The organism is Alcanivorax sp. IL3, assembly GCF_047495465.1.
Lineage (GTDB): Bacteria > Pseudomonadota > Gammaproteobacteria > Pseudomonadales > Alcanivoracaceae > Alcanivorax > Alcanivorax jadensis.
Window position 1 is genome coordinate 1,482,654 of sequence record NZ_CP179931.1, and the last position, 115,343, is coordinate 1,597,996.

Consider the following 115,343-nt stretch of genomic DNA (forward strand, 5'->3'; position numbering starts at 1 on the left):
GCGTTTTTCGGCAATGTCGTAGCCGTCTTCTTCCGGTCCGGCAAACATGCGCCCGTTACTCAGGTTGGAGTTGTGGGGAATGGTCAGGTACTCGCACTCACCGGTGCAGGCCTCGTCCAGTTGTTCCCACAGAGCCGAAGGGTCCGGCGCTTCATAGACACTGACAGGGTCCTGCGGCACCTGGTCCCCGGAAAAGATCACATTACGGTGCATGTTGTCGCTCAGCGGCGACATGGTGTACTCGTAGCCGTTAAAGGCAGTGAAGCAGCCCGGCTGGTTAAAGCGCTCAGCCTGCAGCTGCACATCCAGCCAGGGCCCACGCGCGGCGCCCCGGCACTTCTCCCCCGTCACCCCGCAAAATAATGGGCGGTGGACTTCGTTGTCGGTGAGCAGGAAGGGTTCGTCAAAGCTGATATTGGGGAATGGCACCAACTGGCTAAAACCAGCCCAGCCACCGCCAAACAGCAGGAAACCGAGCTCCCGGTCCTGGCGGTACACTGTGCACTCGGGGGAGCTGTAGGCCAGCGGGTCCAGGCTGGGGTCCTCACACAATTCCCGTTCGCCCAGCCATTCGCCGTGATCGGTCACCGCCGCAAAATCCAGCGGGCGATCAATCTGATAAGGCGGAATCAGCGAATTCCCGGCGGCGTCATAGGGTGGGGCGGCCACCGGCTCTCCCATGGCAAAGCGGTAGGCGCCTTCCGGGGTCAGCTGCGCGGCAACGGCATCCAGCGAGTACACCGTATGCAGATGCAGCTCACCAAAATACGCATTACGCAGCGGGTTAGGCGGCGTCTGGTCGCAGGCGAGCAGCTCCGGATCCGGGTCGGGCGTTGGCGGTGGCTCACTGGGTGTCGGCGTTGTGGCCGGGGCGTTAGTCGTGGTCGGGGTGCCGCTATCGCTGCCGCCACAGGCAGCAAGGAGCAGACAGCTCATCAATGTGGGCAGTGCATATTTCATGGCAAGTTCCGAAGCGCATCGTCGCCCGGGCGGGCCGGGCAGTAAGCCAAAAGAGCCGCCGGTGTGGCCGGCAATCTCAGTAAACCGGAAGCGGCAGGCCAGAGCTCGCCCGATTCCGGAACCGCCTTATTCACATTGTCAGCAGTCGCAGCCAGCGGTTTTCGGCATGGCTGCCCTGGTTAAGGTGGCGGATTGAATCAAGGTAGAAGAAATCCCGGTGCGGGTCAGATTCATTGAGTTGGGGCTTTGTGTCTATTTGTGCACTGCCGTCCCAATAAAGAAACCGGCGGGCAGGGTGGTGAAGGCTTGCAGCGGACAGCCGTTACACGATGCTGTCTGATTCTCTTGTTGGAGCCATGCTCGCATGGCGAACCCCTAAACAAGAAAATGAAGCCTATTCATTTATTTCAGCGTACGGATTGTGTAAATTCGAACTGGATCACAAATAACGAATACCAATAATAAGCCCGCCAGGATCGCGGGCAATAAAACAACGAGGGATGGGATGCCTTTATTCTGGGGAACGCCTAACCAGAAAATCTGCCGAGCTATTCCCCAGCAGTGCCGAACCCTCTTCGTACTGTCCGTATTCCTGTGCCCCTCGTTAGCCCACTCCTCCGTGTTCCTGGGCGTTTCACCCGGCGATTCCTGCCTGGAAACCTATCAGATGGAGGTTGACCGGGGTGCAGAGGCCGGTCTGCCTCTGGAAACCATGCTGGAGCAAGAACTTCTGGCGTTTGAACACAACACCCCGGATCTCTCTGAAATAACCTGGTATCAATGCGGCGGGGATCGTATTTCTCTGGTTTATTACGGTGCTTGGTTCAAGAACGAGGTGGGGCAAAAGCGTTTCTTTAAAAACCAAAAAGCAACATTAGAGAGAAAGTTTGGTAAGCCATCATTTGATGCCTTTGATCCCGGCTGGGTGGAGAAGCTCGTATTCTGGCTAGACGGGAAAGGAGACATAGAGAAAAAACTGCCAGTGGTTCAGTGGCAGCCAGAAAGTGGCGGGGTAATCATGCTTCAATATTCCTCCCTGGACGTTGACGGCAAGGCCTATGGGGTCACCATGAGCTGGGAGAAGTAGGCATCATGGCCACGATCATCCCCAGCCTCACGACTATCCGCCGCATGACGTCGGGCGAACGCCGCCTGGGGCAGCGGCTGGAAACCCTGCTGGAGGATGACTACACCGTCTGGTACGACACCCCCGTCGGGCGCAAACGGCGCTATCCCGATTACATCGTTCTGCATCCCGGTCGTGGCCTGCTGTTTCTGGAGGTGAAAGACTGGAAGCTGGATACCCTGAAAAGCCTCAATCCCCGTGATGCCGAGATCCTCACCCCGGGTGGCCTGAAGACCGTCAGCAACCCGCTGCAACAGGCCCGCCAGTGCGCGCTTACCGCCATCAACCGCTTGCAGCGCGATGAACACCTGCAACAGACCCGCGAACAGTTCAAAGGCAAACTCTGCTTCCCGTGGGGCTACGGCGTGGTGTTTCCCAATATCACCCGCAAGCAGTGGAACGACGCCATCAACGAAGAGCAGCAGGAGCTGGTACTGCCGCCGCACCGTGTGATCTGTCGCGATGAAATGACCGCCACTGCTGACCCGGAAGTGTTCCAGGAACAACTCTGGGCCATGTTCGATTACGCCTTCGGCGACAAGCTCACCCTCCCGCTGATCGATCGTATCCGCTGGAACCTGTTCCCGGAAATCCGCATCAACGCGCCCCAGCAAGGGCTGTTTGATGCCGAGGATGACGAAGCGGATGAAGATGCCGGTACACGAGGGCAGGGCAGCGCCAACGGCAGCAAAGCCGTGGCCGAGGGCAGGGCAGACTACAACAACATCCCGGACATCGTCCGCGTGATGGACCTGCAGCAGGAACAACTGGCTCGCAGCATGGGTGAGGGCCACCGGGTCATCCACGGCGTGGCCGGCTCCGGCAAGACCCTGATCCTCGGCTACCGCTGCCTGCACCTGGCCCAGGCCGTCACCAAACCGATACTGGTGCTGTGCTTCAACATCACCCTGGCTGCACGGCTGCGCAGCTTTATTGCCGAAAAGGGCATCGAAGAGAAAGTGCAGGTACACCACTTCCATGAATGGTGTGGCCGGCAACTGCAAACCTATAACGTGGATCTGATCCCCGCCCCGCCCGAATTAAAACCCTGGGAGCGGCAGGTGGAGACCGTCATTCAGGCCGTGGACAAGGGCCAGATCCCCCGCGCTCAATACAGCGCGGTCATGATCGATGAAGGCCACGACTTCGAGCAGGACTGGCTGGCGCTGGTCGTGCAGATGATCGACCCGGACACCAACTCGTTGTTGCTGCTCTACGACGATGCCCAGTCCATCTACAAAAAACGCAGCCTCAAGTTCCCCCTGTCCAGCGCGGGCATCCAGGCCCGTGGCCGTACCACCATTCTGAAACTGAATTACCGCAACACCCGCGAAATCCTCAGCTACGCCTACGATTTCGCCAAGGACTTCCTGCAAGCCCAAGACGCCGACGACGACCACATCCCCCTCATCGCCCCGGAAATGGCAGGCGCCAGCGGCCCGCCCCCGGCATTCCGCAAGTTCGACACCTTCAACGACGAAGCCCACTACATCGCCCGCTGTATTCGCAAATGGCACCAGAACGGCCAGCCGCTCAACACCATCGCGGTGATCTACGGCTACACCTGGCAAGCCGACACCCTGCAACGGGCTCTCAAGCGGGAAAACATTCCCCATGCCTGGCTGAAAGACAACGCCAGCAAGAAAGCCTACGACGCCAATGCCGAGCGCATCGCGCTACTCACTCGGCAGAGCAGCAAGGGGCTGGAATTCGATACCGTGGTACTGGCGGGGTTGGGAGGGTTGAGGGATGACGATGAGAATCTGGAGAGCGAGGTGCGATTGTTGTATGTGGGGATGACAAGGGCGAGGGAGCAGTTGTTGTTGACGGGGAGCGGAGGGAATTGGTTTGTGGGGAGGTTTGATGGGAAATGGGAGACCTGATCCCTAACCCCCAATGCTTTTCTTGATGGAGGCGTTATGTCTGCAAAATCCGATACGGATCGTGCTGGCGTGTATATCTGGCCACGCTGCTTTTTGCGTCAAGTGCCATCGTTTGAACTGGATCGCCGTGCGTCACCGTATCGTCGCTTGTCTACTACTGTGCTGGTAGCTAACGACGAAGCATTTAGCGTTCGCGGTCGGGCAGACAACGAGGTGAAGCTAATGGGTGCCATTGTTGGGCCTGCCGCGCCTCGTTCTTTTATGCATGCGCCAGGGGCGACAACCACCGTTGATGCCTTCATTACCAGCGAGGCTTACCCTGCTTTATTACAGGCGATAGGCAACCCCGTGGGGCGCTTGCTTAATGCTGACGAGCTCTCTGCCATTCAGGCGCTTTGCCAGCCGCGTTTTGGGCAGTTGGCTGATGTGGCAGAAGCGCAGGTTTTGTTCGACGATATTATTACAGTGCTGAACCCAAAGCCTGAAGCGGTTAATTATGATCCGAGAGTAGCGCAGGCAATGGCGCTGGTGGAGGCCCACGGGTTCGATGAATTGTCGGTGGCGGCCCTTGCTGATTCTGTGCATGTGTCGGTGTCGCGCTTGAATGCCTTGTTCAAGCAATATCTTCTTTGCAGCCCCTTGGAATATATTCGCAGCGTGTGTTTGTGGAAGAGCATTCCTGAACTCGCCCTCGGAGCTACCCTCACAGATGCGGCACATGCTGCAGGCTTTTACGATTTAGCGCACTTTAGTAAAGCGGTAACGGCCATCACAGGCTTTTCGCCGAGCCTTCTTATGGAAGGCACGGTAGCCATGAGCTTCACCTAGCGTTTGGGCTCGCTCTTTCAGACAAGTATTAAAGAAACACACACAATCCATACAAGCCTACTTTTACCCCCTTTCGCTACAGTTGCATGATTGAAATAACGGGGAAGATCAGTGATGCATCGTCTTACAACACGACATGGCCGCGTTGCTTACACCCAATTGGGAAATCCCAATGGGCCGCATTTGCTCATGCTGCACAATGGCGGCACAGACCATAGTATTTGGGAGCCTGTGACCAAGGAGCTGGAAAGCCGTTACCGGATTACCGCTATTGATTGGCTGGGGTATGGCGAATCGGCGGCGATGCAAGAAGGTCGAGCACTCGATATTTACGCCGATGTGATTGCTGACGTTATTGATCAGCTAACCCTGGACAAGGTGGTCCTTGTGGGCAATTGTGTTGGCGCTGCGGCGGCCATTCACTTTGCGCGTAAGGATGCAGAAAGAAAGCCTGGTGCGCGGAGCGTAGAGAAACTGGTGCTGTTTAATGTGCTCACCAGCAGCACGCTGGCACTGGGTAGCCGCACGGCAGCGCGGGTGCTAACAACGGCGTTTGGGCGACGTGTTATGCAAGGGTTTTCTCGGCTGGTTACGCAGCGTGAATGGGGCAGAAGCGTTGTTGTGGGATTTCAGATAAAAGCGGCAGGCATGGTGTCTGAGCGTTTGCGTACTCAGCTAGCCGACAGATTCCGTCAGCCCAGCAATGCTGACACGCTTATGGCATTAGGGGAGCAGGTGTTTCTTGGTTTTGGTTTTGAGAAATTAGATAAAACCAGTAACGGTATGCCCCCGGCTATGGTGATTTGGGGTAAGCATAATCAGGTGCTTTCTGTGGCAAAGGGCCGCAAGTTCATTCAGCGTTATCAGCCCGCGCAACACCATATTGAGCACGGAGGCCATTTGTTGATGATGGAAGCACCGCAGCGTTGCGCTGAGCTAATGACCAATTTCGTCAGCGAATAAAACGTCAGCTCAGGCTTAAAAGGCTTTCAAACAAGCTGGAACGGTGGCAGCGCCTGCGCAGAGAGATCAAGTGGGTGCTGTTACAACGAGCTTTTTGCTGTTTGAATTAGTGCTTGTGCAGAGGGAACACGAGGGTCAGGTCTCCCATTTCCCAAATCTTGATTCAAGATTTGACGCGTGAATCCGGGCTCACGGGACTCTGGATCAGGTCTTGTCCCGTGCGCCACTCCAATGCCTGAAACGCTGGGGCCCCCGCCAACTACCTGCCTTCGCCACCGTATGCTATCAACCCCCCACAAACAGATCAGGTATACTCGCGGCTTTTATCTCGTTGGGTGATGTTTCATGCAGGCCTCGTCTTCTTCCGTCCCCGCTAATGGTTGGCGCCAGCGTCTGACCGTTTGGCTCAACTCCTCGTTATTCGGCAACAGCAGGACAACAACAGGCAGGACAACAACAAGGACAACAACAAGGACAACAACAGGACACCCATCAATTGGCAGATCTCCTACGCATCTGATGGTTGCTGTCTGATAGTGAGCTGTCCGTAAGGTCAGTATGGTTTGAGTCATGGATCAGCAAGGAGGCGACCATGACCCGAGCGCGTTATCAGCAGGTTTCTCTTGATGAAACCCCGTACTACCACTGTATTTGCCGTTGTGTACGCAGGGCTTTCCTGTGTGGGCGTGATCATTATTCTGGCCAGGATTATGAGCACCGCAGGCAGTGGGTGGTGGAGCGTCTTGCGACGCTGGTTGAGGTGTTTGCGATTGATCTGTGTGCCTATGCGGTGATGTCCAATCACTCCCATGTGGTGCTGAGGGTGGATCGGGGCCAGGCAGAAAGCTGGTCGGAACGGGAAGTGGCGGCGCAGTGGATGCAGCTGTTTTCCGGGCCGCCACAGGTGCAGCGCTGGTTGCGTGACGAGACCGGCGAGGCAGAAACCCTGAAGGCGCTGGAGATTGTCGAGGAATGGCGCTCCCGGCTGTATGACCTGGGTTGGTTTATGCGTTGCCTGAATGAGCATCTGGCCCGCCGGGCCAACGAGGAAGACGGCTGCAAGGGCCGCTTCTGGGAAGGGCGTTACAAGAGCCAGGCCCTACTGGATGAGAAAGCCCTACTCAGCTGTATGGCCTACGTGGATCTTAATCCGGTGCGGACAGGTATGGCAGCCACCCCGGAAACGTCAGATTACACCTCCTTCCAACAACGCAGCGGTGCCGTACTGAATCAGCCATCAGCTGAGACAGCTCCGATACTTCTCCCTCTGGTGGACGCCGAGCACATAGAAAGTGACGACGACACCACGGTCTCCCGCATCCGGTTGATGGATTATCTGGAGCTGGTGGATGCCACTGGCAGAGCCCTGCGTGCGGACAAGCGTGGGGCTATTAATGGTGCTGCCGCCGGCATCCTTGATCGACTTGGGATCGATGAGCGGGCATGGCTGAAACACATGACGCCCCGAAAACAACGCACTCCCTTGGCGATTGGCCCACTGGCGAGGGTCAGAGCCTTTGCTGAAGCCACAGGCCGGCGCTGGATTGCTGGGCAAAACGCTGCCTGTGCACTGGGGTGAGGTGTTGGTGTGGTTATCAATGGGTGTCCTAGCTTGCTAGCTTGAGCTGATTGGGTGCGCTGCTTTAGTGAGAAGCTTCTGCTATTTAGATGGAGGGAAAAGCTATTTTTGTGACATATGTTGCAAAAATGATAGATTATGGTAAAAGAATGTAAAATATGGGCGGGTAGGCTGGTGACTTGACCGGCATTCATTGGGGAATGCTGGATTGGAAGGTCGCCCTGTGTCAGGAGGACGCAGTGTGAAGGGGGTTGGGGTAAAGGCAACATTGAGGTCAGGGGTGCCTCTCTTGTCAATTTTCGCTGTTTTGCTTTGTTCTGAGTTATCTAGGGCTGGAGACAGCGATGTCTATATGCATGAAGGCAGCATTTACGTTACAGCCATTGATCAGCCCCTCTCCCAGGTTATGGCACAGGTCGCTGCGGCTTCGGGTATTGCTGTCGATGTTTCCCCCGCAGTAGACAAGCCCGTCTCCTTTTCTATTTCAAATCGCACTCTTGAATCCGCCCTGGAAAAAATTGCCCGGGAGCAATCGTTGAGCATGATAACAGGCTGGAAGAAGTCAGCTTTGGGGTCTAACGCAATAGCGACGGTGATGTTTTTTCCATCCAGCGGGACTGAGCGAGATGAGGCTTCAATTCAAGAGGCGGGCGTGCATTGGGAGCGCAAGGCCAGGCGGCAATTCAACAAAGATAAAGCGCAGTCAAAGCGCGAAAAAAAACGGCTTGAGCGAGCTGCGAAACGTTCTGGCCGAATATAGCCCTTTCGGGGCATCAGCAAGTAAATGGAACCAACTACAAACATTGTGAGGGGATAAAATGAGTAGTTTCAAAAAACTAAAAGGGATGGCTGGTGCCTCCATGGTGGCAGGTGCAGGGCTCGTGGGGATGATGGCATCGTCTGCCCGTGCCGGGGTTAAGACATCCTGGACCGGCACCGATGAGGGGTATCTGACTTTCCATGACGCAAACAAGGATTGGGCGCATGGTTTCTATTTTTCTGGCAGTAATTCTTCAGTTATTACCGATATTTACTCCAGTATTTCGGAAGGGGCTATCGGCAAGACGGCTTCATGTACCACTTCGGTAACTACGTTCTGGAACTGCTACTCCTACAGTGATGCCTATGACGGTGTGCTGGGGCTTGGGGTTAATGGTAATTGGTTTGATCCGGTAGGTGCTGATGCAGTTATTACCGATTACCAGATCGATGCTGGTACCAATGTGGATATTGATACAGATCTTGATGCGAGCATCAAGTGGGCCTTCCTGAAAGATGATCCCGTTACACGGGGCCTCTTTACCGTAACGAATAAAGGGGCTATCGAGCAGTCGGTGACTTTCCAGATTTATGGAAACTGGGGCTCCGATGGTCAGGGCGGTATTATTAATACCAGTAATGATGACCAGACCGTTGATAGCACAGACACCTGGGTTACCATTTCCGATGACCTTGTGGATGGCGCTAACGGTGATCCAGTTATTACAACGGGTATCTCTGGGGAAGGATCAACGGTAGATACGACAGTGGTGGATCTTGATACCTCCGACTACGATATTGATTACACCGTTACGATCCCTGCCGGTGAGAGCCGTAGTGTTGTTGTTTTTCATCAAATGTCGAAGAGTATTACTGACGCCAGCGCCATTGAGTCAAATTATGAATCTGGTAGCGCATTGAGCTCCGCCGGTCTGCTAGTAGGTTTGAGCAATACTGAGCGTAGCCGTGTTGTCAACTATGCGTTGCCCAAAGCAGCAGAAGTAGCTGCCCGCACAGGCAGCAGTAGCAGTAGCGGTGGCAGTGCTGGCGCCGCTCTTATGGCATTGATCGCGGCCCTGGGTGTATCTCGCAGACGTCGTGTCTGATCCCGTTCCATCATGACCAGGAGGCCACTCTCGGGTGGCTTCCTTTTTCAGGATTGCACTTGTCTAACCCTTCTTTTTCTCAGTCTAAATCGAAACTCATCAACGCGTTGTCAGCGGGCGATCTGCTGCAGGCGGGTGAACTGGCTGAACAGTTCATGCTTCGCTTTCCTGACAAACCAGAGGCCCACTACTTTTCCGGTTTGCATTCATTGCTAGCCCAGGAAAATGGAAAAGCAGTTCAACAGCTGGAAGTTGCGCTTGGGTTCGATGATAAAAACCTTAATGTCCTGCTGAATTTAGGTGTTGCATATCAACGTTTGGGAAAAATGGATGCCGCCACTCAGGCCTATCTTGCGGTGCTTGCCATTGTGCCGGTTAATATCCAGGCGTTAATCAATCTTGGTAGTTGCCACTATCAGAAAAAATCATTTTTAGAGTGCAAGGAAGCCTTTTCAAAAGCAGCTTCTCTGGCTCCGGATAATTCAACGGTTATTTCCGGTTTGGCTGACGCCGAGCGCTCATTGGGAAACTGGCGCAAGGCGATACAGCTTTATAAGCGTGCCATTACCATCAACCCGGATGATGAAAGAGCCAACAATAATCTGACACTGATGCATTTGAATCTGCAGCATCACGGCCAGGTTAAAGAGGCAGCGCGCAAGGCAATAGAAAAAAATCCAGACAATATCGATGCCTATATTGCGTTAGGCAGAGCCCATATTGCGGAAGAGGGTTATGAAGAGGGGATGGATACATTCGCATCCGCCTTTGAAAAAAAACCGGAACACCCGGAATTGCTCACGGCTATTGGTAACAACTACCTCAATATTGGTGATCATTCAGAGGCGTCCAGCTGGTTCAACAAGGCGCTATCCCTGGATTCGTCGTTGCCTGGGGCCATCCTGGGCATGGCTCAATGTCTGGATAAACATGATTTGCATGGCCAGGGTATCGCGTTACTGAATGAGAACGCTGAGTCGCTTTCCTCTCTTCCCCAGTACTGGGTGACCTTATCGGATCTTTACTGGAATGAAGGGGAGGCGGATGAGGCCTTACGATGTCTTGAGAAAGCCAGTGCACTTGCTCCCCAGCAAGCCAGCCTCTACTGCAAAATGGGCGGTATTCTTTCTTCTTCAGGGAATATGGAGGGGGCCGATGCTTGCTTCCGGCAGGCGCTTGCTGAGCAGGAGGATTGCATTGGTGCGATCAGCGGGCTGGCTACGTTGAAGAAATCCTCCCTGGAGGCCTCTCATGTGCAAAAAGCCCATGAGCTTCTGGAAAAGGATGCACTACCCGATGGCGCCAAAGGGTCGCTGCACAGTGCGTTATCTTACTATTACTCGGGCAACAAGGATTTCTCCAGTGCGGTGGCCCATATGGCGGAAGCGAATCGCTTCCAATGGGCATCCAGGGTCCGGCAGGGTTGGGAGTATCAACAGGACTCACATCAGCAGGTTGTTGCTACCAACAAGCAACTCTTTACCCGGCAGTTAATCGAGACAGGTCAGCAGATTGGTCACTCTTCTGACATGCCTGTATTCATTGTCGGCATGCCGCGTTCAGGAACAACCCTGACTGAGCAGATCATGGCTCGACACCCGAGTGTACTGGGTGTTGGCGAGCGTAATTATGCAGTGATTGCGCTTCAGGCATATCAGCACCTCTACGCCGAAAAATTCTCTCTTGGTCATGCTGAAGCCAAAAAGCGCTCCCTTACTGAACCGGACAGTGATTTGCTGCACCGGGTTGCAGAGGAGTATCTGACCTCTCTCCGGGAGCAGATTGAAAAAGCGAACAAACCAGGCGTTCGCTATGTCGTGGACAAAATGCCGGACAACTACATGAATGTGGGGTGGATCAAGTTACTCTTTCCCAATGCCAGTATTATTCATGCACGCAGGGATATGCGTGACGTGGCAATATCTTGCTGGCAGACACAGTTCGGCATGATCCGGTGGGCATGTCATATTAAGCATCTTGTCGCCAGGTTTGAGGGTTACCTAGAAATGATGGCCCATTGGCAAAACGTTTGCCCGGACGGGTTCATGAATGCGGATTATGAAGTCCTGATTGATGATCAGGAAAGTGGTTCGCGGAAGTTGCTGGAGCACATTGGTTTGCCTTGGGATGACGCCTGTCTCAAGTTTTATGAATCAGATCGGTTAGTGAGAACAGCGAGTATTACCCAGGTACGGCAGCCGATTTACAAAACCTCGGTCGCGAAGTGGGCTCCTTACGAGGAACTTATTCCTGAACTGATTCATCCGCTTTCTGCATTAATGAAAGTATATCGTTAGTACTTAATGAAAAAATACCGGAATCTTGGAAGCGTGAAAAAAGCGGCGCGAATGTTTAAACATTCCCATGCGTTTTCTAAAAACTAAATGGAGTATTTCAGTTAACGGTTTTTTGTGGCGCAGTGACACCTTTTTGTTTTCAGTCTCGCCCTCGTGAGGCATGACCAGAAATCTGCCTCAGCCTGACCGCCGGAGCGCGTCCCGCATCAGGCTTCGGCGTGTATCACGCCCGCTCGATCATGGTCGCAATACACTGACCCAAGCTGATACATATGGTGGCCAGGCCGGTTTGGCTTCCTTTCCGTTCTATCTTGTCCAGCAGCGTCAGGTCCTGGCCTGGGCCACTGGCAGCGATTGTTCAGCGAACGTTTCGTTAATTTCTAAGCTCAGGATTCCCACCAATTGGCAGAGAGGCTGACGGGATTTCCTGACCTGGATCAATACCCGCCAGCAGGAATAAGGACAGACTCAAAAAATAAGCATTCAAAAAGGAGGCTGTCATGAAAACCAACGTGGGTAACGCAGATCGTACTCTGCGATTAGTAGCGGGTGTGGCGATCATCGCCCTGGGCGTGGTATTCCAGAGCTGGTGGGGTGCCATCGGCCTTATCCCGCTGTTCACCGGCACCACCCGCTGGTGTCCGGCCTATCTGCCGTTCGGTATTTCCACCTGCAAGGCGTCCAACGCCCAGAAGTAAGGTTGAAACAACAGGGCACCCATCCATTCAGCCATTGGCAGCCTTGCTTCTCAATGAATGGGTGTCCGGTAGGTTTCCGTAGATGTGGCGGGCTTTCACTTGGGCGAAACCCGCCTGCGATGCTCCGCCCTGGCAACCGTATCACCCTGTTCATCAACAATACGGGTTTCTCCCCGAACCTCGTGGCTGCTGGACCAGTCCATCTCCCCCAGGAGCGTTTCTGCAATCAACGGGCCGCGTGCCTTCTTTTGGTATTCGATATCCATGCCGGTAACGATCCAGCGCCCGTTATCAGGTGTGAGGCTCATCAGGGCGAGATTGCCGGTTGTTTCGGCAAGGGTGAACAGGGCGCCCGCATGAATCGAGGAGAGGTGGTTGCGGACGGCGCGGCGGTCACGCATTCGCCCGCGTGTATGGCCTGGCACCAGAATCTCCAGCTCCGGTTTTATGCTGGCAGAGAAGGGCACCATCCAGCGCATGGCCAGCTGAATGAACTGCTTCCCGAATGGCCATTGTTCGGCTTTTTGCATGGTGCTTACCATGTTCGACATCGTATAACCCCTTGGTATGTTTAAGGCCGGGGAATCCCTCGGCATTCATTGTTCCGCTCTCTGAGGCAAGCCCTGCAGCGCAAGGCCACTAACCGCTATGGCTGGCGATGGCGGGTTCCTTGTTGGCCATCCAGGCCAGTTGTTCTTCCCAGAAAGGGTGACCACAGCTCTCCCGAAAGAACCCCATATGGCCGATTACCGGCTTGGCCGCCGGCTTGCGCCGCACGTCGATCTGCAGGCTCGGGTAGCTGTCATATAGCTTCTGTGTCGCCGCTTTGGGAGCGATGTGATCATCCGCGAATTCAAACGCCAGGGCGGGAAGACCCAGTTCGCTGTAGGCCTGTTTGGCATTGAGATGAAAGCGTGGGGATAGCAGATACTCTTTTTGCGAAGCCCACTCGGCCCAGTCTCTAAGCAACCGGCTAGGCATATCGGTATTGGAAAGCCCCAGTGCGCGAGCAGGGAAGGGGTCGCGCAGGCGGCCAAGTATCGCTACCAGACAGTAATAAAAACTCAATAGCTTGAGACGATACGCGAGAGGCCCGCGGCTCCAGTAAGGGAACGATGCGCCGACAAAGATTACTGCGCTCAACTGAGTTGCGCGCTTTGCCAGGCCTACCAGTTGCCCGCCAATACTATGGCCGACCAGATAGACCGGGCTGCTGCCCGCGATTTTCGTGGCCTTGCCGATCATGGTGTCGAGATCCTGGCTGCCCCACCGTGCCAGGCGGATCAAACCCGGATCGGCCTGTTGGCCGGACAGGCCGATACCTCGATAGTTGAAACTGAGGACAGTAAACCCCTTCATGGCCATGAAATTGGCATACGCGCGATAGAACCTGGCGGGCACGCCGAGTGCGCTGGCAATCAGGATGACGCCTTGGTATGGCGCTGCCCGGTCCGCGCTGTGTTCGACATATTCCAGCGCGGTACCGTCGGGGCAATGTTCCCACCGGGAGCTAGCGGACACGGTTTCCCCCTCCTGTAAGCCGTTTTGTCAGCGCCTGTATGGGCGTAATGACACGGGGAGGGCGCAGGTGCAGTTCGCCACCACAGTTTGGGCAGATGTGATCCATCTCAGCGCTACACCCCGCGCAGAAACTGCATTCGAACGAGCAAATCAGAGCCTCTCCGTCCAAAGGCAGCGGCGCCGCACAGCGCTCACATTTTTTCTTCATCTTCAGCATGGTTGGGCCTCGTTGGGCATTCGAATGAGAGTTACATACCGACGGTATGTATGACATACTCTTGGTATGTCAGTCAAATCACCCACACAAAAATTCGCGGAAGAAACACGCGACACCCTCATTCACGAGGCTCTGGAACTGTTTGCCAGGCACGGCTATGCAGGGACGTCTATTGATCGTATTGCTGAAAAAGTCAGCATGACCAAGGGCGCGGTTTACTACTATTTCAGCAGTAAGAAAGAGGTGTTAATCGCGTGTTATCAGCTCCAGGCACAGTGGGTTGCAGAGGCGGTGGGGGCGGTTCCTGAAACCGATAACCCCTGGGATGACACCTTGCTGCTTTGCGACACCTTCCTCGATTTTGTGGTGAGCAATGGACGCCACACCATGCCTCTTCAGGAGGTGATCACCTTTCTTGGCTGGGAGACATGGCGTGATATTGATAGTGGCTACACGATGGGTACGCTGGCTCGCACCATCTCACGCTTACAGGACGGCGGGTGGCTCAAACCCTATCCCCGCAATCTGCTTATCAGCATGATTTATGGCGTCCTGGTTGAGGCCGCTATCAATCTGGCGTCCTCGCCGGATGACTATACCTTGCAAGATATGAAGACATTGATCGCGGACTTTCTGGGGGGGATGCGGGCATAGGGGCGTTATGACTAAACCCCTTTTTAGCCAGTACCCAGACTGGCGCACAAGACGACATTGCGATGCATCGAGGCTCCCGGGACGGGGCGACGCTGCAATAGTATCCTTTCCCTATACGCACCTGATGGGCTGAGTTCATCGACAACCCTTTAGCGGTGAGCAGAAATATCGGTTCCCCGTTGCTCAAATACACCCCTGGTTCAGTTGTGAAGTATCGCTATGACGGCCTCATTTGATTGTCTGTATTCCTTTCGGCGCTGCCCCTATGCCATGCGGGCCCGCCTGGGGGTTTTTTTTGCGGGTTTACAGGTTGAGCTGCGTGAGGTGACCCTGAAAAACAAGCCCGCGCCAATGTTGGCGATAAGCCCTAAAGGCACCGTACCTGTTTTGTGGCTTGCCGATGGTGCTGTCATTGAAGAAAGCCGGGACATCATGGTTTGGGCGCTAGAGCAGCAGGATCCACAAGGGTTGTTAGACGCAACGGTCCTGGATCAGGCGAATGCGCTGATTGAGCAAAACGATAATGAGTTCAAGTATTGGCTGGATCGCTATAAATACGCTGACCGCCATGTTGAGATGACTCAGGCAGAGTATCGGCAACGGGGAGAGGCCTTTCTTCAGGTTCTGGAGTCGTTGCTGAAGAGCCGCACTTACCTGCTTGGGGATGATCCGACCATCGCGGATATTGGTGTGATGCCCTTTGTCCGCCAATTCGCCCATGTGGATCGCGATGTATTTAGCCAGCTGCCTTACCCGAATCTGCAGCGGTGGTTACAGGACTGGTTGGAGCACCCACTCTTTCTGCAAACCATGATCAAGCTGCCGGTATGGCAGGAGGGCGATGATGTGGTGATGTTCCCTTCCCGGTCCTGAGCGATGTCTGTCTTGGGGCGCTGCCCCGTGCGTCAATCCACTACGAACGCGAGTGTCACCCAGCCCATTGTTCACTCTGTATGTCCCTATCAGGGCTGGGGTAATCGGTCCCGTGCATTGTCCACTAACCAATGGAAGATCCTGAATTGTGACCGCAGGTAGATCATATATTCAGGGTGCCACTGAACGCCGAGGACGGGGATATTGTCGGTGGGCTCAATGGCCTGGGTGATCTTGTCCAGATCCCAGCCGGTGCGGCGCAGGGGCTCGGCCGGGCGCTTTATGGCCTGATGGTGCAGGCTGTTGACGCGGAGCTTGGTCTTGCCGGTGATGTGGGCGAGTCGGGAATCGTGTTCAAGCCAGACTTGTTTGGTCGGCAGCAGCCCGGGGCGGTTGTAGGTCAGACGGCGAATATGGCGGATGTCATTGTGAAGGGTGCCGCCGAGGACGGTGTTGATGAGTTGCGCCCCGCGGCATATGCCAATCATGGGGATATCGTGTTTCAGTGCGTGCCGAATCCATTCGATTTCCAGTGTGTCTCGTTCTGGATCGAGCTTGACCCTGGCATCGACTTCACCGCCGTAATGCTCCGGGCTGATATCGTTACCGCCACCGATCACCAGGGCATCCGGTGGCGCCCCCTGCCACGGGTGATGAACCGAAATGCGTTGGGGAACAGCACCACACAAGCGTAATGCCAGCGCCGTGCACCACCAGGCCGGTGCCCAGCGGCGGTGGTTGCCGGTAACCCCTATGTGTGGTCGTCCAGCCATCGAGATATCCTTTTTACCCAGGCGCCACGATCCACACCAATCAGCGGCCTGTCCGCCGCCAGGAATTCGTTGCCCAGCTGCTGGAGCGAGGCGTCGTCGTTGGCGAGTTGTTCAACCCGGCACCAGCGTATCCAAGAGGACGCGAGGCTCCATTGCGGGTCGTCAATCTGGCAATTGGGCAATCGGTAATGAAAGGTCGGCCGTGATTTGATCTTCGCGTCATCGACAGTGGCGCGAACACGGTCAGCATCGATTTCGGCAAACAGGGGCAGCATGTCCAGCGCGCGGTTGCGGCTGGGGTTATGCTCAAGATAATCGTCGATCAGGGTATTGATATCTGGCGCTTCTCGCGTCAGCAGGACCTTAATATATGACTCCTCGAACAAGTCGATGTAAGGGCTGATCCGTCGTGCCAGGTTGACATCGTTGGCCTCCACCTGCCACCACTGCAGCAGCACGAACGCGCGCAGGTAACGGTGAATGGTGGGCGCATCCAGTGCCGGAATTTCCGTATTGATATGCACGCCGTAGGCCGCAATCAATGATTCTTCAGTACCGTTTGCGCCGGCCTCGCGCAGCGCCTCGACCAGATCGTCAAGTATATGCAGTGATGTTACGGGCAGTGGCGGGCACACCACTTCGACGGGTACCAGGAGCTCTGCCGCCTTTGACAACGGATGCAGCAGCTCATCCACGGCCTTGCCCGCGTTGGCCGCCATGGTCTTGAGAAAATCCCAGTCGAGCTCGACATTGAAATCACCGTGATCGGTTTGCACACACACTTCCGCGGCGGTTTCGTCTGTCACCTTTCCGTTGAGGGCATCGCACACCACGCGGGCGGTATCGCGGAATGCAATACCGGAGAACTCAAGCTCGAAGCCCACAGTGCGGACTTTACCTGCGGTATTTTTGAGTGCATTCAGTGATTCCAACCGGGAACTGTAAGCATCCATTAATGAGCAACCTCGCTGCTTGTCCAGGGTGACCTTCCCTGGAGTTGGACCCACTGACTTGATGAGTTTTGACAACATTACGCTGCCTGCGTAGCGAACAGCAACCACGGACCACGAACAACAGGATGCCCACAACTTGGCAAATCCTACCGGGAAACCGCTTATGGCATTGAGGTTGTGAGGAACTTGCACAACCGAATGCTGCCTTCGAGACCTTTCTGGATTCGTCCTCAGCAGGAAAGTAACAAGCCCCATCAGTTTTTAGATGTCGGTGAATTTATGGGTGCCCTTGCCTTCAGATCCTTGAAGCGTTGCTGGAGATGATGTGGTGGTTTTTCCTTCTCGGCCCTGAGCGATGTACAACCGAACAACAGGGCTGGCAGATTTCCTACAGATCTGATCGGTGTTGGCCGGTGGTTGGCTGTCCGTAACAGCCGTATTTTGGGGGCATGGATCAGCAAGGAGGTCACCATGCCCCGACCCCGTTATCAGCAGGTCTCACCGGACAGTACACTTTTACTACCGCTGCGTTTGCCGTTGCTTGCGCAGGGCGTTTCTGTTCGCTTACGCGGTGATGCCCTGAAGCACCAAGTCGGCGCTGGATCGGGCTGCAAGCCGCGTGTGTGCTGGGTGGGAGATTCTGGATTTATGGCCGCGTTTGTAGACAGACGAGCGGCGTTTTCCTCTACGTGTGCGGATTTTATACTACTAGGTAGTATGGAGTCGCCTGCGTGAGGTGTTGTATGGCTATGGTGAAGAAGAGCATTACGGTGACAGATCAGCAGGATAGCTGGATCAAGGCCCAGATCGAGACCGGGCACTACGGTAATGAGAGTGAAGTGGTGCGTGAACTCATACGTGAGCGTCAGTTGCGGGAGCAGGAAGGCGCAAAAGAAGTGGAGTTGATCCGCGCTAAATTGCGGCAGGCGGAACGGAGCGGCTTCACGGATCAGAGCCCTGCGGACCTGCTGAAGGAGATCCAGGACGGATTGGGAAGGGATGACGTATAGGCTCAGTCATGAAGCAAAAAGGGATGTGGCTCGAATTTACTGGCGTGGGGTTGAGGCATTCGGTGAAGAGCAGGCGGTTCGATATTTTGAGGCTCTGATTCAGCGTTTTGAAAGCATTGCACAAGCGCCTTATCTCTATCCAGCGGTTGAGCACATCCAGGTCGGTTATCGGCGCAGTGTCTGCGGCGTGGACAGCATTTACTACCGGCAGACTGGAGATACTGTAGAGGTCATGCGGGTGCTAGGCCGCCAGGATATTAACGGCAATGTATAAAGCCCCCATAAAGAAAAACCCCGGCGGGTAGCCGGGGTTTTTTGTTCCCAATCCCGCCCTTGTGGGGCAGGGCCGGAAATTGGCTCCGGGCCTGAACACCGGAGCGCGTCCGGCGTCAGGCTTCGGGCATCAGGCGTTATACACGCTCGATCACGGTCGCAATACCCTGACCCAGGCCGATGCACATGGTGGCCAGGCCGAGCTTGCCGCCTTTCCATTCCAGTACGTTCAGCAGGGTGCCGGTGATACGCGCACCGGAGCAGCCCAGCGGGTGACCCAGGGCGATGGCGCCGCCGTTCAGGTTCACTTTCTGGTCGGCTACGTCCAGCAGCTTCAGGTCCTTCATGACGGGCAGGGACTGGGCGGCGAACGCTTCGTTCAGCTCCACGTAGTCGATGTCGTCGATGGTCAGGCCTGCACGAGCCAGGGCCTTCTGGGTGGCCGGTACGGGACCGTAACCCATGATGGCGGCATCGCAGCCGGCCACGGCCATGGAGACGATCCTGGCGCGGGGCTTGAGGCCCATTTCTTCAGCCTTGGCGGCGCTCATGACCAGCATGGCGGAAGCACCGTCGGACAGGGCAGAGGAGGTACCGGCAGTGACGGTACCGTTGGCCGGGTCGAATACCGGGCGCAGTTTCTGCATGTCTTCCAGGGTGGCACCGGGGCGGATCACTTCGTCGATCTCACACAGGACCTTGTTGCCTTCCTGATCGTGACCTTCGATGGGAACGATCTCGTTCTTCCAGCGACCTTCCTGAGTGGCTTCCCAGGCCAGACGGTGGGAACGCACACCGAATTCGTCCTGTTTCTCACGGCTGATGCCGTGCATCTTGCCCAGCATTTCCGCTGTCAGGCCCATCATGTTGGAGGCCTTGGCGGCCACTTTGGACATTTCCGGGTTCAGGTCGATGCCGTGATCCATGGCCACGTGGCCCATGTGTTCCACACCACCGATGACGAACACGTCGCCGTTACCGGTCTGGATGGCCTGGGCGGCGGAATGCAGGGCCTGCATGGAAGAACCACACAGACGGTTCACGGTCTGGGCAGCGCTGGTGCGCGGCAGGCCGGCCAGCATGGAGATGTTACGGGCGATGTTCATGCCCTGTTCTTTGGTCTGGTTTACGCAGCCCCAGATCACATCTTCGGTCTGCTGGATGTCCCAGTTGGGGTTACGCTCCATGAGCGCTTCCACCAGCAGGGCAGACAGTTTTTCGGCACGCACATTACGGAACTGGCCATTACGGCTCTTGCCCATGGGGGTACGGACCGCATCGACGATGACTACGTCATTAGGATTCAAACTCATTTCTCTAACTCCTTTCAGTCCGTGGCTTAGGCGAAGAAAGACTCGCCTTTGGCGGCCATGTCTTTGAGCATCTGCGGTGCTTCGTAGATGCCACCCAGGTGCGCGTACTTGTCACACAGCGCGACGAATTCTTTCACGCCGAGGCTGTCGATGTAGCGCAGCGGACCACCACGGAAGGGAGGGAAGCCGATGCCGTAGATCATGGCCATGTCGGCCTCGGCAGCGGAACCTACGATGTTGTCTTCCAGGCAGCGAACGGTTTCGGTGCACATGGGGATCATCATGCGGGCGATGATTTCCTCGGCATCGAATTCCTGGGTGTCGGCGACGTGGGGCTTGATCAGTTCGTAGGTCTTTTCGTCGACCACTTTCTGAGTCTTGCCTTTCTTGTCTTGCTCGTACTTGTAGAAACCAACGCCGTTCTTCTGGCCATAACGCTCGTTTTCGAACATCACGGTGGAGACGTCTTTGAAGTCGTACTGCATACGCTCGGGGAAGCCGTCTGCCATGACCTGGGCGGCGTGAACACCGGTGTCGATGCCGACCACGTCCATCAGGTAGGCGGGGCCCATGGGCCAGCCGAACTTCTGCATCACTTTATCCACGGCCTGGAAATCGGCACCGTCGCGCATCAGCATGCCGAAGCCGCCGAAGTAGGGGAACAGTACGCGGTTAACCAGGAAGCCGGGGCAGTCGTTGACCACGATGGGGGTTTTGCCCATTTTCTGGGCGTAGGCCACCAGGGTGCCGACGGTTTCGTCGGAGGTCTTCTCGCCACGGATCACTTCTACCAGCGGCATCATGTGTACCGGATTGAAAAAGTGCATGCCGGCAAAGTTTTCCGGCTTCTTCAGGGCTTCGGCCAGCTTGGTGATGGAGATGGTGGAGGTGTTGGACGCCAGGATAGTGCCGTCTTCCACTTTCTCTTCGGTCTCGGCCAGAACGGACTGCTTGATCTTCTGGTTCTCGACCACCGCTTCCACGATCACGCCAACGTTACCGAAGTCGCCGTAGTTCAGGGTGGGGCGGATGTTGGACAGTACTTTGCCCATGCCGGCCGCATCCAGTTTGCCTTTGCTGACGCGCTTGGCGAGCAGCTTGGAGGCTTCGTTCATGCCCAGGTCCAGCGCCTTGTCGGCGATGTCCTTCATGATGATGGGGGTGCCTTTCAGGGCGGACTGGAAGGCGATACCGCCACCCATGATGCCGGCGCCCAGTACGGCGGCCTGCTCAAAGCCTTTGGAGGCCTTGGCGGTTTTGCCGTTGACCTTCTTCACCTGCTGGTCTGCCAGGAACAGGCCGACCATGGCGGTGGCTTGCGGGGTCTTGGCGACTTTGGCGAAGCCTTTGGCTTCCACTTCCAGAGCCTGGTCGCGGTTCATGCCGGCGTGAGCCTGCATGGTTTTAACCGCAGCGACGGGAGCGGGGTAGTTCTTGCCAGCCTGACCCTGGACCATGGCCATGCAGGTCTGGAAGGCCATCATGTTTTCCATGGGCGGCAGCTTCAGCGGCTCGAGCTTTTCCTGACGCTTGGCGCGGAAGTCGATCTTGCCGGCCAGGCACTGCTTGACCAGGTCGATGGCAGCATCGTTGACTTTGTCGTGGGCAACCACGGCATCGGCAACACCCACTTTCAGGGCCTTGGCAGCTTTGTGCTGACCGCCAGCGGCGATCCACTCAACGGCGTTGTCCACACCGATGACACGGGGCAGACGCACGGTGCCGCCGAAGCCCGGGTACAGGCCCAGCTTCACTTCCGGCAGTCCCACCTGGGCTTTTTCGCTCAGTACACGGAAGTCTGCAGCCAGGCACATTTCCAGGCCGCCACCCAGGGCGATGCCGTTAACGGCAACCACTTTGGGGATGTCCAGATCTTCAAAGGCATTGAAGACCTGGTTGGATTTCAGACACCAGCCGGCGATTTCGTCTTCCGGCAGTTTGAACATGTCTGTGAATTCGGTGATGTCGGCGCCAACGATGAAAACCGACTTGCCGGAGGTCACGACCAGGCCCTTGATGTCGCTGTTGCCTTTAATGGCATCGACGGCCTTACCGAGATCTTCCACGGTTTCCTGATTGAACTTGTTAACGGACTCGCCCTGAAGGTCAAACTTCAGTTCGGCGATGCCGTCGTCAAGCAGTTGTACGCTTACGGCGTTGCCTTGATAGATCATAGCTTCTGCTCTCCAGTCCCAAAGTACGCGGCTAACTAGGCCGCTTTGGTATTGCCCCGGTCCCCGAAAATGGGGGAGGCGGCGCTACTTATATAAGCCACTAGCATTTTCATGTGAGTGTTTGCTTACATAAACAACGAAACTTGTAGGCCCGCAAGTATAGGGAAGGTGAATGACTTTTTTAGCCCCAATTTGTGACTAATTGGTCGTGGGCTCGGTGGATGGGTGGCGGTTGGTGAAAATTTCAACACTTGCTCCTTGTGATGGTGCTGTTCCGGGTGCGGCGTGGCAGACTTGCCGGTCTGTTTTCTGTAGGAGCGCCGCTTGAGGCGCGAAGCTCTCTGGCTGGGCCATCGCGAGCAGGTTCGCGGCTCGAGCGCCGCTCCTACGGCGGGATGAGAATGGTGCTGGAATCCGGCCCTATTCTCCCCGTGTGGGAGAGGGCTGTCTTTCCTTCTCAATTATCAATTCTCCACTATCCATTGGTCATTCATGCCCGTAGACAAACTCAGCCTGCCCGCCATTACCCGCCGCCCGCGGCATACACCGGATTGGCCGGATGTGCCGCCATTGCTGGCGCGAATTCTGGCCGGGCGGGGCGTGGACGACCCGGCGCAGCTGAATCTGGCGCTCAAGCGCTTACCCCATCCATCGTCCTTCACAGGATTGCGTGGGGCCGTGGAGCTGCTGTTACAAGGGCGATCCGACCACTGGCGTATCTGTATTGTCGGCGACTACGACGCGGACGGGGCCACGGCCACCACCCTGATGGTGCGTGGGCTGGAGCTGCTGGGCTTTCCGCGCCCGGATTTCCTGGTGCCGGATCGCTTCGAGTATGGCTATGGCCTGTCGCCGGCCATCGTCGAGCTGGCCCAGCAGCAGTACCAGCCGGACCTGATCATTACCGTGGATAACGGCATCGCCAGTGTGGATGGTGTAGTTGCCGCCCGCGCCCGGGGTATCAAGGTGCTGATCACCGATCACCACCTGCCCGGTGACACCCTGCCCGAGGCCGATGCCCTTGTGAACCCGCGCCTGCCGGGCTGCGAGGATTTCCCTGCCGCCAATCTGGCCGGTGTCGGTGTCGCCTTCTATTTATTGATGGACCTGCAACGAGCCCTGCGCGAGCAGGGCTTCACGCCCACGGCGCCGATCACCGACCTGCTGGACCTGGTGGCCCTCGGCACGGTGGCGGACGTGGTGTCCCTGGACGATGCCAACCGGGTGCTGGTGGAGCAGGGCCTGCGTCGCATCCGCGCCGGCAAGGGCTGCCCGGGCATCCGCGCGCTGTTGCAGGTGGCTGGTCGCGACCCCAACCGGGCACTGGCGGCGGACATGGGCTTTGCGGTGGGCCCGCGCCTGAACGCGGCGGGGCGCCTGTCGGACATGACCCACGGCATTGCCTGCCTGCTGGCGGAGACCGATGCCGAAGCCCTGGAGATGGCCCAGGAGCTGGACACCATCAACCGCGAGCGCCGCTCCATCGAACACGGCATGCGCGATGCGGCCATGATCGAGGTGTCGCGGCTGAACCCGGAGAATCTGCCGGCGGGGCTGTGCCTGTATGGCAAGGAATGGCACGAAGGGGTGGTGGGCATTCTCGCCTCACGGGTAAAGGAAGCCATCCACCGCCCGGTGATCGCCTTCGCCCCGGCCCAACAGCCCGGCACCCTGAAAGGCTCCGGTCGCTCGATCCCCGGTCTGCATCTGCGTGATGCCCTGAATGCCGTGGCCACCGCCAACCCGGGGCTGCTGAGCAAGTTCGGCGGCCACGCCATGGCGGCGGGGCTGTCCCTGGAGCGGGACAAGCTGGACCAGTTCAAGGTGGCCTTCGAGAAGGCGGTCAGCGAGCTGTTGTCGCCCAAGGCACTGGAGAAGGTGGTGGAGACCGATGGCGAGCTGGATGACCACGAGCTGTCCCTGGCCAACGCGGAACTGCTCAGCCACCGCTTCCCCTGGGGGCAGGGCTTTCCGGCGCCGAGCTTCGACGGCGAATTCGAGGTGCTCAAGCACCGCATCGTCGGCGAGCGCCACCTGAAGCTGACCCTGGGCCTGCCCGGCGTCAGCGGCATCATCGATGCCATCCATTTCAATGTGCCGGTGGAGGCCCTGCCCAAGCGCATCAGCCGGGTGCGTGGCGTTTACCGCCTGGAAGTGAACGAATTCCGCGGCCAGCGTAACCCGCAGCTGCTGTTCGAGCATTTGATTACGCTGTAACGCTGCCAACCGCCACCGTAGCTATCCGGTCTACCCTGATTATCCCAGTCATCGTTGGAGCCTTGCTCGCAAGGCGAACACGTCGGAGGCTCGCCTGGGCTCGCTTTTCGCCTTGCGAGCAAGGCTCCAACGGGTGGGGTTTGATCTGGCGCACCCTGCCTCCTCGTAAAATTGTCGACAATGCTGTCGGCGGCCCCGGTTTTTGCTAGCATTGCGCCTCGCGCTCACTATCGGGCGCCTGTTTTACCAGGGTGCGGCCCAAAAGGCCGTGCCGGCATTGACTGCGCGGGGGGGCTATCGTCCACCGTCGTGTTGTGTCCTTAACGGAGGGGACTCGAATGAAGACCATACACAAGCACCGCCTGAAGGTGGTCAACGAGGTGCAGGAGCTGCGCCTGCCCGAAGAAGGCAAGGTACTGCGGGTGGATTACATCCCCCAGGAAGCGGTGATTTTCATGTGGGTGGAAGTGGACGCGGACACCGTGATCGACACCCCCAAAGAAGTGCGCACCTTCAAGGTGTTCACCACCGGTTCCGGCATTCCCAACAATGCCCGCTATATCGGTACCACCATCGATAACATGAAGGGCGAGGCTCACCACGTCTACGAGTTGAGAGACTGAGGTAGGAGCGATCCGTTACATCTACGAAGCCGCTGTAGGAACGGAGCGTAGCGGAGTAACGCACGCATTTCCGTGCGGCCCGAAGGGTGAGCGAAGCGAATAACTCCTCTTGAGGGACGAATCCGAGCCCTGGCGAGGAGACAGCCGATGCGGGCGTCACCTGATCATTCTGGAGGCCCGGGTTGCTCTGCTACTCCGAACCGAATCTGGGGTAGGCGCTGCGGATGATTTCCACGCTGACGCGTGGTTCGTCCCTCGAGAGGAACTCCTACAGCGGCTTCGTTATAACCGTGCGGGCCGCGCTCCTGCGGCGAAGGCGGAGGTGCCGCCCCTCGTCAGCTAACCCGCAAACCGTTAGACTGCGCTGTTTTCCGCGTATCAATTCTGCCAAGTACTGATTCTAGAGAGACGTAATGGAAGTCAATCCGCTGCGAACCCATCTTTCCGACCTGTCTGAGCGCGTCGAAGCGCTTAGGGGGTATCTTTGACTACGATCAGAAGAGTGAACGTCTGACCGAAGTCGAGCGCGAGCTTGAAAATCCGGATGTCTGGAGCGACCCGGACTATGCCCGGGGCCTGGGCAAGGAACGCGCCCAGCTGGAGCTGGTCGTCAAGACCATCGACGACGCTTCCCAGGGGGTAGAAGACACCTCCGGCCTGCTGGAGCTGGTGGTGGAAGAGGGCGACGAAGACAGCCTGCCGGAAGTGGAAAGCGAGCTGGAGCGGCTGGAGAAGATGGTGGCGGATCTGGAATTCCGCCGCATGTTCTCCGGGCAGATGGACGCCTGCAACGCGTACCTGGATATCCAGGCCGGGTCCGGTGGCACCGAGGCCCAAGATTGGGGCGAGATGCTGCTGCGTATGTACCTTCGCTGGGGCGAGGCCCACGGTTTCAAGACCGAGCTGGTGGAAGCCTCCGCCGGCGATGTGGCCGGCATCAAGTCTGCCACCATCCGTTTCGAAGGTGAGTACGCCTACGGCTGGCTACGTACCGAAACCGGCGTGCACCGGCTGGTGCGCAAGAGCCCGTTCGATTCCGGCGGCCGCCGCCATACCTCGTTCAGCTCGGTGTTCGTGTCCCCGGAAGTGGACGACGATATCGATGTGAATATCGACGTGGGCAGCATGCGGGTGGATACCTACCGGGCCTCCGGTGCCGGTGGCCAGCACGTTAACAGGACCGATTCCGCGGTGCGCCTGACTTATGATTACACCGACGAGGGCGGCGAGAAGCACACCCTGGTGACCCAGTGCCAGAGCGGGCGAAGCCAGCACCAGAACAAGGACCAGGCCCTGAAGATGATGCAGGCCAAGGTCTATGAAGTGGAAATGCAGCGCCGCAACGCGGAAAAGCAGGTCCAGGAAAGCAACAAGTCGGATATTGGCTGGGGCAGCCAGATCCGCTCCTATGTACTGGATGATGGCCGCATCAAGGATCTGCGCACCGGCGTAGAGAGCCACAATACCCAGCAGGTACTGGACGGCGCGCTGGATCAGTTTATCGAAGCGTCCCTGAAAGCAGGATTGTAATTCCGGGAAGCGGGGCCCCAGAGGGTCCCCGCTGTATTAACACAAGCAGCATCAGCCTTGCCAGCAGGCAGGCGAGAGACCGAATTAAGGTAACCCGATGGCCGACGAGCAACAGACACAGACTGATTCCCAGGAAGCGTCTCAGGACGAAAATCGCCTGATCGCCGAGCGCCGCGCCAAACTGGCCGACCTGCGTGAGGCGGGCAATGCCTTCCCCAATCACTTCCGTCGTGATTTCCTGGCCGCCGACCTGCAGGCGCAGTATGGCGAGTTCAGCAAGGAAGAGCTGGCTGAGAAGAACATTCAGGTCGCTGTTGCCGGCCGCATGATGCTTGATCGCAAGGCTTTCAAGGTGCTGCAGGACATGTCCGGGCGCATTCAGATTTATGCCTCCAAGGACGTGCAGAAAGACACCAAACACTGGGATCTGGGCGATATCGTTGGTGTGAAAGGCATCCTGTGCAAATCGGGCAAGGGTGACCTGTACGTGATGATGGATGAATACCTGCTGCTCACCAAGGCACTGCGTCCGCTGCCGGAAAAGCACAAGGGCCTCACCGATACCGAAGCTCGCTACCGTCAGCGCTACGTGGATCTGATCGTTAACGAAGAGACCCGCAAGGCCTTCCAGATCCGCTCGAAGATGGTGGCGGGTATCCGCAACTTCCTGGTGGAAAAGGATTTCGTGGAAGCGGAAACCCCCATGTTGCAGGTGATTCCCGGCGGCGCCACCGCGCGCCCCTTCATTACTCACCACAACAGCCTGGATATGGACATGTACCTGCGCATCGCGCCGGAACTGTATCTCAAGCGCCTGGTGGTAGGCGGTTTCGAGAAGGTGTTCGAAATCAACCGCAACTTCCGTAATGAAGGGCTATCCACCCGTCATAATCCGGAATTCACCATGCTTGAGTTCTACCAGGCCTATGGTGATTACCACGACCTGATGAACCTGACCGAGGAAATGCTGCGCAAGCTGGCCCAGGACGTGCTGGGTACCACCCAGGTAAGTTATCAGGGTGATGTGTACGATTTTGGTAAACCCTTTACCCGGATAACGGTTTTCGATTCGATTTTGCATTTTAATCCGGATATCGACCCGGCGAAGCTGGCGGACCTGGACGGGGCCCGCGCTATCGCCGAGGGACTGGGGATTCCGCTGAAGGATGGTTACGGCCTGGGTAAGGTGCAAATCGAGATCTTCGAGAAGACGGTGGAGCACCGTCTGAAAGATCCGACCTTCATCACCGAGTACCCCACGGAAGTGTCGCCGCTGGCCCGTCGTATGGACGATAATCCGTTCGTCACCGAGCGTTTTGAGTTCTTCGTGGGTGGCCGCGAGATCGCCAACGGCTTCTCGGAGCTGAACGATGCGGAAGACCAGGCTGAGCGTTTCCGTCAGCAGGTAGCGGAAAAGGATGCCGGCGATGATGAAGCCATGTTCTACGACGAGGATTACGTGACCGCGTTGGAACATGGCCTGCCGCCGACAGCCGGTGAGGGCATTGGCATCGACCGGCTGGTAATGTTGTTTACGGATTCACCGTCCATTCGGGACGTGATCTTGTTCCCGCATATGCGTCCCCAGGGACGTTAAGGCTGATTTGGGGCACGGTTTGTGCCCCGGCTTGCGGGTAACAAGGTGGGAGAGCGACACAACACATCCCCTCAGGGGGAGTACCGGGCTGAATCAACAAAGGCTGACTGTGTCCATGAGTAGTGCAATTCAATACCAGGGAAGAAAAGCGCGCCGCGCCGGCAGTGAACAGCGTCGTCAGGCCATTCTCGAAGCCGCGCTGAATATTATTGTCAAAGAGGGTATCCGCGCAGTGCGTCACCGGGCCGTGGCCCGTGAGGCGGATGTGCCTTTGTCGGCAACCACCTACTACTTCAAAGATATCTCCGACCTGATCGCCGATACCTTCACCCTGTTCGCCGAACGAGCGCTCAAGGATGTGATCGAGCCGTTCAAGGAGCGGGCCTTTGCCCTGTTGTCGCAATTTTCCCGTGACAGTCTCGCCGATGCCGAAGAACGTCAGCGCCTGATCGATATGATGGGCAAGATGATGGCGGCCTTTATCGTTGAAGAGCTGAACACCCGCCGTGGCCATCTGGTGGCGGAGCAGGCGTTCATGCAGGAAGCGATCATGGACAGCCGCCTGCGTGAGTTGGCGGATCTGTACCTGCATCAGCAGCTGGAAAGCCTGATGATCGCCACGGAACTGTTTGGCAGCAGCAATCCCCGCCTGGATGCAGAGCTGATTCTGATGGCGATGATGTCCATCGAGCAGCGTTTGCTGGTGCACCCGGAAAAAATCTCCGAGGAGTTCGTGGAGGCTCGTATGTGTAACCTGCTGGACAAGTTGTTGCCCCGTGGCTGACAGCAGCGCCCAGAACGTACAGCTGGAGCCGGGCTGGAAGCAGCACCTGGCCGGGGAGTTCGAGCAGGACTATATGGCCCGGTTGCGGGCTTTCCTGGCCGCTGAAAAGCAGGCCGGGAAAACCGTGTTTCCGCCCGGCCCGGATATCTTCAACGCCTTCAACCTGACGCCCTTCGACAAGGTAAAGGTGGTGATCCTGGGCCAGGACCCTTACCACGGCCCGGATCAGGCTCACGGCCTGTGCTTTTCCGTGCAGCGTGGTGTGAAAACCCCGCCGTCGCTGGTCAATATCTACAAGGAAATTCATCGGGACCTGGGTATCGAGATACCGACCCATGGCAATCTGACTCACTGGGCGGAGCAGGGCGTGCTACTGCTCAATGCGGTGCTTACGGTGGAAGCCGGCCAGGCCGCCTCTCACCAGAAGCAGGGCTGGGAGCAGTTCACCGACCAGGCCATCGAGCACCTGAACCGGGAAAGGGAAGGGCTGGTGTTTCTGCTCTGGGGTAGTCATGCCCAGAAGAAAGGCAAGCTGATCGACCGCGACAAGCACTGCGTGCTCACCGCCCCACACCCGTCGCCGTTATCCGCCCACCGGGGCTTCCTTGGTTGCGGGCACTTCTCCCGCGCGAATCAGTACCTGTTGCAACAGGGCAAGACGGCCATCGACTGGACAATCAGTTAATAGTGAACAGTTAACAGTGAATAGCTCGCGGGAGGTTCTGTTGTTTCTCGGCCCAAGAGGCCGCGCCCAGAATGTTGGCGCGGCCTCTTGGCTATGAACATCAGCGACGCTAGCCCGCGCGCTGTTAACTGTTCACTATTAACTATTCACTGCTTTATGGAGTTGTTGTGTCTGACTGCGTGTTGTTTTCCGAAATCGAGACCCGCTGCGGCCGTGTGATCGCCCGGGCCACCCTGAATGCCCCCAAAGCCCTCAATGCCCTGAGCCTGGACATGATTCAGGTCCTGAGCAAGCAGATGGACGAATGGGAGCAGCGTGACGATGTGGTGGCGATCTGGCTGGAAGGGGCTGGTGGCAAGGCGTTCTGTGCCGGGGGCGATATCGTACAGATGCACAAGTCCATGGTGAAACATGCGGGGCAGGGCAGAAACCCATTCACCGAGCAGTATTTCGCCGAGGAATATGCCCTGGATTATCGTATCCACACCAGCCGGATTCCGGTGGTGGTGTTTGGTGATGGCATTGTCATGGGCGGCGGCATGGGGCTGCTGCAGGGCGCGGATTTCCGTCTGGTAACTCCGCGTTCACGCATGGCCATGCCGGAAATCACCATCGGCCTGTTTCCGGATGTGGGCGGCAGCTGGTTCCTGAATCGTTTGCCGGGTCGCGTGGGGCTGTTTCTGGGCCTGACCGGTGTGCACATCAATGGCCGTGAGGCTGTGGAAATCGGCATGGCCGACCGGATGGTGGATGGCGATGCGGATAACCTGCTGGCGGCACTGGCGGAGCAGGACTTTGCCGATGACGCCACCGACAACCGGGCCGTGCTCTATCGCCTGTTCAAACAACAGGCCGCGGACATGAGCGAGCTGAATCAACCGTTGATCGACCACCTGCCGCAGATCAATCGCCTGTGCGATGGCGAGAGTCTGCCAGTGGTGGTGGAGCAGCTGCTCAGCGCCAAGGATCGTGATGCCTGGCTGGACAAGGCGCTGGGTAACCTGGAACGCGGCTGCCCGCAAACCGCACACCTGGTCTGGGAGCAGCTGGCCCGCTCCACCTATTTGTCCCTGGCCGATATTTTCCGCATGGAATGGTGCCTGGCGGTGCAGTGCTCCCTGCACGGTGACTTCCGTGAAGGGGTGCGCGCCCTGCTGATCGACAAGGATGGCAGCCCCGGCTTCCGCCATCGCAGCGTCAACGATGTGCCGAGAGAATACATTGATGGTTTTTTCGAGTGCCCGGCACCGAAGCACCCGTTGGAGGCAATTGATAGTTGATAATGGGTAATTGATAACGACGCGATCCGGGTTTTCATGGTTCGTACAGCAAAGAGGCCGCGTCCGGTGTTTGGGCGCGGCTTCTTGCGTTTGTGGCTACTGCTACGACCGAGCTGCGGGCTATTCACTGCTCACTAATAACTAGACCCCTTCGACCTCATTGCTGTGAATTTTTATAAATGCCTTGTTTATTGTGTGGGTTTGGTAAAAAATCAGCCCGCAAACAATATGCAATAAATCACACTTTTGGGGAAAGGGATGATACAGAGTCCATGGAAGGTCAGTGGGGTACTGGCGTGTCTGTTGCTGCTTGGTGGTTGTGGTGGTGACAGTAATGACAAAGCGCGTTTCCAGCCAACGCTGGATGAGCGAGTGGCCGCAGTAGCACAGCAGCAGGGAATCAGTGGCGACCCGAGTGTGGGCCGGAGCCTACCGGATATTGCGTCGCCCAAGGCGCAGCTGGGCATGCAGCTTTTCTTTAGCAAGGGCCTGGGGGGAGATCTGGATTCCGCTTGTGTTTCCTGTCACCACCCCATGCTGGGTGGCGGTGATGATCTTTCCCTGTCAATTGGCGTGGAAGCAGTTCAGCCGGACTTATTGGGGCCAGGGCGCCTGCATTTAAGCACCGGAACGCATTTTGATGGCGGGCCCACTGTGCCACGTAATGCGCCTTCCACGTTCAATATCGTTTTCTACGATGAAGTGCTGTTTCACGACGGCCGGGTAGAGAGCCTGGACAAGACTGCCGGCCTGAATGGCGCCGGTGGAGACATCCGCACGCCAGACAGCGCCTTTGGAGTGGCGGACCCGGATGCAGGAGCCAACCTCTCCATAGCCCAGGCTCGTTTCCCGGTAACATCCCCGGAGGAAATGCGCGGTTTCAGCTTTGAGGCTGGCAATAATAATGCCGCGTTGCGTACCCACCTTGAGCAGCGGTTGCGTGGCAGCGATGTTGAGCTCGCGCTAGTAACCAATCAATGGCTGGATGCGTTCCGTCAGGGGTTTGAGCAACCGGCAGCGGATGCAAATACCCTGATCACCTATGACAATGTCGCCGAGGCGCTCGCCAGCTACCAGAACTCTCAGGTGCTGATCGACTCACCCTGGAAAGCTTACCGGGAAGGGGATCTACAGGCGATCAGCGATCAGGCCAAGCGTGGCGCCTTGTTGTTTTATAACAGCAAGGAGCAAGGCGGCGCGGGCTGTGCGGGTTGCCACAGTGGTGATTTCCTGACCGACGAACAGTTCCATGTGGTGGGAATGCCCCAGGTGGGCCGCGGCAAGGGTGATGGTCCGGATGGCAGTGAAGACTTTGGTCGTTTCCGGGAAACCGGTGATGCCGACGACAAATACGCTTTCCGCACGCCACACCTCCTCAACGTGACCGAAACCGGTCCCTGGGGGCATGCTGGTGGTTATACCTCGCTGGAAGCCGTGGTGCGCCATCACCTGAATCCGCAGCAGGCCATCGACAACTTTGATTTCAGCCAGCTGGACCCTGCCGTGCAGGTGAGCAACATGACAGCCAATACCCAGAAGGCACTGGACCAGTTGGCCAGCCTGCGACTGGCGGGCAAGTCACAGCTGCCGGAAGCGGTGTTGAGTGATGAGCAGGTGGATCAGTTGCTGGCGTTCCTGGAGACACTCACCGATCCGTGTGTGAAAGATCGGGATTGCATGGCCAAATGGATTCCGGACAACACCATCTCCGACCCGGATGGATTGCGGCTGCAGGCTCAGTCCACTCTTTAACAAGGCAGAGTGTCGCTTGCGGCGCAATGTGTTGTGGTCAATGCTGCAATCGCGCCGCCAGCGACGCTCCTACGGAAAGGGAAGGGCTGCGCCGATCCAGGTTTCCGTAGGGTGCAGTTCGCCTTAGGCTCAGTGCATCCTACTTGACCGGTTTTCCCTGCTTTACAACGCAAGAGGCCGCGCCCAATGCCTGGGCGCGGCCTCTTGCGTTTACAGCCATAGAAAAGCCGGCTCGCGCCAGCTATCCATTATTAACTATTAATTGAAGTCTCACTCTTTCCAGGGCAACGAATAAGGCAGCGCCCCAAGCTGACTGTCCAGCGCCAGCTCTTCCCGGAACAGCACGCCATCGGTATCTTTTCGCAGCACCACCAGAGCGGCGCCGCCCTGTGAGGTGCGGGCGGCGCTGACTACTTCGCCGGCGGCTTTGCCGTTGCTGTCGCGCAGGGTTTCGCCCGGTGTCAGGTCCACATCGGCACTGTAGTTGATTCGCTGCATGCGCTGCTTGAGCTTGCCCTTGAAGTGCATGCGGGCGACGACTTCCTGGCCGGTGTAGCAGCCTTTCTTGAAGTTCACCCCGGCGGTGACGTCGTAGTTGAGCACCTGGGGCAGGAACAGGTCTTGCGCACCGGGGTAGACCATGCCTTCGCCAGCGTCGATGTCGGCGAGCTGCCAGCCGTTGGCGCCCGTGGTGGCCCGATCAGCGGCCAGGGTCTGCCAGACCTGCTCGGCGTTGTCCTGCTTGACGAGCAGCAAGGCATGATCGGTAAAGGGATAGCGCAACCACAGGCCTTGATCGGTCTCGGCGCTGTTGCCGTGATCGGGGGCACCGGCGGGTAAATTGCCAGCCAGACCCAGCACCACGAGTTCCTGGTCCACGCTGAATTCCACCTTGGCGCGCAGCCGGTATTTCATCAATGCCTTGATCACCGCTTCGCTCAGCTCCGCAGGGCACAGCAGCAGGTAGTCGTCGCCATCGCGGACGATACGTGCACTGACCAGGCCGCGGCCTTTGAGAGTCAAGTGCATGCCGTTGCGGTGGCCCTGTTGATCGACTTCGCGCAGATCGCAGGACACCTGGCCCTGCAGATAATGGCCGGCCTCTTCGCCATGGGCGCGGATCACGGCCAGGTGGTCGCAATGACTGAGGTAGGGAGTCTCGGCACTGATGGCCAAGGCCTGGGCGGCAATGAAATCGGACCAGCTCATGGGGCTCCTGTTATTGCTCGGTGTGCTTGCGATAGAAACGAAAAATCATCGGACATGGTACCTGAATCCAGGTCCGCAGCGTGGCTCTATGAAGCAGGAATTTGCGGTCACTGGCAATTTTTTTGGGGTCGGGGTTTGCTGCTGGAGTCAGTAGGGCAGGTGTTGGATAATGCGCATACGGCGCGGAACGTGGTGCCGCAATTTCTGATCAGGATAATGCAGTAATGAGTCATGATGACCTGAAACGTCAATATCGTTGGCAGTGCCGCCGTGGGGCCTCGGAGGCGGAGGTGGTGCTGTTCGCCTATCTGGACGATCACTTCGATAATGAATCGCCGGAACATCAGGCCTGGTTCCCGAAACTGCTCGCCTGTGAAGATGCTGACATGTTCGAGTGGTTTACTCGCCGCAGTGAGCCACAGGACCCGGCCTTGCGCGAGTATGTACGGCATGTCCTTGCTCTGGTCTCCGCGAAAAAAGGTTGAGCTGAACCCCTCTCGCTATCCCGCCAGAATTCGCTGGCTGGCGATGGCGGCGGTGGCCCCGGCGATTTTGCTGGCGCAAATCCCTTGGTGGACGTCGGCATTGATGCTGCTGGCGTTGCCGCTGTTGGTCCGGAGATGGCAGCCTGTCCAGCTTGCCCAGATGGAACTTCACGAACAACGCCTTACCCTCATCGGCCGCCACTGGCAGGAACTGGAAAGCCCCCGCCGGGTATTGCGCGCTGGCCCCTGGATGGCCATCCAGACCCCCAAAGGCTGGCTGCACCTGTTCGACGATCAGGCCCCTCGGGAGCAATTACAGCCGTTTTATCAGTGGCTGTGGACCAACAGGAAACATAGTTGACAGTTGATAGTGGGCAGTTGACAGCGGCGCGATACGGAATGGGTGGAATTTGAAACGCAAGAGGCCGCGTCCACCGTTTGGGCGCGGCCTCTTGCGTTCTGAAACAGGAAATCTCAATCGCGGGTTTTAGCTGTCAACTGTCCACTATCAAATGTCAACTGATTGGCGGTGTCAGCACCGTATCCACCGCCTCGTCATTCACTCCCGGGAAGTCACGCATGAAATGCAGCCCCCGGCTTTCCTTGCGTTGCATGGCGGAGAGGATGATTAGTTCGGCGATGACGACCAGGTTGCGCAGTTCCAGCAGGTCGTTGCTGATGTGGTAGTTGCTGTAGTACTCGGCAATTTCACTTTTCAGCATGTCCACCCGGTGCTGGGCGCGCTGCAGGCGTTTTTCGGTGCGCACGATGCCCACGTAATCCCACATGAAGCGGCGTAGCTCGTCCCAGTTGTGGCTGATCACCACATCCTCATCGGAATCAGTGACCTGGGATTCGTCCCATTCCTTGTGCTCGCGTGGTTCCGGTACGCCGGCCAGGGTGGCGCCGATGTGTTCGGCGGAGGCCTTGCCGTAGACCATGCATTCCAGCAGGGAGTTGCTGGCCATGCGGTTGGCGCCGTGCAGGCCTGTGAAACTGGTTTCGCCGATGGCGTAGAGGCCGGGCAGGTCGGTCTGGCCGGTTTCGTTGATCATCACGCCGCCGCAGGTGTAGTGGGCGGCGGGTACCACCGGCATGGGGTCGCGGGTGATATCCAGGCCCAGTTGCAGGCACTTGGCGTAGACGGTGGGGAAATGCTCGATGATGAAATCAGCCGGCTTGTGGCTGATGTCCAGGTACAGGCAGTCGGCGCCCAGGCGTTTCATCTCATGGTCGATGGCGCGGGCCACCACGTCCCGGGGGGCCAGTTCGCCGCGCTCGTCAAAGCGATGCATGAAGCGCTCGCCGCTGGGCAGCAGCAGGTGGCCACCTTCGCCGCGAATGGCCTCGGTGACCAGGAAGCTCTTGGCCTTGGGGTGGTACAGGCAGGTGGGGTGGAACTGCATGAATTCCATGTTGGCCACCCGGCAGCCGGCACGCCAGGCCATGGCGATGCCGTCGCCGGTGGCCACGTCCGGGTTGGAGGTATAAAGGTACACCTTGGAGGCGCCGCCGGTGGCCAGCACCACGGCGCGGGCCAGGATGACATCGGTTTCGCCGGTATCGATATTGTGCACATAGGCGCCACAACAACGTTTTTCGCCGTTATGCTCCTGCAGGATCAGATCTACCGCCACCCGGTATTCGAAGCGGGTGACATTGGGGCGGTTGCGCACCTGGTCGATCAGGGTGCCGGAGATGGCCTTGCCGGTGGCATCGGCGGCGTGAATGATGCGCCGATGGCTGTGGCCGCCTTCGCGGGTCAGGTGATAGGGCAGGGATCCCTCGTTGTTGCCGGCCAGGCGGGTGAAGTCGACTCCCAGATCAATCAGCCAGCGGATCGCATCGGGGCCGTTTTCCACGGTGTAGCGCACCGCATCGTCATGGCACAGGCCGCCCCCGGCCACGTGCGTATCGGCCACATGGCTTTCCAGGGAATCCTCCTGATCGAGCACCGCGGCGACACCGCCCTGAGCGTAGTAGGTGCTGGCGCTGGTCAGCTCGCCTTTGGATAACAGGGCGATCCGGCAATCATCAGGGAGGCGCAGGGCGGTAGTTAATCCTGCGGCTCCGGAACCAATGATGAGTACATCGTGTCGGAAGGTGGCCATGAACAATCCTTAGAGCGCCTGAACAAATGTTCAAGCAATGTGAAAAGGGCGGTAAAGCGGCCCTATAGTATAGCCGCGACCCTCACACCTGCTACAATGGCCTGCTTTAATTGACTGAAATTTCAGTCATTGCCTTATATCCGCGTTTCGCGAAAGATCCGGGGGATCGGTGTCAGACGAAGAGTTGGTCAAAAAAGCCAAAACCGGCGATCAGCGTGCCTTTGAAGTGCTGGTGCGTAAATATCAGCAGCGTATTTTCGCCCTGATCAGCCGCTATGTGCGTGACTCGGATGAAGTGCAGGACGTGGCCCAGGAAGCCTTTCTTAAAGCCTGGCGTGCCTTGCCCCGTTTCCGGGGTGATAGTGCTTTTTACACTTGGCTTTATCGTATTGCCGTGAATACCGCCAAGAACCATTTGGTGGCCGCCGGTCGGCGGCCGCCCGGCTCTGACCTGGATGCCGCCGAGGCAGAGCAGTACGCCGGTGCAGAAATGCTGCACGAGATTGGAACCCCGGAGTCCCTCGTGTTGTCACAGGAACTGGAGGCAGTCATCCATCGAGCCATCGAAGAGCTGCCCCATGAACTGAAAACTGCCGTGACCCTGCGTGAATTCGAGGGTCTCAGCTATGAGGACATCGCGGCGGTAATGGAATGCCCGGTGGGAACTGTTCGTTCCCGCATCTTCCGGGCCCGGGAAGCAATTGATACAGCTGTGCGCCCGCTTTTGGGCTCCCAGCGTGGCGACAAAGGGTGAGTGTATGAGCAGGGACCTGGAAACACTGTCTGCTTTCCTTGATGGGGAAACCAGCGAGCTGGAAACCCGTCGGGTAATGCGTGATATCGACAATGCCGATCTGGATGCACTGTCTCGTTGGCAGCTTGCTCGGGATGTGATGCATAAACAGCCATCCACGAGTGTGCCGGCGGGCTTCAACGCCAGCCTGTCTGCGGCATTGGCTGCGGAACAGGCGCCGTCGCGACGTCCGGCCTGGCTGGGTAGCGTGAGCCGCCTGGCGGTGGCCGCGTCCGTGGCTGCGGCTACGGTGGTGGGCTGGCAGAGCTGGGAGGCAACCCAGTCTACCGGTGCTGCGCCGGTGATGGCGTCGGCCCAAGATAGTCGCATGAGCCGTCCGTTTGCGGAGGCGTCGCTGGTATCCCGGTCTTTTAATGGCACCACTCCAGTGGCGACACCGGCAGCTCAGGTCCAGCCCCGTGGCAATGACATGCTGCTGCGGCATAGCGAGTTTGCGGCCCGCAACAGTGGCCAGGGGATGATGCCTTTTGCTCGCCTGGTCAGCATGGACGCACGCAGTGGAGCCCGCTAACGGATGATGCTGCGCGTACTCGCTCTTTCCCTGTCTCTTTGTACGCCCCTGGTGGCGCTGGCGGATGATTCGTCGGCGCACAACCAGCTCCAGGCCATGGCCGAGGCCAACCGTTCCCTGAATTACACCGGTCGCTTTCTTTACCAGTTCGGTGCTGAAATCAGCACCATGGAAGTCAGCCATGCGGTTATCGATGGTCGACAGTACCAGCGCCTGACCCATCTTGATGGGCGCCTGGTGGAAGTGATTCGCCGTGGCGATGAGGTGCTCTGTCTGCACCCGGATCGCAGTCTCACCCGTCTTAATAGTCAGCAAGCCGGCCCCTTGGCATTGGGTGATCGCCTGGCCAGTGATCTCCCGGAACAGTACAACATTCTGGTGGATGGCGATGGCCGGGTAGCGGGCCGCCATGCCACGCGCATGCGGGTGGCGCCGCTGGATACCCATCGTTACGGTTATCGTCTGTGGCTGGATCAGGAATCCCGCCTGCTGCTCAAATCCGAAATCGTGGATGGGAGTGGTGTCGCCCTGGAGCGGGTGGAATTTGTCACTCTCACCTTGTCGCCGCAGCTGGGCCTCGACCATTTCGCTGTGCCGGAAGCTCGCCATGAAAAGGCACTGGCCCCGGTGGCCGAGTCTCACCCTTCCATGAAACTGGCGGTTACCCCTGAGTGGTTACCGGCCGGTTTCCGGGCCATGAAGCAGGATTGGCGGCAGGCGGCAACGGATCGCGCGCCGGTGGCGGCCCGTGGTTTCAGTGATGGCCTGGCGGCCTTTACGGTGTTCGTGGAAGCCATTGGCGAGAACAGCGTGGAAGAGGGTGTCAGCCGGGTTGGACCCACGGTAGCGGTAAGCCGCCGCCTGGCCGCCCCCAGCGGTGTTTATCTGGTGACCCTGGTCGGTGAAGTGCCGCAGAGTACGGCGCTGCGCGTGATCGATGGCATCAGCGTCAGGGATAGTCAACCGTAATGCTGCTGGAGCAGGGCACAGTGGTAGCGGTGGAAGCCGAGGCCATCTGGGTTGAGACTGTGCGTGCCTCAACCTGCGGCGCCTGTAAGGCCAAGGCCGGATGCGGCCACCATCTTGTCAATCAACAGCAGAGCGGGCAGCGTGCCCACCTGCGTGTTCCTGTTTCTTCCCGTGAGATTCATCAGGTCGGCGATACGGTGCAACTGGCACTGCCGGAAGGCGCGCTCATGCGTGGCGCCCTGTGGGTCTATGGCCTACCGCTGGCTCTTCTGGTCGGCGGGGCTGTGCTGGGGACGTTGCTGCCGGTGACGGCATTTGATGCATCGGCCCTGTTTGGCATGGGCGGCCTGGTGTTGGGGTTTGTCATCAACCGTGTACTGAGCCGAAGCGCGAGCCATAATCGGGCTTATCAGCCGTATCTGGTGACATCCGGGGACGACGGTTGCCAGGCGGTTGTGGTGCAGCCTGCAAAATAAAAGGAGAGCCCAATGAGCGGATTTCAGCGAGTGGCGATACTGTGTCTGGTGATTTTCACGGGCCTGTTGGTGGCCTGTACCGAGCCGGATAGCAAGGCCTCCCGGGAGCGGGCGGAACCGCTGGTAACCGGTCTGCCGGATTTCACCCGCCTGGTGGAGAAAGAAGGCCCGGCGGTGGTGAATATCAGCACCATTACTCGTCAGAGTGAAGAATCTGTTCGCGATCAGCTTGATCAATTGCCGGAATTATTTCGTCGCTTTTTTGAACAGTTCGGCGGTGAAGACGGCGTGCCCTCCATGCCGCAGGAGCGAGAGGCCCGTTCACTGGGGTCCGGCTTCATCATTTCCGCGGATGGCTATGTACTGACCAATAACCATGTGGTGGCCGAGGCGGATGAAATCATTGTACGTCTGCAGGATCGCCGTGAGCTGAAGGCCGAGCTGATCGGCGCCGACGAACAGAGCGATCTGGCTCTGCTGAAGCTGGACGGTGAAGATCTGCCGGTGGTGAATATCGGCTCCTCCGACGATCTCAAGGTCGGCGAGTGGGTGCTGGCCATCGGTGCGCCTTTCGGCTTTGACAGCAGTGTCACCGCCGGGATTGTCAGCGCCAAGGGCCGCAGCCTGCCCAATGACAGCTATGTGCCCTTTATTCAGACCGATGTGGCCATCAACCCGGGCAACAGTGGCGGCCCGCTATTTAACCTGAGTGGTGAAGTGGTGGGCATCAATTCCCAGATCTTCAGTCGCTCCGGTGGCTATATGGGGGTCAGTTTTGCCATTCCCATTGATATGGCCATGGATGTGGTCAGCCAGATCAAGGAGTACGGCAAGGTTAGCCGTGGCTGGCTCGGGGTGCTGATTCAGGAAGTGGATCGTGATCTGGCGGAATCTTTCGGGCTGGATCAGCCGAAAGGGGCGCTGGTCTCCCAGGTGCTGGAAGACTCCCCCGCTGAGGCGGCCGGTATCCAGGCCGGTGACATTATTGTCTCGTTCAACGGCGAAACCATCTATCGCTCCTCCGAGCTGCCTCGCTGGGTTGGTCGGGTGAAACCGGAAACGGATGCCGACATGGTGGTCATTCGTGACGGTAAGGAAAAGAAACTGGAAGTGACTATCGGCCTGCTGCCGGACGACCCGGAGATGGCCCTGCGTGGTGCTGCCGGCCAGGCTGCGCCGGATGGCGCCAATGCCCTGGGGCTGAAAGTGCGCGCTGCCAGCGCCGCCGAACTGAGCCGCCTGGATCTGAAAGCCGGGGTGATCGTCGCCGAGGTGGGGGACGGCCCAGCCGCGAAGGCAGGCATTGCCAGTGGGGATATTCTGGTGACGCTGAACAATAAAGCGGTGAATGACCCGGAATCCTTCAGTGAGGTGGTGGCGGGCCTGCCCGAGAGCGGCACCGTTGCCGCTCTGATCAACCGGGGCGGCAACCCCCGTTTCCTGCCCATCAAGCTGCCCTGAGGCTGACTGTTGTTGGAGCTATGCTTGCATGGCGAATCGGGCCTCGGCCCCTTCCCATGCAAGTGCTCCTGATGCCCTGGTGGGCCCAGGATCACCAACCCCCGTGCAACCCCCTCCCGTTCAGGCTAGAATCGCGCCCCACTGCGTGCCGTTTTCCCGGCAACCCTCTTTTGTGCAACAGGCCCTATGACTGACATCAAGAATATTCGCAACTTCTCCATCATCGCCCACATCGACCATGGCAAATCCACCCTGGCGGACCGCTTCATCCAGGTCTGCGGGGGGCTGACCCAGCGCGAGCTGAAAGAGCAGGTGCTCGATTCCATGGAGCTGGAGCGTGAGCGGGGCATCACTATCAAGGCCCAGAGCGTGACGCTCTATTACAAGGCCCGGGATGGGGAAACCTACCAGCTGAATTTCATTGATACCCCGGGCCACGTGGATTTCTCCTATGAGGTATCCCGTTCTCTGTCTGCCTGTGAAGGGGCCTTGCTGGTGGTGGATGCGGCCCAGGGCGTAGAAGCCCAGTCGGTGGCCAACTGCTACACCGCCATCGAGCAGGACCTGGAAGTGCTGCCGGTGCTCAACAAGATTGACCTGCCTCAGGCAGAGCCGGATATGGTGATCAACGAGATCGAAGAGATCATCGGCCTGAATGCCCACGATGCTTGCCGGGTGTCCGCCAAGACCGGGGTTGGCGTGGATGACCTGCTGGAGCAGCTGGTGGAGCGCATTCCCGCCCCGGAAGGCGAGCGGGAAGGGAATATGCAGGCGCTGATCATTGATTCCTGGTTCGACAACTATCTGGGTGTGATTTCCCTGGTGCGTATGAAGCATGGCCGCCTGAAGAAGGGTGACAAGATTCTGGTGAAATCCACCGGCCAGACCCATGTGGTGGATCAGCTCGGCATCTTTACGCCAAAACGGACCGAGACCAAACACCTGGAAGCCGGGGAAGTGGGCTGGGTGAGCGGCAGCATCAAGGATATTCATGGCGCGCCGGTGGGCGATACCCTGACCCTTGCCAAGACCCCGGATGTGCCGGCGCTGCCGGGCTTCAAGAAAGTGAAGCCGCAGGTCTATGCGGGCATGTTCCCGGTCAGTGCCGATGATTACGAAGACTTTCGTGATGCGCTGGCCAAGCTGACCCTCAACGATGCCTCGCTGTTCTATGAACCGGAAACCTCCGATGCCCTGGGCTTCGGTTTCCGGGTGGGCTTTCTGGGCATGCTGCACATGGAGATCATCCAGGAGCGCCTGGAGCGCGAATACGACCTGGACCTGATCACCACCGCCCCCACGGTGGTCTATGAAATCATGCAGGTCGATGAAAGCGTGCTTTACGTGGATAACCCCTCAAAGCTGCCGGACGCCAACAAAATTGAGGAATTCCGTGAGCCCATCGCCCGCGTCAACATCCTGGTTCCCCAGGAGTTTGTGGGCAATGTGATTACCTTGTGCGTGGAGCGCCGGGGCTCACAGATCAACATGCAGTATCTGGGCAAACAGGTGGCGCTGACCTACGACATTCCCATGGCCGAAGTGGTGCTGGATTTCTTCGACCGCATCAAGTCCGTGAGTCGGGGTTTTGCCTCCATGGATTATGCCTTCGAGCGCTTTGAAGCCACCAAGCTGGTGCGGGTGGATGTACTGATCAACGGTGACAAGGTGGATGCTCTGGCAATGATCTGTCACCTGGACCAGTCCGCCTATCGTGGCCGGGCTCTGTGCGAAAAGATGAAGGAACTGGTGCCGAGGCAGATGTTCGATGTGGCTATTCAGGCGGCCATCGGCAACAAGGTCATCGCCCGCCAGACAGTCAAGGCGTTGCGCAAGAACGTGACCGCGAAGTGCTACGGCGGTGACGTATCGCGTAAGAAAAAGCTGCTGCAGAAACAGAAAGAAGGTAAGAAGCGCATGAAGCAGGTGGGGAATGTGGAAATCCCCCAGGAAGCGTTCCTTGCAGTACTCAAGGTGGATGATTGATGGATATCGATATTGGTTTCTGGCTTTCCCTGGCGCTGCTGTTCACTGTTTCGGTCTGGGTGATCGACAAGATCTTTAAGCTCAAGCAGAAAGGCGGGCGTGTGGAAGGGGCGGTAGAAACCTCTAATTCCCTGATTTCCGTTTTCTTCGTTGTGCTGGTAATTCGCTCCTTCATCATTGAGCCATTTACCATCCCGTCCGGCTCCATGCTGCCGACCCTACAGGTGAACGACTTCATTCTGGTGAACAAATTCGCTTACGGCCTGCGCCTGCCGGTGACCAACACCAAGATTGTCGAGACCGGCGAGCCCCAGCGTGGCGATGTTCTGGTATTCAAATTTCCGGAAAATCGCAGCCAGAACTTCATCAAACGAGTGGTTGGGCTGCCTGGTGATAGCGTGCAGGTCAAAGATAACGTGGTCACGGTCAATGGCGAGCCGGTGACGCGTGAGTTGGCACGGGAGTGGGAAGGCTCCGGCGCCTGGCGGCGCGAGTATGTAGAGCAGCTCGGTGATAGCCGTCACCTGATATGGCAGGAAGGCAAGATTAACCCCTTCACCGGCCGCAAAGTGCCACAGAGCCGGACTCAAGGTGAATGGCAAGTCCCGGAAGGTGCCTACTTTGTGATGGGCGACAACCGGGATAACAGTAACGACAGCCGATTCTGGGGTATAGTCCCGGAAGAGCTGGTAGTGGGGGAGGCTTTCCTGATCTGGATGCACTGGAAGCCGATCTTCTCGATACCCAGTTTTTCTCGTAATGGCGCCATAGACAAGGTGGAGGCGAACTAACAATGATGACAATGCCATCACAACAACGCGGGATTTCAATGATTGGCTGGGCAGTGATTCTGCTTGTTGCCGTTGTATTGGGTACGGCAGCTCTGCGGATGGTGCCCGCCTACATGGAACACAACACAATATCTTCATCAATCAAGTCCCTGATGCAGGATAGCAAGACCGCGTTAATGTCACCCAATGAAGTGCGCGAAGCCCTGAGAAAACGGTTTAAAATCAACCAAGTTAATGTGATCAGCGCCAACGATCTTGCAATCAGCAAGGATAGCGGGATCCTTAAAATCAGTACTGATTACGAGGTTCGCGAACCTATGTTCTACAACGTCAGTATCGTGATGACCTTTCAGGACGAGTTCAGCAAAGACGTTCGCCAGTGAATAATGATCTCGACAGGTTGATGGCCCGGCTGGGCTATCGTTTCAATGATATTGAATTGCTGGCACTGGCACTGACCCATCGCAGTGTCAGCCGCCACCGTAACTACGAACGCCTGGAATTTCTCGGTGACGCCCAGCTCGGGCAGATCATTTCCATTGCCTTGTTTGAGCGCTTCCCGGATGCAGCAGAAGGGCAACTCACCCGGATGCGGGCGTCCCTGGTGCGGGGCCAGACCCTGGCCTTGGTGGCGCGGGAGCTGGGCCTGGGAGATTATCTGGTACTGGGCGGTGGCGAACTGAAAAGTGGTGGTTTTCGCCGCGATTCCATTCTTGCTGATTCTCTGGAAGCGATAATCGGTGCCATCCTGCTGGACGGTGGCGAGTCACCTTGCCGAGAAGTGGTGTTGAACTGGTTCGATGAACGGCTGCAGATCATCACCCCGCAGAGTGCCCAGAAAGACGCTAAAACCCGCCTGCAGGAATGGCTGCAGGCCCGCAAATTCGAATTGCCCACCTACCAGGTCACTCAGGTGGAGGGTCTCGCTCCCACGCAGACCTTTGAAGTGACCTGTGAACTGGAGCAGATGCAACAAACCTTCAAGGCCCAGGGAGCCAGTCGCCGCAAGGCCGAACAGCAGGTCGCGGCCACTGTCCTGAGCTGGCTGGAGCAGCAGTATGACTGACGTAACACCGACCCGTTGCGGGATGATCTCCATCGTTGGGCGGCCCAACGTGGGTAAATCTACCCTGATGAATCACCTGATCGGGCAGAAGGTCAGCATTACCTCGCGCAAGCCGCAAACCACCCGTCACCGTATTCACGGTATCCATACCCGTGACAACTATCAGATTATCTTTGCCGATACTCCTGGCATTCATACCGGTCAGGAGCGAGCGCTGAATCGAGCCATGAACGAAGCTGCAGTCTCCACTCTCAGCGGTGTGGATGTGGTGTGCATGATGGTGGATGGTCTCAAGTGGACGCCGGGCGATGAGTACGTGCTGTCGCTGTTGCCCGCACATCCGGAAATGCCGGTGCTGCTGATCATCAACAAGGTGGACAGCCTGGATGACAAGGCCCAGTTGCTACCACACATTGAAGCGCTTACCGAGCGTTATCCCTTTGATGCGGTGATACCGGTGTCGGCGCTCAAGGAACAGAACCTGATGGAGCTGGAAAAGGCGCTGGTCGAGCGCTTGCCGGAAGGGGAGTTCTGGTACGACGAAGATCAGCTCACCGACCGCAGCCTGCGCTTCATGGCGGCAGAAATTATTCGTGAAAAAGTGGTGCGCCAGCTGGGCCAGGAACTGCCCCATCAGGTGAGCGTGGAAGTGGAGATGTGGGAAGATGGTCCCCGTGTCACCGAAGTTTCTGCGGCGATCCTGGTGGAGCGTCGTGGCCAGAAAAAGATTCTCATCGGTGATGGTGGTGACCGCATCAAACAGATCGGCACTCAGGCACGGGAAGACATTGAACGCCTGATTGATCGCAAGGTGATGCTGAATCTGTGGGTGAAGATCAAGGCGGGCTGGTCCGACGACGCGCGGGCGTTGCGCTCGCTTGGCTATGACGAACGGAATTGAGCGACGAGCTTATAGCTACGAGCTGCTAGAAAAACATTGTGTTTGGCTTTATGCGAAGCACCATCCTGAAAGCTAGAAGCTAGAAGCTAGAAGCTAGAAGCTAGAAGCTAGAAGCTAGAAGCTAGAAGCTAGAAGCTAGAAGCTAGGAGCTTTTCCCGTGAACCCCACCCTGCAACCGGCCTGGCTGTTACACCGCCGGCCCTTCCGCAACACCAGCCTGATCGTGGAGCTGTTTGTGCCCGCGCTGGGCCGTGTGGGGGCGGTGGTGCGAGGCGGTCGCAAGGATCCGTTGTTGGCACCCTTTACTCCCCTGTGGATCGAACTGAAAAGCGCCGGCGAACTTTACAGCTTTCGTGGCTGCGAACCTCGTGGCCCGCGCCTGGCCCTGCAAGGCAAGCCTCTGTACTGCGGCTTTTATCTGAACGAACTCCTGACCCGTCTGTTGCATCGGGACGACCCACACCCGGAGCTTTGGCCGCTTTACGAACAGGCGCTCAATGCGCTGGCGGAAGGGCAATGGCTGGATGTGGCCCTGCGGCAGTTCGAGTTGGGACTGGTGGAGGAAATGGGCTACGGCATCGCACTGGGGTACGATATTCACGGCGAGGCATTGCGCCCAGACGGATACTACCTGCTGGATCCTCAGCAGGGCCTGTTGCCCGCCCAGGAGGGTTATCACGGCAACGACTTACTGGCCATCGTCAACGGCGACTGGCAACCGTCAGCCCGTAAAACCGCCCTCCACCTGTGCCGGGCGTTATTGGCCCCGCACCTGGGGGACAAACCTCTGAAAAGCCGTGAGCTGTTTCGTGAGAAATGAATAATGAGCTACAAGCCACAACGCAAACCAGGCTGAAGCTATTCTGTGGCCCCTTTGTCACGGTTTATGATGCATTTTTCCAGCCGTTTTTTCTAAGGTGTATGGTTTTGTAGGAGCCCATGCTTGCACGGCGAACAGATTTTGGTAGCGCGGAGCACAGACAGTTTCGATTGGCACAAAACTGACTCGCGTTGTAGCTTGAAGCTTGTAACTTGCAGCTGATTTTTTGAGGAATTCCATGTCCAGAGTATTGCTCGGCGTTAACATCGATCACATCGCCACCCTGCGCCAGGCCCGTGGCACCCGTTATCCGGAGCCGGTGCAGGCTGCGCTGGTAGCGGAGCAGGCGGGGGCGGATGGAATTACTGTGCATCTGCGCGAAGACCGCCGCCACATCAATGACCGCGACGTGGAGCTGCTGGCGCAGACCCTGCAGACTCGCATGAACCTGGAAATGGCTGCCACCGAGGAAATGGTCGCCATTGCCTGTCGCATCAAGCCGCCCCATTGCTGCCTGGTGCCGGAAAAGCGCGAAGAGCTGACCACAGAAGGTGGGTTGGACGTGGTGGGTAACCAGGCGTGGATTGCCCAGTGCTGCCAGCGCCTGGGGCAGGCGGGCATTGATGTGTCCCTGTTTATCGATGCGGACCCGGCGCAAATCCGTGCCGCCCGGGAATGTGGTGCGCCCACCATCGAAATTCATACCGGCCATTACGCCGATGCGGCGGACCCGGCCAGCGAGCAGCAGGAACTGGCGAAAATCCGAGATGGTGTTGCCTATGCGCTGGAGCAAGGCCTGGTGGTGAACGCCGGCCATGGTCTGCATTACCACAACACTCTGCCCATCGCCGCTATTCCCGGCATCAACGAACTGAACATTGGCCACAGCATCATCGCCCGGGCCGTGATGTCCGGGCTGGATGACGCGGTGCGCACAATGCGGGATCTGCTTGACGGGGTTAACCGCTAGCTAGGAGCGTTGGATCGGAAAACGTCGGAAAGCTGCAGGACTTCGTCATCTTCACAAAGCTGCTGTAGGAGCGTCGCTGGCGGCGCGATTAGCGCTCTACGGTGGCTAATTAACGGAATCTCTCGAGCTCTGGGATCCCTGATCGTCCTGCGGACGATTTCCTTGTTGCGCAAGGTTCGCGGCCCAAGCTCCGTATTCGCTACGCTCACCCTTCGGGGCGACCTACGGTCGTTACTCCGCTACGCTACGTTCCTGCAGCGGCTTCGTAGAAGCATTAGGGATAATATCGCGGACAGGGTACGGGCCGTCAGGCTCGGCCCCTACCGCGTTGTAGCTTGCAGCGCTTCTCTTCACATCGGCAACACTTCCACCGTCCCCAGATACTGCAGCCGTCGCTGATCGGCTCTCTTGTTGCTGACCTTGTCATCAGAGCTGGCGGCTTCCAGGTAGTAGCGGCCGGCCTGGGGCCAGGTGATGGACAGCATACCCTTGTCGTCGCTGGTTACGATCCAGTTGTCCTGGCTGTCGCGGTAGCGGGTACCACCGGGGACCAGTTCCATTTCCACATCAGAGGCTGGTTCGCCGTCCACCAGCAGGCGCCACTGTGCGGTTTCACCGGCGTACAGGTCGTTAGGGTGAGTGAGCATTTCCAGTTCCATGCCCTTGCCGGTGGGCCGGATGGCCGTCGGGGCGCCCAGGGTAACTACGGTTTCCAGGCGGTTATGGACTTCGCTCAGTGTTACGTCGCTGGCATTGTCCGGCAGTTGGGCAAGCAGCTTGTCCGCATCCATGCCGCGGGCGCGTTTACGTTCACCGTCCACCTGGTACATCAGCAAATAACCGGGCCTGGCCACCGCGATACGGTAGCTACCGGGTTTGTTCAGTTTCACATCGAAGACACTGCGACGATGTCCTTCGAGCCGGTTCTCCACGGTGGCGGCCTTGCCATCGGGTCCGGTTACTTCCAGGTTGTCCAGCGGGTAGGCGCGTTCCACGCCAAAGATTTCGTTGGAAATGCTGGCATCCACGGTGACCCATTGCGGTTCGGAGACACTGGTGTGGCTGGGTAGCAGCCAGAGTTTGTGAGCCTTGGCCGGCAGAGCCATTGCCAGTAGCGATAGCATGCCGATGCGTTTTAGCGTGATGTTCATGGCGCTTATCCTTTTCAGTTTATTGGGCTTCAGGGTCTTACGCTGAGCGTGACGGTGCCCAGCTCACTGGTACCGTTAACCTGTTGTTGCTGGTGGTTGCTGGCCGGCCACTGGAAAGGCAGGCGTACTACTTCCCGGCCGCCCACTTCACGGGAGGCCTCGACTACCAATTGGTACTCACCCGCGGGCAGTTTCTGCAGGCTTTGCAACTCGCTGAAATCCATTTGGTGCTTGCCGGGGCTGCGGGTGGCGCCGGTGAGGCCGTCATAGGGCTTTTGCTGGCCCCGGCCGGTGCGACGCCACCACTGGCGGATATCCTTGAGCCACTTTTCCTGATCGTCGTACCACAGACCCAGAGGCACGATGGTGCTGCGGTCGGCGTTTTCCACCCAGAAGGCCACGTAGGGGGCGTGGTATTCCGCCACCCGCAGCCGGGGGACTTCTACCTCTACCTGGAAGGTGTCGGCGCTGGCGTAACTGGCCAGCAGGGAAAACAGTGCGAGAGGAAGTAAACGCATAGGGCTGTCCTTGTTAATGCATGAAAACCACGATCAGCAGCCAGGGCAGCACCAGCCCGGCCAGGGTGACCGGCCAGGTGGCCGGGCGTCGTTTGGCATGAAGCATCATCAGCCCCAGACCAGTGAGCGAGAACAGCAGGCTGGCCACGGCAAAGATGTCGATAAACCAGGACCAGGCGATGCCGGTATGACGACCTTTGTGCAGGTCGTTGAAAAACGCGATCCAGCCCCGGTCGGTCTGCTCGGCCAGCACCGAGCCATCATCAAGATCAATGGCCAGCCAGGCGTCTCCGCCGGGCCGTGGCAAGGCCAGATAGACTTCCCCGGCCGACCATTCGGCGGTCTTGTCACCGGTGCGGATCTGCATCTCCTGGTCCAGCCAGTCGCGCACCGGAACGGGTAGGGGGCCCTCCTGGTGAAGACTCAGTGCTTCCAGTAGAGGGGCGGGCAGGGAGGCTTCCTGTTCCCGGATAGTCGGGTCGGCGCTGATGGCACTGGCGTGGTTAAGCGTGATCCCGGTGATGCTGAACAGCAGCAGACTGATCAGGCAAAGGGCCGAGGTAATCCAGTGCCACTGGTGGAGCTGTTTCAACCAGAAGGCTTTGCGTTTCTTGTTCACCACGGAAAGGGCTCGGCATATTTCGGTGGCAGGGATGGTAGTGAGAATGGTTATTTTTAAACAGCCGTAAGGGTGTAAAGAATGTAAGGGGTGCTGGTGGAAGTGAATTAAGTTCAAATAATTCTGGATTTGTTAAATGATAATTTCTATCATTCGCGAATGAATGCTGTTGCCCAAATTCCCTCCCGTTTGCTGGTCATCGAAGATGATGCTGTGCTCAGTGCGCATCTCCATGATTTCCTGTCCGAGCGCCGATACCAGGTCACCCTCTGTGCGGATGGCACCCTGGGGCTGGCGGCGGCGTCCTCCGGCGACTTTGATCTGGTATTGCTGGATATTCTGTTACCCGGGCTGAATGGCCTGGAGTTGCTGGGCCAGCTTCGCCACAGGAGCCCGGTGCCGGTGATCGTGGTGTCTGCTCTTGGCGATGAGCAGGCAAGGATTCAGGGGCTGATCGGCGGGGCGGATGACTATCTGCCCAAGCCGTTCAGCATGGCGGAATTGGCGGTGCGGGTAGAGGCGGTGCTGCGCCGGGTCAGCATGGAGCGACACCGGACGGTGTCGTCGAATTCGGTAGGTGGATTGGTTCTGGAAGAGCCGTCCGAGACTGCCTGTTATCGCCAGCGTGACCTGGGGCTGACCACCACGGAATTTCGTTTGCTGCAGGTGCTGCTGGAGCACCATGACCAGGTATTGAGCAAACCCTTCCTTTACCAGACGGTGTTGTACCGGGGCTGTGGTCGCCACGATCGCAGCCTGGACCTGCATGTGAGCCATCTGCGTCGCAAGTTGCGGGATGCCGGCGCGCCGGAATCCTCTGTTCGCACCGTTTGGGGCCAGGGATATACCCTGATCACCGAGCACCTGTGATGCTGGGGCGACATTCTCTGTTGTGGCGGCTGGCGTTGCTGCTGATGGTGACGGCGGTGTGCACCGTGACGCTCAGCGACTGGCTCAACCGTACTCTCAGCAGCCGTGCCCTGTTGCTCAGCGACGAGGCAAAAAGCGCCCTGCGCGGTTATGCCGCCGATGCAGAGCAGGCCTGGTTGGAGAACGGTGCAGCGGGGGTAGAGCACTGGATTGCTGCCATGGGTGATCGCGAACCCGGTAACATCATGGTAGTCAGCCAGGATGATCAGTCACTCAGTGGTATTCCCCTGACGGAATCAGAACGGGCCGGCCTGCGGTTTCAACGGGGTCTGGAATGGCGGATGAGTTTTCGCTATCGCTCCATGCCCTATATCGGTGTCCCTTTCCCCAAAAGCCCGGAGCAAGGCAGTCTGGTGATGCAACTCCCGCCCCGTTACATGCCCGGCCAGGACTGGCCACTCTGGAAGTCTTTGTTGATGGTGGGGCTACCAGCGTTGGTGGCACTGATACTGGGGCTGCTGCTGTTCTGGCGTGTGCGTGTGCCGCTGCGGGAATTGCAGCATCAGGTGCTGCAGTTCAAGGATGATCCGCAGGCCCGGGTTCAGCCCTCGCTGAGCCACCGTCGTGACGAATTCGGCGATGTGGCTCGCAGTGTCAATCACATGGCCGAGCAGGTGTCGGCTATGCTGGCCACCCAGCGGCAGCTTCTCAACGATATGTCCCATGAGCTACGCACGCCACTCAGTCGTCTGGCGGTGGCGCTGGAGAGTGATCTGGATGAGGCGGGGCTACGGCAGCGGGTGGCGCGTGAGCTGGTGCAGATGCGTACCCTGGTCAACGATACGCTTACCCTGGGTTGGCAGGATACGGAATCCGGTGACGGTGGGCAGGAGCCGATCTCGTTACTGGCCCTCTGGGATGTGGTGAGCGACAACGCCGCCTTCGAAAGTGGCTGGCTCCAGTCACGCTTTCCCTGTGATCTTCCTGCCGATGCGCAGGTCCGCGGTAATCTCAATGCGCTGGCCCAGGTACTGGAAAATCTGGTGCGCAATGCGGTGCGTTATTCTCCGGCGGAGGGGCGGATTTCCCTGTCAGGAACCCGGGAGGGGGACTGGTGGCACCTGTGGGTCACTGATCAGGGGCCAGGTGTGCCTGCGAATCGTCTGGAAGACATCTTTGCACCTTTCGTCCGTCTAGACAGTGCCCGTGCCGGCAACAGTGGTTTCGGGCTGGGGTTGAGCATTGCCTTTCGCTCCGTGCAGTGGCTTGGCGGCCAACTGTGGGCAGAAAACGCCGACCCTGGGCTGCGGGTCCATCTGCGATTGCCGGCGGCTGTATAGTTTGTAAATCTCCTTTATATGCAAACAAGAATCAATACCATCACCCGTGAATAATGTTCATTAATTCCTTAGGCGGCTTTATGCCGCGTTTGCGGGGGGATCAGCGCCTGGTTGCCAGAAATGGCGCCGGGGCTCTGGTCATGTTGTCGATGTTATTGAGGAGATAAGGAAGATGGGAATGCGTTTGGGGAACCTGGGGCTGGTTTTGCTGGTGACCAGCGGTATCGCCTGGGCAGAGCAGGACAGCCACGAGCTTGGCCAGATTTCGGTGACTGCGGGGGGCTACGCCCAGCAGGTGGAAGATGCTCCGGCTTCCATTAGCGTAATCAACCGGGAGCAGATCGAGCAGCGCTATTACAAGGATGCTACCGATGCCTTGCGGGATATTCCCGGCGTCGTTGTGACCGGTGGCGGTTCCGGTGATCGCGGCACGGATATTGTCATGCGTGGTATGCCTTCGTCGTACACCCTTATCCTCGTCGACGGCAAACGCGTCTCCACCCGCGAAACCCGCCCCAACGGCAGCGCCGGTTTCGAGCAGGACTGGTTGCCGCCCTTGCAAAGCATTGAGCGGATCGAAGTGGTGCGCGGGCCCATGTCCACTCTGTACGGTTCCGATGCTCTTGGTGGGGTCGTTAACATCATCACCCGCAAGGTGGCCGATGAATGGGGTGGTTCAGTGCAGCTGGACACCATCATTCAGGATGATTCCCGATCCGGGGATATCAAGCAGGGTAATTTCAGTCTCAACGGCCCCCTCAAGGAAGAGCTGGTGGGGTTACAGCTTTACGGTCGCTTCCAGGACCGGGAAGAGGATCTGTTTGAAAACGGCTTTGAAGAAAAATCCCTGAAGAACCTGACTGCCAAGGTGTCGGTGACGCCCAGCAAGGATCATGACCTTGTGCTGGAGGCCAGCCAGGTGGACCAGCGTCGTCGTTCGCTGGTCGGTTACAGCGCCCCGGCCACCTATTGTCGTGGTGGCTGTACAGATTCCGATAATCGCAGCAGCCGCGAAGCCTTCTCGCTGAGCCATACCGGGCGCTGGGCGATAGGAACCTCTGATACCTATGTGCAACGGGAAAGGGCGGAAAACGAAAACCGCGAGATGGTGATCACCAACACCACGGCGAAATCGTCATTGGTCATGCCGCTGGGTAATCACAGGGTCACCATGGGCGCGGACTTTATTGAGGAAGCGCTCTCCGACAAGACCTCCAACCGGATTTCCGAACGAACCCGTATCGATACCGCAAAATACGCGCTGTTCGCAGAAGACGAATGGATGCTAACTGATACTTTCTCTCTCACAGCCGGGGCACGGCTGGATGACGATGACAACTTTGGTAGTCACTTCAGTCCGCGACTTTATGGTGTGTGGGGCTTCAGCCCTCGCTGGACCCTGAAAGGGGGTGTGTCCACCGGTTTTCGTTCTCCGTCATTGCGGGAAATCACCCCGGACTGGGGGCAGGTGAGTCGTGGTGGCAATATCTACGGTAATCCGGATCTGGAACCGGAAACGTCAGTAAACAAGGAGTTGGGGCTGTACTTCAATGCCGGGCGTAGCCTGATGGCGAACGTCACCGTTTTCCATAATGATTTTGAAGACAAGATTACCCGCATTGCCTGCCCGATTGCTATTTGCACCGACGGTGCCAATCAGTTCGGCTCCGATCCCACCTATCGGGTCAACGTGGACGAAGCGGTAACCCGGGGGGTAGAAGCAGCCCTGTCGACCACGCTGTATCGAGTGCTGACACTGAACCTCAGCTATACCTATACGGATTCCGAGCAGAAATCCGGGGAGTACAAGGGAGAACCGCTGAACCAGTTGCCGGAACATCTGGCCAGTCTGCAGGCCAACTGGCAGGCCACGGACATCGTGTCGCCCTGGGCAACGGTGCGCTATCGCGGAGAGGAAAGCCAGCCGACTACCGGGCCTTCCAGCAGTGCCATCATCGCGCCGTCCAATATGCTGGTGGATGCGGGGCTGGGGTTCCGGTTGTCACCACAGGCGAAACTGAACACTGGCATTTATAACCTCACCGACAAGACAATTTTGCTGGATGAGTATGGCTATGTGGAAGATGGCCGGCGTTACTGGCTGGGCGTAACCATGAACTTCTGATGGTTTGTGCAAAAAAAACGCCGGCATCAGCCGGCGTTTTTTGTCTTCAGGCCTACGATTACAATTTTGCCTGAAGGCTGGCGCGGAAGTCCGCATCATACTGCGCCAGACGGACGATCTGGTTGTATTTTTCCAGTTCCAGGCCGTTGTCTTGCACGGCTTCCACCATTTTCTGCTGGGCTTCCTGCTGAACCTCCATGGCTTTCTTGGGCTTGTCCTGGTTGGCTTGCAGCTTCTGGGAATACTTTTTCTGAATCCCTGCCATGTCTTTCTGGGTGGCAACAAATGCATCCAGATCCGAATCGGAAAAGTCGGAAGCATCCGGCAGGTTCTGCTGCTGAGGCATGTTCTGGGTCTGCGGAGCGCCTTGTTGCGGGGCACCGGTGGTGCCAGGCTGCTGTGCGATGGCGGTGGCGGTCAGAGCGCTGGTAAACAGCAGTGCGGCCATGGCGGTTATTGGCTTTTTCATAGATCAGTCTCCTTTGCGTATTCATGCCCCCCTGCATGAATGTCAGAGGGCAGTTTTGTGCCATGGCGTATCGGGTCATCGCGCATGGCACCTGACAGGTCCGACAAACCTGTGAGTATCCGTTCCTTGCCTTTTGTTAAGTTGTGTAAATATGTGTGGCGATCGTCATTCATCGCGTATCACCGGTAATCGATAGTCAAAGATCCTGCTGTCCTCGGCACTTTCCTTTTTACGCTATGACCGTTTCAATAGGTGGGTGGATTTCGTCCACGATGGGACTGATAAGAAAAACCAAGGAGAGCTGAATGTTGAAAAGAACCGGAATTGTTCGCGGAACGCTCGTAGCATGGATGTTGTTGGCCGGCACGGCGGCACAGGCTGAGTTTTACACTGGTGCCCAGGTCAATATGCTGAACATAGATCGTGGCTCGGTCAGCAATGTGACTCTCACCGGTCTGACACTGCGTGGTGGCATGGTACTGCACGAGCTGATTAGCGCCGAGGTTCATGCCGGTAAGGCATTCGGTGATGATTCCTACCGCGGCGTGGAGGTGGAGAATGACTTTCACTACGGCGTGTATGCCCGGCTGACGCCACCGCTAGCAGGCCCTGTCCGTCCGTATCTGATCGGGGGTTACAGCTATGTTGAGAATGACTTCAATGGCGAAACCCTGCGTGACGACGGTGCCTCCTACGGTGGTGGCTTCGACCTGGGGATGGAAGAGCACATCAGCATGAGTCTGGAGTATTTGCGTCTGGTGGATAATGACTTCGGTACTCAGGAACTGATTGGGCTGGGACTTAACTACAAGTTCTGAGAGAGGAAATGCCGGGTTGCACCGGGGAGACGGCGAGTAGTCCGGGCTCTCGGTGCGATCACAGGCTGTCTTTTATATTCTTTAAGATTATAAAAGTATCACCATATATTCCTTTATCTTCTTCGCTAACTCCCTATCATGGCACTCGCAATTCCTGTTTTGAGGTGCTGTAGATCATGGGTAGTGCACAGCTTATTACACGTTTCGGAGATAACACGGCCGGCTTGTCCAAAGAAGCCTTGTCAGACCTGAATCGTGTCTATGGTCCGTTGAGTTTTGAAGAGCGTATCGCGCGCGTATTTGAGGATTTTTACCCCGAGCGCATTATGATTACCTCTTCCTTTGCGGCTACCTCTGCGTATTTCCTGCATATTATCTCCAGCATCCGTCCCGAGCAGCCGGTGCATTTCATCGATACCGGTTACCACTTTGAGGAAACACTCAAGTACAAGGACTACCTGGTGGAGCGCTTTGGCCTGACGGTCATTGATGTGACCCCGGACCCGGACCATCATCAGGTGTCTTTGGAAAACCGCATGTGGGAATCCGATCCGGACCTGTGCTGCCAGGTGAACAAGGTGAATCCCCTGGATGAGGCCAAGGAAAACTACGACCTGTGGATTTCCAGCCTGATGGGCTGGCAGACCGAGCACCGCGCCGGGCTGCAGGTATTCGAAGAGCGTGGCGGGATGATCAAGTTCAATCCCATGATCGACGTGACCAAGGAACAGCGCGATAGCTATATCGAAGAACACGATCTGCCGTTCCATCCGCTGGTGGCGGAAGGCTATAACTCTATCGGCTGCAGCCACTGTACCTTCAAGGGCGAAGGCCGCGAAGGTCGTTGGAAAGGCCAGCAGAAGACCGAGTGCGGCCTTCACCTTTAAGTTATTCCGGAACCACGCTAAACGGGCGCTTAATGCGCCCGTTTTTTTGTTCGGTCGACCCTTTCCTTATTGTTGAGTAGGCTTTCGGTATCTCCCTCTGCCTGCCAGCCCATGAAGCGACAATACCGAAAAAGACGATTTCTTCTGACAGGCCTGTTGCTTGCTTTGCTACTGATGCTGGCGGCCCTGCAATGGTGGCCGCTGCCTGAGCGGCTGGATAACACGCCCTACGCCACCTTGATGCTGGATCGCCACGGCCGCATGCTGGATGCCCGGATTGCCGAGGATCAGCAGTGGCGTTTCGTGCCGGTGGCACAGCTGCCGGACAAATACGAACAGGCACTGCTGTTGTTCGAAGACAAGCGCTTTTACCGGCACCCGGGCATTGATCCGCTGGCCATCGCCCGGGCCATGCGCCTGAACCTGGAGGCGGGAAGGGTGGTCAGTGGCGGTTCTACGCTGACCATGCAGCTGGCTCGGCTGCTGCGTGACGACCCGCCGCGGACTCTCACCGAAAAAGCCCGTGAGGCGCTACTGGCATTGCAGCTGGAGTGGCACTTCAGCAAGCCGGAGATCCTTGTCCATTACGCCAGCTGGGCTCCTTTCGGTGGCAACATAGTCGGCTTGCGTGCCGCATCCTGGCGTTATTTTGGCCGCGAACCCGGAGCCTTGAGCTGGGCGGAGGCGGCCCTGCTGGCAGTGCTACCCAATTCGCCTTCGCTGATCCATCCGGGTCGTAATCGCGAACGTCTGCTGGCCAAGCGCAATGCCTTGCTGCAGCACCTCCACCGTCAGGGTTCCATGGCAGATGCAGACCTGCGGCTGGCGTTAATGGAGCCTTTACCTGCCGCGCCCAGGCCTCTGCCGGGGCTGGCCCCTCACTTGCTGAACACTCTCTCGAAGACTTCCACGGGACGGCTACTGACCACAACGCTGGATGCGGACCTTCAACGGCGGGTCAGGGAATTGGCCCGGCAGCACGGTCGGCGGTTGGCCCGCGATGGGGTCCATAACGTGGCGGTGGTGGTCATTGATCATCAGCAACGACAAACCCGCGCCTATGTGGGCAACGTCTCCCATGGCGACCCTGCGGAATACGGGGCAGCGGTGGATATCGCCAGCGCTCCCCGTTCCACCGGCAGCGTCCTCAAACCCTTGCTGTACGGGTTGATGCTGGATGACGGGCGTTTGCTGCCCGGCACCCTGGTGCCGGATCTGCCCACCAACTATGGCGGTTTCAGCCCGGAAAACTTTGATCACGGCTATCGGGGGGCAGTGCCTGCGCACCAGGCCCTGAGCCAGTCACTGAACATTCCCGCGGTACGTATGTTGAAGGACTACGGGCTGGGGCGATTTCATAGCGAACTACAGCGCCTGGGCATGACCACCCTGTTTCGTAGCGCAGAAGACTACGGGCTCACCCTGATCCTCGGTGGGGCAGAAGGGCGGCTGGATGAACTCACCGCAATTTATGCGCAGATGATGGCCAGCGCCAATGGACTGGCCCCTGAATCAGTGCGGACACTAACAGGGGCGCAACCCGGGGCGGTGCCGGGAGTGGCAATCAGCCCGGGCGCCGCCTGGCTTACCTTGCAGGCCTTACGGGAGGTCGCCAGACCAGGCACGGCACAACAGTGGCGACTGTTCACCTCCAGTCAGCCGATAGCCTGGAAAACCGGCACCAGCTACGGCCTGCGCGATGCCTGGGCCATCGGCAGTAATGGGCAATACACGGTGGGTGTGTGGGCGGGCAACGGCAACGGCGAGCCGGCCCCGTCCCTCGGCGGGGCAGTGACGGCTGCACCACTGATGCTGGATGTGTTCAGCCTGCTGGGCACTGCGCCATGGCCGCAGCCGCCATTGGGCGAACTGAAAACCGTGCAGGTCTGTGCCGATGATGGCTACCTGGCTGGGGGGCGGTGCGAGACCGTGGACCAGTGGGCTCCGAGACAGAGCCATTTTCAGACCGTCACACCACACCATATCCGCGTGCACCTGGATGCCAACGGCCAACGGGTGCACAGTCAGTGTGAATCAGTGAGTCAGATGCAGCATCGGGACTGGTTCGTACTGCCACCGGCCCAGGCCTGGTTCTATCGCCGTCATCATCCCGGCTATCGGCCTTTGCCGGCCTGGCGGGCCGACTGTGTGGCTGGCGCCCGTGCCATGCAAAGCGAACCGCCCATGGCGCTGGTTTACCCCCATGCCGGCACCGCTATCTACATCCCCGTGGAGCTGAATGGTCGCTTGGGCCGCGCCGTTTTCCGCGCGGTCCATCAGCGCAGCCAGGCAGAGCTGTTCTGGCATCTGGACGATCGTTTTCTCGGCAAGACCCGTCACTTCCATGAACAGGCCATCATCGCTGAACCCGGCTGGCATACGCTGACGCTGGTGGATGATCAGGGGTTTCGATTACGTCATCGATTCAAGGTGCTGGGGAAGTGAGCGCTTTTAATTACAGGACAGTGGGTGGGTATACGGAAAGTTTTATTTGATTTCGGTAGCTCGGGGGCTGGTATGAGTATTCGGTATGTGGAGTCCACAAAAAGTCGTGCAAGAGCGTAAAGCGTCGCATTTACGGTATCGGGGTTTATAGGGGCAAGCAGCGGTTTGACTGCTGGTCTCAAAAGCCTCTTATCATTTGTTTGACTGATTTTTCAGATAAACAATAAATGCCACCACGGCAATGCCGCAGAGGAACAGCACGAAAGCGGTAATCAGTTGTTCCAGAGTCATGATGAAGGTCTCCTGTCTGTTATGTAGACATTATCACGGCACCGCCGCCTTTACTGAATAAGCGCCGGTGTCGTGATTCGGATCAATCTTTCTGCCAGGTTCGTTTCCGTGGGCCGCTCTAGTCGATACCACAGAGTAACTGTTCCGTCCTGTCCCAACCCAGGCAACCATCGGTGATGGAGAGGCCGTACTGCAGGGGTTTCTGCAGGGGCTGTTTGCCGTCCTGAAGATGGCTTTCCAGCATGACACCGGCGATATGTTTTTCACCCTTGCGCCGCTGTTCAAGCAGATCGTTCAGCACCTCCGGTTGCTTGAGTGGATCTTTGCCACTGTTGGCGTGGCTGCAGTCCACGATCAGTCGCGGGTTGCGGCCTTTAGCCTGCAGGGCGTCGACGGCAGTGCGAATGCTGTCGGCATCGTAGTTGGGGCCTTGATGCCCGCCGCGCAGTACCAGGTGGGTATCCGGGTTGCCCGCTGTCTGTAGCAGGGCGCTGTGGCCGTTGTCATCGATGCCAAGATGCGTGTGGGGATGCTCGGCGGCGCCCATGGCGTCACTCGCTACATCAATGCTGCCATCGGTGCCGTTCTTGAAGCCCACGGGCATGGACAGGCCGCTGACCATTTCCCGGTGGATCTGGGATTCGGTGGTGCGTGCGCCGATGGCTGCCCAGCTGAGCAGGTCGCCCAGGTAGTCGGCGGCCATGGGGTGCAACAGTTCGGTGGCCAGGGGCAGTCCCAGCCGTGCCAGGTCCAGCAACAGGTGGCGGGATACGTTCAGCCCGGTGGCGATATCGTTGCTGCCGTCCAGGTGTGGGTCGTAGAGCATGCCTTTCCACCCCACGGTGGTGCGTGGCTTTTCCACGTAGGCGCGCATTACCAGGAAGACCTTGTCGTCCAGCTGACGGGACAGTTCGCTCAGACGATGGCCGTATTCCAGCGCTGCTTTCGGGTCGTGAAGCGAGCAGGGGCCAGTAATAACAAGCAGGCGGTCATCGGTGCCATTGAGAATATCGCGTACGGTTTGGCGATGTGCCTGAATCTGTGCTGCCAGCCGGACGTCCACCGGCAGGCGATCACGCAGCACGGTGGGGGAGGGCAGCGGCAAGCTGCGGCGCGGACTGGTGTCGGCGGGGGTAGTGGTGCTCTGTGTCTGTTGCATGGTCGTTCCTTACTGTTCTGTGCGCATTACCGTCGCGCGTGATTCGATCGTAGTGTTCGCTGGAGCGGGCTTTGCCATTGGCTAAATCGCGATTCTTTGTGGTGCTGGCTATATCGATACATGGTGTTTGTCTTCTGTGGTGCGGTGTTTCGGTATTTATCGGGCAATAAAAAACCCCGGGCGGGATACCGACCGGGGTTTTCATGATTCGGCAGGCGTCCCGTAGCGGGCGCGCCTGGGTAACGGTCAGGCGCGCGAGCGGCTAAACCAATACCCATAATAGAAGGCAGCGGGCACAACCGTGCCGACCGGGTTGCGGTCTGCATTGATGCCGTGATTGTGCAGGGCTGCGTTCATGGTGAAATCTCTTTGAATTCAGTTCTCAAGCCTAGCGATGGCGCCCGTCAGAAGCAAGAGGGCGAGCCTCTCTCCTTGATAGGTGGTCAATATGCCGGGTCGGCATGACAGGATCGTGACAGGACAAGGCAAAAAAATGCCCACCGAAGTGGGCAAGGAAGGTGGAGACAATCAAGGAGAAAACAGGATCAGAAGATATCGGCCTTGCCGATGGCGTTGGTGATGACCTGGGCGAAGTGGCCTGCGCCCTTTTCCAGGCCCTTGAAGCCGCCGGTGTTGAAGCTGACGGTGTTGCCTTGCCAGATAATCGCTTGCTGGTCTACATCCCAGAGGTCCAGCCGAACCACATAGATGTCCTCATTCACGAAAAAGTCGTCGCTGAACACCTGAGGGCGCATGGTCATGGTGCCGGCGACCGGTACGGCCGTCCCCGGGTCACCTTTGACTTCAAGGGTTTCGGTGCGCTGCTCTTCCAGGTGGATCGCAAGGGCGCTGTCGAAGCCATTTTCCTTCATGCGTTGCGCCAAATAGTCACGGCTTTTACCTTCAATCCCTTTGTCACCAAAAACCGTGTGGGCGGCGGTGGCCTGGATACCCTGTTCGGCAAACTTGGCGACAATGGCGTTTTCCAGGTGGGCACGCAGTTCATGCTCTACCAGAACCCCCACCACCAGTGACTGGTAGGGACCTTGGGGTTCTTTTTCTACGCCGGTCTGGGTGTTGACCATACGGGTGTCGTGGTAGCCGGTGGCACAGGCCGCGAGTAGTGCAGCGAACAGGGCCACCATGGCAAATTTCACTTTTCTCATCGTTCCATCCTCATTCTGTTTGGCAGGCCACTGGGGGCAGCCTGCGGTGTCCTTGCCTTCTCAGAAGTTGTAGGTGGTGCTCAGGGACAGATAATCCCGGTCGTTGACCACGCTGTACTTGGCATCGTTATAAGTGGTGTAGGACAGGTCGGCGCTGAGTTTCTTGTAGCTCATGCCCACGCCCAGACCCAGGCTGCGTTCGTCTTCTTGCAGTGCGTCATCGCTGGAGTAGCCTTCCACGCCATGTTTCATGGTCAGCGACGGGGTCAGCGCTACCGGGCCAATGACGTTGGCATAGGTGGATTTGAGCGTCAGTTGGTAACCCCAGCTGAAGTCAGTTACATAGCCGTCCTCACCCAGCTCGCCAACGCCGAAGTTGGTGTGGCGGCGGAAGCGCATGTCTTCCTGATCCGGCAGGTCGGAGATGAATTCCGAGCCTATCTGAGTTGAGACGATGGTTTTCTGTGCCCCCAGCAATTTGGGGATGACCGTGGTAAAGGTCACTTCGGCACGCTGAATATCGAACTCCTGGAAGCCGGTGACTTCGTTGCCGGAGCCGTAGACGTAGTCAATGGTGTCCTGGGGAACGGTGGCAAACCCTTGTGCGGCCGCTGCCGGCACGCCATTGGCTTCCAGCACCCGTGCGGTTGTCAGATCCGGGGTGTTGATCTGGACTGGCATATCCGGGAGGTAGCTCAGGTTCATGGCCAGATTGCCGACACCCTCAAAGGTTTTGTCGGCGGTCAGGCCGATCACCTGAATATCTTCCGGGTATTCATAGAAGTAGGCGATGTCGTTGCCAGCGGTAATCCCCTGCGCCAGCGGGCTGTCTTCCTTGGTCACCGAGTAGATCGGCAGACGCATATGATAGTTCAGGAAGTAGGCGCCCACCTTGGCCTTGGATTTCGGGAAGGTATAGTCGAATTTCAGCCCGTATTGGCCGCCATCATCCGGCTCTTTTTCGTCCCGGCGTGGAATGTAGACGCCATTTTCATAGGCGGTCTTGTTGGGAATGATCACTGAGCTGGAGAAGGTGGCGTTACAGCCGACGGCGGTGTTGTCGAGGGTGGAAAAGAAGGTGCCACAGCCATCCAGGTTCGCGGCCCGCCACTCATACTGGTAGAAGGACTTCATGGAGAGCCGGTCGGTAAACTTGTAGTCGGCGGTCACCATGCCTGCGGGCTTGAGGAACTCGGTGTACTCGGCACCAGGACGATGAAGGGCGGCCAGGTCGATGGCGTTCAGCGAACTGAGGGAGCCACGGGAATACAGGCTGCGCCCCCACAGCAAAGTCTGACGACCCGCTTTCAGTTTCAGAGGCTGTTCGTTGACCTGGAAGGTGCCGTGGACAAAGACATCCTGAAAGGTGGCTCCCTGGAATTTGGAGTTGCGATCAAAGCCGTCATCGCTGAGCGGTTCACCGCCGACAAATTCATTGGGGAAGTTGCCGTGAGGGACATCCTTCTCTTTCTGCACATAGTCGTACCAGCCCTTGGCACGCACAAACAGGCCATAATTCTTGTACTGCAGGTTGACGTCGCCCACTGCCTTGGCAACGGCAGACACCACTTCGCCACCATCATAGTTCAGGTTGCCGTCGTCGGAGACGGCGGAACCGGAGGTGCCGCCGGGGGTATCACCGGCAAACAGGTTTTCCTTGCGGGCAGACTCCATACGGGAAATAGCGCCCACGGAGGCTTTCAGGTTCCATTTGACGCTGACGTCTTCATTGAACTGTTTTTCGCCAGCCATGGCCGGGGCTGCGGCTGTCAGCAGGCCCAGAGCCAGGGCACTGCTGCAGCCGACAGCGATCGCTTTGCTTCGCATTATTTTGCTCTCCCACTACCCAGTGATGAGCCGGGTAGAAATTCCGTTTGTTGTTGTGAACGTTGTTGTAGCGCACTTGTTGTCACGCCCGGTCCCATCGGGCGTTAAAATCCTGATCCTCGCCTTTCATTTTTTGGACAATGATTTCAAAAAGCGATGATTCGGATTAAATTCATACATACCAGCGGGTATGTGGTCAAGACGGACCAAGGTCGAAGTTGAGGGCGAATGGGGAGAGAAAAGCCTGTTGCTGGAATAAGGGCAGTATTTTTTATGGAGTTTTCGTGATTTAAAACCGAGAAAAAGAAACGATACTGAAGGTGGTGTTTACTATTCGCGGGAATTCGTTACCCAGGGTAACAAATAAAAGGTGGTTTCATTTTAGTGGCATTTGTGAGCTTTGACACATTTTCTAAAGAATTCCATAGCAGAAAACCACAGCAAGACTTTGCCTGGCAATGGCCCCTGATCGTGAAGATAAAAAAGGGCGCCGCGTGGCGCCCTGAAGGGGAAGTCAGAGACAGAAATCAGAATACTTCGAACAGGCCAGCAGCACCCATGCCGCCGCCAATGCACATGGTGACTACGACATACTTCACACCCCGGCGCTTGCCTTCGATCAGGGCGTGGCCGGTCATGCGGGCACCGGACATGCCGTAGGGGTGCCCGATGGAAATGGCGCCGCCGTTCACGTTGTATTTCTCCGGGGCGATGCCCAGGCGGTCGCGGCTGTACAGGCACTGGCTGGCAAAGGCTTCGTTGAGCTCCCAGATGCCGATATCGTCCACGGTCAGGCCAAAGCGCTTGAGCAACTTGGGTACCGCGAACACCGGGCCGATGCCCATTTCGTTCGGGTCGCAGCCGGCTACGGCCATGCCGCGGTAGGCGCCCAGCGGTTGCAGGCCCAGTCGTTCGGCCTCTGCAGCTTCCATCAGTACGCAGGCGCTGGCGCCGTCGGATAGCTGGGACGCGTTACCGGCGGTGATGAAGCGGCCTTCCTGAACCTCCTGTCCGCCCTTGAAGACCGGTTGCAGGGATTGCAGGCCTTCCAGGGTGGTTTGTGGGCGATTACCTTCGTCTTTGCCCAGAGTGACTTCCTGATCGGAAACCTCTTTGGTTTCCTTGTTCATCACTTTCATGACAGTGGTCATGGGGGCGATTTCGTCATCGAATTTGCCGGCTTCCTGGGCAGTGGCGGTGCGCATCTGGGACTGGTAGGCGTATTCGTCCTGAGCATCGCGAGATACGTTGTAGCGGTCAGCGACGATTTCGGCGGTTTCCAGCATGGACATGTAGATGTCCGGGCGATGCTGTTTCAGCCACGGATCGGCGGCGCGGAAAGTGTTCATCTTGTCGTTCTGGACCAGGGAAATGGACTCCAGGCCGCCGGCCACGGCCACGTCCATGTTATCGACAATGATTTCCTTGGCGGCAGTGGCAATGGCCATCAGGCCGGAGGCGCACTGACGGTCCATGGTCATGCCGGACACGCTGGTGGGCAGGCCGGCACGCAGGGCGCACTGGCGGGCCACGTTGCCGCTGGTGCTACCCTGCTGCAGGGCGGCGCCCATGATCACGTCCTGAATAGTCTCCGGGTCGATGCCGGCGCGCTCCACGGCGTGTTTGATGGCATGGCCACCCAGCGCCTGGGCCTGGGTGTCGTTGAAGGCGCCCCGGTAGGCTTTGCCAATGGGGGTACGGGCGGTGGATACGATTACGGCTTCTCTGGTCATTGTTCTCTCCTGGTCCAGATAAGGGCTGCTGTGGGGGAGGGTGCAGCAGCCTGAAGTATGTGAGAAGCGAGTGACGAGTACCGAGTTTCGAAGTACAAACCCTGGTTGCTAACGTGTTCTGGTTTTGCCTTTCGAAACTCGGTACTCGCCACTCGCTCCTGTCCTTTAACCCAGCTTGATGCCTTTGGCCTGAGCAGCCTTGGTGAGAATCTTGGTGACATGGTCGCCGCCGGCGAGAATTTCCCGGGCGTTGTCCATGTTGCCGATCTGCTCGAAATGGGAGGCGACGCCATCCACATTTCGCTTGTCTTCATCAAGGTAGACGCCTTCGCTTTCCATCAGGCGAACCATGGCGTAGCAGCCGGCACCTGCCAGTACGATGCGGTGGGTCGGTGCCTTGTTACTGCACAGGAACAAGACTGCCGGGGTGATTTCCTTTGGCTCCAGCATGGCCAGCACTTCCGGGGGCATAAGATCTTCGGTCATGCGCGTGGCGGCAGTGGGGGCGATGCAGTTGACCTTGATGTCGTATTTTTCCCCTTCGATACACAGGGTATTCATCAGCCCGGCCACGGCCATCTTGGCGGCCCCATAGTTGGCTTGACCGAAGTTGCCGTACAGGCCGGATGTGGACGTGGTCATGACGATACGGCCGTAGCCCTGTTCGCGCATGATTGGCCATACCGCCCTGGTGCAAATTTCGGAGCCGGTCAGGTGAACGGCGACCACCTTGTCCCAGTCGTCCTGGGTCATTTTCACAAAGCTCTTGTCGCGCAGGATGCCGGCGTTGTTGATCAGCACATCAATGCGGCCCCAGATGTCCATGGCCTGTTTCACCATGGCGTCCACTTGCTCCGGGCTGGACACATCGGCGCCGTTGGCAATCGCTTCACCACCGGCGGCCTGGATTTCAGCCACTACCTGCTCGGCAGCTTCGCTGGAACCACCACTGCCATCGCGAGCACCGCCGAAGTCATTGACCACGACCTTGGCGCCCAGACGCGCCAGCTCCAGCGCATGGCATTTTCCCAGGCCGTTACCGGCGCCGGTGACGATGGCTACCTGGTTATCAAAACGGATTGTCATGCTTCTCTCTCCCAATAATCTTCATTAAATACCCTTTGTAGGAGCGTCGCTCGCGGCGCGATAACCAAAGCCAGAATCAAAAGCCTTTTCACCACAGAGGACACAGAGAAAAACGGTCTTTTCCTTAGTGATCTCTGTGTCCTCTGTGGTAAATCCGACTTTCAGGTTTTGGGTTTATGCACTTCGTTCCGGTTCGCGCCGCGAGCGACGATATACGCTTCGCTCACCCTACGGACCGACCTATGGTCGTTACTCTGCTGCGCTACGTTCCTACGGTGTCTTGCTAAATCAAGCTGGTACAATCGCCAGGCTCAGCCATTCGGCGATCAGAGCAGGTTTATCCTGGCCTTCGATTTCCACTTCCACACCATGGCGCAGTTGCCATTCTTTATCGGAGCGCTGCTTCACTTCCAGCAGGGTGAATTTGCCGCGCACCTTGCTACCCTCGCGCACCGGGTTCATGAAGCGCACCTTGTCGAAGCCGTAGTTGATGCCCATTACCTGGCCCTTGATAGTAGGCAGCACGTCCATGGCCATGGCGGACAGCAGCGACAGGGACAGGAAGCCGTGGGCGATGGTGGCGCCGAAAGGGCTTTCCTTTGCGGCCCGTGCCGGGTCCGTGTGGATCCATTGGGGATCTTCGGTCAACTCAGCAAAGCCGTCGATGAGCTGCTGGTCCACGGCTCGCCACTGGGACACGCCCACAGCTTCACCGGTTTTTGTCTGCAGTTCCTCAATCGTAATCTGCGCTCTGCTCATGGGGCTCTCCCTAATCGTGGCGCGAACGCGCCATATTTTCAGAATATTATTTCAAAAATAACAGTATGGGAGCGGCGTAACTGGCCGTAAAGGGTGAAAAGCGCCATGAAGGGCGAGAATTCCGTCACTGCTGTGCGGGAGGGTCAATGGTGAGGGGCCCCGGGTATGTCACTATTTTCCGATAAAATTGGTCTGCACCGTGATTGAGGAGCACCATGCCAGAACAAAGTGAAGCCCTGCTTACCGATCCCCGTGATGCGATTCTCGATGCGGCGGCCCTCTGTTTTATGGAGAGGGGTTTCAATGCCACCAGTATTGATGACATTGCCCGGCGTCTTTCTGCGACCAAGGGGATGGTGTATCACTACTTCGATTCCAAGGCGCAGCTCTTCTTCGAGATCCATCACCGGGCCATGGACGCGCTTTTTGAAGAGCTGGAACCGGTGGTCGGTTCCGATCTTCCTGCTCCGGAACGTTTTACGGAAATGGCCCGCTGCTATGTGCGCACCCTGATCCGTACTCAGCCTTACCAGCGTACCGTTTCGGAAGCGGTGCAGATGTTGCTGCGCAGCAGCACCACCGAGGCCCAGCGTGCCCAGCTCGAGCGCTTGCAGGAGCGTCGCAAGCGCTGCGAGGGCCTGTTCCTGACCGTGCTGGAAGAGGGCATCGCCAATGGAACCATGCGTGCAGCACGACCGAAGATGTCCATCAAGCCCGTCTTCGGCGCCATGAACTCGGTAATCAACTGGTACCAGCCCCGCGACTCGGAAACGCCGGCACAGCGGCAGGGTGTGGTGGATGAGGTGGTGCTGGTGGCACTGCGTGGAGTGATGAAAAATAGTTAACAGTTGATAGTTGTCAGTTGACAGCTACACGGGAAAATTTGATCGCGTTTTTAACGCCGGAGCCGCGCCTATAACCATGTCGTTGCCTTCGGCGTTTTTCATATAGAGAAATTCTTGCCTGGGGTTTCGCTGTCAACTTTCAACTGTCAATTATCAACTTCCTTTTAGGAATTTAGAAAACCGCTCCCTTGTGTCCTCGCTGAACATCCGCTCGGCAAACAGCACACTTTCTTTTTCGATCTGGCTCTTAATGGCTGCGTCGCTCTGGCGCAGCAGTTGCTTGGTCATGGCCATGGCTGTTGGAGATTTCTCTGCCAGTCGCTGGGCCAGAGCCTGGGCGGTGGGCTCCAGTTCGTCAGGAGTGACCCGGTAGGCGACCAGGCCGCAGCGCTCCGCTTCCTCCGCTGTCAGGGTATCGCCGGCCAGTAGTAGGCGGTTGGCATTCTGGCGACCTATCAAAGCGGGGAGCAGCAGGCTGGAACCCGCTTCCGGCACTAGCCCCAGGTTAATGAACGCGGTCTGGAAGCGGGCATCGTCGGCGGCCACCACCAGGTCCGCATGGAGCAGCAGGGTAGTGCCAATGCCGGTGGCGTTGCCCTGCACGCCAATCACCACTGGCTTGTCCAGGGCCATCAGGGCATGCACCAACACCATGGCAGGGCTGAGAGTGCCGTTGTCCCGGCTGGCCGGGTCCGCGTTGAGGAAATCGCCGATATCGTTGCCGGCGCACCAGGCACGGCCGTTGCCGGTGAGCAGTAACACATGCAGATCGTCCCTTTCTGCCAGATGGTTTACGGCACGGGTCAGGTCCTGGTACATGCTGGCGGTCATGGCATTGAGCTTGTCAGCCCGGTCCAGCGTCAGATGCAGGACGGCACCGTTTTCACTGGCCTGAACAAAGCCACTGGTGAGGGTCAGATCTGTCATGAGGGGGCTCCGGCTGTTAGAGGGCAGGAATCGAAGGTATCGGAACACTATTCCGAATAACAGCCAAATCGCCATGCAGCATATTCATTCTGCCGGATTCAAAATATCAATTTCACTAACTCAAGGGGCTGCACTAGGCTGGGATCATTGCTAACCGATCTCTTGCCAGCTGTAAGGATTTCACATGGCCCAGTTCTACCTCGTCCGCCACGGACAGGCATCGTTCGGCACCGACAACTATGATCGCCTCTCGGAACTCGGCCACCAGCAGGCTCGCTGGCTGGGGGAGTATTTTGCCGAACGGGACATGGGCTTCGATGCGCTGCTTTCCGGGGACTTGGTGCGCCATCGGGAAACCGGTGCCGGAATCTGTGAAGGGCTGGGCGTGGCGTTGCCGGAAGATATTCACGCCGGGCTTAATGAGTTCGATTTCCAGTCTATCGTTGATGCCTACCTGAGCCAGTATCCGGAACAGGCCCCCGGTGAAGGGGCGCCAGTGGCGGCATTCTACAAGGCGCTGAAAACGGCCATGAAGCACTGGCGTCTGGACGAGCTCACCGGTGATCTACCGGAAACCTGGCAGTCCTTTTCTGACCGGGTGCTGGCGGCCCGCAACCATATCCAGAAAGAGTACAGCGACAAGGACCGCGTTCTGATCGTCAGCTCCGGTGGCGCCATGGCCATGTTTCTCAAGCATGCCCTCAACGCCGCCGATGACACCGTGGTGGAACTGAATCTGCAAATTCGCAACAGCAGCGTGACCCACGGCTTTTTTAATAACAAGGTGGTGCGCATGGCCAGTTTTAACAATGTGCCGCACCTGGATCGTCCGGATCGCTTTGAAGCCATTACTTACTTTTAACGCAGCACAAAGACTGTAACGAATAAGCAAACAAGGGAGAGCTACATGGATTTTCAATACACAGAAAAAGTGCAGGACCTGATCAACCAGGTACGTCATTTCATCAATACCGAGATTCGCCCGGTGGAAGGGCTTTATCACGAACAGCTGGAAAAAAGCCCGTGGGAAACCCCGCCGGTAATGGAAGAGCTGAAAGAGAAAGCCCGGGCCAAGGGGCTGTGGAATCTGTTCCTGCCCAAGGAATACGGGGATTACAGTGCCGGTCTTAGCAATCTGGAATACGCGCCGCTGGCCGAGGAAATGGGCCGTAGCCGTATTGCCTCGGAAGCCTTTAATTGCGCCGCGCCGGATACCGGCAATATGGAAGTGCTGGCCAAGTACGGCAATGAGCAGCAGAAGAAAGACTGGCTGCAACCGCTGCTGGAAGGCCGTATCCGCAGTGCCTTTGCCATGACCGAGCCGGAAGTGGCGTCGTCCGATGCCACCAATATCGAAACCCGCATTGAGCGTGACGGCGACGACTACGTGATCAATGGCCGCAAGTTTTATATCAGCGGCGCAATGCGCAAGACCTGCGAGATCATGATCGTGATGGGCAAGACCGATCCGGACAATCCGAATCGCCATGCGCAGCAGTCCCAGATTCTGGTGCCCACCAACACCCCCGGGGTCAATATCGTGCGCCCGATGCAGGTGTTTGGTTACAACGACGCGCCGGAAGGCCATGCGGAAGTGGTCTTTGACAACGTACGGGTGCCCAAGGAAAACATGATCCTGGGTGAAGGGCGTGGCTTCGAGATTGCTCAGGGCCGCTTGGGCCCGGGCCGCATCCACCACTGCATGCGCCTGATCGGTGCCGCCCAGGAATCCTTCGAACTGATGGCCAAGCGTGTCAATGAGCGTGTGGTGTTCGGCCAGCCCATGAGCAAGCAGGGCTCAGTGCGTGAAGATCTGGCTCGTTCCTACTGTGAAATCGAGCAGGCACGGCTGATGACCTTGAAGGCGGCAGACACCATGGACCGCGAAGGTAACAAAGTCGCCAAGGATTTGATCGCTATGATCAAGGTGGTTGCACCCAATATGGCGTTAAATGTGATTGATCGGGCGATTCAGGTCCACGGGGCGGCGGGGCTGAGCCAGGATACTCCGCTGGTCAACTTCTTCAGCTATGCCCGCACCTTGCGGCTGGCGGATGGACCGGATCAGGTGCACATGATGCAGCTGGGCCGCAACCTGGCCAAATACTTCGCCTGAGAAGCGGTGTTTGCCCGGGGTGTTTATTGCACTCCGGGCTTTGCCTATTGCGCAGCAAACAGAATAACAGGAGAGCTCCATGTCCCAGGTGGATACGCTGGATACACAGAAACTGGCCGAATACCTTGAACAGCAAATCGATGGCTTCAAGGGGCCCATCGAGGCTGACAAGTTCGAAGGCGGTCAGTCCAACCCCACCTTCAAGATCACTACACCGTCTGGTGCCTATGTGTTGCGCCGGCAGCCGCCGGGCAAGCTGCTCAAGTCTGCCCATGCGGTGGATCGCGAGTTCCGCGTCATGGCGGCTCTGAAAGATACGGATGTACCGGTGCCACGGGTACTGCATCTGTGCGAAGACAGGGACGTGATCGGTTCCATGTTCTACGTCATGGAGTTCTGTGAAGGACGCATTCTGTGGGGCGCCTCTTTGCCGGAAGCCGGCGAGGGCGTGGCAGGCAACGCCACCCGCGCTGCCATGTACGAAGAGATGAATCGTGTGCTGGCAGCCCTGCACAGCGTGGATCTGGACGAGGTGGGCCTGGCGGATTACGGCAAGCCCGGCAACTACTTCGAGCGGCAACTGGGACGCTGGACCCAGCAGTACGAAGCCTCCAAGTTGCAGGACATCCCTGCCATGGACGAGTTGATCGCCTGGCTGCAGGCCAACCAGCCGGAAGACGACGGCCAGGTATCGCTGGTTCATGGCGACTACCGGCTGGACAACATGATGTGGCACCCCAGCGAGCCGAAGGTCATCGCGGTGCTGGATTGGGAGCTGTCCACCCTGGGGCACCCGCTGGCGGACCTGGCCTACCAGTGTATGGGGATGCGCATGCCACAGCGGGGCGCCAAGATGGCGGGCCTGCAGGGTGTGGATCGTAAGGCTCTGGGGATCCCCACTGAAAAAGAATATGTCGATCAGTACTGCCAGCGTCGCGGCATCGACCGCATCGACAACTGGGAATTCTATCTGGCCTTCAGTTTCTTCCGTCTTGCTGCCATCTGTCAGGGTGTGGCGAAACGTGCTGTGGATGGGAACGCGTCCAGCAAAGAGGCGTTTCAAGTCGGTGCGCTGGTCGACCCGTTGGCATCCATGGCCGTACAGATCATCAAAGAAGGGGCGTAAGCCCCATTGTAGGAGCCATGCTTGCATGGCGAATTGGCAGTCGCTCCGGTTCGCCCTGCAAGCATGGCTCCCACCGTATTGTTTTTTGCTTTTTTCGGGAGAGTAGTAATGAGTACCAAGCTGTTTAACCTTGAGGGCAAGATTGCCCTGGTCACCGGCGCCAGCCGGGGAATTGGTGAAGAGATTGCCAGACTGCTGGCGGAGCAGGGCGCCCACGTGATTGTCTCCAGCCGCAAGATCGATGGCTGTCAGGCGGTGGCGGATGCGATCAAGGCAGACGGTGGTAGTGCCGAAGCCTTTCCCTGTCATATCGGAGAGATGGCGCAGATCCAGGCGATCTTTTCCCATATCCGTGATGTGCACGGCAAGCTGGATATTCTGGTCAACAACGCCGCGGCCAATCCCTTCTTCGGGCATATTCTGGATACCCCGGTGGACGCTTTCGACAAGACTGTGGATGTGAACCTGCGTGGTTACTTCTACATGTCCGTAGAGGGCGCCAAGCTGATGCGCGAGCACGGTGGAGGCGCCATCGTGAATACGGCATCCGTGAATGGCCTCACTCCGGGCGACATGCAGGGTATCTATTCAATCTCCAAGGCGGCGGTGATCAGCATGACCAAATCCTTCGCTCAGGAATGCGCTCAGTTCAATGTGCGGGTGAATGCGTTGCTGCCGGGCCTGACCAAGACCAAGTTTGCCGGTGCCCTGTTTACCAACGAGGACATCTATGATTCCGCCATCAGCCAGATCCCCATGCGCCGCCATGCCGATCCGAAAGAGATGGCGGGCACCGTGCTGTATCTGGTCTCCGATGCGTCCAGTTATGTGACCGGGGAATGCGTTGTGGTAGACGGTGGCATGACCATCTAAATAGCTACGAGCTACGAGCTACGAGCTACGAGCTACGAGCTAGAAGCTAGAAGCTAGTGGCTCGTCGCTGTTCGACTTTCAGGAGAACCTTTCATGGATCCAATTCTGGATTTTACCGGCAAGACAGCGCTGATTACCGGCGCGGCCAGTGGTTTTGGCAAGTTGCTGGCCGAAGAGCTGGGCAAGCGTGGGGCGGCGCTGGTGTTGGGGGATATCAATATGGATGCCCTGAACACGCAAGCCGAAGCGCTGGCGGATCAGGGCGTTAAAGTGGCGGCGTTGCGTTGTGATGTGTCCAGTGAAGCGGACTGTAAGGCCATGGTGGAAACCGCACTGGCACAGTTTGGCCACCTGGATATGGCGGTGAACAATGCCGGCATCGCCCATGGTTTTATCCCTTTCGATCAGCTCACCGAGGAAGTACTGGATCAGCAGGTGAACGTGAATGTGAAAGGCGTGATGTTCGGTATGAAGCATCAGATTGCCGCCATGAAGGAAAAGGGCGGCAGCATTGTCAACGTCAGCTCCATGGCGGGTCTGGGTGGTGCACCGAAGATCGGGGCCTATTCCGCCGCCAAGCATGCGGTAATTGGGCTGACCAAAACCGCCGCTGTCGAAGTGGCGAAGCGCAATATTCGTGTTAATGCGATCTGCCCGTTCTATACCCATACGCCCATGGTGGACGAAGGCAATTTGTCTGAAGACAAGGCTGCCATGCATGCCATGCTGGCGTCCGGTTGCCCCATGAAACGGCTGGGTCAGCCGGAAGAAATTGTCACCGTCATGCTGATGATGCTGTCGCCAGCCAACAGCTACATGAATGGTCAGGCCATTGCCGTGGATGGCGGTGTGTCTGCGTTCTGATTGTGGTTGGCAAGAAAGCCCTGGTCGCGTTTTCGCGGGCGGGGCTTTTTTATGGTCGTTAGAGCTACCAGGTTTTGTAGGAGCGCCGCATGAGGCGCGGACTACGAAGCTGCGTAGGAGGCTGCTTGCAGGCGAACAGGTTGGGGGATCACGGCGGTTCGCTTGCAGGCAAGCTCCTACAGGAGATCGCTACCAGTCCAGGGTAAATCCGGCGTAGTAACTGGTACCCGGCCCGGGCTCAAAATAACCACGGCTTTCCACCGGCCGGTCGCTATTGGCGTTGATGCGCAGGTTGCTGTAATAGTCGCGGTCGAGCAGATTGTTGATGCCGGTAAACAGGGTCAGCGTTTGTCGATTCAGCTTCCATGCCTTGCCGCCTCTCATGTTCACCAGCCACTCGCTGCCGACCCGCGTTCGATTAGTGTTTTCCGCATAGCGGTGGCCGCCCAGGATCGATTCCACTGACGCAAACAGGCCGCTTTCAGCCTGCCAGTCAACCTGTGCAAACAGCTGATGTTGCGGGATCCCAGGTAAACGTTTGCCGCTCACATCCGCATTCTGCTGGGTGTCGAAAAACTCCTGGAAACGGAAATCGGACCAGGTCCAGGACAGGGCCAGGGTAAGCTGGTCTGTGGTGGCATGTTCCAGCCCCAGCTCCAGGCCATCGCGGCGAGTCTGGCCGGCGTTCTGGTAAAAGGTGCGGCCGCCGATCTCATAGGGGGTAATTTCATCATCCACATCTACCCGGAATAGAGCCGCTTCGTAGAAGAGACGATCACCCAACGCACCACGGGCGCCCACCTCCCGGTTCAGTGCGGTTTGCGGTTCCAGGTCCGGATTGAAACCGCCCGCTCCGGAAGGGTTGGCCAGTTCGGTAAAGGTAGGGCTTTCAAAGGCAGAACTGACCGTGGTGTAGAGTGTGTGTGCGGGGCTGACTTGCCAGCTCAGCCCGGCACTATAGCTGTTTTCTTGAAACTCCCGGCGACCACTGTCGTTGCCATCAGTCAGTAATGCATCGTCGATGGTCATGCGCAGCCGATCTGCCCGACCACCGATTGTGAGCATCAGGCGATCGGACAAGTGACTATCCAGTTGCAGAAAAATGCCGTCGGCGCTGGCCTGTTGTTCTTCGTCGGCGGTGACGGCAGTGATGTTGCCAGTGGGGCTGACCGCCCGGCGACCACGGTCGTCTTGCTGACGATCCATATCGACGCCCACTAACAGCCGGTGCGGTAGCGTCAATACGGTAAAGGGCAGGGTGTAATCCAGCCGAGCGCCGTAAAACAGCCGGTGGTAATCAATCAGGCTGCTGCCGGGGAAGGGCAGTTGCTGGCGAAAATCTCGCTGGCTGATAAAGGCTCGGGCATTGAGCCGTCCGTTGACGAAGTCGTCATCACGGTAATGCAGGCCCAGGCGTTGCTGGTCGACCTGCTGACCGGCATCCAGCAGGGAGGCAAAGCGGCTGGCTTGCTGCCGGTCCTGGTGAGCCTGTTGACGGGTCAAGCCACCCGGGTCCTGGGCTACGGGGGTATCCATGGCGGTGAGAAAGACAGTGACCGTGCGGGTGTCGGCAAGATCCCAGCCGGCCTGACCGGTGAACTGATACTTGCGGATCTCACTCTGTTCGCGAAACCCCTGGTAATCCAGAGCCGTCAGACTGAGGGCGTGCTGGCCCTGATCATGTCGCCCCGAAGTCTGCACATTGGCTTGTTTTAGTCCGTGGTTGCCGCCGATCACCGACACGCTGGCGCTATCATTGCGGGTTTTCCCGGATTGTGTGGTGATGTCCACTACGCCACCGGTGGCGTTGCCATAGAACAGGGAGCTTGGGCCACGCAATACGGTGAGCTGTTCCACCGCAAACAGATCAATGCTGTCCAGTTGCGACTGGCCATCCGGCAGGGTTTCCGGGAAACCGTCCACATTCAGGCGCAGTCCCCTGACCCCGAACGGAGCACGGGAACCAAAACCCCGTGATGACAGGCGCAAGCCCTGGGCGAAGTTGTAACGGTTCTGCAGGTAAAGGCCCGGGACCCGGTTGAGGCTTTCATCCAGCTGCAGACGGGACTGGCCCCGCAGACGGCTGTCGGCATTGACGACTGTGACGGCGGCTGGCGTGTCGGCCAAAGGCCTTTCCATGCGGGTGCTGGTGACGGTCACCGGTTCCAGGGTTGCCGGTTCGGCAAACAGTGACAGCGGAGCCAGCAGAAGGAAAACGGTTAAATAAAGACACTTCATGAATGACACCCCATAGTTGCTAATGTACTACAGGACGCTGTCGTGGAAGCAAGTGAAGAAACACAGAAATAGCTGGGTGGATAGTAGGGTGCACTGAGCCTAAGGCGAACTGCACCATTCGGGCGCCTGATGGTGCAGTTCGCCTTAGGCTCAGTGCACCCTACATATTGCGTGGAGCATGAAGCGTGCTGCGTCTGCAATAAAAAAGGGCCGCATAAAGCGGCCCTGAAAGGAGAGAATCAGAATCGATCAGTGGGTTTTCTTGCCCTTGCGCTGGCTGGCCTGGGCATGCTGCTCGGTGAGCAGGCCTTCGGCGCCGAACAGCTTTTCACGCCACTCGTCCAGCAGCGCGTCGGTGTCGTGCTGGGAGGGGTGGAAGTCGCGCTTGAAGAAATCCAGATACTGGGGCGCCAGTTTGGTGAACAAGCCCTTGCGACCGAACAGGAACTTCATGCCATTCCAGTTGTTCTTCAGGTTCAGCAGGCGGCCATCGGAGGCCAGCATGCGCGCCTGAAATACGCCCAGTACGGCGAAGAACAGCACCGTGGTGGGGATCATGGCACCGGCACGAATGGCATAGCTGCCACTGACTTTTTCATACACGTCATAGGCAACGGTCTTGTGCTCGTTCTCTTCCAGAGCGTGCCACAACCACAGTTTCGCGGTGGCATCGTCGAGAATGCGGGCCTGGTGCTCCGGCTCGCGCAGCAGCTGCTCGGCGATGATGGCAGTGTAGTGCTCCAGGCACACGGTGGCTGCCAGCTGGAAAATCTTGGGGGTGCGTTTCTGCACCAGGCCGAGCAGCTTGCCCAGCGACTTGTCCAGCTTGTCGGTGGGGTAGCCGAATTTGACGCCCATCTCGTTCCAGGCTTCATGCTCTTTACTGTGCATGGCTTCCTGACCGATAAAGCCCGCTACCTGAGCTTTCAGCTTGGCGTCGGTGACCTCTTTGCGGTAGTGGCGCACGGAGTCCACGAAAAAGGCTTCGCCTTCCGGAAACAGGGCAGACAGGCTCAACCAGAAAGCGCTCAGGAAGGGATCGTTATCGTAGAAATAGCGCGCCGTGGTCTTGTCGTCGAACTGGAAGTCCAGGCGACGGGGGGGGATGTTCACTGTGGCGCCCAGCGGCACCTTCTGTGCGCTCTGCTGACCGGCTTTGATATTGCTGGATGCTGTTGTTGTCATGTGTCCTCCTGGTCCCGACCGGTTATCTCCGGCGGATGTCAAACTGTGACATTAACTAATGTCACGATACTCAGGGTTACAGCAGGACAGGTAAATGGCACTGTGGCGCCCCGGGCGGGGCGCTAGTGCCAGTACACAAAAAAAGGGTATTTGTGTCCGTAAATGACGGGTGAACCCCTGAGGCGGGATCAGCTTGGGAGGAACAGGGACTGGGTCTCAAGAAACTCTTCCAGCCCGAAGCGGCCCCATTCGCGGCCGTTGCCGGATTGCTTGTAGCCACCAAAGGCCCCCTGCAGATCCGGGCCGGCACCATTGATATGCACCATGCCGGTACGTAACCGGGCTGCCACCGCGCGGGCGTCGCTGTCTTCCCCGAACACATAACCGGACAGGCCGTAGTCGGAGTCGTTGGCGATGGCCACTGCTTCATCCACATTCTGGTAGGGAATCATCACCAGTACCGGGCCGAAAATTTCCTCGCGGCCAATGGTCATGGTGTTGCTGACCTGGCTGAAGACAGTGGGGCGGGCGAAATAGCCGGCTTCCAGTCCCTCCGGCTTGCCGGTGCCGCCGGCAACCAGTTTGGCCCCTTCTTCCACGCCTTTTTCGATCATGGATTGCACCCGCTGGTACTGGCGGCCATTGGCAATGGGGCCGATCACGGTGTCTTCGTTCTGCGGGTCGCCCGCCACAATCGTGCTGCAGGCTTCGGCGGCAATGGCCTCTGCCTCCGCCAACTGGTCGGCGGGTACCAGCATCCGCGAAGGAGCGTTACAGCTCTGGCCGGTGTTGTTCATCATCGCCCGCACCCCGTGGGTAACAGCCTTTTGCAGATCACAACCGGGTAGCAGGATGTTGGCGGATTTGCCGCCCAGCTCCAGGGAGACCCGCTTGATGGTTGCTGCGGCCTCGCGACTGACGGATTCACCAGCCCGGGTGGAGCCGGTGAGTGACACCACATCAATACGCGGGTCACTGGACAGCAGCGGACCAACCCGGGCGCCATCACCATGGACCATATTGAAGACCCCGGCCGGCAGGCCCGCTTCGTCAATGATCTCGGCCAAAATCTGTGCTGACAGCGGGGCAAACTCGCTGGGCTTGAGAACCATGGTGCAGCCGGCGGCGATGGCCGGCGCCACCTTGCACATGACCTGGTTCATGGGCCAGTTCCAGGGGGTAATCAGAGCACAGACCCCGGCAGCGGCCCGTCGAATCTGCGCCTGGCCGAGCTGTTCTTCAAAGGGGTAATCCCGGGCCACGGCCAGGGTAGTTTTCAGATGGCCTAGGCCCATGGGGGCCTGCACCTTGCGAGCCATGCTGATGGGCGCGCCCATTTCCTGGCTGATGGCCTGGGCGATCTCTTCCAGTCGCGCCTGGTAACCCTCGGCAATCTTTTCCAGGTAGCCCAGCCGGGTTTCCAGCGGCTCGGCGCTGAACGCCGGAAAGGCCGCTGCCGCGGCACTAATGGCGGCATCGATATCCGCTGCGCCGCCCATGGCCAGCTCACCCAAGGGATTTTCCGTGGCCGGGTTGATCACGGTATGGCTGCTGGCGCCATCGGCAGGGTTGACCCATTCACCATTGATATAGAACTGTTGCAGCGAGCCCATGGGGATGTCCTTTTGTCGGTTGCTTATTGAGTCAGAATACCCACAATACAATAATGGAACGAAGTTTTAAAATATTGACCGCTCGGTCTGTAACATGACATGGTTTAGATGCCTGCAGTGTGGATCCCATTGTGCGTGAGGCCTTGGGTCATGACCATGACTGGCTTATGCAGGTGGAACCGCTTTTTGCTATATTTGCGCGGTGAATACATAACTATAAGTGGAATCTATGCCCGCTGTGCCGGGGAACGGTTCCCGATCCCGAAGCCTGAAAGGAAATACAACAATGCGCAGAGCTGTTGCTGACGTGGGCACCAACGACAAAGACCGGAATTTCGTCACCGCCCTGGCGCGGGGGCTGGATATTCTCCGCTGTTTCGGTCCGTCCGATGAATACCTTGGCAACGCGGAGCTGGCCAAGCGCACCAATATTCCCCGTCCAACGGTATCGCGCATGACAGCCACCCTGACCCAGCTCGGTTACCTGCGCTATGTGCCGCAATTGGAGAAATACCGCCTGGGCCCCGGGGTCCTGGATCTGGGTTACCGTTATCTGGCCAGCGAAGGGGTGCGTGAACTGGCTCGTCCCTTTATGCAGGAGCTGGCCGATGCCACCGATTGCATGGTGGCGATCGGGGCGCCGGATGGCGCCCAGGTGACCTATATCCAGGTATGCCAGGGCAATGGCCCGCTGGTGTTGCGCCTGAACATCGGCTCCCGCGTGCCCATGGCTACCTCGGCGCTGGGACGTGCTTTTCTGGCGGCGACTCCGGAGTCAGAGCGTGAGCAATATTATGAACAGATCCGCCGGCAGGACCCGGCGGCCTGGCCGGAACTGGAGCGCAGCCTGCAGTCCGCCTATGAGGAGTATCAGGAGTACGGCTTCTGCATTTCCGACGGCGAGTGGAACCGGGATGTGAGCGGCGTTGCCGTGCCACTGATTCTGGATGGTGGTGCCCAGGTGGTGCCGTTTAACTGCGGGGGCTCTTCGCTGCGCCTCAGTCGTCGTACCCTGATTGAAAACCTGGGGCCACGACTCAAGGATGTGGTGGCTCAGGTGGAACAGATGGTGCAGGGACGGACCTGATTGCCCCTTGTCGAGGACAACACATGTCAGCAGTACCGCCATCCGCGTTTTCCATGGAAGACGCCAATGCGCGTTTCAATAATGGGTTTCCTGCCCTGATCGGGCTGCATTTCCTGGAGTGGGAAGAAGGCAGGGCAGTACTGGGTCTTCAGGTACGCCAGGAGCACTTGAATCTGGGCAACGTGATTCACGGTGGCGTGCTCGCCACGCTGATGGATGTGGCCGGTGCCTGTGCAGGAACCTACTGCCCCTATCCCGAGAGAGTCCGCAAGGCGGTTACCCTGTCCATGACCAACACTTTTACCGGCCAGGCTGGTGAAGGTTTGATCCGTGCCATTGGCACACTTCGTGCCGGTGGTTCCCGAATCTATAACAGCACCATGGAAGTGTTCGATCAGCAGGGGCAGCTACTGGCCATGGGCGAGGGTACGTTCCGGTTGCGGTCCAGTAGTGCGGGGCCGGAGGGCGAGCCTGTCTGATGCGAACTACACTCGTTGTATAGGGAAAGATTGATGTTCCCCAGATTTCTACGAAGCCGCTTTAGGAGCACCTATTGAGGTGCGAACCTCGCGGAGCGAGGAAACCGTCCGCAGGGCGATCAGGAGCGCCAGGTGCCGCCAGAGTGATCTGGTGCCACCTGCATAGCCTGCGTCCTCGCCCAGGTTCGGATTCGTCCCTCAAGAGGAACTCCTACAGTGGCTTTGTAGATGTCACGGTGCTATGCGTGTTTGCTAGAAGCTCGTGGCTAGCCACTAGTCGCTTATTTTGATTCTTCGCCTCAATGCTCCGCTGGCTGCAGGCTGATTCGCAGCATTCCCTGACGATCATCGAATAACTGTACATCCACATTGTTACGATGCTCGCTGGGTAGTACAGCCAGTGGTACCGGCAGCGATAGTTGGCTGGGGCCGGGCAGGATGGCCTTGATGTTACCGGCAATGATGTTGGTCAGTTCGGTGAGTGCGTCGACCACGTCTTCACCGGTCACCGCGTCATCCTCTTTTCGGAACATCTCGCCGGCAATCCGTTGGCCCAGGCTTTCGCAGGTGCTGACGGTCACGCTGCCTTTCCACTTTCCCGAAATCGAAATCTCAGCGCCATTGTGAATCATCGGTGGCGGACCGCTTTGGGCTCGCACCGGAATTTTCAGGAAATCGCTGAGCACATTGGCGCCGATACGGGCAATTTTCTGTGACAGCATGGCGGGTTGTGGCGAGATATCCATGTGAGCACCTTCACGCGGGTTGGTAAAAAGGGCGGTGACTTCCGGAAATGGCCGGGACAAAGCCGGCGGTTTTTTCCAGGCTTTCGGTGGAGCCAAGCAGCAGGTAACCGTCATTGGCGGTATGTTTGCGCACTCGGCCCAGTACTCGCTGGCGGTCCTCCATGGAAAAGTACAGCAGCACATTACGCAGCAGTACGATGTCGAACACCGGAAGGCTGTCCGGCCATTCCCGGACCAGGTTGATTTTTTGAAAGCTGATTCGTTCGCGAATAGCCGGTTTGATCTGCCAATCCAGGCCCTGCTGCTCGAAATAGAGCGCCATATTGCGGGCGGGCAGCCCCCGGTTCATTTCGTTGAGCCCATAACAGCCCTGTTGTGCCTTGTTCAGTGAAGACTGGGAGAAATCGCTGGCGATCAGGGTGACATCCCAGTCTTTCAATTGCGGGAAGTGTTGGTCCAGCAGCATGGCCACGCTATAGGCTTCCTGACCGGTACCTGCAGGCGGCGCTCCAGATGCGCAAGGTCTTGTCGCGTCGCCGTTTTTCCAGCAGGGCAGGGATCATGGTGTCGAGAAAGCTCTGGCTGAGAATCGGGTCGCGGAAAAAATAGGTTTCGTTGATTGCCATGGCTTCCACCAGCTCGGTCCGCAGTGCATCGTCAGCAACAGTAGAGGCTTTTTCGATCAGCGCATTGATGTCGCCATGGGTGTGTTGTCGAGCCAGGTTCTGCAACCGGGCCTCGGCCAGATACACTTTGTCCGGCGGCAAGCTGAGCGCGATCTGGTCAGAGAGGAGATGACACAGGGTGAGGTAGCTGTGTTCGTCGATACAGCTCATCCATGTACCTCGGGATTCATGGCTGCTAGCTGTCGTGCACGAAACGTGGGCCGGCCACGGTTAACCCGTCGCATAATCTCCGCCGCCATGTCTTGCAACGGAAGCTCCGCGCAGGCAAGGCCGGCCCGTGATACCACCCCGGGCATTCCCCATACCGCGCTGGTGGGTTGGTCCTGCACTAGGATCTGTGCGCCGGCCTTGGCCAGTTGGCGACAGCCTTCCAGGCCGTCCTGGCCCATCCCCGTCAACACCACAGCCAGCACATTGGGACCATAGGCTTTGGCGGCGCTGGCAAACAGAATATCCACGGCGGGTCGGCAGAAATTCACTGGCTCGCTGCGCTGGGGGGCGACCAGGGTGTTGTCACCAACCTTATCCACGGTCATGTGATAGTCACCGGCGGCCAGCCAGACCTGGCCCGGTTCGGCACGCTGGCTACTGTCGCATTCAGCCACGCTTAACGATGCGTTCTGGTTCAGGCGTGTGGCCAGGGCGCGGGTAAACACCGCCGGCATGTGCTGCACCACCAGAATGGGAACAGGGAAATCACCAGGCAGGGCCGGGATCAGCTGGCCCAGGGCGCGTGGCCCGCCCATGGAGGCACCGATTACCACCAGATCCACCCGTGATGGAATGCGATGATGCTGGAGCTGGGATGCTACCGGACGGGGTTGAGGGGTCGGAGTCACTGACGGCTTGCTGTCCCGTCGCAACAGGGTTTTGATTTTCCCGAGCAGGCTGGTCTTGATGTAGTCCCGCGCTTCAGCGGCAGTGCCCACCATGGCGGGCTTGGGCACATAATCGCTGGCGCCCAGGGACAAGGCCTCGATGGTTACCATGGCGCCGCGCTCGGTAATGGAGCTGAATACCAGCACTGGAAGTTCAGGGCGGCTTACCTTCAGTTCCTTGAGCATTTCCAGCCCGCCCATGCCGGGCATTTCCACATCCAGAATCAGCAGATCCGCTTCCACCCGCTGCAATCGATCGAGGCCCTGGCGTCCATCACAAGCCGTGCCCACCACAACGATGTCAGGATCTTCTTCCAGAATCTGGGTGAGGATATGCCGCACTGCAGCAGTATCATCCACCAGAAAGACACGAATGTTGCTCATGCTTCCTCTGCTCTTTGCAGCCCCATCATTTCCAGCTTGCAGGCAAGGGCCTCGGAGGAAAACGGTTTCATCAGGTATTCATCGGCGCCTGCGGTGAGGGCTTCGACCATCTGGCCCACTTCCGCCTCACTGGTGACCACCAGTAACTTCATGTTGCTATAGCACGGCTTTTGTCGCACCGCGCGGATAAATTCCAGGCCGTTCATGACCGGCATGTTCCAGTCCACCAGGGCCAGAGAGGGAATAGTGTCATCCCCCTCCAGCAGGGTGATGGCCTGCTGGCCATCACCGGCTTCGCTGGTCTGGTAACCCAACTGCTGAAGCAGGTCCCCGAGGATCAGGCGCATGGCCCGGGAGTCATCAATGACCAGTGCTTGTGTGGTAGTCATGATCGTGGTCCCTCAATTATTTCTGGTTATCCGCGCGTCCGGTGCGCTCTGCATCCACCACCAGGGTCTGCAGGTCTGCGGCCAGCTTGGCCAGGTCCGTGGCTGCCTGACGCATGCTGTCCACGCCGGCATTGGTGCTTTTCGCCGCTTCAGCAACGCCACCGATATTACCGGCGACTTCGTTGGTGCCCTTGGCTGCGTCGGCGACACGACGCCCCATTTCATTGGTGGTAATGGTTTGTTCCTCCACCGCCGAGGCAATGGAGCCCTGTACCTGGCTGATGTGGTGAATCACTTCGCTGATACGGGCGATACCTTCGATGGCGCCTTTCACATCCACCTGGATAGCCTCGATCTTCTGGCCGATGTCCTCGGTGGCCCGGCCGGTTTCCTTGGCCAGTTCTTTCACTTCATTGGCGACCACGGCAAAACCGCGACCGGCATCTCCGGCCCGGGCGGCCTCAATGGTGGCATTGAGTGCCAGCAGGTTGGTTTGCTGGGCGATGCCGGTAATGACCTTGATCACCTTGCCGATTTCCGCACTGCTGGTGCCAAGGCTGCTGATGGTGGTGTTGGTACCTTCGGCAATGCTCACTGCCTCGTCGGCCACGCGGGCGGCGTCGGTGGCGTTCTTGGCGATTTCCTTGATGCTGGCACCCATCTCCTCGATGCCGCTGGACACTGCCTGCACGTTTTCGTTGATGTCTTCGGCGGTGCGCACGGCGGAGTTGGCCTGGCTGCTGGTGACTCCCGCGTTAGAGCCCATTTGATCACTGGTAGCAATCATTTCCTCGGAGGACGTAGCCAACACTTCCACGGTGCCGCGAATACGTTCTTCCAGCAGCACTTTTTCGGTGATGATTTCCCAGGTGAGCATGGGGCCCACATAGTTGCCTTCGGCGTCGTAGATCGCGTTTACCAGCAGATCGGCTTTCTCGTCGCCGATATTGATACGGGCGCGGTAGGGAAGGTTGGTGGGATCAGAAAGAATGCGGCGCTGGTGCTCGGGTTGTTTGTGGAAAACATCAATATTGGCACCCAGCAATTCGCTGGCCTTGATGGGCAGATAGGATTCCAGCTTTTCCATGGTGGCGGTGGCAGCCGGGTTCAGATAGATGATTTTCAGATCCCGATCGCACAGAAAAACGTTGGTGGGCATTTGATCCACCATGTTCATCACGCGGCGGAATTCGTTTTCCTGGCGCAGTTCGGTGGTCACATCTTCCCAGCAGACGGTGTAGCCGATAATTTTTTCTTCTGTGCTCATCACCGCATTGATACGGGTGCGCAGGGTGACGCCGCCAAAGTTGAAGTCCGCGGAGTGCGGCATGGCCTTGGGATCACGGAGAATGTTTTCCACCCGCTTCGGGTCGCGATGAAAGCGATGGATATGGCCGTTGAGGATATCCTCGATCTTGACGCCGAAGGTCTTGAAGATCGGCTGGGCGATAGTGGACAAGGTCTCTGCGGCACGTGGGTTGATGTAGACAATATTGAGATTGGTGTCAGCCACAAATACATTGGCTTGCAGGCTGGCCATGGTGCTCTTCACGCCTTCCAGGCTGTCGGTAACGGACTTGCTGGTGTCCACATCACGAAGCGCAGTGTCATTTGGGGTCGGCTGGCCGCTGCCATTGGTCGTTTCTGTGGCGTCTGTATTCACGATGTCCCTCTTTAATGGCGCAACGGTATTCATGATGGTGTCGATGTGGCTGGGCTCCAGATCCAGAGACTCCAATGTCTCTTTCAGGTGAACCGCCACCCGGTCGAAGTTTTTGTCAGTGATATGCAGGTTCTTGTGGGCGTCGGCCATGGAACGGCCCTGATAAATTTTTGGTCCGCCAAGCACCTGGGTGAAGAACTGCACCTGCGATTCTTCCAGACCGTTGCGCTGTTTGTGGCGGAAATAAGGGGCCAGCGCCTGGTCTTCCAGCACCCGGTTGTAAAACTCGGTTACCACGGCTCGGACAGCTGCCTCGCCGCCTACCTGGCTATAAAGAGAGTTGTCGTTTGCGTGATCCAGATTATCTGTCATTGCTGTCTATCCCCGTGGCTTGTTATTGCAATACTGAATGTGATGCGCGACTGGCAGAGCGGTTGCACAATTCGTCAGCCAGAAGCGTGTCCAAGTCCAGTAGCAGGTACAGCTTTCCCTGTACCGGGAATACGCCGCGCATGAACTTGCGAGGCGCCCCCTTTAGCGTTTCCGGTGGTGCTTCGATGTCTTTCGGTTCTACGCTGACAATGTCTCCGATGCGATCCACCATCAGGCCGACTTGCTCGCCGCGGTGATTGATGATGATGTTGATAGTGTTTTCTTCGCCGCTTTCGCCAGGTAGTCGCAGTACTTTGCGAAGGGCGATGGCGGGCACAATGCGCCCGCGAATATTCATCAGCCCGAGAACCCCGGGAGGTGCCAGCGGAATGTCAGTAATCTGATGATTGGCCAGGACTTCCTGAACGTTGTCGACCACCACGCCGTAGTGTTTTTCCGCAACGGAAAATGTGCAGATCAGTTGGTTAGTTTCCATTGCTGTCCTCATTTCTGAGCTTGCCGTTGAATCGGCTGAACAGGGCTTCACAATCGATAAAGTCCGTCACATGCCCCTGCAGAATAGCTGCGCCGAGGATGCCCTCGGTCTGGGCGCTTTGCTGCATGGCCGCCTCGTCGTCGCTGACGATATCGATAATGTCGTTGACCACCAGACCCACTTCGCCGAATTCGGTGGGCTGCACCACAATGCGGATAATGTCTTGCTCAATCGCGGCAGGGTGGCTGTTATCACCAAGACGAATCAGCGGGAGAATACCGCCACGGTACTGAATCACTTCCCGGCCAGCGGAGTATTCGATCAGGTCGATACTGATTTCTTCCAGGCGTGACACTTTCGACAGGGCGATGGCAGAGCGACCAGTGCTGGCATCCGGGCGCACCAGTAGATAGTTCTCAGCAGCGCGAATAGGCTGGGTTTCCGCATCGAGCGGATTTTCCTGTTGGCGCAGTTTTCGTTCGTGGCGGGTCACACCGGCGAAGTCCGCGGTAGATTTCACATCCAGGATCAATGCCACCCGGCCATCGCCCATGATGGTGGCGCCGGCAAAGCAGGGGTTGTCCTTGAGGAGTCGGCCCAGGGGTTTGACCACGATTTCTTCGGTATCGCGAACGTCATCCACCAGCAGCCCAAATTCCTGCTGGTCAGCGGTGAGCACCAGAATGAACTGGTCTTTCTGTGTTTCCTGGTCTCCCATCTGCATCAGAGAGCGCATGTCGACCAGTGGCAGCAGTCTGCCTCGAAGCCGATAGACCAGGGCGTCGTGGACGGTCTCGATATCCTTATCGAGACGGTCGGCTTCCACGTAGACCACTTCCATCAGGTTGACCTGAGGAATGGCGAAACGCTGATGGAGGCAACGCACGATCAACGCCGGGACAATGGCGAGGGTGAGCGGAATTTTCAGTTTCAGTGTGGTGCCTCGGCCGGGGATACTCTTGATATCAATGGTCCCGCCGATGCGCTCCACATTGGTCCGTACTACATCCAGACCCACACCACGACCTGACAAGTCACTGACGGTCTCAGCGGTGGAAAATCCGGGCTCGAAAATGTAGCGAATCTTTTCCCGTTCGGTGAGCTTTTCCGCCTGTTCTGGGCGCACCAGCCCAACCTCCATGGCTCGCCGGATAATTTTGTCACTGTCCAGCCCGGCGCCGTCGTCGCGGACTTCTACGGTGACGTTGCCGCTTTCGTGATAAGCGCTCATGGTAAGGGTGCCGGTTTCCGGCTTGCCTTTGGCGCGACGATTTTCCGGGGTCTCAATGCCATGGTCCACGGCGTTGCGAACCAGGTGAATGAGTGGGTCGCGAATCGCTTCCAGCAGGCTGCGGTCCAGCTCGGTATCGCCACCCTTGAGAATCGGGGTAACCCGTTTGCCGGTTTTTCTTTCCAGATCCAGAAGCAGGCGAGGGTAGGTGGACCAGGCATTACGGATGGGCTGCATGCGGGTCTGCATCAGGCCTTCCTGCAGTTCGCTGGTGACCATGTTGAGACGCTGGGACAGATTGACCAGTTGTGCGTCGTTCTGGCTAGCGGTGTGCTGCAGCAGCTGGTTGCGGGTGAGTACCAGCTCGCCGACCACATTCATAAGCTTGTCCAGCAGCATTACATCCACACGTACGGTGGTATCGCTCTTTCCTGCCTGTTGCTGGCTGGTGTTTTCCGGCTCTGTTTTTTCCGGCGAGGAGTGGTCGCTCGTCGGTATGGCATGTTGTTCGCGGGTTACCGCTGGTTCTGCTTGTTCGGGTTTGGTCGGTTGAGGAGGTTGCTGCGCGATTTGAGGTGGGCCTGCAGCAGCTTCATTTTGCGGGCGGGCAGGGATCAGTGCATGTAACCGATCCATCAAGGCCTGTGGTGCCGGGTCTCCGTCTTTACCATCATTGTGAATACGCTTGAGGAAAACACGGATTTCATCCACCCCGTCCAGTAGCGCGGTCGCATGTGGAAGATCCATATGTTGATCTCCGTCGCGCATGGAGCCAAGGATATCTTCCAGAGCATGGCTCAAGGTCTCCAGCTGCGTGAACCCGAAAAAACCGCAGGTGCCCTTGATGGTATGGATTGCCCGGAAGGCGCTGGCAATACGCTCACTATCATGGGGTGAGCGCTCCAGTGCCACGATGTCCTGTTCCAGTTGCCCCAGATTTTCGTCACTTTCGATCAGAAAACTTTGCAGTGCCTTGTCGTTTTCCTGCATCCGGCCTTCTCTCCCTTGAACGTGCCATGCGTTGTTATTGGTATCGACGTTGCTGTTCAGCCGGCGGCAAGTTTGCGTAATGACGCCAGTCGTAAGATGGAACGCAGATCGGCGTCATGGGGCGGTTTCACAAGATAGTTGTCACACCCGGCCTGGCGGCCAGCCAAGTGGGCTTCTGCGGAGGTCATACTGGAGAGCATAGCAATGCGGGCTGGGCTGCCTTTCTGGCGAAGGACACTGCAGGCCTCAAGGCCACCCATTACCGGCATTTCCACATCCAGGAAGATCAGATCAAAGGGGCGTTTCTCGGCACACGCCAGCGCCTGACAACCATCGGCTGCCTGGGCAATGTCCAGGTCATAGGAGCCGGCAGCCAGTTCGTGCAACTTGGCGGTGATCAAGCTTCGTATGGTGGTGCTGTCGTCCACCACCAGGATGTTGAGTCTATCCATGACCCTTCCCTGTGTAGCTGCTACTTGCATTCTGTTCCCCGGATCCCGGTTGAGACCGCTAAAGCAGCGCTGGCTGCTTCCCCATAGAACAGGCGCAACTATTTTTATATATACAGAATATGGAAATGAAAGTCTGGGTGGACGAACGGTGCCGTTTCGTCGATGTTCGCCCGGTACCTTATTAGTATGCTTTTTTCCAAATCTGCTTCACAAAAAATGGCCATGCCCTTGTTAGGGGTATAAGTACCATGGTTCTTTTCACGCAAGCTTCACGCGGGGGATAAACGAAAACCGGGGGGCGACGAACGGGCGTCGGGGGGGGATTGTCGAGGGAGGGAAGGATAAACTGCCAGGCCCACCCGGGGCCCGGCAGGTTGAAAGCCGGGTCAGTGGCCTCCTTCTTCCTTCGGCTTGCCATTCAGCGGAACGCCAGCGAGCTTGCGGACTACCACATAGAAGAGCGGAATAAAGAAGATTGCGAGCACAGTAGCGGTGAGCATGCCACCGAATACCCCGGTACCGATGGCGTTACGGGCGCCGGCGCCGGCGCCAGTGCTGATCATCAGCGGGGTAACCCCGAGCATGAAGGCCAGTGAGGTCATCAGGATGGGCCGCAGTCGCATGCGTACCGCTTCCAGGGTGGCCTTGACCAGATGCTCGCCTTTCTGCTCCAACTCCAGGGCAAATTCCGCAATCAGAATGGCGTTCTTCGCCGATAGCCCGATGGTGGTGAGCAGGCCAACCTGGAAGAACACATCGTTTTCCAGCCCGCGGAAGGTGGCAGCCAGCACGGCACCGATCACGCCGAGCGGGACCACCAGCATGACGGCGAAGGGAATGGACCAGCTTTCATAGAGTGCCGCAAGGCAGAGGAAGACCACCAGCAGGGAAATCGCATACAGGGCAGGCGCCTGATCGCCGGACTGGCGCTCTTGATATGAGAGACCGGTCCACTCGGAGCCGAACCCGGCAGGCAGCTTGGCGGTGAGCTCTTCCATGGCATCCATGGCATCACCGGTACTATAGCCGGGCGCGGCGTTGCCCTGAATATTCACCGAGGAGACCCCGTTGTAGCGCTCCAGCTTCGGAGACCCGTAGGTCCAGTGGCCGGTGGCGAAGGCAGAGAAAGGCACCATCTCGCCCTGATTATTGCGTACGAACCAGTCATCAATGTTTTCCGGCAGCATGCGATAGGGCGCGTCAGCCTGCACATACACCCGTTTCACTCGGCCCCGGTCGACAAAGTTGTTCACATAGCTGGAGCCCCAGGCAATCTGCAGGGTGCTGTTGATGTCACTGATGCTCAGCCCCAGCGCCTTAGCTTTCTGCTGGTCAATGTCGAGTTGGTACTGGGGGCTGTCTTCCAGACCATTGGGGCGCACCCCGGCCAGGCGCGGGTCCTGGCTGGCCATACCCAGTAGCTGGTTGCGGGCCTGTATCAGGGCCTCGTGACCCTGACCGGCCTGGTCCAGCAGCTGAAAGTCAAAGCCGCTGGCGTTACCCAGTTCGGGGATCGAGGGGGGTTGAGGGCAAAGATCATGGCTTCGCGGATGCCGGCGAAGAAGCCCATGGAGCGGCCCACTACCTGATTGACGCCATCCACAGACAGATCACGCTCGCTCCAGTCCTTCAGGTTGACGAAGGCCAGGCCGGCGTTCTGGCCCTGGCCGGTAAAGCTGAAGCCGGCCACGGTGAACAGGCCATCCACGGCGGAGGCTTCCTCGTTGAGGTAGTAATTCTCCATCTTCTTCAGCACATCCACGGTCTGCTCCTGGGTGGAGCCGGCTGGCAGGGTGACCAGAGTGAACATGGTGCCCTGGTCCTCTTCCGGCAAGAAGCTGGACGGCAAGTTCATGAAGGAATAGCCCAATACGCCCACGATCACCACATAGATTGCCAGATAACGGCCGCGGCGCCCGAGAATTTTTTCCACCCGGCCCTGATAGGCCAGGCTGCTACGATCGAAAGTGCGGTTGAACCACCCGAAGAAGCCTTTATCGGTTTGATGCTCTGTATCCTTGGCCTTGAGCATGGTGGCACACAGGGCTGGGGTGAGGATCAGGGCGACCAGCACGGACAGCACCATGGCGGAGACAATGGTGATCGAGAACTGCCGGTAAATCGCCCCGGTGGAGCCGGGGAAGAACGCCATGGGGATAAATACCGCCGACAGCACCAGCGCGATGCCTACCAGGGCGCCGGTGATCTGGCCCATGGATTTGCGGGTGGCTTCCTTGGGGGGCAGCCCTTCTTCGTGCATGACCCGTTCCACGTTTTCCACCACCACGATGGCATCGTCCACCAGCAGGCCAATAGCCAGCACCATGCCGAACATGGTCAGGGTGTTGATGGAGAAGCCGAAGGCGGCCAGCACGCCGAAGGTGCCGAGCAGAACCACCGGCACCGCAATGGTGGGAATCAGGGTGGCGCGGAAGTTCTGCAGGAACAGGTACATCACCAGGAACACCAGCACGATGGCTTCGAACAGGGTATGTACCACTTCCTCAATGGAGATCTCCACGAACGGGGTGGTGTCGTAGGGATAATCCATTTCCATCTTGTCGGGGAAGAAGGGTTTCAATTCTTCCAGGCGAGCGCGCACCGCATCAGCGGTATCCAGCGCATTGGCACCGGAGGCCAGGCTGATCGCCAGGCCGGCAGCGGGCTGGCCATTATAGCGGCCCACCACATCATAGTTTTGGGCAGCCAGTTCCACCCGGGCCACATCCCGCAGGAAGACCTGGGAGCCATCCGGATTGACCTTGAGCAGGATGTTCTGGAACTGCTCAGTATTTTCCAGTCGGGTCTGGGCGATGATGTTGGCATTGAGCTGCTGGCCTTCCACCGCCGGGGCGCCACCGAGCTGGCCACTGGCCACCTGGTTGTTCTGTACCTGAACCGTCTGGGTAATGTCCTGGGGCGTCAGGTCGTATTTGTTCAGTTTGTTCGGGTCCAGCCAGATACGCATGGCGTAGGGGGAGCCGAACAGCTGGATCTTGCCGACACCCGGCACCCGGCTGATCGGATCCTGCACATTGGAGGCCACATAGTCGGCCAGATCGGCCCGGGTGAGGCTGCCGTCCTCGGAGGAAAAGGACACCACCATCAGGAAGGAATCCGAGGATTTGCTCACCTGGAGACCCTGTTGCTGCACTTCCTGGGGCAGTAGCGGGGTGGCCAGTTGCAACTTGTTCTGCACCTGCACCTGGGCGATATCCGCGTCGGTACCCGGGGCGAATGTCAGCGTGATCTGGGCGTTGCCGAAGGAATCGCTGCTGGAGCCGATGTAGAGCAGGTTATCGATGCCGCTCATCTGCTGCTCGATCACCTGGGTGACCGAGTCTTCCACGGTTTTTGCCGAGGCACCGGGATAGTTGCCGGCAATGGTCACCGCTGGCGGGGCCACGGCCGGGTACTGTTCTACCGGCAGGGTATAAATGGCCAGGGCACCGGCCATCATCATGATGATGGCGATAACCCAGGCAAAAATCGGGCGGTCAATAAAGAATCTGGCCATGGTTTTCCCGTTTCTCGTTACGTCGAGTTAGTGTGCGCCAAGTGAGCCGCGTGGCGTTATTGCGCTGCGCCTTGATCCCCGCCTTGAGCGGCGGGGGCCTGGGAGGGTTGTGCTTGCTGTTCGGTATCAACCGGGCTGACCGGAATACCCGGCTGGATTTTTTGCAGCCCATCCACGATCAGACGGTCGCCGTCTTGCAGGCCGCTGGCGATCAGCCACTGACTACCCACGGCGCGTTCGGTGACCACATTCACTTTTTTCACCGTGTTGTCGTCGGCGATGAGCATGGCGCTGGCCTGGCCAGTAGGGTCACGGGTAATGCCTTTCTGGGGAACCAGAATGGCATCTTCTCGCTGGCCTTCAGGGAGGCGACCGCGGACGAACATACCCGGCAGCAGATCGCCGTCCGGGTTGGGGAAGAGCGCGCGCAGGGTCACCGAGCCGGTGCTTTCGTCTACTGCGTATTCGGAGAACTGCAGGGCACCGGGTTTGCTGTACTCGCTGCCGTCTTCCATGATCAGGGTGATACGTGCTTCATCGTCGCTGACCTGCTGCAGTTCGCCGGCTTCCATGGCCTGACGCAGGCGGCGCAGCTCGATGCTGGACTGGGTCAGATCCACATAGATGGGGTCCAGCTGGCGGATGGTTGCCAGGGCATTGGCCTGATTGGCGGTGACCAGGGCGCCGGCAGTCACGGTGGAACGCCCGATGCGGCCGCTGATCGGCGCTTCGATGGTGGCGTAATCCAGGTTGATCTGTGCGCTTTGCAGATTGGCCCGGGCGGCGGCCACAGCGGCCTTGTTTTCATCCAGGGCGGCTTTGGCTTCGTCATATTCCTGCTGGCTGACAGAGCGGCGTTCCAGCAGCGTCTTGAAGCGTTCCACACGCAGGGTGTTGGAGTTCAGGGTGGCCTGGGCTCGAGCCAGCTCCGCCCGGGCAGAAGCTACGGTTGCCTGGTAGGTGCGTGAATCGATTTTATAGAGGGGTTGCCCGGCTTCCACCTTCTGGCCTTCCTCGAACAGGCGCTTTTCGATCACGCCGCTTACCTGCGGGCGCACTTCGGCAATCTGGTGAGCGGTGGTGCGCCCGGGCAGCTCCCGGCTAAGGGTGGTGGATTTTGCCTTTACCGTAATGAAGCCAACCTGCGGGGCCTGTTGCTGCTGTTGCTGACCGGCCTGGTCAGCATCACTGCAACCGGCAAGCTGCAGGGCAAGGGCGCCCGCCAGAAGGGAGAGAATCAAACCGCTGCGCATAATCACCTCTGTTTTCAATACACGCCGTCAGGCACCGGCTCGACGAACGGGCGGTGCTTGCAGGAAATATGAATCAGGTTCAGTATATACATTCAGCAATGTATGTATAGGCCCGACAGTGAAATCCATTCAATTTTCTTGAGTCCATTAAGAGTATTCCATGGTCAGGCGAACGAAGGCAGAAGCGCTGCAAACCCGGGCTCAGATCCTGGATGCCGCCGAGCAGGTTTTTCACCGTAAAGGGGTACTGTCCGCCTCTTTAAAAGATATTGCCAGTGAGGCCGGGGTGACGCGAGGGGCAATCTACTGGCACTTCAAGAACAAGCATGATGTGTTCATGGCTATGGTGGATCGCAGCCGCCTGCCGTTCGATAGTCTGGCGGAGCGGGCGGAGGACGCCAGTGAGCCGGATCCACTGGGGCGCCTGCGCGAGTTTATGGTCTACCTGTTACAGCAAGCAGTCTGTGATCCCGGCCAGCGGCGGCTTTTCGAGATCATGTTCCAGAAATGCGAATTCAGCGGCGAAAATGCCGATTTGCTGGATCGTCAGCGTGACGCCTGCCGGGACTCCGCTGGGCGACTGACGCGGACCTTTGCCAACGCTATCGCCCGTGGGCAACTCCCGAAAAACCTGGATAGGGTGAAATCTGTTACTTGGCTACACAGCCAGCTCACCGGCGTGATCATGAACTGGCTACTCGATCCAGAGGTGCTGGACCTGGAGCGGGCGGCTACGGATTTTGTCGATACCTGCCTGTTTGCCCTGCAGCATTCTCCCTCGCTGCGAACCTCTCCCGGGCTGTGATTCCAAGCCACTGAATTGGCAACTGAAATGCCGGTCCGCATTTCCGATAACTGGTCTGTGCAGAGCACATACCCGGTGGTATGTTTCTGGTCCCTCTCCGAAAAATCCCGCTTATAGCCTTTGTCAGATTTCGTTTCAAAAAACGAAACGTCATTCCAAAATAGTATTGACGACCCTCCCGAGCCATGTCAGATTGACTGGCGAGTCAACATCTTGTTTCCGCTGAAGGGCGGTGGGACCGCCGATTCCCTTCAGCATTCGCTACAGCAGCAACACCAATAAAAGGCGCTTATGAAAGCGCCGCGGGAGAGCACAACATGTTTGATCGGCACTATGCGGTCTGGCCGGAGAATATGCCGCGCCACCTCAGCCTGCCGCAGACCAGCCTCTATACCAATCTGGAGGTTTCGGCCCTGCGTTATCCCCACCGGGATGCAATCAACTATTACGACAGCCCCATCACCTTCGCCGAACTCAAGCAGCAGGTGGATGCCCTGGCGGGCTATCTGCAATCGCTGGGGGTAGAGAAGGGCGACCGGGTGCTGCTGTTCATGCAGAACGCGCCCCAGTTCATCATCAGCTATTACGCCATCCTTCGAGCCAATGCCATTGTGGTGCCGGTGAACCCCATGAACCGGGCCGCCGAACTGGAGCATTACCTGCAGGACACCGAAGCTGCCGTGGCCATCTGTGGCCAGGAATTGTTGCCGGCAGTGGCCCCAGTGGTGGGCATGGTGAACCTGCGCCATGTGATCGTGGCGGCCTATAGCGATTACATCACCCGTAACACGGACCTGCCGCTACCCGCCGAGGTGGAAGCGCCGGCGGTGGCGCTGAACAGCCCGGCCCACATTGCCTGGAAAGACGCCATTGGTGCCGGTGAAACCCCCAGAGAACTTTTAGTCGGCCCGGATGATCTGGCGGTGTTCCCCTACAGCTCGGGTACCACCGGTGCCCCCAAGGGCTGTATGCACACCCACGGCTCGGTGATGGCCACCTGTGTCCAGGGGAGCGCCTGGATTCATGGCACCACTGAGTCGGTGACCCTGGCCACGCTGCCGTACTTCCATGTGACCGGCATGCAGGGCTCAATGAATTCGCCGATCTATGGTGGTTCATTGATCGTGTTGATGACCCGCTGGGATCGTCGCGTGGCCGCCACCTTGATTGAGCGTTACAAGGTCAGCCGCTGGGTGAATATCGTCACCATGGCCATCGATCTGCTCTCCGATCCGGATGTGGAGCAATACGACCTGTCCTCCCTGGAGAATATCGGTGGCGGCGGGGCGGCTATGCCGGCGGCGGTGTCCGACAAACTCTTCCAGCTCACCGGTCTGCGTTACATGGAAGGCTATGGCCTGTCCGAAACCATCGCCGGTACCCATATCAATCCCACCGATAACCCCAAATCCCAGTGTCTGGGAATTCCGGTGTTCGATATCGATTCGCGCATTGTGGCAGTGGAAGAAGACGGTCAAACCGGCAGGGAACTGGGCCCCGGTGAAGTGGGGGAAATCATCATCCACGGGCCGCAGGTGTTCCAGGGTTACTGGAAGCGCCCCCAGGAAACACAAAAGGCGTTTATCGAGCTGGAGGGCAAGCGTTTCTTCCGCACCGGCGATCTGGGCTACTACGACGAAGAGGGCTATTTCTTCATCGTCGATCGGGTCAAACGGATGATAAATGCGTCCGGGTTCAAGGTCTGGCCGGCGGAGGTGGAAAGCCTGATGTATCGCCACCCGGCCATCCAGGAAAGCTGCGTCATTTCCACGCCTCACCCGCGCCGCGGCGAAACCGTGAAAGCCTGCGTGGTCCTGCGTAACGAGATGAAAGGCACGCTTAACGAGCAGGCCATCATCGACTGGTGCAAGGAAGAAATGGCCGCCTACAAGGTGCCACAGGTGGTGGAGTTCCGCGATGAGCTGCCCCGTTCGTCCACCGGCAAGGTGATGTGGCGAGCCCTGCAGGAGCAGGAATGGGCCGGCGAACAGGAGCAGCGGGCTTGCTAGCAAGCCTGGACTGAACTCAGTCAGCGTCACAATAAATGATACGCGGCAGCGCTACGCCGCAGGGGCTGACATAACAAAGGAAAAACGGGAAACAGCGATTGCCGCAGGGTAACCGTTCCCACACACAGGAGGCTTTGCCTTGGACTTATTCATGCAGCAAGTGCTTAACGGCCTGACGCTGGGCAGCATCTACGGGCTGGTGGCCCTGGGTCTGACCCTGGTGTACGGCATTTTGCACGTACCGAACTTCGCCCACGGGGCGCTCTATATGGTGGGCGCCTATGTGTCCTACGTGATCATGGTCGACTTTGGCGCCAATTACTGGCTGGCCATGCTGGGCGCCGCCGGTGCGGTGGCGTTACTGGCGGTGTTGTGCGAGCGACTGGTGTTCAACCCCTTGCGCCATGCACCGCCGATCCACGACAAGATTGCCGCCATCGGCATCATGCTGTTTCTGGAAGCGCTGGTGCAGATGCACTGGGGCGCAGAATTCCGCCGCATGCCAACCCCTTACACCGGGATTGTCGAATTCGCGGGTCTGACCATGCCGGCCCAGCGGATACTGATTATCGTCGGCGCGTTCTCGCTGATGGCGATACTGCATCTGTTCCTGAAGAAGACCATGACCGGCTCCACCATTGTTGCCATGGCCCAGAACCGGGAAGGGGCTTTCCTGGTGGGGATCGATGCCAACCGGGTGGCGATGATGACTTTTGCCATCTCCGGGGTGTTGGCGGCGGTGGGCGCAACCCTGTTCGCGCCGATTAACCTGGTGTACCCGGCCATGGGGCATCTGCTGATCATGAAAGCCTTTGTGATCATCATCCTTGGCGGCATGGGCTCCATTCCCGGTGCCATCGTCGGCGGCTTGATCATCGGCTTTGCCGAGGCCTTTGGTGGCTTCTACATCTCCACCGACTACAAGGACATCATCGCCTTCGCCTTGCTGGTGGTGATTCTCTCCATCAAGCCCACTGGCCTGTTCACCAAGGGGGTGCGCTAATGAATGCCCTGCAGAAAATTTCCGATTTTTTCATGACCCCGGCGATGAAGTTCATCATGATCGTCGCGGCACTGCTGTTCCCCTTTGTGGCAGGCAATGAGTACCAGATCTATGTGATGGCGCTGGCGTTTGTCTGGGCCATTGCGGTCTATGGCATGAACATTATCACCGGGCTTTGTGGCCAGTTGAATCTGGCCCATGGCGGCTTCTTTGCCATCGGAGCCTATACGCTGGCCATTCTCACCGTGGATCACGGCTGGCCTTTCTGGTGGGCCTTTGTGGCCGCCGGTGTGTCCGGTGCGTTGTTGGGCTTCCTGGCCGGGGTGGTGTCGTTGCGCCTGAAGGAGCATTACTTTGCCATCTTTACCCTCTGTGTTGGGTTCATCATTTATCTGTTGATCGATAAATGGGAAGAGCTGACTCACGGTGCCCTGGGCATTATCAATATTCCCGCACCCAGCGGTTTCGGGCTGGTGGATTTCACCGAAACTACGCCGTTCTATTACCTGGCTCTGGTATTCATGGTGCTGTCCATCTGGTTGGCGGCACGTATTGCCAATTCCCTGCTGGGTCGCAGTTTCCGGGCCATTCGTATCAGTGACGAGCTGGCGGCCTCCCTGGGTATCAACCTGATGCGCAACAAGGTGCTGGCATTCGTTCTGTCCACCACCTATGCCAGCGTGGCCGGTGCGCTGTATGCCGGCATGGTGCGCTTTATCGGCCCGGCAGAAGCCGACGTGGTACACACCTTCGACATGATTACCTTCCTGCTGGTGGGTGGTATCGGCACCCTGATGGGGCCGTTGTTTGGCACCCTGGCGATTACCTGGCTGACCCAGTCCCTGCAGTTCCTGGAAGAGTACCGGATGATCGTGTTCGGCCCGTTGCTGGTGGTGCTGGTGATCTTCTTCCCTCGTGGTGTGGTGGGTACGTTCCTGACCTGGCGAGGACGCCGTCTGGCCGCAGTGCAGGAAACCGCCAAAAAGGAATCTGCCAGCGAAAAAAAGCCGCAACCGAACAAGGCGGTAACACCTCGCAACCAGGAGGCCGGTAACCATGCTTAAGATCAATAATCTGACCAAACGGTTCGGGGGTCTGGCGGCGGTCAACAACGTCAGCATCGAATTCGAAGCCAACAAGATCAACGCCATCATCGGCCCCAACGGTGCGGGTAAAAGTACCTTCTTCAATCTGGTGGCCGGTGCCATGGCACCCACTGAAGGCTCCATCGAATATCAGGGTATGGATATCACCGGTATGGCCTGTGATCGCATTGCCCGCCTCGGTATCGCGCGGACCTTCCAGACTACTTCCCTGTTCGATGAATCCACGGTGTTGGACAACCTGATCGTGGGCCACCGTCTGCGCACCCAGTCACGCTTGTGGGACGTCATCATCAACTCCAAGCGCCTGCGTGATGAAGAGAAAAAATGTCGTTCCCGGGCCCAGGAAGTGCTGGATTTTGTCGGCCTGTCCCATATCGGTCACCGCATTACCGCGGACATCAGCCAGGAAGAGAAAAAGCGCGTGGCTTTTGCGTTGGCCCTGGCCACCGATCCGGAGCTGGTACTGCTGGATGAACCCGCCGGTGGTATCAACCCGGAGGAGACCGAGAATCTGGCCTCACTGATCCGCAAGATGGTGGAGCACGGCGTCACCGTCTGCCTGATCGAGCACAAAATGGACATGATCATGAGCCTGGCCGACAAGATCATGGTGCTGGACCACGGTGAAAAAATTGCCGAAGGCACCCCGGAACAAATTCGCAACAATCCGGTGGTAATCGAAGCCTATCTGGGGAGTGATGACGATGCTGCAGCTTAACGAAGTGGAAGCCCGCTACGGCAGCTTCAAGGCCCTGGAAAAAGTCTCCATGACGGTGGGTGAGGGCGAATTGGTGGTGCTGCTGGGTGCCAATGGTGCCGGCAAGAGCACTCTGTTCAATACCATCAGTGGTCTGCTTAAACCCACTGCCGGGAAGATTTCCCTGAATGGCAAGGATGTCACCGGCCTCAAGCCTTCCGGCCTGGTACAGAGTGGCGTGGTGCAGTGTCCTGAAGGGCGCAAGTTGTTCCCGGAAATGTCAGTGCTGAAAAACCTGATGCTCGGTGCCTATGTGCACCGCCGGGACAAGGCCGCTATCAAGAAGACTCTGGACCAGGTATTGGCGCTGTTCCCGATCCTTGACGAGAAGAAGGATCATCCGGCCGGATCACTCAGTGGTGGCCAGCAACAGATGGTGGCCATCGGACGCGCCATGATGGGGCGGCCAAAACTACTGCTGCTGGACGAGCCTTCTCTGGGGCTGGCCCCGCTGGTCGTGAAGCAGATGTTTGAAACCATCAAGGGTATCAACGAGCAAGGCACCACGGTGTTGCTGGCGGAGCAAAATGCCTTCGCCGCACTGAAAATTGCTCACCGCGCCTACGTGATCGAAAACGGTCGCCTGGTGATGGAGGGCGATAAGGACGCGATGCTGGGTAATGAAGACATTCGCAAGGCCTACATCGGGGCCTGAAGCGATAACTCGCAGCGTGTGCGCTACACAACAAGATTGAGAAATAATAACGGGAGAGTTTCATGAGCAACGGAAAAAACACACTGGTTAAGCGCTTCTGCCGTCTGGCCTGCGCTAGTGCCATCGCACTGGCTGCCAGCGGCGTACAGGCGGCAGAAACCGTTACCATCGGCTTCACCGGCCCGCTGAGCGGCGGTGCCGCGTTGTACGGCCAGAACACCCTGGAAGGCCTGCAAATGGCCGCCAGGGAAATCAATAACAAGGGTGGTTTCAAGGTGGGTGATGAAACCTACGAGATCAACCTGGTATCCCTGGATGACAAGTATGCCCCCAGTCAGGCGGCGGTGAACGGCAAGCGCCTGGTGCAGCAGTACAACGCACCGGTGATCTTTACGCCGCACTCCGGTGGCACCTTTGCGTTACAGGCGTTCAATCAGCGGGATGATTTCCTGGTGATGTCCTATACCTCGGTGCCGACCGTGACCGAGAAGGGCAATGAGCTGACCGTGCGCATTCCTCCCACCTTTACCGGCTACATGAAGCCGTTCACCAAGATCGCCATGGCGGAAAACGGCAAGAAAGTGGCCATCGCCAATGCCACCCATGACTACGCCAAGTACTGGACCAAGGCGTTCGTTCCCACCTGGGAAGCCATGGGCGGTACCGTGGTAGCGGATAACCCCATGGACTACAACAAGTCGGCGGACTTCTATACCGGCGTGAGCAAGGTGCTGGCAGAAAAGCCAGACGTGTTGTTTATCGGCGGGGCGTCGGAGCCCACCGCGCTGGTGGCCAAGCAGGCCCGTCAGCTGGGCTTCAAGGGTGGTTTCGTGATCATGGACCAGGCCAAGATGGGTGAAATGTCCAAGATCATCGGCGGCTACAAAATGCTCGAAGGGTCCGTGGGTGTGGTGCCGCTGACCATGTATGAAGAGCAGGGCGCCAAGGATTTCGTTGCCAAGTACCACAAACAGAATGGTGGCAAGGATCCGACCACCGAAGTGGCCTACAACTACTTCGCCATGCACACCGTGATTCAGGCCATGAAAGAAGCCGGTACCGTGGCGGACTCCAAGGCCATCCGTGCGGCCATGGGCGATGCCCTGAAGAACCTGGCGGAAGAGCATAACCCCTACGGTGTGACGGAGATCGATGCCAAGGGCGGGATGATGGCTGACCCCAACATTGCCACCGTGAAGAAAGGCGGCACCGTTGAGCTGCAGCGTATTTCCGAGGTGCTGGGCGAATAACCTGGCGAGGAAAAAAAGCAGGGCGCCTGGCGCCCTGTTTTTTTGGCCCGTTTCAAATAATGAAATATAATTCCAAAATAATTGAAACCGGTTCGGCTTTGCTTATACTAGAGCCTGTTGGCAGTCATGTGCGTAGCCGTTGAGGCATCGCAGATCAGTGTCAACCTATCCACATCTTCCTGACCCGGCGCGAGACCGGGCAGACACTGCCGTGCTTTACCGGAGCATGGCAGTTCAATGAGGAGAGTACTATGAGTCACCCGGTCAGCCTGAGTCGCGATAGCGATATTGGCGTAATCCGAATCAACTATCCCCCCGTCAATGCGCTGGGCCATGGAGTCCGTGAAGGGTTGCAGAACTGTCTGCGCGAGGCCCTGGCAGACGATGACATCAAGGCGGTGGTGGTCATTGGTGAAGGCAAGACCTTCCCGGCCGGTGCCGATATCCGTGAATTCGGCAAACCACCGCAACAGCCGGTACTACCGGCGGTGATCGACGAATACGAAGCCAGCGACAAGCCGGTGATTGCTGCCATCCATGGCACCGCCCTGGGTGGCGGGCTGGAAGTGGCTCTGGGCTGTGATTATCGCGTGGCCCTGGATAGCGCCCGCCTGGGCCTGCCGGAAGTGAAGCTGGGCCTGCTGCCCGGCGCCGGTGGCACCCAGCGCCTGCCTCGTCTGGTGGGGGCACAGAAAGCCCTGGAAATGATCGTCGGCGGCAACCCGATCAAGGCGGCCGAGGCCCGCGAGCTGGGACTGGTGGACGAGGTGGTCAGCGGTGACCTGCTAGAGGGCGCACTGGCGTTTGCCCGCAAGCTGGTGGCCGACGGCGCGCCGCTGCGCAAGATCTCCGAACTGGACGTGCCCGGTGATACCAGTGCCGAGCTGTTCGACCACTTCGAGCAATCCATTGCCAGAAAACAGCGCGGCTTCAAGGCGCCGTTTTCCTGTATCAAGGCGGTCAAGGCTGCGGTGGAATTGCCCTACGACAAGGGCGTGGAACGGGAACGGGAGCTGTTCTTCAAGCTGATGGTCTCCAGCGAATCCGCGGCCCAGCGCCATGTCTTCTTTGCCGAGCGGGAAGTGGCCAAAGTACCCGGTCTCGACAAGGACACGCCCAAGCGCGAAATCAAGCAGGCGGCCGTGATCGGTGCCGGCACCATGGGCGGTGGCATCGCCATGAACTTCGCCAATGCCGGTATTGCGGTGAAGATTCTCGAGGTGAAGGAGGAGGCCCTGGAAAAGGGTATCGCCCTGATCCGCAAGAACTACGAAAACACTGCCAAGAAGGGGCGCATCAGCCAGGAGCAGGTGGAGCAGCGCATGGCGCTGATTCAGCCCACCCTCAGCTACGATGATCTGAGCGATGTGGACCTGGTCATTGAAGCGGTGTTCGAGAACATGGACGTGAAGAAAGCCGTGTTCAGTGAGCTGGACCGGGTCTGCAAACCCGGCGCCATTCTTGCCACCAACACCTCCACCCTGGACGTGAACCGCATTGCCAGCTTCACCAACCGTCCCGAAGACGTCATGGGCATGCACTTCTTCAGCCCCGCCAACGTGATGAAGCTGCTGGAAAACGTCCGTGGCGAGAAGACCTCCGACGAGGTGATCGCCACTGTCATGGATCTCAGCCGTCGTATCGGCAAGGTCGGTGTGCTGGTGGGCGTGTGCCATGGTTTTGTCGGCAATCGCATGCTGCACAAGCGACAGGCAGAAGCCATTCAACTGGTCAACGAAGGTGCCAGCCCGGAGCAGGTGGACAAGGTGCTGTTCGATCTGGGGTTTCCCATGGGCCCCTTTGCCATGTCTGATCTGGCCGGTATGGATGTGGGTTACCGCATCCGCGAGGAACTGCGCAAGGAAGACCCGGACAATGCGCCGCCGCGCAACTGGACCGACGAACTGGTGGAAGCCGGCCGATTGGGCCAGAAAACCCAGGCTGGCGTATTTGACTATAAAGAAGGCGATCGTACCCCTGTGCCTTCACCGGATGTAGACGGCATTATTGAACAATACCGTAGTGACAACGGGATTGCCCCGCGCGAGATCAGCGATCAGGAAATCCTCGAGCGCTGTATGTACGTGATGGTTAACGAGGGCGCGAGGATACTGGAAGAGGGTATCGCCGCCCGCCCGCTGGATGTGGACGTGATCTGGATCTACGGCTACGGCTTTCCGGTATATCGGGGCGGTGTGCTGTTCTGGGCCGACCAGGTGGGTGTGAAAACCATCCACGACAAGATCAATGAGATCTACCAGCAAACCGGCTCCGATGTCTGGAAGCCTGCCAAACTACTCAGCGAGCTGGCAGAGCAGGGCAAGGGCTTCTACCGCTGAAAGACTCAACGAATGTTGTAACCGGCCGTTGGAGCCTTGCTTGCAAGGCGAACGTGCTCTGAAATCTTCGCCTTGCGAGCAAGGCTCCAACAGCGGTTGCGAAGCAAAGAACAACCTTTAAAGAGGTTTAAAAATGGATATCAACTACACCCCGGAAGAACTGGCGTTTCGCGATGAAGTGCGCGCCTTTCTGGACGAGAAGCTACCCAAGGAAATTGCCAGCAAGGTGAAGAAAAACCAGCACCTGGGCAAGGAAGACACCATCCGCTGGCAGAAAATTCTCAACGAAAAGGGCTGGATGGCCCTGCACTGGCCGAAAGAGCATGGCGGCACCGGCTGGTCTCCGATCCAGAAGCACATCTTCGAGGAAGAGTGCGCCGAGTATGGCGCCCCCACCGTGTTGCCCTTTGGTGTGAACATGGTGGCGCCGGTAATCATCAAGTTTGGCACCGAGGAGCAGAAGAAAACCTATCTGCCTTCAATCCTTAACAGTGATGTGTGGTGGTGTCAGGGGTATTCCGAGCCAGGTGCCGGTTCTGATCTGGCCGGGCTGAAAACCAAGGCCGTCCGCGAAGGCGATCACTACGTGGTCAACGGCCAGAAAACCTGGACCACCCTGGGCCAGCATGCCGACTGGATCTTCTGTCTGGTGCGCACCGATCCCAACGCCAAGAAGCAGGAAGGCATTTCCTTCCTGCTGATCGACATGCAAACCCCAGGCATCACCGTACGCCCGCTGATCACCCTGGACGGCGAGCACGAAGTGAACGAAGTGTTCTTCGACGATGTGAAAGTGCCTGTGGAAAACCTGGTTGGTGAGGAGAACAAGGGCTGGACCTGCGCCAAGTATCTGCTGACCTTCGAGCGTACCGGCATTGCCGGTGTGGGCCAGTCCAAGGCGGCGCTCAAGCATCTCAAGGAAGTGGCTGGCAAGGTTCAGCAGAACGGCAAGCCGCTGATCGAAGACCCGCTGTTCCGCAACCGTCTTGCGGATGTGGAAATGGAGCTGATGGCACTGGAAATGACCAACCTGCGTACCGTGGCCGCCGCCCAGGCGGGCGGTGTCCCCGGCGCGGAAAGTTCCTTCCTGAAAATCATGGGTACCGAACTGCGTCAGGAAATTACCGACCTGTTCCGCCGTGCGGCGGGCCCTTACGCCCAGCCATTCCTGCCGGAAACCTTTGAAGCGGATTACGACGGTGAAATGGTAGGCCCCGACTTTGCCAACAGTGTTTCCACCAAGTACTTCAACATGCGCAAGCTGTCGATCTTCGGCGGCTCCAATGAAATTCAGAAGAACATCATCGCCAAGATGATTCTGGGACTGTAAGGAGACGACCATGGACTTCAAACTGAGCGACGAACAACGCATGCTCGAGGAAACCGTGGGCCGTCTGGTTCGCGATGGTTACCCCTTCGACGTACGTGAAAAAGCCCGCACCAGCGAGCTGGGTTATTCAACAGAAATGTGGCAGCAGTTCGCTGAACTGGGTCTGCTGGGTGTACCGTTTTCTGAAGACTTCGGCGGCTTCAATGGCGGCGGTCCGGAACTGATGGTAGTGGCCGAAGGGTTTGGTCGCGGTCTGGTGCTGGAACCTTATCTGGCCACCGTGATTCTTAGCGGTACCCTGATCGATTTCCTGGGCAGCGACAGCCAGAAAGAAACCCTGATCAGCGCCATCGTCGGCGGCGAAGTGCGCCTGGCCCTGGCCGCCTACGAGCCGGAAGGCCGTTATGATCACACCCATGTGGCCACCACTGCGGAAAAGAGTGGCGATGGCTATGTGATCAACGGTAGCAAGGCGGTGGTCCTGCACGGCGATAGCGCCGACAAGCTGGTCGTAATTGCCCGCACTGCTGGCAGCACCAATGATCGTAATGGTCTGTCCGCCTTTGTGGTGGATGCCTCCGCCGACGGTGTCAGCCGTCGCGGTTATGAAACCATTGATGGTCTGCATGCGGCGGAAATCAGCCTTAACAATGCGCCGGCAGAGCTGCTGGGTGAAGAAGGCAACGCCATTGATGCCCTGGAGAAATCCCTGGCACTGGGCATCGTTGCCCTGTGTGCGGAAGCGTCCGGAGCCATGGAAGTCGCCTGTGACTACACCCTGGACTACATCAAGGAACGCCAGCAGTTCGGTGTGCCCATTGGCAAGTTCCAGGCCCTGCAGCATCGCATGGTGGAAATGCGCATGGAGCTGGAAAAAGCCCGTTCCATGACCATTCTGGCTGCCTGTTCCCTGGAGTTGTCAGCACCGGTACGTGCCAAACGTCTGGCTGCGGCCAAGGCCATTATCGGCAAGTCCGGTCGCAAGGTGGCAGAAGAAGCCATCCAGCTTCATGGTGGCATGGGTATGATGGAAGAAACCGCCGTGTCCCATTACGCCAAGCGTATCGTGATGATTGATCACCAGCTTGGTGATCTGGGCTATCACATGCAGCAGCTGGAAAGCTTGCTGGACGTGGACGAAGACGCAGCGTAACGAGAAACACCAAGGCGGCTTCGGCCGCCTTTTTTGATGACAAAAATTATTTTGCTGTAGGAGCGGCGCTCTCTGTGCCCCGCGGGTATGAGCCGCGAATCACCCAGTTTCGAGTTGCGAGAAGCGAGTTTCGAAAGGCAAAACCGCGAAGGCCGGTCTGGATTTTCGCGAATCGTTTCTCGTGACTCGTTACTGGTTTGGCTTTTCGCAAGCATATTCGCGGCTCGAGCGCCGCTCCTACGGTGTCACTATTCGGGAGAGCACCATGACAATTAACCGCCAGATCATTCTGTCCGAGTACCCCAAGGGCATGCCGCAGGCTGAGCATCTGCCCATGTGTGAAGGGGAGATGCCGTCTCCGAAGGACGGACAAGTTCTGATCAAGACTATTTACCTGTCCCTGGACCCCTACATGCGTGGCCGCATGAGCCCGGCCAAGTCCTACGCCGCCAGTGTGGAGCTGGGTGATGTGATGCAGGGCGCTACCGTTGGCCAGGTGGTGGAATCACGCCTGGATGGCTATGAAGCCGGCGATTACGTGCTCGGCTTTGGTGGCTGGCAGGAATACTCGGTGCAGGGCAAGGAGATGCTGCGCAAGCTGGATCCGAAACAGGCGCCTATCAGCACCGCCGTGGGTGTGCTGGGCATGCCCGGTTTTACCGCCTATGCCGGGTTGCTGGAAATCGGCCAGCCGAAAGAAGGCGAGACGGTTGTCGTGTCTGCCGCCAGCGGCGCGGTCGGTCAGGTGGTCGGTCAGATCGCCAAGCTCAAGGGTTGCCGTGTGGTGGGCGTGGCCGGTGCGCCGGATAAATGCCAGCACGTGGTGGATGTCTATGGGTTTGATGCCTGTGTGAACTACAAGGACGACGACTTTGAAGCCCAGCTCAAGGCGGCGTGCCCGGACGGCATCGATATCTATTTCGAAAACGTGGGTGGCAAGGTGTTTGATGCGGTGATGAAACTGGTTAACGATTTCGCCCGCATTCCCCTGTGCGGTCGCATTGCCCATTACAACGACACCGAAGCGCCCCAGGGTCCGGATCAGTTGCCAGCGTTCCTGACCAAGTTGCTGGTCAAGCGGGTGCTGATCAAGGGTTTCATCCAGTTCGATTATGCTCACCTGATGAAGGACTTCGTTCGTGACATGAGCAGCTGGATGCAGGCTGGAAAAATCCAGTATCAGGAAGATATTGTCCAGGGTCTGGAAAACACCGTGGATGCCTTCCAGGGCCTGCTGGAAGGGCGTAACCGGGGTAAATTGCTGGTGCAGGTCAGCGAGGATGCTTCCCGGTAATGGCAGCAGTGGAAGCGCAGGTCCAAGCGCTTTTTGCGCTGCATGGCCCGCGCTATCGCTGGCTGGCCACGATAACAGTGATGCTCGGTACCATGTCTGTGGTGCTGGCATCTACGATTATCAATGTGGCTATCCCCACCATCATGGTGGAATTTCAGCTGGCCCAGGATCAGGTGCACTGGCTTGCCACCGGCTTTCTTGCTGCCATGACCGTGGGCATGCTGCTCAATGCCTGGTGTGCCCAGAGGTTCGGCGCCCGGGGTGCCTATCTGTTGGCCATGGGGCTGTTTATTGCCGTGTCCATCATCGGCGCGTTCAGTGAGCAGTTTCCTCTGCTGGTGGCTGCCCGTATCGGGCAGGGGCTGTTGGCCGGCCTGATACAACCGTTGGCCATGATTACCATCTTCCAGGTCTTCCCGCTTAACCGTCGTGGCCAGGCCATGGGTATCTATGGTCTGGGCGTGGTGCTGGGCCCGGCCATTGCTCCCGCCATTGGTGGGGTGCTGGTGGATACCCTGTCCTGGCGAGCGGTGTTCCTGGTGGTGTTGCCAGCCTGTGTGATTGGCATGGCCATGGCCTGGCGTTACCTGCCCGGCAAGGATCGTCAGTTGGCGGCGATTCGCCTCGACCGCGCCGGTGTCCTGTTATTGGCAATGGGTATCACGGCAGTATTATGGGGCCTGGCCAATGGTCACCGACGTGGCTGGGGTGACCCCTTGCTGCTGGTGACGTTACCGGGTGGCATTGTTTCGCTGGTGCTATTTGCCTTCTGGCAGCGGCGCAATCCGCAGCCTCTCATGGATCTGAGAGTGTTTCGTTACCCGGGCTTCACGGGCAGTTTTCTCATGTCCATGGTGATCGGTGCCGGGGTGTTCGCGTCCACCTATGTAACCCCGCTGTATTTCCAGCAGGTGCTTGGCGAGAGTGCTGCCAGCGCCGGTCTGATGCTGATGCCAGCGGGGTTGGCCATGGCCTTCACCTTTCCGGTTGCCGGGCATCTGACTGACCGTTTTTCCGAAACCCGCATCATGATGGCGGGCCTGGTGTTGTTTGTACTCAACATGGTGCTGATGGCCGGCGCCACCCTGACCACCTCTGCGGTGTGGCTGGTGTGGTGGACGCTGCTTGGCAGAGTGGGGCTGGGCCTGATGATGCCACCATCGTCCACCGGGGCATTGGGGTTGCTGCCACCGGCGCTGATTCCCCAGGGCTCGGGTATTTTCAATTTCGCCCGTCAGATCGGTGGTGCCCTGGGCGTCAACCTGTGCGCCCTTTGCATACAATTTTTCAGCGATCGCTACGGGCAGACTGATCCTGCTGCGTCCCTGGCGCAGGCTTTTGAATATGGTTTTGACCGGGCTTTCTGGTTGTTGTTGATCGTTTTCCTGCTGGCGCTTTGGCCTTTGCATGCCATGCGGCGGGGATTGATAAGGAAACTGTTATGACGGATAAACCCCGCATTCTGGTAGTCGGTGCTGGCGCCATCGGCAGCTTTTACGGTGCCATTCTCAAGCGCGCCGGCTGTGAGGTGGGCGTGGTGCTGCGCTCGGATTATGACGCAGTAAAGGAGGGCGGTTTTCGCTTTACCAGTCCTCTTGGGGAGCTGTCCTGGCAGCCGGATCGAGTGTATCGATCCGATGAAAAGCCGGACCGTTTTCCCGACTATGTGCTGCTGTGCGTGAAGGTATTGCCGGGCGTGGATCGCGCTGCCCTGGTACGACCTTGGATGGGAGAACACACCGGCCTGGTGCTGATCGAAAACGGGCTGGATATCGAGCGTGATTTGGCCGAGGCCTTCCCGGAACATCCCCTGGTAAGCTGCCTGGCATTTATCGCTGTCAGCCGCACCGGCCCCGGTGAGATCCATCATCAGGCCTATGGCCAACTGGTGATGGGTAATTTTCCCGCTGGCTTTGATGGCCACTGCCGCCGTTTGAGCAGCCTGTTCAGGGAAGGGGGCATTGACGTCAACGATAGCGAAGCGGTGGTGGGGGAGCGCTGGCGCAAGTGTGTCTGGAATGCACCGTTCAATCCTCTGAGCGTTCTGTGCAATGGCGCCGATACCCTGTCGATTCTCGATGCCCCCGGTGGTGAAGACCTGGTCCGCACCATGATGGAAGAGGTGATGGCGGTCGCCGCTGCGGATGGTTATCCGCTACCGGACGATCTGGTGGAAAAGAATCTGGTCGGTACCCGCAAGATGGGTGCCTACAAGAATTCCATGGCGCTGGATTACCTGAACGACCGGCCCATCGAACTGGATGCCATCCTGGGCAATGTGGTGGCAATTGCCCAACGCCTCGGCGTGCCTGTTCCGCACCTGACTACTGTGCTTACCGCACTGCGTATCCGTTATCAATGAGGCGTCATTCTGTCCGCAACATGATACAAAACGTCATGTTGCGGTTTTTCTTGTCAACGAAGGATTACGAACAAAGTTTTAGTGCAGAAATCCTGATGGAAAAGTTGATTTTCAAAAGCCATTGAATTGCTTGGTAATTTGCCGCGTGAAGTATACGTGAAGACAAAAACCGTATATTTATCAGGTAGATAAAACTCGATAATATGTGGATTTTTGCTTACAAACGATAACTTGTCCCTGTCCTCTCGCCGCTTAATCCTGTCCCCGCAAACAGAATAATCTGTCGCCAAAAACAAGAAACGGGTGAAAGGATGCGCACAACAATCATTCAGCGTCTGGCTGTCTTATCCCTGCTTTATCCCTTACTGAATGCCTGCGAAGACGACCCGGATTTGTTTATCCCACCGGAGCCCGGCGACGCACTGATCTATGCCTACCCCTCGGACGGTATGGTGGATCTGCCCCTGGGCAGCAAATTGCTGCTGACCTTTTCCAGTGATATCGACGAAGCAGCGGCCAAGGCAGAGTGCCAGCCTGACGGCGAGAACTTTGTGGGTACGCTGTGTCTTGCCGACAGCGATGGGAGTCTGGTGGATCTCAGCAGTGCTGAAGTCTCCAACCGGAAACGTACCCTGACGTTCTCCATGTCTGGTCTGCGTGCCGGTGAAGAATACCGACTGTGGGTGTCGCCGGAGATCGCTTCCGGGGTCGTCAACCTGGATGATCAGGACGGCCCGCTGATTACCTTCCGTACCCGTCAGTACAACCCGCTTCCTGACCAGGCGCCCCAGGTGCTGGCCATCAATCAGGAAATGCCCAGCGTTTACCTGCCCGAGCCTGTCGGTGAGGAACGCTTTCCGTTCATGGATTTCTCGCCAGTGCGGATCACCTTTACCGAGCCTCTGGTGGAAACCACCGTCCGCTACGGTGACAGCGTCAAACTGGAACATCAGGAATCCGGGGAACTGGTAGATGTCAGGATTCTCAATGAGCGTCACTACATCACACTGGACCCCAAGGAAGATCTGATCGGTGGCGACACCTACACACTGACTCTGCAAGGCCTGGAAGATTTTGATGAGGACGTGCTGGAGACGGTGACCTATGAGTTGACGCCCACGCTGTCCAAGGATGATGTGGTCGATCTCAACCCGCCGATCAAGCAACTGATGAAAGCCCAGCCTGTCCTGGGGGATCCTGGCTACCCGCAAACCTCTCGCCTGCACGGGTTGCCCCTTAACCAGTTCAACCTGGTTACCGAAGCACTGGGTGTGACCCAGGTGAATGCCATGCCGCTGGTACTGGAAGGCTGGATGGGTCGACCGGATGTGCATGTGGACGCTGTTCCAGTGGTGGCCCGTGCCGGCCAACAGCTGCGCATTACCGGTATCGATCCGATCAAGCTCGGTGGCGAGGTGCGCACGCCCATGTTCACCGGCGATATCATCGGTACCTTTGTGACCGACGTGACGGGCTACCTGGTGACTAACCCCTATCGGCCGAAGGGCTTTCAGCCCGATGACGATTATGCGCCGATGTTTGTTTACATGAATTTTGACCTTGCCATGCATGCGGAAGAACCACGCGGCAATGCCTCGGTAAACCAGAACCTGATGCATATCCAGGCGGTGGGTGTGGTGGATGTGAGGGATGGCGCGCTGACCTTCGAGGTGTTTCGAACCCTGGAACTGGACGTGCTTAGCGGTGCCGCCAAAGTCAGCGCGGACTTTGCACTGGGGGTGCGTGCGGATGTGGATTTCGAGTTCGAACAGCTCAATCGCGATCCACTACAGGCAACCGGGTCGTTTCCGGAACACAATCAGGCCCAGGTAGAACCGAGCAACAATATCGTCGTGGTATTCAACGAGCCGGTACACGACGAAGGAATGGAACAGGTGAAGTTGTTCCGCCAGGACAGCAACGAACCGGTGCCGGTGCAGGTGCGAAGCAGTGGTTCCAACCTGGTGATTACTCCGCTCAATGAACTGGCAGCGGGGCAGCGCTATTACCTGGATCTGGGCGATGGCCTGAAAGACCAGGATTTGTTCGATCCTTCGCACCTGCAGTTCGTGCCCGGGGATGCCACTGATGGCACTGGCCAGATTGTTTTCGATACCGCCAGTTATGCGGCCAACGATGATGCGCCGGTGCTGCCGCCGGTAGTACTGGGGGCCTACCCCGGTATCGGTTGTGCGTTGCAGGACCGCGGTGTCGAGCGCCAGGATGCAGACGGCAACACGGTGAAAATGGCTGGCCGGTGTGTGGGGGGGGCTGGCGTCGGATTCGCTCTTCTACCCTTTCTTCTATGACGTCAGTCGCCCCATCGAGATCAGTTTCAATATGCCCATGGAAATGGCCTCCATGACTTTCGGCACCATTGCCGCTGACGGTGAATCCTGCGAAGGCGGGGCCATGTGTCTGGGCGAACAGGCCAATGGACAGTGGCAGAATATTCCCATGTCGGCACGGCGCAACAGCCTGCGTCTGCGGGCACTGCCGGCACCGGACACCATTGTCCCGGGTAATGCCTACCGGCTGGTGATCAACGGTGGCGACAATGGGGAAGCGGTATTCCGCAGCCACGACCGCTTCGGCAACCTGGATATCAATACGGACCCGCTCAACGGCATGGGTACCTGCGGTCCTCTCTCTAACCAACCCTGTGAGGGTGGTCCGCCGATTCTGCTCGATTTCACCGCCACGCCGGATGAAGGCGCCGCCTATGCCACCGTGCTGACCCGGGAATACACCGACGTCAATGGCAATGGCAACTGGGATGATGATGAAGTGGAAGCGGTCAACAACCATGCCCGTGGCCATGTGAAAAGCACAGGAGGGCTGATTGGTGGCGCCAACCTGGATGACGGCGACCAGATCTTTACCCATGCGGCTCTGCCCATGGCGTTCCTGCCCAAGGAACCCCTGGACCTGAGTTATATCGGTCTGGTCGATGAAGGCAATGGCCGCTGGTGTGCCACCCAGGAAGATGCCGATGGCGATATCTTCTGTATCCAGACCGTGGGGGAGTCAGCGATCCCGGTGGAGATCAATGCCCAGCATGTGATGGGCACATCACTGACCGCCAACGCTACCCTGGCCATTCCGGTTCTGGGCGATCTGATTCCGTTACCGCTGGAAACCGGAGCACTGGTGCTGCGTTTTCGGCCCTATGACGACAAGCCCCCGCAGCCTTTGCGCGGGTTTGTGGTGAACCAGATTGACCCGGACACCGGTGAGGAAATCGACAATCCGATCTTCATCACCCGCCTGGATGCCTGGCTGGATGCACCGGACCTGCGGCTGCTCTCCGCTTTGATCCCCGGTGGGCAAGCTATCCCCAATGTGGCGGATGCCAACGTGAGAAGCCTGCCGGTCTCTGCCTACCTGACCGGGCCGGTGAAATTCCTGCGCAACGGGCAGATCACGCTGGAGTCGCGTAATGCGTCCGCCATTGCCGCAACGCTGAACCTGTCGGTGGATCTTGGCGCCCTGATTCCGGTGCTGGGCGATCTGCTTGATCTGATCATCGGCGGCATCGTCCCCGAAGAAGGTGTGGGCTCTCTGGAGCTGGGCATTGCCAAGGACGACTTCCGCATCCGTGTGGTCAACAACCCGACCCACGCACGCCTCACTACGGCTGGTCAGGAAAATGCGGGGGAGCTTTGATAATGAGAAGAATAATGGATCATAAAAAACGGTTTCTCCTGTTTGTCGTGCTGGGGCTCTTTTCTGCCAATGTTGCCAGTCAGGACAAATACGGCCCGGATTATCCCGGAGTGAAATTTACCCAGAAGATTTTTGGCGAGGACCGGCTGTATTTCCGCTTCGGCGCGATCCACATGTCCCCGGACATAAAAACCCGCTCGATCACTCTCAGTAATCTCTCTGAAATTGCTGAAGTGGCGGTGGAGCCTGGCGAGCAGGAAGGGGAGGCGTTCAGTGACCCGCTCACCATTCCGGCCGCCATCATCGGCTACAAGCTGCGCTGGGGGGATGGAGGCTGGTCCATTGAAACCATGGCGGCATTACCGCCCACGCTGGAGCTGAAGGCCAAGGGCAAGCTGGCGGATGAGCCCCTGGTCACCGAGGCCAACGGCATTCCCACCGGGGTGCCGGCACTGGGCGAAAAGGTGGGCGAAACCAAGGTGGCACCGCCCATGGTGACCCTGGTGAAGCGATTCCGCATGGATCACAACTTCCGGCCCTATGTGGGCCTGGGAGCCGTGTACCTGTTTACCTACGATAGCCACGTCACCAACCCGATTCTCACGGAAGTGGGAGAACCGGAGCTGGAGATTCAGGATAAATTCGGCTGGGTAGGACAGATCGGCGCGGATTGGCGGCTGAGCGATCACTGGTGGCTGGCGGCGGATGCCAAGTACATCAGCGTCAAGGAAGTGAAAGCCAAGGTGGATCGCACCTTCATCCGCGCCCCGGGCCTTCCCCAGTATCAGTTCGCGGAAGTGGGTGATGCAGAATTCGTGGCTGACATGAATGTGTATGCCTTCCACCTGGGGGTGGGGTTCACGTTCTGACTTGCCGGCGGTAATGCGCCGGTATCAGGGGAAAGCGCTTTCGTTGACCATCGACACAAACCGTAGTCAGGCCTGATGTTTTTGGTCATTGAGGCCTTGGCGGGAAACGTGAAATAGTATTTCAAATACTGTTTCCCGCTGGGCCTTGCTCATGTCAGTCGCCAACCACAATCACACGCTTGCCACTAAAGTCGTTACCGGCCATATGGTCGTGGGCGGCTTTGGCGTCGGTGAAGGGGAAGGTTTCCAGCGGCAGGGGCAGCAGGCGACCGCTGGCAAACAGGGGTGCAAGACGGTCATTGAAGACCTGCGCCATACGGATGCGGTTTTCCAGTGGCTGGCTGCGCATGGTCATGCTTTTCAGGGTCTGGCGTTTCATCAGCAGGGCGCCCAGATTCAGCTCCGTGGTCAGCCCGCCAAGAATGCCGATATTCACCAGGGTGCCCTCGGCGCGCAGGCCGCCGAGCAGGGCGTTCCAGTCCGGGCCGACCATATCCAGAATTACCGCCACACCCTGTCCGTCGGTGAGCGCATCAAGCTGGGCTTTCAAGGTACCGTCCTCGCACACCTGAGCCGCCAGGCCCATGTCGTTGGCGGTGTCCAGTTTACTCAGATCCCGGCTGCTGCCGATGGGGCGGGCGCCCAGCGCCGCGGCCAATTGGGTGGCGGCCAGGCCGACTCCGGCGGTGGCCGGGCGAATCAGGCACCACTGGCCGGGCTGCAAACCGCCTTCCAGAAACAACGCCCGGTAGGCGGTCAGAAACGCCTCGGGCAGGGTGGCGGCGCGGGCGAAGTCCATGCCCTCGGGAACGGTCAGCGCCTCCCGTTCGTGGGTGACGATCTGTTCGGCATAGGCACAACCGGGCACCAGGCCCATCACCGCATCGCCCACTTGCCGTTGCTGCACCCGCTCACCCACGGCGCTGACCACCCCGGCGTATTCCAGCCCGGGAATGCGGCTGTCGGTGCCCGGCGGTGCCGGGTAGCGGCCCAGTACCTGCAACAGATCCGCCCGGTTCACGCCGATGGCTTTCACCTGCACGCAAATTTCCCCCGGCCCCGGTTGCAGGTCCGGCAGGGTGTCCAGTTGCAGTTGCTGATCCTCAATACACCAGGCACGCATGGCTGTGCTCCTATCAATAATGGTTTACCACAGAGGGCACAGAGTGCACTGAGAAAACCCCTTGCCTGGAAGGCCTGTAAGCGGCTTTCAGAAACCAGCGGCGTTGCAAACAGCAGTTTGTTTTTCTCTGTGTACTCGGTGACCTCTGTGGTGAAAAAACAAAAGGTTGGTTATGTCACTACACTATCCGTTCACTGATCTGCCGCCGGCAGGCCAGCGTTTCAAGGTGGCCGACGGGGTTTACTGGCTGCGTTTCCCGCTGCCCTTTGCCCTCGACCATATCAATCTCTGGTTGCTGGAAGATAACCATGGCTGGGTAATCGTGGATACCGGCCTGGGAGTGCGCCGCAGCCGGGACATCTGGCAGCAGCTGTTGGCCGAACAACTGGACGGCAAGCCGGTGACCCGCATCATCGTCACCCATTACCACCCGGACCATCTCGGCATGGCCGGCTGGCTGCAGCAACACTGCCAGGCACCGGTGATCATGAGCCGCGGCGAGTGGCAACTGGCCAGCCATATCTGTGACGCCAGCGATGAACAGACCATCCAGCGCTTCAAGCATTTTCTCGGCAGCCATGGCCTGCAGGGCGACAACCTGGACAAGGTGGCCGGCAAGGGCAATGGCTTCCGCCGGGTGGTGATGCCCATGCCGACTGACCCGCAATTTGTCGGCGCCGGTGACAGCCTGACTATCAATGGTCAGCACTGGCAGATTCACATCGGTCGTGGCCATGCTCCCGAGCACCTGTGTCTGTACCGGAATGACGACCGCTTGCTGATCAGCGGCGACCAGGTGTTGCCCACCATTTCCAGCAATCTTATGGTGCGGCCCACGGAACCGGAGGCGAACCCGGTGGTAGCGTTTGTGGACAGCCTCAAGGCAATTCGCGATGCCCTGCCGCAGGACACCCTGGTGTTGCCGGCCCACGGCCTGCCGTTCCGGGGTCT

102 protein-coding genes and 1 pseudogene (2 of these 103 cut by a window edge) are annotated in these 115,343 nt (G+C 58.1%); 66 read left to right on the forward strand and 37 right to left on the reverse strand.

All coding sequences use genetic code 11. From position 1 onward, the window contains the following. Positions 1–960, reverse strand: the 5' portion of a protein-coding gene (locus ACMG4M_RS06965; RefSeq protein ID WP_052042746.1) for a DUF3604 domain-containing protein. 1,065 nt of this gene lie to the left of the window's left edge; the window shows 960 of its 2,025 coding nt (coding positions 1–960); its start codon is at positions 958–960; its stop codon lies off the left edge, out of view. A gap of 505 nt (positions 961–1,465) precedes the next feature. Here ACMG4M_RS06965 and ACMG4M_RS06970 point away from each other — a divergent pair. The 8 genes from ACMG4M_RS06970 to ACMG4M_RS07005 all read left to right on the forward strand — a co-directional run bounded on the left by ACMG4M_RS06970 (position 1,466) and on the right by ACMG4M_RS07005 (position 11,501). Further along, a complete protein-coding gene (locus ACMG4M_RS06970; RefSeq protein ID WP_156964880.1) occupies positions 1,466–2,047 on the forward strand; it encodes a hypothetical protein in 582 nt (193 codons plus the stop codon). A gap of 5 nt (positions 2,048–2,052) precedes the next feature. Next, a complete protein-coding gene (locus tag ACMG4M_RS06975; RefSeq protein WP_414431014.1) occupies positions 2,053–3,969 on the forward strand; it encodes a 3'-5' exonuclease in 1,917 nt (638 codons plus the stop codon). 36 nt (positions 3,970–4,005) lie between these two features. Further along, the gene (locus tag ACMG4M_RS06980) at positions 4,006–4,797 is read left to right on the forward strand and encodes a helix-turn-helix domain-containing protein (RefSeq protein WP_414431015.1); all 792 of its coding nucleotides are present in this window, start codon (positions 4,006–4,008) and stop codon (positions 4,795–4,797) included. 114 nt (positions 4,798–4,911) lie between these two features. Beyond that, positions 4,912–5,760 carry an alpha/beta fold hydrolase gene (locus ACMG4M_RS06985; RefSeq protein ID WP_084573461.1) on the forward strand — a complete coding sequence of 283 codons (849 nt, stop codon included), beginning with the start codon at positions 4,912–4,914 and terminating at the stop codon, positions 5,758–5,760. A 592-nt stretch (positions 5,761–6,352) separates the two neighbouring features. Beyond that, positions 6,353–7,339 (forward strand): hypothetical protein, encoded by a 987-nt coding sequence (locus ACMG4M_RS06990; protein WP_035247616.1) that lies wholly within the window; start codon positions 6,353–6,355, stop codon positions 7,337–7,339. Between the two features lie 352 nt (positions 7,340–7,691). Continuing rightward, positions 7,692–8,099 (forward strand): hypothetical protein, encoded by a 408-nt coding sequence (locus ACMG4M_RS06995; protein WP_414431016.1) that lies wholly within the window; start codon positions 7,692–7,694, stop codon positions 8,097–8,099. Positions 8,100–8,157: 58 nt separating this feature from the next. After that, on the forward strand, positions 8,158–9,204 hold the full coding sequence (locus ACMG4M_RS07000; RefSeq protein ID WP_414431017.1) for a hypothetical protein: 1,047 nt from the start codon (positions 8,158–8,160) through the stop codon (positions 9,202–9,204). 59 nt (positions 9,205–9,263) lie between these two features. Beyond that, positions 9,264–11,501 (forward strand): tetratricopeptide repeat-containing sulfotransferase family protein, encoded by a 2,238-nt coding sequence (locus ACMG4M_RS07005; RefSeq protein ID WP_414431018.1) that lies wholly within the window; start codon positions 9,264–9,266, stop codon positions 11,499–11,501. A gap of 223 nt (positions 11,502–11,724) precedes the next feature. Here the strand turns inward: ACMG4M_RS07005 and ACMG4M_RS07010 are convergent, their stop codons facing one another. Next, positions 11,725–11,856 (reverse strand): hypothetical protein, encoded by a 132-nt coding sequence (locus ACMG4M_RS07010; RefSeq protein ID WP_084573470.1) that lies wholly within the window; start codon positions 11,854–11,856, stop codon positions 11,725–11,727. Positions 11,857–12,001: 145 nt separating this feature from the next. Here ACMG4M_RS07010 and ACMG4M_RS07015 point away from each other — a divergent pair, with 145 nt between their 5' ends. Further along, positions 12,002–12,199, forward strand: a complete 198-nt coding sequence (locus tag ACMG4M_RS07015; protein WP_414431019.1) for a DUF2892 domain-containing protein — start codon at positions 12,002–12,004, stop codon at positions 12,197–12,199. A 95-nt stretch (positions 12,200–12,294) separates the two neighbouring features. On the opposite strand, the gene ACMG4M_RS07020 is transcribed toward ACMG4M_RS07015, so the two are convergent. The 3 genes from ACMG4M_RS07020 to ACMG4M_RS07030 all read right to left on the reverse strand — a co-directional run bounded on the left by ACMG4M_RS07020 (position 12,295) and on the right by ACMG4M_RS07030 (position 13,994). Further along, on the reverse strand, positions 12,295–12,729 hold the full coding sequence (locus ACMG4M_RS07020; RefSeq protein WP_414431020.1) for a DUF4442 domain-containing protein: 435 nt from the start codon (positions 12,727–12,729) through the stop codon (positions 12,295–12,297). Between the two features lie 109 nt (positions 12,730–12,838). Next, complete coding sequence (locus ACMG4M_RS07025) at positions 12,839–13,720, reverse strand: alpha/beta fold hydrolase (protein ID WP_414431021.1); 882 nt, start codon at positions 13,718–13,720, stop codon at positions 12,839–12,841. Further along, a complete protein-coding gene (locus ACMG4M_RS07030; protein ID WP_414431022.1) occupies positions 13,710–13,994 on the reverse strand; it encodes a DUF1272 domain-containing protein in 285 nt (94 codons plus the stop codon). The genes ACMG4M_RS07025 and ACMG4M_RS07030 overlap by 11 nt, the downstream gene beginning before the upstream one ends. A gap of 9 nt (positions 13,995–14,003) precedes the next feature. On the opposite strand from ACMG4M_RS07030, the gene ACMG4M_RS07035 reads away from it, so the two are divergent. Together ACMG4M_RS07035 and ACMG4M_RS07040 are read left to right on the forward strand one after the other, a co-directional pair. Then, positions 14,004–14,591, forward strand: coding sequence for a TetR/AcrR family transcriptional regulator (locus tag ACMG4M_RS07035; protein ID WP_414431023.1), 588 nt, complete (start codon positions 14,004–14,006; stop codon positions 14,589–14,591). A gap of 219 nt (positions 14,592–14,810) precedes the next feature. Beyond that, a complete protein-coding gene (locus ACMG4M_RS07040) occupies positions 14,811–15,464 on the forward strand; it encodes a glutathione S-transferase (protein WP_414431024.1) in 654 nt (217 codons plus the stop codon). Between the two features lie 89 nt (positions 15,465–15,553). Here ACMG4M_RS07040 and ACMG4M_RS07045 read toward each other — a convergent pair whose 3' ends face one another. Both ACMG4M_RS07045 and ACMG4M_RS07050 read right to left on the reverse strand, forming a co-directional pair. Then, positions 15,554–16,237: a gamma-glutamyl-gamma-aminobutyrate hydrolase family protein gene (locus tag ACMG4M_RS07045; RefSeq protein ID WP_414431025.1), complete on the reverse strand. Its 684-nt coding sequence runs from the start codon at positions 16,235–16,237 to the stop codon at positions 15,554–15,556. Beyond that, on the reverse strand, positions 16,216–17,190 hold the full coding sequence (locus ACMG4M_RS07050) for an amidoligase family protein (protein ID WP_414431026.1): 975 nt from the start codon (positions 17,188–17,190) through the stop codon (positions 16,216–16,218). The genes ACMG4M_RS07045 and ACMG4M_RS07050 overlap by 22 nt, the downstream gene beginning before the upstream one ends. A gap of 743 nt (positions 17,191–17,933) precedes the next feature. Between ACMG4M_RS07050 and ACMG4M_RS07055 the strand changes: the two genes are divergently transcribed. Together ACMG4M_RS07055 and ACMG4M_RS07060 are read left to right on the forward strand one after the other, a co-directional pair. Beyond that, positions 17,934–18,200 carry a type II toxin-antitoxin system ParD family antitoxin gene (locus ACMG4M_RS07055; RefSeq protein ID WP_414431027.1) on the forward strand — a complete coding sequence of 89 codons (267 nt, stop codon included), beginning with the start codon at positions 17,934–17,936 and terminating at the stop codon, positions 18,198–18,200. Then, positions 18,190–18,474, forward strand: a complete 285-nt coding sequence (locus ACMG4M_RS07060) for a type II toxin-antitoxin system RelE/ParE family toxin (protein WP_414431028.1) — start codon at positions 18,190–18,192, stop codon at positions 18,472–18,474. Before ACMG4M_RS07055 ends, ACMG4M_RS07060 begins: the two co-directional genes overlap by 11 nt. Positions 18,475–18,610: 136 nt before the next feature. Here the strand turns inward: ACMG4M_RS07060 and fadA are convergent, their stop codons facing one another. Continuing rightward, positions 18,611–19,786, reverse strand: coding sequence for an acetyl-CoA C-acyltransferase FadA (fadA, locus tag ACMG4M_RS07065; RefSeq protein ID WP_035247589.1), 1,176 nt, complete (start codon positions 19,784–19,786; stop codon positions 18,611–18,613). Between the two features lie 26 nt (positions 19,787–19,812). After that, positions 19,813–21,960, reverse strand: a complete 2,148-nt coding sequence (gene fadB, locus ACMG4M_RS07070) for a fatty acid oxidation complex subunit alpha FadB (protein WP_272963139.1) — start codon at positions 21,958–21,960, stop codon at positions 19,813–19,815. Positions 21,961–22,452: 492 nt separating this feature from the next. Here fadB and recJ point away from each other — a divergent pair, with 492 nt between their 5' ends. The 8 genes from recJ (at position 22,453) to ACMG4M_RS07110 (ending at position 32,428) form a co-directional block, all read left to right on the forward strand. Continuing rightward, complete coding sequence (gene recJ / locus ACMG4M_RS07075) at positions 22,453–24,177, forward strand: single-stranded-DNA-specific exonuclease RecJ (RefSeq protein WP_414431029.1); 1,725 nt, start codon at positions 22,453–22,455, stop codon at positions 24,175–24,177. Between the two features lie 338 nt (positions 24,178–24,515). Next, positions 24,516–24,800 (forward strand): hypothetical protein, encoded by a 285-nt coding sequence (locus tag ACMG4M_RS07080; protein WP_035247581.1) that lies wholly within the window; start codon positions 24,516–24,518, stop codon positions 24,798–24,800. A gap of 413 nt (positions 24,801–25,213) precedes the next feature. Further along, positions 25,214–26,330, forward strand: a protein-coding gene (gene prfB / locus ACMG4M_RS07085; RefSeq protein WP_156964877.1) for a peptide chain release factor 2 whose coding sequence is annotated in 2 segments (ribosomal slippage) — positions 25,214–25,285 and positions 25,287–26,330 — 1,116 coding nt in all. Because the reading frame shifts where the segments join, the coding sequence is not laid out codon by codon here. Between the two features lie 97 nt (positions 26,331–26,427). After that, positions 26,428–27,927 (forward strand): lysine--tRNA ligase, encoded by a 1,500-nt coding sequence (gene lysS, locus ACMG4M_RS07090; RefSeq protein ID WP_414431030.1) that lies wholly within the window; start codon positions 26,428–26,430, stop codon positions 27,925–27,927. A 115-nt stretch (positions 27,928–28,042) separates the two neighbouring features. Beyond that, a complete protein-coding gene (locus ACMG4M_RS07095) occupies positions 28,043–28,711 on the forward strand; it encodes a TetR/AcrR family transcriptional regulator (RefSeq protein ID WP_052042732.1) in 669 nt (222 codons plus the stop codon). Continuing rightward, a complete protein-coding gene (ung, locus tag ACMG4M_RS07100) occupies positions 28,704–29,396 on the forward strand; it encodes a uracil-DNA glycosylase (protein ID WP_035247573.1) in 693 nt (230 codons plus the stop codon). The genes ACMG4M_RS07095 and ung overlap by 8 nt, the downstream gene beginning before the upstream one ends. A gap of 167 nt (positions 29,397–29,563) precedes the next feature. After that, positions 29,564–30,676 (forward strand): enoyl-CoA hydratase/isomerase family protein, encoded by a 1,113-nt coding sequence (locus tag ACMG4M_RS07105; RefSeq protein ID WP_232222060.1) that lies wholly within the window; start codon positions 29,564–29,566, stop codon positions 30,674–30,676. A gap of 258 nt (positions 30,677–30,934) precedes the next feature. Next, entirely contained in the window at positions 30,935–32,428 is a 1,494-nt protein-coding gene (locus ACMG4M_RS07110; protein WP_414431031.1) for a cytochrome-c peroxidase, read from the forward strand. Between the two features lie 270 nt (positions 32,429–32,698). On the opposite strand, the gene ACMG4M_RS07115 is transcribed toward ACMG4M_RS07110, so the two are convergent. Next, positions 32,699–33,637, reverse strand: a complete 939-nt coding sequence (locus tag ACMG4M_RS07115) for a YgfZ/GcvT domain-containing protein (RefSeq protein WP_035247569.1) — start codon at positions 33,635–33,637, stop codon at positions 32,699–32,701. Positions 33,638–33,861: 224 nt separating this feature from the next. On the opposite strand from ACMG4M_RS07115, the gene ACMG4M_RS07120 reads away from it, so the two are divergent. Further along, positions 33,862–34,122 carry a succinate dehydrogenase assembly factor 2 gene (locus tag ACMG4M_RS07120; RefSeq protein ID WP_035247568.1) on the forward strand — a complete coding sequence of 87 codons (261 nt, stop codon included), beginning with the start codon at positions 33,862–33,864 and terminating at the stop codon, positions 34,120–34,122. Next, a complete protein-coding gene (locus ACMG4M_RS07125; RefSeq protein WP_232222059.1) occupies positions 34,088–34,483 on the forward strand; it encodes a hypothetical protein in 396 nt (131 codons plus the stop codon). Before ACMG4M_RS07120 ends, ACMG4M_RS07125 begins: the two co-directional genes overlap by 35 nt. Positions 34,484–34,637: 154 nt before the next feature. On the opposite strand, the gene nadB is transcribed toward ACMG4M_RS07125, so the two are convergent. After that, a complete protein-coding gene (gene nadB, locus ACMG4M_RS07130; RefSeq protein WP_035247561.1) occupies positions 34,638–36,233 on the reverse strand; it encodes an L-aspartate oxidase in 1,596 nt (531 codons plus the stop codon). A 169-nt stretch (positions 36,234–36,402) separates the two neighbouring features. On the opposite strand from nadB, the gene rpoE reads away from it, so the two are divergent. The 12 genes from rpoE (at position 36,403) to pdxJ (ending at position 46,998) form a co-directional block, all read left to right on the forward strand. Next, positions 36,403–36,987: an RNA polymerase sigma factor RpoE gene (gene rpoE / locus ACMG4M_RS07135; RefSeq protein WP_035247559.1), complete on the forward strand. Its 585-nt coding sequence runs from the start codon at positions 36,403–36,405 to the stop codon at positions 36,985–36,987. 4 nt (positions 36,988–36,991) lie between these two features. Next, positions 36,992–37,558: a sigma-E factor negative regulatory protein gene (locus ACMG4M_RS07140; RefSeq protein WP_035247556.1), complete on the forward strand. Its 567-nt coding sequence runs from the start codon at positions 36,992–36,994 to the stop codon at positions 37,556–37,558. 3 nt (positions 37,559–37,561) lie between these two features. After that, the gene (locus tag ACMG4M_RS07145) at positions 37,562–38,527 is read left to right on the forward strand and encodes a MucB/RseB C-terminal domain-containing protein (protein WP_084573457.1); all 966 of its coding nucleotides are present in this window, start codon (positions 37,562–37,564) and stop codon (positions 38,525–38,527) included. After that, complete coding sequence (locus tag ACMG4M_RS07150) at positions 38,527–39,003, forward strand: SoxR reducing system RseC family protein (protein WP_035247553.1); 477 nt, start codon at positions 38,527–38,529, stop codon at positions 39,001–39,003. Before ACMG4M_RS07145 ends, ACMG4M_RS07150 begins: the two co-directional genes overlap by 1 nt. Before the next feature lie 12 nt (positions 39,004–39,015). Beyond that, positions 39,016–40,464 carry a DegQ family serine endoprotease gene (locus tag ACMG4M_RS07155; protein WP_414431032.1) on the forward strand — a complete coding sequence of 483 codons (1,449 nt, stop codon included), beginning with the start codon at positions 39,016–39,018 and terminating at the stop codon, positions 40,462–40,464. A 186-nt stretch (positions 40,465–40,650) separates the two neighbouring features. After that, on the forward strand, positions 40,651–42,450 hold the full coding sequence (gene lepA / locus ACMG4M_RS07160) for a translation elongation factor 4 (RefSeq protein WP_414431033.1): 1,800 nt from the start codon (positions 40,651–40,653) through the stop codon (positions 42,448–42,450). After that, positions 42,450–43,241: a signal peptidase I gene (gene lepB / locus ACMG4M_RS07165; protein WP_035247549.1), complete on the forward strand. Its 792-nt coding sequence runs from the start codon at positions 42,450–42,452 to the stop codon at positions 43,239–43,241. Before lepA ends, lepB begins: the two co-directional genes overlap by 1 nt. 2 nt (positions 43,242–43,243) lie before the next feature. Continuing rightward, a complete protein-coding gene (locus ACMG4M_RS07170) occupies positions 43,244–43,624 on the forward strand; it encodes a DUF4845 domain-containing protein (protein WP_272963132.1) in 381 nt (126 codons plus the stop codon). Continuing rightward, a complete protein-coding gene (rnc, locus tag ACMG4M_RS07175; protein WP_414431034.1) occupies positions 43,621–44,307 on the forward strand; it encodes a ribonuclease III in 687 nt (228 codons plus the stop codon). The genes ACMG4M_RS07170 and rnc overlap by 4 nt, the downstream gene beginning before the upstream one ends. Further along, positions 44,300–45,208, forward strand: coding sequence for a GTPase Era (era, locus tag ACMG4M_RS07180; RefSeq protein WP_035247543.1), 909 nt, complete (start codon positions 44,300–44,302; stop codon positions 45,206–45,208). Before rnc ends, era begins: the two co-directional genes overlap by 8 nt. A 157-nt stretch (positions 45,209–45,365) precedes the next feature. Continuing rightward, positions 45,366–46,028: a DNA repair protein RecO gene (recO, locus tag ACMG4M_RS07185; protein WP_272963130.1), complete on the forward strand. Its 663-nt coding sequence runs from the start codon at positions 45,366–45,368 to the stop codon at positions 46,026–46,028. A gap of 238 nt (positions 46,029–46,266) precedes the next feature. Further along, positions 46,267–46,998 (forward strand): pyridoxine 5'-phosphate synthase, encoded by a 732-nt coding sequence (pdxJ, locus tag ACMG4M_RS07190; protein WP_414431035.1) that lies wholly within the window; start codon positions 46,267–46,269, stop codon positions 46,996–46,998. A 350-nt stretch (positions 46,999–47,348) separates the two neighbouring features. Here the strand turns inward: pdxJ and ACMG4M_RS07195 are convergent, their stop codons facing one another. The 3 genes from ACMG4M_RS07195 to ACMG4M_RS07205 are packed head-to-tail and all read right to left on the reverse strand — an operon-like array spanning position 47,349 to position 49,289. After that, on the reverse strand, positions 47,349–48,149 hold the full coding sequence (locus ACMG4M_RS07195) for a DUF4198 domain-containing protein (protein WP_414431036.1): 801 nt from the start codon (positions 48,147–48,149) through the stop codon (positions 47,349–47,351). 29 nt (positions 48,150–48,178) lie between these two features. Then, positions 48,179–48,667 (reverse strand): DUF2271 domain-containing protein, encoded by a 489-nt coding sequence (locus ACMG4M_RS07200; protein ID WP_272963128.1) that lies wholly within the window; start codon positions 48,665–48,667, stop codon positions 48,179–48,181. Between the two features lie 13 nt (positions 48,668–48,680). After that, positions 48,681–49,289 carry a PepSY-associated TM helix domain-containing protein gene (locus ACMG4M_RS07205; RefSeq protein ID WP_232222057.1) on the reverse strand — a complete coding sequence of 203 codons (609 nt, stop codon included), beginning with the start codon at positions 49,287–49,289 and terminating at the stop codon, positions 48,681–48,683. Positions 49,290–49,445: 156 nt separating this feature from the next. Here ACMG4M_RS07205 and ACMG4M_RS07210 point away from each other — a divergent pair, with 156 nt between their 5' ends. From ACMG4M_RS07210 to ACMG4M_RS07220, 3 genes are all read left to right on the forward strand, one after another. Further along, the gene (locus ACMG4M_RS07210; protein WP_272975428.1) at positions 49,446–50,156 is read left to right on the forward strand and encodes a response regulator transcription factor; all 711 of its coding nucleotides are present in this window, start codon (positions 49,446–49,448) and stop codon (positions 50,154–50,156) included. Then, positions 50,156–51,496: a sensor histidine kinase gene (locus ACMG4M_RS07215; protein ID WP_035247527.1), complete on the forward strand. Its 1,341-nt coding sequence runs from the start codon at positions 50,156–50,158 to the stop codon at positions 51,494–51,496. Before ACMG4M_RS07210 ends, ACMG4M_RS07215 begins: the two co-directional genes overlap by 1 nt. A gap of 178 nt (positions 51,497–51,674) precedes the next feature. Next, a complete protein-coding gene (locus tag ACMG4M_RS07220; RefSeq protein ID WP_414431037.1) occupies positions 51,675–53,621 on the forward strand; it encodes a ligand-gated channel protein in 1,947 nt (648 codons plus the stop codon). Between the two features lie 58 nt (positions 53,622–53,679). On the opposite strand, the gene ACMG4M_RS07225 is transcribed toward ACMG4M_RS07220, so the two are convergent. Beyond that, positions 53,680–54,090 carry a DUF4168 domain-containing protein gene (locus tag ACMG4M_RS07225; protein ID WP_035247522.1) on the reverse strand — a complete coding sequence of 137 codons (411 nt, stop codon included), beginning with the start codon at positions 54,088–54,090 and terminating at the stop codon, positions 53,680–53,682. A gap of 305 nt (positions 54,091–54,395) precedes the next feature. Here ACMG4M_RS07225 and ACMG4M_RS07230 point away from each other — a divergent pair, with 305 nt between their 5' ends. The 3 genes from ACMG4M_RS07230 to pbpC all read left to right on the forward strand — a co-directional run bounded on the left by ACMG4M_RS07230 (position 54,396) and on the right by pbpC (position 58,240). Further along, positions 54,396–54,908, forward strand: a complete 513-nt coding sequence (locus ACMG4M_RS07230) for an outer membrane beta-barrel protein (protein WP_414431038.1) — start codon at positions 54,396–54,398, stop codon at positions 54,906–54,908. Between the two features lie 176 nt (positions 54,909–55,084). Then, on the forward strand, positions 55,085–55,795 hold the full coding sequence (locus ACMG4M_RS07235) for a phosphoadenylyl-sulfate reductase (RefSeq protein ID WP_272963122.1): 711 nt from the start codon (positions 55,085–55,087) through the stop codon (positions 55,793–55,795). A 174-nt stretch (positions 55,796–55,969) separates the two neighbouring features. Then, positions 55,970–58,240 carry a penicillin-binding protein 1C gene (pbpC, locus tag ACMG4M_RS07240; protein WP_414431122.1) on the forward strand — a complete coding sequence of 757 codons (2,271 nt, stop codon included), beginning with the start codon at positions 55,970–55,972 and terminating at the stop codon, positions 58,238–58,240. Positions 58,241–58,649: 409 nt separating this feature from the next. Here pbpC and ACMG4M_RS07245 read toward each other — a convergent pair whose 3' ends face one another. The 6 genes from ACMG4M_RS07245 to ACMG4M_RS07270 form a co-directional block, all read right to left on the reverse strand. Continuing rightward, positions 58,650–59,690, reverse strand: coding sequence for a 3-deoxy-7-phosphoheptulonate synthase (locus ACMG4M_RS07245; protein ID WP_035247513.1), 1,041 nt, complete (start codon positions 59,688–59,690; stop codon positions 58,650–58,652). A 545-nt stretch (positions 59,691–60,235) separates the two neighbouring features. Then, the gene (locus tag ACMG4M_RS07250) at positions 60,236–60,856 is read right to left on the reverse strand and encodes a hypothetical protein (protein ID WP_335627554.1); all 621 of its coding nucleotides are present in this window, start codon (positions 60,854–60,856) and stop codon (positions 60,236–60,238) included. A 60-nt stretch (positions 60,857–60,916) separates the two neighbouring features. Further along, positions 60,917–62,683: a DUF1302 domain-containing protein gene (locus tag ACMG4M_RS07255; protein WP_414431039.1), complete on the reverse strand. Its 1,767-nt coding sequence runs from the start codon at positions 62,681–62,683 to the stop codon at positions 60,917–60,919. A 527-nt stretch (positions 62,684–63,210) separates the two neighbouring features. Further along, positions 63,211–64,416, reverse strand: coding sequence for an acetyl-CoA C-acyltransferase (locus tag ACMG4M_RS07260; protein WP_414431040.1), 1,206 nt, complete (start codon positions 64,414–64,416; stop codon positions 63,211–63,213). A 165-nt stretch (positions 64,417–64,581) separates the two neighbouring features. After that, entirely contained in the window at positions 64,582–65,502 is a 921-nt protein-coding gene (locus tag ACMG4M_RS07265; protein WP_414431041.1) for an SDR family oxidoreductase, read from the reverse strand. 288 nt (positions 65,503–65,790) lie between these two features. Further along, on the reverse strand, positions 65,791–66,261 hold the full coding sequence (locus tag ACMG4M_RS07270; RefSeq protein ID WP_414431042.1) for a MaoC family dehydratase: 471 nt from the start codon (positions 66,259–66,261) through the stop codon (positions 65,791–65,793). Between the two features lie 215 nt (positions 66,262–66,476). Between ACMG4M_RS07270 and ACMG4M_RS07275 the strand changes: the two genes are divergently transcribed. Continuing rightward, entirely contained in the window at positions 66,477–67,106 is a 630-nt protein-coding gene (locus tag ACMG4M_RS07275) for a TetR/AcrR family transcriptional regulator (protein WP_035247503.1), read from the forward strand. 153 nt (positions 67,107–67,259) lie between these two features. On the opposite strand, the gene ACMG4M_RS07280 is transcribed toward ACMG4M_RS07275, so the two are convergent. Further along, complete coding sequence (locus ACMG4M_RS07280; protein ID WP_272962948.1) at positions 67,260–68,033, reverse strand: enoyl-CoA hydratase/isomerase family protein; 774 nt, start codon at positions 68,031–68,033, stop codon at positions 67,260–67,262. Positions 68,034–68,217: 184 nt separating this feature from the next. Here ACMG4M_RS07280 and ACMG4M_RS07285 point away from each other — a divergent pair, with 184 nt between their 5' ends. The 5 genes from ACMG4M_RS07285 to ACMG4M_RS07305 all read left to right on the forward strand — a co-directional run bounded on the left by ACMG4M_RS07285 (position 68,218) and on the right by ACMG4M_RS07305 (position 73,012). After that, positions 68,218–68,895, forward strand: a complete 678-nt coding sequence (locus ACMG4M_RS07285; RefSeq protein WP_035250272.1) for a histidine phosphatase family protein — start codon at positions 68,218–68,220, stop codon at positions 68,893–68,895. A gap of 45 nt (positions 68,896–68,940) precedes the next feature. Then, a complete protein-coding gene (locus tag ACMG4M_RS07290; protein ID WP_272980329.1) occupies positions 68,941–70,149 on the forward strand; it encodes an acyl-CoA dehydrogenase family protein in 1,209 nt (402 codons plus the stop codon). A gap of 79 nt (positions 70,150–70,228) precedes the next feature. After that, positions 70,229–71,275, forward strand: coding sequence for a phosphotransferase family protein (locus ACMG4M_RS07295; protein WP_349380016.1), 1,047 nt, complete (start codon positions 70,229–70,231; stop codon positions 71,273–71,275). Positions 71,276–71,383: 108 nt separating this feature from the next. After that, positions 71,384–72,148: an SDR family oxidoreductase gene (locus ACMG4M_RS07300; RefSeq protein WP_035250278.1), complete on the forward strand. Its 765-nt coding sequence runs from the start codon at positions 71,384–71,386 to the stop codon at positions 72,146–72,148. A gap of 93 nt (positions 72,149–72,241) precedes the next feature. Further along, positions 72,242–73,012 carry an SDR family NAD(P)-dependent oxidoreductase gene (locus ACMG4M_RS07305; protein WP_272962951.1) on the forward strand — a complete coding sequence of 257 codons (771 nt, stop codon included), beginning with the start codon at positions 72,242–72,244 and terminating at the stop codon, positions 73,010–73,012. A gap of 189 nt (positions 73,013–73,201) precedes the next feature. Here ACMG4M_RS07305 and ACMG4M_RS07310 read toward each other — a convergent pair whose 3' ends face one another. From ACMG4M_RS07310 to ACMG4M_RS07320, 3 genes are all read right to left on the reverse strand, one after another. Next, positions 73,202–75,250 carry a TonB-dependent receptor family protein gene (locus ACMG4M_RS07310; protein ID WP_414431043.1) on the reverse strand — a complete coding sequence of 683 codons (2,049 nt, stop codon included), beginning with the start codon at positions 75,248–75,250 and terminating at the stop codon, positions 73,202–73,204. Positions 75,251–75,499: 249 nt separating this feature from the next. Next, complete coding sequence (locus ACMG4M_RS07315; protein WP_052043098.1) at positions 75,500–76,435, reverse strand: metal-dependent hydrolase; 936 nt, start codon at positions 76,433–76,435, stop codon at positions 75,500–75,502. 188 nt (positions 76,436–76,623) lie between these two features. Next, entirely contained in the window at positions 76,624–78,048 is a 1,425-nt protein-coding gene (locus tag ACMG4M_RS07320) for an aldehyde dehydrogenase family protein (protein WP_414431044.1), read from the reverse strand. A gap of 286 nt (positions 78,049–78,334) precedes the next feature. Between ACMG4M_RS07320 and ACMG4M_RS07325 the strand changes: the two genes are divergently transcribed. Continuing rightward, complete coding sequence (locus ACMG4M_RS07325; protein WP_414431045.1) at positions 78,335–79,135, forward strand: IclR family transcriptional regulator; 801 nt, start codon at positions 78,335–78,337, stop codon at positions 79,133–79,135. Between the two features lie 23 nt (positions 79,136–79,158). Next, positions 79,159–79,614, forward strand: a complete 456-nt coding sequence (locus ACMG4M_RS07330; RefSeq protein WP_084573532.1) for a PaaI family thioesterase — start codon at positions 79,159–79,161, stop codon at positions 79,612–79,614. Between the two features lie 299 nt (positions 79,615–79,913). Here the strand turns inward: ACMG4M_RS07330 and ACMG4M_RS07335 are convergent, their stop codons facing one another. The 11 genes and pseudogenes from ACMG4M_RS07335 to ACMG4M_RS07385 form a co-directional block, all read right to left on the reverse strand. Continuing rightward, on the reverse strand, positions 79,914–80,360 hold the full coding sequence (locus ACMG4M_RS07335) for a chemotaxis protein CheX (RefSeq protein WP_272962955.1): 447 nt from the start codon (positions 80,358–80,360) through the stop codon (positions 79,914–79,916). 10 nt (positions 80,361–80,370) lie between these two features. Then, complete coding sequence (locus ACMG4M_RS07340) at positions 80,371–80,826, reverse strand: CheR family methyltransferase (protein ID WP_414431123.1); 456 nt, start codon at positions 80,824–80,826, stop codon at positions 80,371–80,373. Between the two features lie 7 nt (positions 80,827–80,833). Continuing rightward, a complete protein-coding gene (locus ACMG4M_RS07345) occupies positions 80,834–81,196 on the reverse strand; it encodes a hypothetical protein (protein ID WP_414431046.1) in 363 nt (120 codons plus the stop codon). Further along, positions 81,193–82,308, reverse strand: coding sequence for a protein-glutamate methylesterase/protein-glutamine glutaminase (locus ACMG4M_RS07350; RefSeq protein ID WP_414431047.1), 1,116 nt, complete (start codon positions 82,306–82,308; stop codon positions 81,193–81,195). The genes ACMG4M_RS07345 and ACMG4M_RS07350 overlap by 4 nt, the downstream gene beginning before the upstream one ends. After that, complete coding sequence (locus tag ACMG4M_RS07355) at positions 82,305–82,697, reverse strand: response regulator (RefSeq protein ID WP_349380012.1); 393 nt, start codon at positions 82,695–82,697, stop codon at positions 82,305–82,307. The genes ACMG4M_RS07350 and ACMG4M_RS07355 overlap by 4 nt, the downstream gene beginning before the upstream one ends. A gap of 16 nt (positions 82,698–82,713) precedes the next feature. Beyond that, positions 82,714–84,732 (reverse strand): methyl-accepting chemotaxis protein, encoded by a 2,019-nt coding sequence (locus ACMG4M_RS07360; RefSeq protein WP_052043102.1) that lies wholly within the window; start codon positions 84,730–84,732, stop codon positions 82,714–82,716. A gap of 22 nt (positions 84,733–84,754) precedes the next feature. Beyond that, on the reverse strand, positions 84,755–85,228 hold the full coding sequence (locus tag ACMG4M_RS07365; protein WP_052043103.1) for a chemotaxis protein CheW: 474 nt from the start codon (positions 85,226–85,228) through the stop codon (positions 84,755–84,757). After that, positions 85,218–87,449 (reverse strand): chemotaxis protein CheA, encoded by a 2,232-nt coding sequence (locus tag ACMG4M_RS07370; RefSeq protein WP_414431048.1) that lies wholly within the window; start codon positions 87,447–87,449, stop codon positions 85,218–85,220. The genes ACMG4M_RS07365 and ACMG4M_RS07370 overlap by 11 nt, the downstream gene beginning before the upstream one ends. A 56-nt stretch (positions 87,450–87,505) precedes the next feature. Beyond that, positions 87,506–87,901: a response regulator gene (locus ACMG4M_RS07375; RefSeq protein ID WP_035250408.1), complete on the reverse strand. Its 396-nt coding sequence runs from the start codon at positions 87,899–87,901 to the stop codon at positions 87,506–87,508. 386 nt (positions 87,902–88,287) lie between these two features. After that, a pseudogene (locus tag ACMG4M_RS07380) lies at positions 88,288–91,418 on the reverse strand (efflux RND transporter permease subunit). Between the two features lie 56 nt (positions 91,419–91,474). Further along, the gene (locus ACMG4M_RS07385; RefSeq protein WP_414431049.1) at positions 91,475–92,671 is read right to left on the reverse strand and encodes an efflux RND transporter periplasmic adaptor subunit; all 1,197 of its coding nucleotides are present in this window, start codon (positions 92,669–92,671) and stop codon (positions 91,475–91,477) included. Between the two features lie 160 nt (positions 92,672–92,831). Here ACMG4M_RS07385 and ACMG4M_RS07390 point away from each other — a divergent pair, with 160 nt between their 5' ends. From ACMG4M_RS07390 to ACMG4M_RS07465, 16 genes are all read left to right on the forward strand, one after another. After that, positions 92,832–93,476, forward strand: a complete 645-nt coding sequence (locus ACMG4M_RS07390; RefSeq protein ID WP_035250298.1) for a TetR family transcriptional regulator — start codon at positions 92,832–92,834, stop codon at positions 93,474–93,476. A gap of 317 nt (positions 93,477–93,793) precedes the next feature. Beyond that, positions 93,794–95,485, forward strand: a complete 1,692-nt coding sequence (locus ACMG4M_RS07395; protein ID WP_035250300.1) for a long-chain fatty acid--CoA ligase — start codon at positions 93,794–93,796, stop codon at positions 95,483–95,485. A gap of 151 nt (positions 95,486–95,636) precedes the next feature. After that, entirely contained in the window at positions 95,637–96,488 is an 852-nt protein-coding gene (locus ACMG4M_RS07400) for a branched-chain amino acid ABC transporter permease (RefSeq protein ID WP_272962463.1), read from the forward strand. Beyond that, positions 96,488–97,552: a branched-chain amino acid ABC transporter permease gene (locus ACMG4M_RS07405; protein ID WP_272962464.1), complete on the forward strand. Its 1,065-nt coding sequence runs from the start codon at positions 96,488–96,490 to the stop codon at positions 97,550–97,552. Before ACMG4M_RS07400 ends, ACMG4M_RS07405 begins: the two co-directional genes overlap by 1 nt. Further along, positions 97,545–98,312 carry an ABC transporter ATP-binding protein gene (locus ACMG4M_RS07410; protein WP_035250304.1) on the forward strand — a complete coding sequence of 256 codons (768 nt, stop codon included), beginning with the start codon at positions 97,545–97,547 and terminating at the stop codon, positions 98,310–98,312. Before ACMG4M_RS07405 ends, ACMG4M_RS07410 begins: the two co-directional genes overlap by 8 nt. Continuing rightward, positions 98,299–99,006, forward strand: a complete 708-nt coding sequence (locus tag ACMG4M_RS07415; RefSeq protein ID WP_035250306.1) for an ABC transporter ATP-binding protein — start codon at positions 98,299–98,301, stop codon at positions 99,004–99,006. The genes ACMG4M_RS07410 and ACMG4M_RS07415 overlap by 14 nt, the downstream gene beginning before the upstream one ends. A 62-nt stretch (positions 99,007–99,068) precedes the next feature. Next, the gene (locus ACMG4M_RS07420) at positions 99,069–100,256 is read left to right on the forward strand and encodes an ABC transporter substrate-binding protein (RefSeq protein ID WP_414431050.1); all 1,188 of its coding nucleotides are present in this window, start codon (positions 99,069–99,071) and stop codon (positions 100,254–100,256) included. 251 nt (positions 100,257–100,507) lie between these two features. Further along, a complete protein-coding gene (locus tag ACMG4M_RS07425; protein ID WP_035250311.1) occupies positions 100,508–102,595 on the forward strand; it encodes a 3-hydroxyacyl-CoA dehydrogenase NAD-binding domain-containing protein in 2,088 nt (695 codons plus the stop codon). Between the two features lie 133 nt (positions 102,596–102,728). After that, positions 102,729–103,925 carry an acyl-CoA dehydrogenase family protein gene (locus ACMG4M_RS07430; protein ID WP_035250313.1) on the forward strand — a complete coding sequence of 399 codons (1,197 nt, stop codon included), beginning with the start codon at positions 102,729–102,731 and terminating at the stop codon, positions 103,923–103,925. Between the two features lie 10 nt (positions 103,926–103,935). Then, a complete protein-coding gene (locus ACMG4M_RS07435; protein WP_272962468.1) occupies positions 103,936–105,078 on the forward strand; it encodes an acyl-CoA dehydrogenase family protein in 1,143 nt (380 codons plus the stop codon). A gap of 265 nt (positions 105,079–105,343) precedes the next feature. Then, a complete protein-coding gene (locus ACMG4M_RS07440; protein WP_414431051.1) occupies positions 105,344–106,372 on the forward strand; it encodes an NADP-dependent oxidoreductase in 1,029 nt (342 codons plus the stop codon). Next, entirely contained in the window at positions 106,372–107,817 is a 1,446-nt protein-coding gene (locus tag ACMG4M_RS07445) for a DHA2 family efflux MFS transporter permease subunit (protein WP_414431052.1), read from the forward strand. The genes ACMG4M_RS07440 and ACMG4M_RS07445 overlap by 1 nt, the downstream gene beginning before the upstream one ends. Next, a complete protein-coding gene (locus ACMG4M_RS07450) occupies positions 107,814–108,734 on the forward strand; it encodes a ketopantoate reductase family protein (RefSeq protein WP_272962472.1) in 921 nt (306 codons plus the stop codon). Before ACMG4M_RS07445 ends, ACMG4M_RS07450 begins: the two co-directional genes overlap by 4 nt. 311 nt (positions 108,735–109,045) lie before the next feature. Then, complete coding sequence (locus tag ACMG4M_RS07455; protein ID WP_414431053.1) at positions 109,046–111,043, forward strand: Ig-like domain-containing protein; 1,998 nt, start codon at positions 109,046–109,048, stop codon at positions 111,041–111,043. A 52-nt stretch (positions 111,044–111,095) separates the two neighbouring features. Further along, a complete protein-coding gene (locus tag ACMG4M_RS07460) occupies positions 111,096–112,400 on the forward strand; it encodes a hypothetical protein (protein WP_414431054.1) in 1,305 nt (434 codons plus the stop codon). A gap of 14 nt (positions 112,401–112,414) precedes the next feature. Continuing rightward, complete coding sequence (locus ACMG4M_RS07465) at positions 112,415–113,269, forward strand: OmpW/AlkL family protein (protein ID WP_272962474.1); 855 nt, start codon at positions 112,415–112,417, stop codon at positions 113,267–113,269. 154 nt (positions 113,270–113,423) lie between these two features. On the opposite strand, the gene ACMG4M_RS07470 is transcribed toward ACMG4M_RS07465, so the two are convergent. Beyond that, positions 113,424–114,392, reverse strand: a complete 969-nt coding sequence (locus tag ACMG4M_RS07470) for an NAD(P)H-quinone oxidoreductase (protein ID WP_273009044.1) — start codon at positions 114,390–114,392, stop codon at positions 113,424–113,426. 172 nt (positions 114,393–114,564) lie between these two features. Between ACMG4M_RS07470 and ACMG4M_RS07475 the strand changes: the two genes are divergently transcribed. Then, a protein-coding gene (locus ACMG4M_RS07475; protein ID WP_414431055.1) for an MBL fold metallo-hydrolase crosses the window boundary here: on the forward strand, positions 114,565–115,343 show its 5' portion. Its footprint extends 241 nt past the window's final position; only the first 779 of its 1,020 coding nucleotides appear in the window; the start codon lies at positions 114,565–114,567; its stop codon lies off the right edge, out of view.

Bases quoted from the DNA above. Each gene is read 5' to 3' on its own strand.
- ACMG4M_RS06970 (WP_156964880.1), top strand. From the start codon at position 1,466: ATGCCTTTATTCTGGGGAACGCCTAACCAGAAAATCTGCCGAGCTATT.
- ACMG4M_RS06975 (WP_414431014.1), top strand. From the start codon at position 2,053: ATGGCCACGATCATCCCCAGCCTCACGACTATCCGCCGCATGACGTCG.
- ACMG4M_RS06980 (WP_414431015.1), top strand. From the start codon at position 4,006: ATGTCTGCAAAATCCGATACGGATCGTGCTGGCGTGTATATCTGGCCA.
- ACMG4M_RS06985 (WP_084573461.1), top strand. From the start codon at position 4,912: ATGCATCGTCTTACAACACGACATGGCCGCGTTGCTTACACCCAATTG.
- ACMG4M_RS06990 (WP_035247616.1), top strand. From the start codon at position 6,353: ATGACCCGAGCGCGTTATCAGCAGGTTTCTCTTGATGAAACCCCGTAC.
- ACMG4M_RS06995 (WP_414431016.1), top strand. From the start codon at position 7,692: ATGCATGAAGGCAGCATTTACGTTACAGCCATTGATCAGCCCCTCTCC.
- ACMG4M_RS07000 (WP_414431017.1), top strand. From the start codon at position 8,158: ATGAGTAGTTTCAAAAAACTAAAAGGGATGGCTGGTGCCTCCATGGTG.
- ACMG4M_RS07015 (WP_414431019.1), top strand. From the start codon at position 12,002: ATGAAAACCAACGTGGGTAACGCAGATCGTACTCTGCGATTAGTAGCG.
- ACMG4M_RS07020 (WP_414431020.1), bottom strand. From the start codon at position 12,729: ATGCAAAAAGCCGAACAATGGCCATTCGGGAAGCAGTTCATTCAGCTG.
- ACMG4M_RS07030 (WP_414431022.1), bottom strand. From the start codon at position 13,994: ATGTCATACATACCGTCGGTATGTAACTCTCATTCGAATGCCCAACGA.
- ACMG4M_RS07035 (WP_414431023.1), top strand. From the start codon at position 14,004: ATGTCAGTCAAATCACCCACACAAAAATTCGCGGAAGAAACACGCGAC.
- ACMG4M_RS07040 (WP_414431024.1), top strand. From the start codon at position 14,811: ATGACGGCCTCATTTGATTGTCTGTATTCCTTTCGGCGCTGCCCCTAT.
- ACMG4M_RS07045 (WP_414431025.1), bottom strand. From the start codon at position 16,237: ATGGCTGGACGACCACACATAGGGGTTACCGGCAACCACCGCCGCTGG.
- ACMG4M_RS07050 (WP_414431026.1), bottom strand. From the start codon at position 17,190: ATGGATGCTTACAGTTCCCGGTTGGAATCACTGAATGCACTCAAAAAT.
- ACMG4M_RS07055 (WP_414431027.1), top strand. From the start codon at position 17,934: ATGGCTATGGTGAAGAAGAGCATTACGGTGACAGATCAGCAGGATAGC.
- ACMG4M_RS07060 (WP_414431028.1), top strand. From the start codon at position 18,190: ATGACGTATAGGCTCAGTCATGAAGCAAAAAGGGATGTGGCTCGAATT.
- fadA (WP_035247589.1), bottom strand. From the start codon at position 19,786: ATGAGTTTGAATCCTAATGACGTAGTCATCGTCGATGCGGTCCGTACC.
- fadB (WP_272963139.1), bottom strand. From the start codon at position 21,960: ATGATCTATCAAGGCAACGCCGTAAGCGTACAACTGCTTGACGACGGC.
- recJ (WP_414431029.1), top strand. From the start codon at position 22,453: ATGCCCGTAGACAAACTCAGCCTGCCCGCCATTACCCGCCGCCCGCGG.
- ACMG4M_RS07080 (WP_035247581.1), top strand. From the start codon at position 24,516: ATGAAGACCATACACAAGCACCGCCTGAAGGTGGTCAACGAGGTGCAG.
- lysS (WP_414431030.1), top strand. From the start codon at position 26,428: ATGGCCGACGAGCAACAGACACAGACTGATTCCCAGGAAGCGTCTCAG.
- ACMG4M_RS07095 (WP_052042732.1), top strand. From the start codon at position 28,043: ATGAGTAGTGCAATTCAATACCAGGGAAGAAAAGCGCGCCGCGCCGGC.
- ACMG4M_RS07110 (WP_414431031.1), top strand. From the start codon at position 30,935: ATGATACAGAGTCCATGGAAGGTCAGTGGGGTACTGGCGTGTCTGTTG.
- ACMG4M_RS07115 (WP_035247569.1), bottom strand. From the start codon at position 33,637: ATGAGCTGGTCCGATTTCATTGCCGCCCAGGCCTTGGCCATCAGTGCC.
- ACMG4M_RS07120 (WP_035247568.1), top strand. From the start codon at position 33,862: ATGAGTCATGATGACCTGAAACGTCAATATCGTTGGCAGTGCCGCCGT.
- ACMG4M_RS07125 (WP_232222059.1), top strand. From the start codon at position 34,088: ATGTCCTTGCTCTGGTCTCCGCGAAAAAAGGTTGAGCTGAACCCCTCT.
- nadB (WP_035247561.1), bottom strand. From the start codon at position 36,233: ATGGCCACCTTCCGACACGATGTACTCATCATTGGTTCCGGAGCCGCA.
- ACMG4M_RS07140 (WP_035247556.1), top strand. From the start codon at position 36,992: ATGAGCAGGGACCTGGAAACACTGTCTGCTTTCCTTGATGGGGAAACC.
- ACMG4M_RS07145 (WP_084573457.1), top strand. From the start codon at position 37,562: ATGATGCTGCGCGTACTCGCTCTTTCCCTGTCTCTTTGTACGCCCCTG.
- ACMG4M_RS07150 (WP_035247553.1), top strand. From the start codon at position 38,527: ATGCTGCTGGAGCAGGGCACAGTGGTAGCGGTGGAAGCCGAGGCCATC.
- ACMG4M_RS07155 (WP_414431032.1), top strand. From the start codon at position 39,016: ATGAGCGGATTTCAGCGAGTGGCGATACTGTGTCTGGTGATTTTCACG.
- lepA (WP_414431033.1), top strand. From the start codon at position 40,651: ATGACTGACATCAAGAATATTCGCAACTTCTCCATCATCGCCCACATC.
- lepB (WP_035247549.1), top strand. From the start codon at position 42,450: ATGGATATCGATATTGGTTTCTGGCTTTCCCTGGCGCTGCTGTTCACT.
- ACMG4M_RS07170 (WP_272963132.1), top strand. From the start codon at position 43,244: ATGATGACAATGCCATCACAACAACGCGGGATTTCAATGATTGGCTGG.
- era (WP_035247543.1), top strand. From the start codon at position 44,300: ATGACTGACGTAACACCGACCCGTTGCGGGATGATCTCCATCGTTGGG.
- pdxJ (WP_414431035.1), top strand. From the start codon at position 46,267: ATGTCCAGAGTATTGCTCGGCGTTAACATCGATCACATCGCCACCCTG.
- ACMG4M_RS07195 (WP_414431036.1), bottom strand. From the start codon at position 48,149: ATGAACATCACGCTAAAACGCATCGGCATGCTATCGCTACTGGCAATG.
- ACMG4M_RS07200 (WP_272963128.1), bottom strand. From the start codon at position 48,667: ATGCGTTTACTTCCTCTCGCACTGTTTTCCCTGCTGGCCAGTTACGCC.
- ACMG4M_RS07210 (WP_272975428.1), top strand. From the start codon at position 49,446: ATGAATGCTGTTGCCCAAATTCCCTCCCGTTTGCTGGTCATCGAAGAT.
- ACMG4M_RS07215 (WP_035247527.1), top strand. From the start codon at position 50,156: ATGCTGGGGCGACATTCTCTGTTGTGGCGGCTGGCGTTGCTGCTGATG.
- ACMG4M_RS07220 (WP_414431037.1), top strand. From the start codon at position 51,675: ATGCGTTTGGGGAACCTGGGGCTGGTTTTGCTGGTGACCAGCGGTATC.
- ACMG4M_RS07225 (WP_035247522.1), bottom strand. From the start codon at position 54,090: ATGAAAAAGCCAATAACCGCCATGGCCGCACTGCTGTTTACCAGCGCT.
- ACMG4M_RS07230 (WP_414431038.1), top strand. From the start codon at position 54,396: ATGTTGAAAAGAACCGGAATTGTTCGCGGAACGCTCGTAGCATGGATG.
- ACMG4M_RS07235 (WP_272963122.1), top strand. From the start codon at position 55,085: ATGGGTAGTGCACAGCTTATTACACGTTTCGGAGATAACACGGCCGGC.
- pbpC (WP_414431122.1), top strand. From the start codon at position 55,970: ATGCTGGCGGCCCTGCAATGGTGGCCGCTGCCTGAGCGGCTGGATAAC.
- ACMG4M_RS07245 (WP_035247513.1), bottom strand. From the start codon at position 59,690: ATGCAACAGACACAGAGCACCACTACCCCCGCCGACACCAGTCCGCGC.
- ACMG4M_RS07250 (WP_335627554.1), bottom strand. From the start codon at position 60,856: ATGAGAAAAGTGAAATTTGCCATGGTGGCCCTGTTCGCTGCACTACTC.
- ACMG4M_RS07255 (WP_414431039.1), bottom strand. From the start codon at position 62,683: ATGCGAAGCAAAGCGATCGCTGTCGGCTGCAGCAGTGCCCTGGCTCTG.
- ACMG4M_RS07260 (WP_414431040.1), bottom strand. From the start codon at position 64,416: ATGACCAGAGAAGCCGTAATCGTATCCACCGCCCGTACCCCCATTGGC.
- ACMG4M_RS07265 (WP_414431041.1), bottom strand. From the start codon at position 65,502: ATGACAATCCGTTTTGATAACCAGGTAGCCATCGTCACCGGCGCCGGT.
- ACMG4M_RS07270 (WP_414431042.1), bottom strand. From the start codon at position 66,261: ATGAGCAGAGCGCAGATTACGATTGAGGAACTGCAGACAAAAACCGGT.
- ACMG4M_RS07275 (WP_035247503.1), top strand. From the start codon at position 66,477: ATGCCAGAACAAAGTGAAGCCCTGCTTACCGATCCCCGTGATGCGATT.
- ACMG4M_RS07280 (WP_272962948.1), bottom strand. From the start codon at position 68,033: ATGACAGATCTGACCCTCACCAGTGGCTTTGTTCAGGCCAGTGAAAAC.
- ACMG4M_RS07285 (WP_035250272.1), top strand. From the start codon at position 68,218: ATGGCCCAGTTCTACCTCGTCCGCCACGGACAGGCATCGTTCGGCACC.
- ACMG4M_RS07290 (WP_272980329.1), top strand. From the start codon at position 68,941: ATGGATTTTCAATACACAGAAAAAGTGCAGGACCTGATCAACCAGGTA.
- ACMG4M_RS07295 (WP_349380016.1), top strand. From the start codon at position 70,229: ATGTCCCAGGTGGATACGCTGGATACACAGAAACTGGCCGAATACCTT.
- ACMG4M_RS07300 (WP_035250278.1), top strand. From the start codon at position 71,384: ATGAGTACCAAGCTGTTTAACCTTGAGGGCAAGATTGCCCTGGTCACC.
- ACMG4M_RS07305 (WP_272962951.1), top strand. From the start codon at position 72,242: ATGGATCCAATTCTGGATTTTACCGGCAAGACAGCGCTGATTACCGGC.
- ACMG4M_RS07310 (WP_414431043.1), bottom strand. From the start codon at position 75,250: ATGAAGTGTCTTTATTTAACCGTTTTCCTTCTGCTGGCTCCGCTGTCA.
- ACMG4M_RS07315 (WP_052043098.1), bottom strand. From the start codon at position 76,435: ATGACAACAACAGCATCCAGCAATATCAAAGCCGGTCAGCAGAGCGCA.
- ACMG4M_RS07320 (WP_414431044.1), bottom strand. From the start codon at position 78,048: ATGGGCTCGCTGCAACAGTTCTATATCAATGGTGAATGGGTCAACCCT.
- ACMG4M_RS07325 (WP_414431045.1), top strand. From the start codon at position 78,335: ATGCGCAGAGCTGTTGCTGACGTGGGCACCAACGACAAAGACCGGAAT.
- ACMG4M_RS07330 (WP_084573532.1), top strand. From the start codon at position 79,159: ATGTCAGCAGTACCGCCATCCGCGTTTTCCATGGAAGACGCCAATGCG.
- ACMG4M_RS07335 (WP_272962955.1), bottom strand. From the start codon at position 80,360: ATGGATATCTCGCCACAACCCGCCATGCTGTCACAGAAAATTGCCCGT.
- ACMG4M_RS07340 (WP_414431123.1), bottom strand. From the start codon at position 80,826: ATGCTGCTGGACCAACACTTCCCGCAATTGAAAGACTGGGATGTCACC.
- ACMG4M_RS07345 (WP_414431046.1), bottom strand. From the start codon at position 81,196: ATGAGCTGTATCGACGAACACAGCTACCTCACCCTGTGTCATCTCCTC.
- ACMG4M_RS07350 (WP_414431047.1), bottom strand. From the start codon at position 82,308: ATGAGCAACATTCGTGTCTTTCTGGTGGATGATACTGCTGCAGTGCGG.
- ACMG4M_RS07355 (WP_349380012.1), bottom strand. From the start codon at position 82,697: ATGACTACCACACAAGCACTGGTCATTGATGACTCCCGGGCCATGCGC.
- ACMG4M_RS07360 (WP_052043102.1), bottom strand. From the start codon at position 84,732: ATGACAGATAATCTGGATCACGCAAACGACAACTCTCTTTATAGCCAG.
- ACMG4M_RS07365 (WP_052043103.1), bottom strand. From the start codon at position 85,228: ATGGAAACTAACCAACTGATCTGCACATTTTCCGTTGCGGAAAAACAC.
- ACMG4M_RS07370 (WP_414431048.1), bottom strand. From the start codon at position 87,449: ATGCAGGAAAACGACAAGGCACTGCAAAGTTTTCTGATCGAAAGTGAC.
- ACMG4M_RS07375 (WP_035250408.1), bottom strand. From the start codon at position 87,901: ATGGATAGACTCAACATCCTGGTGGTGGACGACAGCACCACCATACGA.
- ACMG4M_RS07385 (WP_414431049.1), bottom strand. From the start codon at position 92,671: ATGCGCAGCGGTTTGATTCTCTCCCTTCTGGCGGGCGCCCTTGCCCTG.
- ACMG4M_RS07390 (WP_035250298.1), top strand. From the start codon at position 92,832: ATGGTCAGGCGAACGAAGGCAGAAGCGCTGCAAACCCGGGCTCAGATC.
- ACMG4M_RS07395 (WP_035250300.1), top strand. From the start codon at position 93,794: ATGTTTGATCGGCACTATGCGGTCTGGCCGGAGAATATGCCGCGCCAC.
- ACMG4M_RS07400 (WP_272962463.1), top strand. From the start codon at position 95,637: ATGCAGCAAGTGCTTAACGGCCTGACGCTGGGCAGCATCTACGGGCTG.
- ACMG4M_RS07405 (WP_272962464.1), top strand. From the start codon at position 96,488: ATGAATGCCCTGCAGAAAATTTCCGATTTTTTCATGACCCCGGCGATG.
- ACMG4M_RS07410 (WP_035250304.1), top strand. From the start codon at position 97,545: ATGCTTAAGATCAATAATCTGACCAAACGGTTCGGGGGTCTGGCGGCG.
- ACMG4M_RS07415 (WP_035250306.1), top strand. From the start codon at position 98,299: ATGCTGCAGCTTAACGAAGTGGAAGCCCGCTACGGCAGCTTCAAGGCC.
- ACMG4M_RS07420 (WP_414431050.1), top strand. From the start codon at position 99,069: ATGAGCAACGGAAAAAACACACTGGTTAAGCGCTTCTGCCGTCTGGCC.
- ACMG4M_RS07425 (WP_035250311.1), top strand. From the start codon at position 100,508: ATGAGTCACCCGGTCAGCCTGAGTCGCGATAGCGATATTGGCGTAATC.
- ACMG4M_RS07430 (WP_035250313.1), top strand. From the start codon at position 102,729: ATGGATATCAACTACACCCCGGAAGAACTGGCGTTTCGCGATGAAGTG.
- ACMG4M_RS07435 (WP_272962468.1), top strand. From the start codon at position 103,936: ATGGACTTCAAACTGAGCGACGAACAACGCATGCTCGAGGAAACCGTG.
- ACMG4M_RS07440 (WP_414431051.1), top strand. From the start codon at position 105,344: ATGACAATTAACCGCCAGATCATTCTGTCCGAGTACCCCAAGGGCATG.
- ACMG4M_RS07445 (WP_414431052.1), top strand. From the start codon at position 106,372: ATGGCAGCAGTGGAAGCGCAGGTCCAAGCGCTTTTTGCGCTGCATGGC.
- ACMG4M_RS07450 (WP_272962472.1), top strand. From the start codon at position 107,814: ATGACGGATAAACCCCGCATTCTGGTAGTCGGTGCTGGCGCCATCGGC.
- ACMG4M_RS07455 (WP_414431053.1), top strand. From the start codon at position 109,046: ATGCGCACAACAATCATTCAGCGTCTGGCTGTCTTATCCCTGCTTTAT.
- ACMG4M_RS07460 (WP_414431054.1), top strand. From the start codon at position 111,096: ATGACTTTCGGCACCATTGCCGCTGACGGTGAATCCTGCGAAGGCGGG.
- ACMG4M_RS07465 (WP_272962474.1), top strand. From the start codon at position 112,415: ATGGATCATAAAAAACGGTTTCTCCTGTTTGTCGTGCTGGGGCTCTTT.
- ACMG4M_RS07470 (WP_273009044.1), bottom strand. From the start codon at position 114,392: ATGCGTGCCTGGTGTATTGAGGATCAGCAACTGCAACTGGACACCCTG.